Raw genomic sequence first — 110,858 nt, 5'->3', positions numbered from 1 at the left:
CGACCGAATACACCTGACGCAGGCCGTCGCGGACCATCGGATCCTTGCCGGGGACGACGCCCTCGGAGCTGCGGACCCGCCCCTCGATGCGCTGCGGACCCGGCGGCGGTTCCGCGATCATCGGCAGATCAGAGCCGTTCACCGCCGCGATCAGGCCGCGATCGACCAGCACGACCCGGCCGTCGTCGAGCCGGAACGCGGCCAGGACCCCGTAGGCGGGCTGATCGTCGAGCCGCTGCAAACGCTCGACCACCATCGAATTCGGCACATAGCTACCGGTGGCGATGACCCGCCGCCATTCGGTGTCGGCCGGATTCGTCCCGGCCGGTGGTGTGCCATCGCCGGTGTTCAGCAGGTTCTTCGCCGGAACCGGGTCGGCGTTCACCGAGGCCGCGATCAGGTTGTTGCGATGGGACGTCGAGGTGTTCTTGCCCAGCTGCCAGGGCGCGAGCACGGTGAAACACAGATACGCGAACGCGACCACGACGACCGCCAGAATCGCCCAGCTGGGCCGCAGGAGGAACGTGAGCCGGCGCAGGACGTTCATTGCCGCGGTCCGGTCGTCGCGGGTTCGCCGAGTTGTTCGCGCACCCAGGCCAGCAGCGCCGGAACGGCCGCCTCGATCTGCTCGCGCACGAGCTCGAAATCGGTGTCGTCGCCGTAGTAGGGATCGGGGACGTCGTGATCGTCGGCGCCGGGATCGAAGCTGCGCAGCAGTCGCCGCCGCGCTTGCGGAATCCGCAGCCGGGTCAGTTCCCGATCGTGGTCGGAATCCAGGGCGATCAGCAGATCGGCGTCGAGATGATCGGGCCCGATCATGGCCGCGACGTGCCCGATCGGATATCCGTGCCGGGTGAGCAGGGCGGTCGTGCGCGGGTCGGCGTCCGAGCCGACGTGCCAGGCGGTGGTGCCGGCGCTGCTCACGCGCACCCGATCGGCCAGTCCGGCTCGTTCCAGATGCGCGGCGAAGATCTTCTCGGCCATCGGCGACCGGCAGATATTGCCGGTGCAGATGAAGGTCACGTGCAGCTCGCCCACGCACCCATTGTGGCCGGTCGGTGCGGGCGGCGGCCACGTAGGGTAGGTGGCTGTGCCCGAGGACACCCCCACGACCGCCGGCACGTGGTCGCACCGAGGTCCGGGCCGCCCGAGCAATACCCGGATGGGCGGACCCGCAGCCGACGTGGATGCGACGCGTGCGGGTTCCGCCGTGGGCGCTCACGAGGGCATCGGCGGCCCGAGGACGCCGGGAGGGACATCGGTGTTCGTGAACGACGACGCTCGCGATGCCGCCGAACGCCCTGAGAGCGACGGTGCGGCGACCCGGGCGCAGGGCGTGCCCAGCGGCGGTGCGGGCAGGAGCCCGGAGTCCGCTGTCGCGGAATTCGACGGCGGGTTCAGCGCCTCGGAGGTCGATCGTTCGGCGTTGCGGCATCACGGGGACCGCGATGTGCGGCCGGGGATGCTCGACTTCGCGGTGAATGTGCGCGGCGACGCGCCACCGGAGTGGTTGCTGCGGCGGCTGGCCGCACGATTGCCGGAACTGGGCCGGTACCCGTCCGAGGCGGAGGCCGACGCGGTGCGCGCGATCGTGGCGGCACGGCACGGGCGCGCGCCGGACGAGGTGTTGCTGCTGGCTGGGGCCGCGGAGGGGTTCGCGCTGTTGCCACGGCTGGCGTCGCGGCTGGCGGCCGTCATCCATCCGTCCTTCACCGAACCGGAACTGGCGCTGCGAGAGGCGGATGTTGCGGTGGCGCGGGTGGTGCTGGCGCCGCCCTACGAGCTGGCCGGAGCGCGGGTCCCCGAGGACGCCGATCTGGTGGTACTCGGTAATCCCACCAATCCGACCTCGGTGTTGCATCCTCGCGCGATGATCGAATCGCTGCGGCGGCCCGGTCGGATCGTGGTGGTCGACGAGGCGTTCGCCGACGCGGTCCCCGGCGAACCGGAAACGCTTGCGGGACAGCCCTATCCGGATGTCCTGGTGTTGCGCAGCCTGACCAAGACCTGGGCGCTGGCCGGGCTGCGGTGCGGATATCTGCTGGGTCCGCCCGAGCTGCTGGCCCGGTTGAACCACGGTCGCGCGCATTGGCCGCTCGGTACGTTGCAGCTCGAGGCGATCGCGGCGACCTGCGAAGCGCATGCGATCGCGGACGCCGAGGCGAGTGCGGCCCGGATCGTGGCCGAGCGGGAGGCGATGATTCCCCGCCTGCGCGCCCTCGGTATCGACGTGCACGAGCCGGCCGCCGGCCCCTTCCTGCTGATCCGCGTGCCCGACGCAGAGTTGCTGCGGAAACATCTGGCGGACAAGAACATCGGTGTCCGGCGCGGTGACACCTTCCCGGGGCTCGGCAACGAATTTCTGCGCTTGGCGGTCCGCGACCATGACGCCGTCGATCGTCTGATCGCCGCGATCGAGACCGTCGGACTGTGAGTATCGGCTCCCGGCTGCCCTCGGCCGGAGGCGCGCGGCGCCGTCCGGCCCGGCAGGCGGCGTCGGCGTGGATAATGACCGGAACGGCGAAACGGTGGAGGTGCGGTGGTGACAGCGACGAATTCTGTTGTGACGCTGAAGGACTTGATCGGTGTCCTCGACGGCGCGTATCCGCCTCGGCTGGCGGAGTCCTGGGATTCGGTGGGGCTGGTCTGTGGTGATCCCGCGGCCTCCGTCTCGCGGGTGCTGTTCGCGGTCGACGCCACCGCCACCGTGGTCGACGAGGCGATCGATTGGGGCGCACAGGCTTTGGTCGTGCACCATCCGCTGCTGCTGCGCGGCGTCGACACCGTGGCCGCGAGTACCCCGAAGGGCGCGCTGCTGCATCGGCTGATCCGCAACGACTGCGCGTTGTTCACCGCGCATACCAACGCCGATTCGGCCGATCCCGGCGTGTCCGATGCCCTCGCCCATACGCTCGGGCTGACGGTGACCGGGCCGCTGGAACAGAAATCGGTGGCGCCGGTGGACACCTGGGTGGTGTTCATTCCGCGCGCGCACACCGATGCGGTGCTGGCGGCGATGTTCGAGGCGGGCGCGGGTGGCGCCGGGTTCTATCGCGAATGCGGTTGGCGGGTGCCGGGAACCGGGCAGTTCCGGCCGATGGCGGGAGCGAATCCGGCGATCGGGCAGGTCGGCGACCTGGAATTCGTCGAAGAGGACCGTGTCGAGGTGGTGGCGCCGCCGTCGGCCCGCGCCGCGGTGCTGGCCGCGCTCCGTGCCGCCCACCCCTACGAGGAACCGGCCTTCGACGTCACCGAACGCGCGGCGCTGCCTTCGGCGCAGGGCCTCGGACGCATCGGCACCCTGCCGGAACCGGAAACGTTGCGCGCCTTCACCGCTCGCGTGCGCGCCGCCCTGCCCGGCACCGCGTGGGGGGTGCGGGCGGCCGGCGATCCCGACCGTGAGATCCGCACCGTCGCGGTATGCGGCGGCGCGGGCGAATCCTTCCTGGGCACGGTCGCGAAGCTCGGCGTCGATGCCTACGTCACCGCCGACCTGCGCCACCATCCCGCCGACGAACACCTGCGCGCGGGCGGTCCCGTGCTCGTCGACGTCGCCCATTGGGCCAGCGAATTCCCCTGGTGCGCCCAAGCGGAAGGTGTTGTGCGGGAAGCACTTCCGGGCGTGCAAACCCGGGTCAGCACCCTCCGTACCGACCCGTGGACTCTCGGCGCCGCCGACGACTGACGTGAGCGGCCGTCACACCGGGCCGGTGAGTTCGGAGGCGAGCCGACCGGCTGTGTCACCTCTGGGCGGAACGGGACGAGCGGCGCGAGGCCGGCCCGGGCGTTCTCTCGCGATCGGCGGACCGGCGCGAATTCACTCCGTCCGGATATCGGGCTCGTGGTCGACGGGGAAATTGACCGAGTTGGCGATGAAGCAGCGCTCGTGGGCCTCGGCGTGGAGGGCGCGCGCCTGCTCGACCCGAGTCGCGTCGGTGATGGTGACGCGCGGGCGCAGCGTGACATGTTCGAAGCGCTTCTCGTTCATCACGCCTTCGGCCTCGTCGAGATAGTCGATCACCACGATTCCGGCCTCGACGCACAGATGCAGGTACCACAGCATGTGGCACTCCGAGAGCGAGGCGACCAGGAGTTGCTCGGGATTCCAGCGGGTCGCGTCGCCCCGGCCGACGACCGGGTCCGCCGACCCCCGCAGCGGCGGTCGTCCCTCGGCGAGCACCTCGTGGTTGCGCGAATACGAGCGGTAATCGGTGGTGGCGCCGGTCCACACCACGTCCACGCGATAGCGATGTTCGGCCATCCGGTCAGGGTGTCACAGTGGCGGCGGCGCCGCATTCGAGTTGTCGGTGAGCCCGGGAACCGGTACCAGGGCCACCCCGGCACACCGCGTTCGGTCGCGTATCCGGTGGTCGCGGGCGGGCGATGCGGGGTTGGGGCGAAACCGGCCGTGGGCAGAGTACGGTTGAGCACCGGCGTCGCGCACCCGCTGCCCGTCGCCCCGCAACCGTCCATAGTGTCGAGGAGTACGTCCCGCGTTGAATGTCGAACCACCGATCCAGGCCAAACTGCTCGACCTCGCGGCCGTCGACGCCGAGTTGACGCGGATCGCGCATCGCCGCAAGGTGCTGCCCGAACAGCAGGAAGTGCAGCGGCTGGAAGCCGAACGCACCGACCGCAAGGATGCGGCGGTCAAGGTCGAGATCCAGCTCGACGATCTCGACCGCGACATTCGCAAACTCGAAGGCGAGATCGACGCCGTGCGCAAACGTGAGGCGCGCGATCGCGGCATGCTCGAGGGCGGCAGCGTGGGCGCCAAGCAGCTCTCGGAGTTGCAGCACGAACTGGGCAGCCTGGAACGCCGGCGCGGGGTCCTGGAGGACGAACTGCTCGAGGTGATGGAGCGGCGCGAGGCGGCCGAGGCCGATCACCAGCACGCGGGCGCCAACCTCTCGCGCGCCGAGGAGGATCTGACCCTGGCGCAGAGCCGTCGCGACGACGCGGTCGCCGACTTGGACGTGGCCGCGCAGCGCTGCGGCACCGATCGCGAACAGTTGGTCGCCGGATTCCCGGAGGAGCTGCTCGCGATCTACGACAAGCAGCGCGCCCAGCACGGCGTCGGCGCGGCGCTGCTGCAGGCCCGCCGGTGCGGCGCCTGCCGGATCGAACTCGACCGCGGCGAGATCGCCCGGATCGCCAAGACCGATCCGCAGGTCGTGGTCCGCTGTCCCGAATGCGGTGCGATCATGGTGCGCACCAAGCAGTCCGGATTGTGACGGGCCGGCGATGACGGGACGCTCGGTGATCGTCGAGGCCGATGGCGGCTCGCGAGGTAATCCCGGCCCGGCCGGCTACGGCGCGGTGATCTGGGATTCCGACCGTGCCACGATCCTCGCCGAACGTCGCGAATATCTCGGCGTCACTACGAACAATGTCGCCGAATACCGCGGTCTCATCGCCGGTTTGGCCGCCGCCGCCGAATTGGGCGCGCGCGTCGTCGAGGTGCGGATGGATTCCAAACTCGTCGTCGAGCAGATGTCGGGACGCTGGAAGGTCAAGCACGCGGCCATGATTCCGCTCGCCGAGCGAGCCCGCCAGCTGGTCGCCGGCTTCGATCGGGTGGGTTTCCAATGGATTCCGCGCGAGCAGAATTCGCATGCCGATCGGCTCGCCAACGAGGCCATGGACGATGCGGTGGTGGTCGCGGAAGTGCGCGAGGCGGATACCGAACGGCCGGTCATCGACAGTGTGGCCGAACCGGAATCGGCTGCCCAGGATTCGGCACGCGGCGTCGGAGCCGAGCTGCCGAGCCGGATCGACGAAGCGGCAGACGCCCGTGCCGCGCACGAGGATCCGGTCGTGCAGGAGACGGCTGCGGCGCCCGGCCCGGGCTGGACCGGCGCCCGCGGGCGGCCGACCCGGCTGTTGCTGCTGCGTCACGGTCAGACCGAATTGTCCGTGGAGCGACGGTATTCCGGCCGCGGCAATCCGGAGCTCACCGCGCTCGGTCGCGAACAGGCCGCACGGGCCGCGAAATACCTTGCCGCGAAAGGCGATATCGCCGCGGTCGTGACCTCGCCGCTGGGCCGGGCTCGGGAGACCGCGCAGGCCGCGGCACAAGCGCTCGACGTACCGGTGCGGGTCCTGGACGCGCTGACCGAAACCGACTTCGGCGAATGGGAAGGCCTCACGTTCACCGAAGCGGCGCAACGGGATCCGGAACTGCATCAGCGTTGGCTCGGTGATCCCTCGCTACCCGCTCCAGGCGGTGAGAGCTTCACTCAGGTGCGCGAACGCGTCGAGGCCGCGCGCCGCGACCTGCTGGCGCTGTATCCGGGACAGAACGTCGTCGTGGTCAGCCACGTGACGCCGATCAAGACGCTGCTGCAATTGGCGTTGGAAGTCGGCCCGTCACTGCTGTACCGGCTGCACCTGGATCTGGCGTCGCTGTCGATCGCCGAGTTCTATCCCGACGGCGGATCGTCGGTGCGACTGGTCAACGACACCTCGTACCTCTGAACACTGGCCGGGGGCAACAGGTTCAGGACCACGGAGTCCGGCGGCGCAGAGTCCGGGGCTCGGTGTTCGGGCGGTGCGCCCGAACGTGGGGCGTTCAGGGGCGCAGCACCGACACCAGGAATTCGGTCTGGTCGTAGACGGCCTTCTCGAACCAGTCGTCGAAGTAGATGTCGAAGTGCCCGATGGGGTATCGCTTCACGATGCCGTGTTTGGTGCGTTCGGCGGCCCTGAGCGTCGGGCCCACCGGTGCGACCGAATCGTTGTCGCACACCGCGTACAGCACCGGCACCTTGATGGCCTTGGTGCGCCGCCACGGTGAATCGAACATCACCGACATACCCACGCGGGCAGCCACTTTCGGCTGATACTGCGCGCTCTCCTCGGCGAGGCGGCCGAAGCCCTCGGGCACGTCGGAGGCGCTCATCAATGCCGCCGAACGCTTGCGCCCGGCCAGTCGCACGCCCACCGGCTTGCGGCGGATCGGGCCTACGAGGAGGTCGACGAGCGCGAGGGTGCCGGTCTTGGCGAGGCTGATCGGCCCCTTCGCCATCGCCGAGGACCAGCCGCTGGTGAACGGGCACTGCGCCACGACCGCGGCCAGATAGTCGTCCTCGTGCGCGATGGACAGGACGTGGCCGCCGCCGAACGAACTGCCCCACAAAGCGATTCGGGTCGCGTCGAAACCTTTGAGGGTGCGGGCGAAGGCGATCGCGGCGCGCCAGTCGTCGCGCTGGCGCGCGATGTTGATCAGCTGGCGCGGTTCACCACCGCTGGCGCCGAAATGCCGGTAATCGAAGACCAGCACGCCCATTCCGGCCGCGGCGAACCGGCGTGCGTAGCGATCCAGACCCATTTCCCGGTTCGCCCCCAGCCCGTGCCCCATGATGACCAGTGGACGCGGTTTGGGCGGGCCGTCCGGAAGATAGAGCCACGCAGCACACTGTTCGCTTCCCGAACCGAACCCCACCTCGACACGCTCCATGGGCGAATACCGTACTGGGTCGCGCGCCCGGCCGCAGACGTGGATCCCCGCTCAGGGCACGATTACGGGTGAACGGAACGCAAACACTCGCGAGTCAGATCCTTCAGCGCCGGGTAGCCGTCGACCGCCATGATCAGGTCCGCTTCCGCCAGCAGAGTGCGCAGGACGTGCACGATCGCGTCCACGCCGCCGAGCGCCAGACCGTACGCGTAGGGCCGGCCCACACCGACCGCGGTGGCGCCCAGTGCGAGCGCCTTGACGACATCCGCGCCGCTGCGGATTCCGGAATCGAACAGCACCGGCAGACCCTCGGCCGCGGCGACGACCTCGGGCAACACATCCAGGGCGGGCAGTCCGCCATTGGCTTGGCGCCCACCGTGATTCGAGCAGTAGATGCCGTCCACGCCACCATCGCGGGCCCGGCGCACATCGTCGGGATGGCAGATTCCCTTGACGATCAAGGGCAGATCGGTCAGTGAGCGCAGCCAGGCCAGATCCTCCCAGCGCAGCGGGTTGCCGAACAGTTGCACCCACCGCAGCACCGCGCTCATCGGATCCTCTTCGGGAGAGCGCTGCAGACCGGAGAGGAAGACCGGATCGGTGAAATAGTTGGCGAGGCAGTGCCCGCGCAGCTGCGGGAAATTGCCGGTGGACAGATCGCGCGGCCGCCAGCCCGTGATCCAGGTGTCGAGGGTGACGACGATGCCCTTGTAACCCGCCCGCTCCGCGCGGTGCACCAGACTCGCCGCGAGATCGCGGTCGGTGGGGGTGTAGAGCTGGAAAAAGCCCGGGGTGTCACCGAATTCGGCGGCGACATCCTCGAGCGGGTCGACGGTGAGGGTCGAGGCGACCATCGGCACGCCGATGCGGGCGGCGGCGCGGGCGGTCGCGAGATCGCCGTGGCCGTCCTGGGCGCAGAGCCCGATCACGCCGACCGGGGCCATGAAAAGCGGTGTGGGAAGCGTCATTCCGAACAGGTCGACCGACAGGTCGCGCTCCTTCGCGCCGACGAACATGCGGGGGATGAGCCCCCAACGGTCGAAGGCGGCGACATTGGCGCGCTGGGTGCGCTCGTCGCCCGCGCCGCCGGCCACATACGACCAGATCGAGGGCGGCATGGCCGCCTGCGCGCGCTGTTCGAGTTCGGCGAACGCGACCGGGTACTCCGGTACGACACCGCGCAGCCCCTGGAAGTAGATCTCGTTCTGGAAGTCGCCGAACCCCATGTGCGCTGCCCTTCTGTGCCGTCGGTTCGCTGTGGGGACGCGCTCCACGGCGAATGCGGCTTCACTGTATGCGTAACCTCCGGTACCGCGCCACGCCGTCCTGGGGCGCGCCGCGCGACGGCCGCCGCCTGTTCCCGGCCCGGAATGCCGGCTGCGGCCCGATGTGCGCTCGTCAGCGCTCGCACGGCACAATGGTGCGTGACGAGTCGGTCGGGCGACCGCGTCGACGGGAACGGGCACGGCTGTGCCGCTGCCCGTCGCCGAGGAAAGTCCGGACTCCACAGAGCAGGGCGGTTGTTAACGGCAACCCGGGGTGACCCGCGGGACAGTGCCACAGAAAACAGACCGCCGGCGGTCTCTCCGGAGGTCCGCCGGTAAGGGTGAAACGGTGCGGTAAGAGCGCACCAGCGCCCCGGGTGACCGGGGCGGCTCGGTAAACCCCGCCCGGAGCAAGGTCGAAGGTCGCACTCTCGCGAGTGCGGCTGCGCAGGTGCCCGAGGGCTGCTCGCCCGAGCCTGCGGGTTGGCCGCTCGAGGTGCCCGGTGACGGTGCACCCAGATGGATGGTCGCCTCCCGGTGCGAACCGGGAACAGGATCCGGCTTACAGACCGACTCGTCCCCTCCGGGGTTCCCTCATCCGAGCTGTTTCCGTGGAGCGACCGTGCGGCGCTGGACGCGTTTCGCGGAGCGGGCGTTTCCGGTGAGCAAGGCGCGATGATCCGCGAAGCGCAGGTCACCGAGTTCACGGTCGGCGACGAGACCCTTCTGCGCTGACCGGCCTTCCCGGTTAGCGCGCGCAGCCCTCGCCGTTGTCCGGATGTTCGGTCGGATTCGGGTACGGCCCGTTGCGCAGGGTTTCGTGCAAGGCGTCCGAGACCGCCGCCAGATCGGCGCCGGTGCGCTGGAAAGCCCGGGCGAGCGCCGAACTCGGGTGACGTAGCGATGCGAGGACGAGATGTTCGGTGTCGAGGGCGGTGTGGCCGGCCTCGCGCGCGATCCCGGCGGCTTCGTCCAGTGCGCGTCGCAGGCCGGGGGCGTGCGGTAGCGGTTCCGCGGTCATGCGTTCATGATCTCCCGTGCCGAGCACTTCAGCGCCTATTTCGCGACTATTCGGCAACGGCGGTTCGGCCGCGGGCCGGTCGGCGCCGGGCTCGCTCCTACGGGTGCAGCGGTGTGCGCCGGGGGCGCACGATGCGGTGGGTGATTTTCCAGCCGGCGCCGATGCGCTGGATGGTGTCCTCGTAGGTGACACTGCCGACCGTGCCGTCGGCCATGACGGCGAAGCCCTTGGACAGGGCGCGGACGGCGCCGTCGGCGACCTCGTTGACGACGATGTTGGTGACGTGGTGGGCGACGGGGTTGTTCTCGCCCAGTGCGAGCGCGGCGTCTCGGCAGGCGGGGATGCCGACCAGGACGCCGCCGCCCAGGGCGGTGACGTCGTAGACGACGTCCTCGGCGAACAGTGCGGGCCACCCATCGAAATCGCCGTTGTCGGTCAGGTGGCCGTGCAGGTTGGTCAGATCGGTGATCGCGAAGCGATCGTCCGCTGACAGCATGTCGGGTCCTCCGGCGGTCGGGGAGTGATCAGCGGAAACCGGTGTCGGCGGCCCAGGGTTCGAGCTCGTCCAGATCGGCGAGGCGCTGGGTCAGGGTGGCGCGGATGCCGGCGAATGCCTCGGGGCCGAGCGGCAGCCGCAACGGCGGTTCGTCCATGGCGACCGCGTGCAGAATAGCCTCGGCGGCTCGGGCCGGATCGCCGGGCTGTGCGCCGTCCTGAGCCCGGAAGCGCTCTCGTTCCTCGGCGAAGATCGGTGCGTATTCGGGCATCGGTTCGGCCCATTGGATGGACCGGCCGGCGAAGTCGGTGCGGAACGGTCCCGGCTCCACGATGGTCACCTTGATGCCGAACGGCGCGACCTCGTACGACAAACCTTCCGACAGTCCTTCGACCGCGAATTTGCTGAGTGCGTAAGGGGTTCCGCCGAGGCGGGCACGCACCCCGCCGACCGAGGACAGCTGCACGATATGCCCGCTGCGCTGGGCCCGCATGAGCGGCAGTACCGCCTTGGTGACCGAAATCAGGCCCCAGACATTGGTTTCCATCAGGGTGCGCAGTTGCTCGTCGTCGCATTCCTCGAGCGCGCCGCGCAGTCCGTATCCGGCGTTGTTGACCAGAACGTCGATGCGGCCGAACCGAACTCGCGCCTCCTCGACCGCCGCGGTGATCGACGCCGTATCGGTGACGTCCAGCTGTGCGACGAGCGCCCGCTCCGGATCGCGATCGCGAAGCTCGGCAAGGGATTCGGTGTTGCGCGCGGTGGCGACCACACTGCCGCCCTCGGCCAGCACCGCCTCCGCGATCGCACGGCCGAAGCCGCTGCCGGCGCCGGTGATGAACCAGACGTGATCGGTGGTCATGGTGGAGGCCTCCTGTGTCGGATCGTCGTCGAAGCCGGGCCTTGCGACCGCATGCGGTGCCCGCGGCGGCCCGCCGGCACCGGGTGCGGTCGCGCGATGATCAGCCGGCGGGGTTGATCACCAGAATCTGGGCCCAGTAGGCCGCCTGCTCGGGACCGACGAGAGGCAGCAGGTAGTCGAAGACGATGGACGACATGCGGTGTGGAACTCCTTGTACTCGAGGAACTATTACTCGACGACTCTCGCCGCGCGGCGCACTCTCGTTACTGCACGGACCCCCGAATCCGTGGGTACGCCGTGGCCTGTCACCATCGGCAACAGTAACAGCGCGCTCCGACAGTCGCAGGCCCAGCGGAAAACGGACTCGACGGGGGGATTCGGCGTACGGTAGCGTGATCTGGACGTAGGTCCGAGTCGCGTGAGTTATGACTGTTCGCTCTGAATGGTGTGATATTTCCTTCCGGAATGATCCGGTTCGACGACCGTTGCGTGCCGTGCGCGATCCGATTCGTCGACCCCCGTTGCGCTCGGAGAGACCGCATTGCCGCCGTCGCGGTGGGCGAGCGCGAAATAGCAGGCACCGACGGTTCGCGCCGTCCCCGCCTCGGTTGACGCCCGGTCCGGTGAGCGGGCGCATTCCCGGCAAATGCGGGCGAATCGGCTGGTCTCGGCGTGTCCCGTGCGACGAACCGCCCCGGAGTGGCCGGAACCGTGATCGACGTCATACAGTGTTGGCCGTTGGAAGTGTCACTGCCGGGGGCGGCGGTGACTATGGGTGCTACGAGTGTCGGAAAGCAGGTTCTGTATATATGCGAGTAGTTCGCAAGTTGGCGGCCGGTGCATTGATCGCCGCAGCTGCGTCGGGTTTGGCGGTGCTGGGCGCGGGATCGGCGTCCGCGGTCGCGGTCACTCCGCTGCCGGGTGGCGTCCAGGTGGACCTCAGCCCGGGTGACACCCAGTGGGTCCACCAGTCCCACGTCGGCCAGACGATCGCGGTGCTGCCGCACCCGTCGGCGGCCTCGTTCGGCCAGGCTCTCGATGCCGCGGCGACCCTGTCGTCGCAGTACCCCGACGGCCGCGTCGTCTTCACCGTGTACGGTCCGTTCGATCAGCTGAACGGCACCATGCTGGCGCTCAAGTAAGGTTCAGCGCCCCGCGTGGAACTGCATCCCAGGATCGTCTCGGCACCGGTGGACTTCGGTGTCGTGCGATCCGAATTCGGACTCGCCTCGGAATATCCGTCCGAGGCGGTCTCGGAGGCCCGCGACGCAGTCGATGCGTTCGCGGGCGTCCGGGCCGATCGCACCGACATCCCGTTCGTGACGATCGACCCACCCGGCGCCATGGATCTCGACCAGGCGCTGCATCTCGAACGCACCCCGACCGGATTCCTGCTGCATTACGCCATCGCCGATGTGGGTGCGGTGGTCACGCCCGACGGCGCGATCGCGCGGGAATCCTTGGTAAGAGGTCAAAGCTTCTATCTCCCCGACGGCACCGTGCCGCTGCATCCGCCGGTGCTCTCGGAAGGGTCGGCCAGTCTGCTGCCCGGCGCGGTTCGTCCGGCCGCCCTGTGGACCATCGACTGCGACGACAAGGCAGAGCCGCAACGCTTCTCGGTGCAGCGCGCCCTGGTTCGTTCCCGCGCCCGCCTCGACTATCCCGGCGTCCAGGCCGACGCCGACGCCGGCCGCCTGCATCCCTCGATCGCCGCACTGCCGGAATTCGGCCGCCTGCGCATCGAGGCCGGTCTGGCCCGCGGCGCGATCGAACTGCGGCTGCCCGCGCAATCGGTGATTCCCGACGGCCGCGACCACGACACCGAACACTGGCAGTTGGCGGTCGAACCGCGCACCGCCGCCGACGACTGGAACGAACAGGTCTCCCTGCTCACCGGCATCTGCGCGGCCCGAATCATGCTGGCGGACAACGGTTCCGACGCCCGCATCGGGCTACTGCGCACCATGCCCGCGCCGCCGGCCTCCGCGATCGCGTCCATGCGCCGCACCGCCGCCGCGCTCGGCGTGCGCTGGCCGGCCGGAATGCCGGTCGGCCGGATGCTGGCCGGACTGGATCCCAACACCCCCGCCGCGCTGGTGCTCAACTCCGAGGCGACCAGCCTGCTGCGCGGCGCGTCCTACACCGTGCTCGACGGCGAAACACCGGATGTGGTGCAGCACAGCGGCATCGGCGCGGCCTACGCCCATGTGACGGCGCCGCTGCGCCGCCTCGCCGACCGGTACGCCACCGAAATCTGCCTGGCTCGCTGCGCCGGCACCCCCGTACCGCACTGGGTGCGCGACGGACTCGGCGCCGCCGCGGACACGATGCGGCGCAGCGACGCCGTCGGCGGCAAACTCGAACGCGCGTGCATCGATCTCACCGAATCCACCGTTCTCGCACCACGTCTGGGCGACATCTTCGAGGCGGTGGTCATCCGCGAGGGCAACGGCAACCGATCCGCCGAAATCTTCGTCGCCGACCCGCCGGTGCTCGCCAAATGCACCGGCTCGCCGCCGGAGGGCCAGCGGGTGCGGGTCCGCCTGGACATCGCGGACCCCGACAAACGCGTGGTGGGCTTCAGCTTTCCGGCGGAGTGAGTTGCTCGTCGCCGGTGCCTCGCTGGGGATCGAGCCACGGCATCCGGCTCACCAACTGGTCCCGAAGGTGTGTCAAACGGGCGATGCGCTCGTTCAGCTCCGCCACCCGCGGCGGCCCGACCACCGCGTATCCCGAGGCGCAGCGGGGTTCGTAAGGAAAGACGTCGGGAAGCTCCCGGTCCAGATAAGGAGCGAAAGCACGCACATCCTCGACCGTGAATCCGAGGCGAAGCAGTTCGCGGATGTTGCCTACCCTGGCCACCGCCTTCTCCTCGTACTCTCGGTATCCCGCGGCGGTGCGCCCGGACGTGAGTAGTCCCTGTTCTTCGTAGAAGCGCAGCGCCCGCGTCGTCACTCCGGTGCGGGCCGCCAGTTCGCCGATCAACATCGCGCGTATCCTCTCCGCCGTCTCACGTGGTGCTCAACGCGCCAGCCGCACCACAACCTTCCCGGTGTAGCGCCCCCGGACCGTATCCAGCAGTGCCCGCGGCGCGTTCTCGAGCCCGTCGACGACGGTTTCGGTCCGCACGATGTTTCCCGCTGCCGTCCACTCCCGCAGTTTCCGGCCGAACTCCGGGGCCAGGTCGAAGTGATCGATAGTGCTGAATCCGCGCAACGTCAATCGCTTGCCGATCACCGCCAACAGATCACCCGGACCGCCGTCCGGCTCGCCACCGGCCCGCTGCCTGGCCAAAGCGCCACAGAGCGCGATGCGGCCGCCGGGATTCATCGCCTCGATCGCCGCCCGCAACTGGGCTCCGCCGACATTGTCGAAATACACGTCCACGCCGTCGGGCGTCGCGGCTCGCAGCCGATCGACGAAGGGATCGTCGTGGTAGTCGACAGCGGCGTCGTAACCCAGCTCCTCGATGATGTGGGCGGCCTTCCGCGGTGAGCCGACGCTGCCGACCACACGGCCGGCGCCGAGCAGCCGCGCGATCTGCCCGGCCAGGCTCCCCGTGGCGCCTGCGGCGCTGGAGACGAAGACGGTATCGCCGCGGCGCAGTTCGGCGGCGACGGTCAGCCCGACGTAGGCGACCAGGCCGAAGCCGAGGTATCCGGACGGCGAGGGATAGGCGTCGGGATCTACCACCCGCACCGTCCCCGCGTCGGCGAGAGCGTGTTCCCGCCAGCCGAGCCGATGCAGGACCACGGCGCCCTCGGGCACCGCCGGATCACCTGATTCGATCACCTCGCCGATCGCGTCCCCGGACAGGGTTTCACCGATCTCGAAGGGCGGCAGGGGAATTCCGGGAAAGGCGCCGATTTGCATCAGGCTTCCGGGGTCGATGGACATGAAGAGATTGCGGATCAGTACCTGGCCGGCCGCCGGTGCCGGCATCGGATGGTCGACCGTTCGGAAATCGGTGAGTTCGGGGAACCCGCCGGGGCGGGCGGCCAGGTGGATCGAGCGGGTGGTGGCGATAGTGGACGTCATACCGCCGACCGTAGGGATTGACGTATGCGTGAAGGTCAAGCCCGATCAGGACAGGTAGTCATAGTTCGAGAATTCGATGAGGGACGGGTACTGGGCGAGGGCGGTGCGGGCGGCTTCCACTTCGGCGGCGCACAGCAATTCGTAGGGGGCGGTATCGGCGCCGTGGCCGCGCACGACTTCGGCGCGGGCGGTGATGGTGGCCAGCGCCTCGATGGCGTCGCGGTGATCGCCCAGGACGCCCTGCACCTCCTTCGCGCGGCGGGCCAGGTCCTCGGCGGGGCCGTCCAGGATATCGGTGGCCGCTTCGGCGCTGTAGCGTAACCGCTTGGCGGCCTTGCGGATATCGTGCAGTGCCTCGACGCGGTCGGCCTCCTCGACGTCTCGTTCCGCGTCGACGCGTGTTTTCAGCCGGCGCAGATCCGCGCGCACCGCTGCCCTGAACACGCGGTCGGCATCGCGGCGGGCGGCTTTGCGGCGCAGCGGCGGATCGGTGCGCAGGCCGACCACCCGCGCACGCAGCAGGGCGTAGCGCTCACCGTCGAGTTCGCGCAGCACGGTTCGGTGGGCGTCGGTGTAGGCCGCGCGTTCCGTGCTCACCAGCCGACGGCCGAGGTGGCGCTGGACGTCGGGATATTCGTCCAGCAGCGCGGCGAATCGGTCGGCGCGCACCTCGGCGTCGCGGGCGATGCCGAGCAACCCTGCCAGCCAACGCAATTCATCGCGGATGGCATCTATCTCGTCGCGGTGGAAGACCTTCCGATACGAGCGCAGCACCGACCGCAACCGGCGGGTGGCGACCCGCATCTGATGTACCGAATCCGATTCGTCGGCGCGGACCTTCGGCTCCGCGGCCAGCAGCCGGTCCACGTCCTCGCCGAGGGCGGCGACGACGGCGGGACCGGCTGCCCCGCTCATCGCCGAGCCCGGAATTCGTCGGTGGCCTCGATCAGATGATGCGTGGTGCCGGGTTCGGCCGCGGCATGTCCGGCATCGGCCACCAGATGCAGTCGCGACCCGGGCCAGGCCCGATGCAGATCCCAGGCACTGACCGCCGGGCAGACGACATCGTGGCGGCCCTGCACGATCACCGCCGGAATATGCGCGACCCGGTCGATATCGCGCAGCAGCTGGCCCTCTTCGAGGAATCCGCCGTGCACGAAGTAGTGGTTCTCGATGCGGGCGAAGGCCAGGGCGAAGCGGGGTTCGGCGGATTCGGCGACCCGTTCCGGTTGCGGCAGCAGCGAACTCGTCGCGCCCTCCCAACTGGACCACGCCACCGCGGCGGCGGTCGCCACCTCGTCGTCGGGGGAGTGCAGCAGCCGGTGATAGGCCGCCACCAGATCCCCGTCGCGCTCGTCCGCCGGAATCGGCGCCAGGTACTTCTCCCACTCGTCGGGATAGACGAATCCGGCGGCACCGTTGTAGTACCAGTCGATTTCCTTGCGCCGCAGCAGGAAAACGCCTCGCAGCACCATCTCCGTGACACGCTCGGGGTGGGTCTGGGCGTAGGCCAGCGCCAGTGTCGAACCCCAGGATCCGCCGAAAACCTGCCAGCGCTCGATACCCAGATGGGTGCGCAGCCGCTCGATATCGGCGACCAGATGCCAGGTGGTGTTGATCTCCAGGCTCGCCCCGTCGGCCACGTGCGGCGTCGAACGCCCGCAGCCGCGCTGATCGAACAGCACGATCCGGTAGGCGGCGGGATCGAAGAACTGCCGGTGCGTCGAATTGGTGCCGCCACCCGGGCCCCCGTGCAGGAAGACCACCGGTTTGCCCTCGGGGTTGCCCGACTCCTCCCAGTAGAGGTGCTGCCCGTCACCGACGTCGAGCATGCCCTCGCGATAGGGCTCCAGCGGCGGGTACAGGGTGCGCATCAGAAGGCGATTCCCGAGGCGAGATCGGGCAGCTCCAGCGCTTGCAGCGCCTGAGTACGAGTATCCGAGCAGGTCTTGGTGGTGATCCGGTCCACCACGGCCTTGTCGCCGAGCACCGCGAGGTTGATGCCGCCGTTCTCCGCGGCCCACTGGTGCACCGTGATGTTGAGCGCCACCTTCCCTAGCGTCGGGCCCTGCACCCGCCAATCCGACAGCTGCGGGGAGATGGCGTCGCACAGCTTCTGCGCGACCGGGTCGGGAACCTGCACGGGACTGGTCTGGCCCGGTTTGGCGGTGACGCCGGCCGAACCGCTGGGACGCGCGGGCGTCGACGTCGCCGAGGCGCCGGATTTCTCGGGCCCGGCCGAACCCGTGCTTGCGCCACCACATCCGGCGACCAGCGCGACGGCCAGCGCCGCACCGACGGCGAGCGCTCCGCGAGTCATCCAACGGCTCTGCGACATCTGTTCCCTTTGTTCGATTCCGGAGTTCATCCGAAGTTCCTGCTGTGGACCTACGAGTCTGCCACCTCGCCGCGGGTGCCCGCGTGGCTCAGGCGAAGTTCGCGCGCAGCTGGTCCAGCATCTCGGTGACGAAGGGCGCGAACCGTTCGGCCGGTCGGCCCGGTGCGGTGTCGATGGTCAGCCACGAATGCAGAGTGGTCAGGGGCGCCAGGCGTTCGGCCAGCTCTACTTCGCGGTCGGTGACGGTAGCCAGTTCACGCCAGGCGTCGAAATAGGCCGCTCGGTGCGGGTCCCGGAACGTGCGCACGGACAGGAAGGGATGGGTGAGCAGTGCATCGCCCCAGTCGAACACCGCGGCGGTGGTGCGGAAGACGTGGCCCGGATACAGGTCGTTGTGTTCCACACTCAGCCGGTCGTACTGCGCGAGTTCGGCAGCGGCCGACTCGATCGCGTGCTCCAGACCCGGGGGGCGATCGGCGAAATGGCGGTAGACCTCGATCAGGCGTGCCGGAGGCAGGTATGGAGTTCCGGTGTCGCGCAACGACTCCGCGTGCGTGCACAGGGTGTGCTGCAGGGCCGCATAGGAGCGCAGCACCGATTCCCAGCCCGGCGGCCGCGGCGGCGGCGCGTCGGTGCCGTCGGATGCGAACTGCCGGTCGAGCGGTCCGGTGCGCATGGTCTCGCCACCGTCGCGGCCGAGGAACCACCCGTTCTCACGTTGTACCGCAAGGGGTTTCGGTGCCGCGCCCGGAACGAGCCGGTCCAGCGCCTCCAGCAGCGGGCCCTCGTGGGCGAACGCACGCGCACTCGCCTTCGCCCAGACGGCTCCGCGGTCGGTGTCGATGCGCGCGAGCAGCGTCCAGTCCCGGCGCCGCATCTCGTGCGCGCCGGCCACGGTCAGTCCCAGCTTCCCGAGTTCCGCGGTGGCCCAGTCGATCAGCGGTCGCAGTGGCTGATCGCCCACCGATACAGGCGCGTTCACCGAGACAACCTAACCTGCTCAGCGATCGTCGGTGCGGTCGGCCGAAGCCGGTCTCGCACAGCCGATCACAGCGTCAGGTACTCGCCCAGCTCCCACGGCGTGACCTGGGCGCGGTAGGTGGCCCACTCGTGGCGCTTGTTGCGCAGGAAGAAGTCGAACACGTGCTCGCCCAGCGTTTCGGCGACCAGCTCCGACCGTTCCATCGCCCGCAGCGCCTCGTCCAGGGTCGAGGGCAGCTCGCGGAAGCCCATCGCGCGACGTTCGGCGGTGGTCAGCGACCACACGTCGTCCTCGGCCTCGGGTGGCAGCGTGTACCCCTTCTCGATGCCGCGCAGGCCCGCGGCCAGCAGCACCGCGAAGGCCAGGTACGGATTGCAGGCGGAATCAGGGCTGCGGATCTCGACCCGCCGCGAGGACTGCTTGTTCGGCGTGTACATCGGAACGCGGACCAGCGCCGAACGATTCGACCGGCCCCAGGACGCGGCGGTCGGCGCTTCGCCGCCGTGGATCAGGCGCTTGTAGGAGTTCACCCACTGGTTGGTGACGGCGCTGATCTCGTTGGCGTGTTCGAGAATGCCCGCGATGAACGCGCGCGCGGTCTCGGACAGGTTGTTCGGGTCGTCGGGATCGGCGAAGGCGTTGTGCTCACCTTCGAACAGGCTCATGTGGGTGTGCATGGCCGAACCCGGGTGGTCGGAGAAGGGTTTGGGCATGAACGACGCCCGCACGCCTTCGTCGATGGCGACCTCTTTGATGAGGTAGCGGAAGGTCATCACATTGTCGGCCATCGACAGCGCGTCGGCGTAGCGCAGGTCGATCTCCTGCTGGCCGGGCGCACCCTCGTGGTGGCTGAACTCCACCGAGATGCCCATCGATTCGAGCGCGTCGATGGCGTGGCGGCGGAAGTTCGGCGCCTCGTCGTGCACGGCCTGGTCGAAGAAGCCGCCGTTGTCGGCGGGTACCGGGCGGCCGTCCTTGAGTGCGGAACGGATCAGGAAGAATTCGATCTCCGGATGCACGTAGCAGCTGAAGCCCAGGTCACCGGCCTTGTTCAGCTGCCGGCGCAGCACGTGGCGCGGATCGGCCCACGACGGCGATCCGTCGGGCATCGCGATATCGCAGAACATGCGCGCCGAATGCTGATGGCCCTTGCTGGTGGACCAGGGCAGCACCTGGAACGTCGACGGATCGGGCTTGGCGACCATATCGGCCTCCGACACCCGCGCGAAGCCCTCGATCGCCGAGCCGTCGAATCCGATGCCCTCCTCGAAGGCGCCTTCCAGCTCCGCGGGGGCGATCGCCACCGACTTCAGATATCCCAGGACGTCGGTGAACCAGAGTCGCACGAAGCGGATGTCCCGCTCCTCGAGCGTCCGCAGCACGAATTCCTTCTGGCGATCCATACGCGCGAGCGTAGGCACCCGCGGTTAAATCCGTGTTACATCGTGCAACAACCGCCGGTCCGCATGTGTGGCGTCAGCCGCAGGTGAGCCCTTGCGGCGGTGTCTTCAGGTCCGTGAGGTAGGCGAACACGGCATCGTCGACGCACGGCACGCCGCCGGAGAGGAACGCGGTGTGCCGGGTTCCCTTGTTGGTGATCAGTGCCGCGCCCAGCTGATGGGCCAGATCGACACCGGCCTGATACGGCGTGGCCGGATCCGCGGTCGTGGAGATGACCACGGTCTCGGGCAGGCCCGGTGCGGAAATGTTGTGCGGGGAGCCGCTGTTGGGCACGGGCCAGAACGCGCACATCTCGAGCGGCGCCTGCCCGGTGGCGTGGCCGTCGTCGAGGAACGGGGCAACCTTGCGGTATTCCGCGTCCTGCTTATCGGTTTCGCCGCGATCCTTGATGGCCGGATCGTCGACGCAGTGGATGGCCAGGAACGCGTCCTGCGAATTGTCGTAGCTGCCGTCCTTACTGCGGCCGTCGTAGAGATCGGCGAGCTGCAGCAGGATGTCGCCCTTGCCCTTGGCCAGCTGAGCCAGGCCCGCGCTCAGCACATTCCAGCTGTCCTCGGCGTAGAGGGTGTTCTGCACACCGGTGACGGCGTCGCTGTAGGTGAGGCCGCGGCCGTCGCGGGTCTCGGCCGGGTGGTCCCAGAGCGGGTTGACCAGATCGTGGAAGCGGGCCACCGCCTGGGTCGCGTCCTGGCCGAGCGGGCAGTCCGGTTTGCTCGCACAGTCGGCGGCGTAGGCGTCGAACGCCTTCTGGAATCCGGCGGCCTGCTGCACCGATTCCTTCTCCGGATCGGCGTCCGGATCGAGTGCCCCGTCGAGCACCATGGCCCGCACCTTGTCCGGGAACTTCTCGGCGTAGGTGTAGCCGAGCCGGGTGCCGTAGGAGTAGCCGACGTAGTTCAATTTGTCGTCGCCGAGCACCCCCCGGATGATGTCCATGTCCTGCACGACCTCGCGGGTGCCGACGTGGGCGAGGAATTCGTTGCCGGTCTTCTCGGTGCAGTGCGCCGCGAAATCCTTGTTCTCCTGCTCGGCGGCCGCGATGCCGGCGGGCGTGTAGTCCTTGGGCGGTTCGGCGCGCTGCTGATCCCACTGCTGCCCGGTCAGGCATGCGATCAGCGGCGTGGACGCGCCGACGCCGCGCGGGTCGAAACCGATCCGGTCGAACCGCTGCGCGAGCGGGGTGTCCTGGCCCTGCGCGGCCATCCACAGTCCGGCCTGGCCGGGACCGCCCGGGTTGAACAGCAGCGATCCGATGCGTTGCCCGGTCGCCTTGATCCGGGAGACCGCGATCTGCGCGGTCGCGCCCTCGGGTTTGTCGTAGTCGATCGGTACCGAGATGTGCGTGCATTCGGTGCCCTGCGGGAACCGGGTCGAGGAATCGCCGAATCCGTCACAGCTACCCCACGAAGGAACCTGGGTGTAGTACTTCTGCAGCGCGGCCGGACTCGGCGCGGACGGCTGGGCGACGGGGTGATTCTTCGACGTCGACGAGCAGGCGGCGGCCACACACATCAGGGCCACCGCGGCTGCGACGCGACCGGATCGCGACAAGGACATGCGCGCCATCCTTCCATCTCCGCCTGTGATCATTGCGGGTGTCCGCGGCAGCCTCCGTGGTGACGCGGGCTGCCTCCTCCGGCCGCGTCGCTTTCACCGCGTGTGACGAATCCCATCTCTGCCACGCCTTAAAAGCGGCCGTGCCGCGGTGGCAGACTGGACGGGTCATAGCAACCCGGGGACCCGGTCGGGCCTCGAGGACAGACGAAAGGGACGATGATGTCCGCTGCTCAGGACAATCCTGCTTCCGAAACCACCGCCTACGGCGCCGCACCGACAACTTCCCGGCGGAAGACGCGAGTACAGCACCTGCAGCAATGGAAATCCGCGGGCGAGAAGTGGGCGATGCTGACCGCCTACGACTACTCCACCGCGAAGCTGTTCGAAGAGGCCGGCATCCCCGTGCTGCTGGTCGGCGATTCGGCGGCCAATGTGGTCTACGGCTACGACACCACCGTGCCGATCACGATCGAGGAACTGCTGCCACTGGTACGGGGCGTGGTCCGCGGCGCGCCGCACGCCCTGGTGGTGGCCGACCTGCCGTTCGGCAGCTACGAGGGCTCTCCGGAACAGGCGCTGGCCAGCGCCACCCGCTTCATGAAGGAGGGGGGTGCGCACGCGGTGAAACTCGAAGGCGGAGAACGCGTTTCCGAGCACATCGCCCGGCTCACCGCCTCCGGCATCCCGGTGGTGGCGCATATCGGTTTCACCCCGCAGAGCGTCAACACCCTCGGCGGCTACCGCGTGCAGGGCCGCGGTGACGGCGCCGAACAGCTGATCGCCGACGCCATCGCGGTGCAGGAGGCCGGAGCCGTGGCCGTGGTGATGGAGATGGTGCCCGCCGAGCTGGCCGGTCAGGTCACCCACAAGCTGACCATCCCGACCGTCGGCATCGGCGCCGGCAGCGACTGCGACGCCCAGGTCCTGGTCTGGCAGGACATGGCCGGCTACACCAGCGGCAAGACGGCCAAGTTCGTCAAGCGCTTCGGCCGCGTGGGCGACGAATTGCGCAGCGCCGCGGCGGAATACGCGCGCGAGGTAGCGCAGGGGACCTACCCGGGACCGGAACACAGCTTCTGAGCGAAGGGTCGGCCGCGTGCTGTCGCGCGGTCGACCCCGTTCACCGTGGACGCCGATGCCGTGTCCGCCCCTGCGGTGGGCGGCTCGGGGCTTTCGGTCCGCGCGACCGCCGGGGCTCATCAGTCCCGGGACGCCCACAGCTCGCCGGGGCCCGTCGGTGAGAGGCCGCGTTCCGACGGCCTCCCCGCGGCGGAATCGGTTCCGTGGTCGACATCGGCTCAGGGCTCCCTCCACCACCTGTGAACAGGCAACTTCCGCATGCTCGGCCGTAACGGTAATTTGAGAGAATGGTCCGGCCACCGACTGCACGTCCCGCAGTGCCCGGTGCCGGTCGGCTGGGATTGCTGGAGCCGACGGCAGCCGCGTCGTTACGAGAGCTCGCCTGGGACAACGTCGACAGTGTTGCGTTGCTGTGGGCGTTGTCGCGGTCGCCGGATGCCGATCTGGCGTTGCTGACCCTGATCCGCCTGCGCGAGGCGCTCGGGTCCGATTGGGCCGCATTGGATTCAGCGGTGCGCACCGATCTGTCGTTGCGTGGCAGACTGTTCGCGCTGATCGGCTCGTCGAGCGCGTTCGCCGATCATCTGGTCGCGGATCCGGGGAGCTGGCAGCTGCTGCGGCGGGAACTGCCGAGCACGCGAGAGATCCTCGACGATCTGCTCGACGCGGTCGGCGCCACGCCCGAGACGGGGCCGAACGCCGCCCCGATGCTCTACCGGGCCACCCACGCCGGACCCGACGCGATCGCCTTGCTGCGCAAGCGATATCGCGATCAGCTGATGGTGCTGGCCGCCCACGATCTGGCCGCCACCGTCGAGAACGAACCGGTGCTGCCGTATCAGCAGGTCGGCAATCATCTCACCGATCTCGCCGACGCCGCACTCACCGCCGCGCTCTCGGTGGCGGTGGCGCGGATCTGCCCCGACGAGCCGGTTCCGGTCCGGCTGGCGGTGGTCGCGATGGGCAAATGCGGTGCGCGCGAACTGAATTACGTCTCCGACGTGGACGTGGTGTTCGTCGCCGAACCCGCCGACACCACCGCGACCAGGCTGGCCGCGGAGATGATGGGTATCGCCGGCAGCGCGTTCTTCGACGTCGATGCCGCGTTGCGCCCGGAAGGCAAGGCCGGGGCGCTGGTGCGCACCCTGGATTCGCACATCACCTACTACAAGCGCTGGGCGCGCACCTGGGAATTCCAGGCGCTGCTGAAGAACCGCCCCGCCACCGGCGATCTGGAACTCGGCAGGCAGTACGGCGAGGCGCTGATGCCGATGGTGTGGAGCGCCTCGGAACGACCGGATTTCGTCTCCGACGTGCAGGCGATGCGGCGCCGGGTCGAGAGCCTGGTGCCCGAGGACATGCGCGAGCGCGAACTCAAGCTCGGCCACGGCAGTCTGCGCGACGTCGAATTCGCGGTGCAGCTGCTGCAGTTGGTGCACGGTAAGGCCGACGAATCGCTGCACGTGCCGGGCACGGTCGAGGCGCTGACCGCGCTGGCCGCGCGCGGCTACGTGGGCCGCGACGATGCCGCCAACCTCACCGCCTCCTACGAATTCCTGCGCCTGCTCGAGCACCGCCTGCAACTGCAGCGGCTCAAGCGCACCCATACCTTGCCCGCACCCGACGACGAGGAGGGGATGCGCTGGCTCGCCCGCGCCGCGCATATGCGTCCCGACGGACGCCAGGACGCGGTCGGGGTGCTGCGCAGCGAGATCAAGCGCAACACCGTGCGGGTGCGCCGGCTGCACGCGAAGCTGTTCTACCGCCCGCTGCTGGAATCGGTGGCTCGCCTCGACGCCGCCGCGTTGCGGCTGAGTCCACAGGCCGCGGTCCGCCAGCTCGCGGCCCTCGGCTACGCCGCCCCGGAGAACGCCCTCGGCCACCTCAAGGCACTCACCGGCGAGGTGGGACGCAAGGGCCGGATCCAGGCGCTGCTGTTGCCGACGCTGCTCGAATGGCTCGGGGACACACCGAATCCCGATGCCGGGTTGCTGGCCTACCGGCGGGTGTCCGAGGGCCTCGACGACCAGATCTGGTTTCTGCGCGAACTCCGCGACGAGGGTGCGATCGCGCAGCGGCTGATGATCGTGCTGGGCTCCTCGGCCTATCTGCCCGATCTGCTGATCAACGCGCCCGAAACCATCCGGATGTTCGCCGACGGACCGGACGGGCCGCTGCTGCTGACCCCGAAGGCCGAGGATGTGCGCTCCAGCATTCTGGCCGGCGCCGCCCGCTACGACGATCCCAGACGGGCCGTCGCCACCGCCCGCTCGCTGCGCCGCCACGAGCTGGCCCGCATCGCCTCCGCCGACGTGCTCGGCATGCTGGAGGTGCCGCGTGTGTGCCGGGCGCTGTCGTGGGTGTGGGTCGCGGTGCTCGAGGCGTCGCTGCAGGCCGTGATCCGGGCCTGGGAGGCCGAACACGAAGCGCCGGCGCCCGCGGACTTCGCGGTGATCGGTATGGGCCGGCTCGGCGGGATGGAACTGGGCTACGGGTCCGACGCCGATGTGCTGTTCGTCTGCGATCCGCGCCCCGGCGCGGACGAGACGGTCGCGGTGAAGTGGGCGATCAGCGTGGCCGAACAGGTGCAACGGCTCCTCGGCGCGCCCAGTACCGATCCGCCGTTGCAGGTGGACGCCGGACTGCGGCCCGAGGGCCGCAACGGTGCGCTGGTCCGCACCCTGGCCGCGTATCGCGCCTACTACCAGCAGTGGGCGCAGCCGTGGGAAGTGCAGGCGCTGCTGCGCGCGCATCAGGTCGCCGGCAACGAGGAGCTGGGTCTGCGGTTCCTGCATTCGATCGATCCGGTCCGCTATCCCAAGGGCGGTGTCTCCGAGGACGCCGTGCGCGAGATCCGGCGGATCAAGGCGCGGGTCGACTCCGAGCGTCTGCCGCGTGGCGCGAATCCGGCCACGCACACCAAACTCGGCCGCGGTGGTCTCGCCGATATCGAGTGGACCGTGCAGCTGCTGCAACTGCAGCACGCGCACGAGGTGCCCGATCTGCACAACACCTCCACTCTCGAATGTCTCGCTGTGATCGAACGCGAGAAGCTGCTCGACGCCCTCGACGTCGAGCTGCTGCGCGATGCCTGGCTGACCGCGACCAAGGCCCGCAACGCCCTGGTCCTGGTGCGCGGCAAACCCGCCGATCAGCTGCCCGGGCCCGGACCGTTGCTCTCGGCCGTGGCCCGGGTCGCGGGCTGGCCGACCGATGACGGCAGCGAATTCCTCGACCACTACATGCGGGTCACGAGGCGGGCGAAAACGGTCGTCGAGCGCGTCTTCGGCGGGTGAGCGGGGCGTAGGTCCTTCGCGGTGGGGTGCCTCCTGGACCCGGGGACGTGTGATCGCTCACGGGGCGATAAGCGGCGTTTTCGGGGACCGGCGGTGAATTCTCGCGCTACGGGCGGTTGCGGGCCGAAAACGTGTTGCGGGGAACAGACCGGGCGCGATATCGGTTGATACGGAGTGTGCTGTGCCGTCGTCACCGCGCGAGGGGCCTCGCAGAGCCGGAACGAGCGTTCCGCATACTGTATCGGTACGCGACCATTCGGGAGGACCGCCATGGTGAGGATGTTCGTGGACGTGCGCTACGCCCACCTGCTCAACGGCACACGCCATGCACTGTGTGATCGGAGACGATGATGGCTGAACTCAATTCGGCCGTCACCGGTTACCGCACCTATCGGCACGCCACCCTGAATCCGACCCGCGCTGTGCGGGTTCCGCTGATCGTGGTGCTGTTGCTGGTCGGGTTGGTGCTGCTCTACGCCGCCGACCGTGCCTCCCGCGAAGGTGTCAACCGGGGCTGGTTCGTGGCGGTGTCGCTGTCGGGCCTGTTCGTGGCGCGCGGTCTGCATCTGCGGCGGCCGATCACGCTGCCGCATTTCACCGTCGCGGTGATCGTGCTCGGGGTCTCCAACATCGCCTACCGCAGCGACCATGGCACCGTCGGCTTCGTCTGCCTCGCCTCGACGGGCCTGATCCTCATGCTGCCGCAGAGTTCGCGCCCGCAGCCGGACCAGCGGCATCGCATCGCCGCCCTCGTCGACCGCACGGTCGAGGATCCGCTGGCCCCGTTCGCGCTGCACTCGGCCAAATCCTATTTCTTCAACGCGGATTCGAACGCCGCGATCGGATATCGTGCGCGCTTCGGCATCGCGGTCGTCGCGGGGGACCCGGTCGGCAACTGCGCCGAATTCGGCCGGCTCATCACCGAGTTCTCCGAATTCGCCTCCGCTCACGGCTGGCGGATCGCGGTGCTGGGCGCCAGCCCCGCGGTCACCGAACTGTGGCGCACCCGCGCGGACGATCATCATGGCCTGCACGCCATTCCGATCGGCCGCGACGTGGTGGTGGAAGTCGACTCGTTCGATATGGTCGGCCGCAAATTCCGCAACCTGCGCCAGGCGGTCAGCCGCACCCGCAACTTCGGCGTCAAAACCGAGGTGATCCCCGAACGGGACCTCGACCGGGAGTTGCGCGAGACGCTGCTCGACATCGTCGACGAGTGGGGAACCGGCCACCAGACCCGCGGCTTCTCGATGATCCTGGACCATCTGCTCGACGGCCGGAATCCGGGCATGCTCGTGGTGATCGCCCGCGACGGTGAGGGCCGGGTCGCCGGATTCCAGCGTTATGGGTCCTCCAATCACGGCAGCGAACTCAGCCTCGATGTGCCGTGGCGGCGCAAGGACGCCCCGAACGGCTTGGACGAGCGGATGATCGTCGACCTCGTCGACTACGGCCGCGACAACGACGTGCACCGCATCTCGCTGGCGTTCGCGGCGTTCCCCGAACTCTTCGCCGACAAGGAACGGTCGCGCTCCCAACAGGCCATCTATGTGCTGGCCCGCACGCTGGACCCGTTGATCCGGCTGGAATCGCTGTATCGGTTCCTTCGCAAGTTCAACTCCTTCGGGAATCAGCGTTTCGTCCTGATCCGCTGGCGTGAGATCGTCTTCACCGCGCTCGCGCTGCTGACCCTGGAATTCGTTCCGCATCGCAAACAGGGCTGAGCCGCGATCACGCCATATTGCCCTCGTAGCACAGCCCGGTTCCGCGCCAGGTCGGTTGCGGGGCAACGGTTCCGCGATCGAAGCGCCATGCGCTGACGGGTCCGGCGGCCTTCCAGAACAACCGGCCGTCGTGGCCGCGCACCACCTGATAGACGTCATCGGTGCCCTCGACCAGTTGATTGCCGACGCAGTAGTCGTTGTAGGCGGTGCCGGGTTGGCGTGCGCCCAGGCTGAATTGGGCGGCGGGATCGCCGGCCGAGCCGGGGTTGGCGACGCTATCGGGCCGGTCCGACGTCGCGCCGGCCGACCACATCGGAGTACCGCGGCCGTCGGCGCCGCAGGTGTAGCCGCGTCCACCCGCGATGACCGTGGCGCCCGCGGGGTGGATGGTTCCCGCCCACAGGCAGCCGGTGGCGGGTTGGGGGGCCGATCGCCTGGATTCGGCTTCGGCGGGTGCCGCGGTGAAGCCGAGACCCGCGGCGGTGAGCGCCGCCAGGGCGGGAAGGGTGAACGATGCGCGGGGGTGTCGGGGCATGGTAGAGGCCTCTCTGCTCGCCGTTGAGCATCTACTATCTACGTAGGTAAATAGTAGTTGAACGAGCGGTGTGCGCGCCATGTCGTGGTCGTCACCGTGCGTCATCCGTGCCGATATCGAGACATGCGTTGCGCATTCGCGCGAGCGCCCGATTACGATGTGAGCGCTCGGGAGACGGGGGGACCGCTGTGCGGAATCCGGATCGTCGTCGGTCCGGGCGTCGACAGTGGTATTCGGGGAGGACACGATATGACATACGACAGGCGGCTGCGGCTGGCCGCGACGGCCGGGCTGCTGGCGCTCGGCGCGGTATTGGCCGGCTGCGGCACCGATGCGAAAACGACTGTGGCACATGACGTTGCCGCGACGAACGAGAATCCGTGGGCGCTGAGCGGCGCCGCGCCCAATGCCTCGGGGCCGAGCGGTCCGCGACCGGGCGTGCCCGACGCGCCACTGCACGCCGACAACGGCGACGGTGGCGAGATGGACCGGTTGGCGCTCAACACGCTGTCGGATCTGCAGGACTACTGGGGCGCCGAATACGGCGAGAACTTCCCGGGCACCTTCAAGCCGGTCGACCACTTCATTTCCTGGGATGCCAACGCGCCCAAGGAACAATCGGTCACCTTCTGCCGCTCCAGCACCTATCACGTGGTGAACGCGGCCTACTGCAAGATCGACAAGACCGTCGGCTGGGACCGCGGCAAACTGCTGCCGCTGATCTCGGGCAAGTACGGGAAGATGGCGGTGGTGATGGTGCTCGCGCACGAGTACGGCCACTCGCTGCAGGATCAGGCCCGGCTCAACGGATTCTTCACGCCCGGAATCGTGCTCGAGCAGCAGGCCGACTGCTTCGCGGGAGTGTTCCTGCGGCATGTGGCCGAGGGCGGGTCGGCGCACTTCACGCTGAACACGACCGACGGGCTCAACGGTGTTCTGGGTGCGGCGGTCGCCGTGCGCGACCGCGACCCGGACAATCCGAAGAATGTGCACGGGTCGGCGTTCGAGCGCGTGACGGCGGTCCAGATCGGCTGGTCCGACGGTGCGGCCGGATGTAAGGGCATCACCAAGAAGGAGATTCAGGAGCGCCGCGGCGGTCTTCCCACGACCTTCGAACCGGGTGACGAGGAGAACCAGATGGGTGTCGACGTCGACGGTCTCAATGCCGTCGCCGCCGCGCTCGGGCGGATCTACCCGCTGCAGAACCCGCCGGCCTTCGACTACTCCGGCATCGTGAAACTGTGCCTGAAAAACCAGGCGGCGGAACCGGTTTCGTACTGCCCGTGGATGAACCGGATCGGAACCGATGTGCCGGAGCTGGCCAAACGCGCCGGCGCGCAACCCGGCGACGACGATCCGCTGTCGGCGGTGGTGGACGGCAACTACAACGCCTATGTGGTGTTCATTTCCCGCTATGCGCTCGCGGTGGAGAACGAGCGGCATCTGTCGCTGTCGGGGCCGGAGACCGCCGGTCTGCGGACGGCATGTCTGTCCGGCGTGATCACCACCAAGCTCAGCGACCCGGCCAGCGATCCGCGCTTGACCGCCGGTGATCTGGACGCCGCGGTATCCGGCCTGCTCGCCGACGGACTGGCCGCCAGCGATACCGACGGCAAGGTCGTGCCCAGCGGCTATCAGCGACTCGACGCCTACCGCACCGGAGTGCTCGACGGTGAGGCCGCCTGTCTGAACAACTTCAAGTGACGCCGACGGGCGACCGGACGGCCGGTCGCCCGTTCTCTCAGACCGCGCCGGTCGGGAGGGTGCGCAGGGAGCTGAGCGTGGTCGCGACCGCGCGGGCGGCCTCGGCGCCCTTGGTGTGGAAGTGCTTGGTGAAGTAGTCCACGTGCTCGCTGTGCTCGTGGAAGTGATGCGGGGTCAGCACCACGGAGAACACCGGGACGTCCGTCTCGAGCTGCACCCGCATGAGCCCGTCGACCACGGCCGAGGCGACGAAATCGTGCCGGTAGATGCCGCCGTCGACGACCAGCGCCGCGGCCACCACCGCCGCGTAGCGGCCGGTGCGCGCCAATCGCTGCGCGTGCAGCGGAATCTCGAACGCGCCGGGCACGTCGAACACCTCGACGGCATCCGCCGAATACCCCAGATCGCCGTACTCGGCCAGGAAACCCTCGTGGGCCTGGGTGACGATGGACTGGTGCCAGTTGGCCCGGATGAATGCGATGCGTCCCTGGTCGGTATTGCTCATCCTCGGATGCTACTGCGCGCCGGTGTGCTCCTCCAACCAGTGCACCAGGTCGCCGAGTACCTTCTCACGTTCGGGTTCGTTGAATATCTCGTGGTAGAGGCCCGGATAACGCAGCACCGTGAGATCGGTCGCGGTGGCTCCGGCCTCGATCCGATCGGCGCCCACCGGGGCGGCCAGCGCATCGGCGCCGCCGTGCAGCACCAGCGTCGGCACCCGCAGTGCGTCGAGGTGGCCCAGCACGAAGTCCGCGCCGCGCAGAATTTCGGTCGCCGTGCGGGCCGGGAGTTTGCCGCGGTAGACCAGCGGATCCTGATCATAGGCACGCACGACCTCCGGGTCGCGGCTGATCTGCGTCGAATCCAGTTGCAGCACACCCAGATTCGGCGCCCAGCGGCTCAGGGCCGGGGCGAGCAACCGCTGCACCGGGTTACCGGCCTCGATCACCACCGGCGGCGCCGACACGGCGATCCCCGCGACGTCCAGCGGCGCCCGCGTCGCCAGGTACAGCGTGATCAAACTGCCCATGCTGTGGGCGAGGACGAACCGGGGCAGGCCCGGATGCTTCGCGCTCGCGATATCGAGCATGGTGTTCACATTGTCGGCGGCCGCGTCGATCGATTCGATATTCGACCGCCCGCCGCCGGAGCGGCCGTGCCCGATGTGGTCGAAGGCGTAGACCGCGAAACCGCTGTCGGCCAATCGTTTTCCCACATGGTCATAGCGCCCGGAGTGTTCGGCGACGCCGTGCACCAGCACCACGACGGCCCGCGCCCGGTCGGGCAGCCAGGCCCGCCAGAAGACCTGTCCGCCGCGGGCGTCGAATTCGCCGGTATCGCCTGTCGTCATCGCTGCCTCCGTCTGCGCCGTCGCTGCGCCGCCATTGTCGCGCACGGCGGGCCGCAGTGTCGCACATCGGCCCGCCGCGCCGGGATCGGCGGTCAGCCCAGGTCGTAGTCGAACCAGATCCTGTGGGTGCCGTCCGCGTCGACCGCCAGTCCGCCGGTCCCGGTGATCTCGCTCAGCTCACCGGTGCCGCTGCTGGGCACGATGGTGAAGAATTCCGCACTGCGGTCCGCACCCGCGGTGGTCGCCGAGTGGGCGAAGTTGAACGTGCCGGCCAAACCGTTGAGCGAACCTTCGAACGACTCCATCGCCACATAGGTGCCCCGGCCCGACAGCTGGTCGAACGCGGCGGTGAACAACGTGGCCGAGCGTCCGACCGCTTCACCCTCGAAATGCTTTTCCAGCCGGGCGATTCCGACCGGCGTCGCGGTGGGGATGTCCGGATCGGGAAGGACGTCCGTGGCGACGAAGGATTTGACGGTGAACGTTGCTGTAGCTCGCACCCGCTGAGCGTAGCGGCGAACACCGACATTCCCGGCATCAGCCGCCGGCGCTGGTGTAGTGCGCGAGGACGCGGCGGTTGAATTCGATCAACCGCGCGTAGTTGGTCCGGGAGAGCCGTTCGTCGGTGCCGTGGATGCGCTCCAGATCCGCCGCGTCGACCACGATCGGCGCGAAGTTGCATCGGGTGGTGGCCAGCCCGTCGTAGTGGCGGGAGTCGGTGGCGCCGGGCACGATGCCCGTGGTGACCACCGCCTCCGGCACCACGGCACGGGTGAGGTCGGCGATCACGTCGAAGGCCGGTCCGGGGCCGGTGATCCGTGAGGGTTCGGAGGCGGTTCCGAACACCTCGATCGCGACGCGCGGGTCGGCGACCACGCGGCGGCAGTGATCGAGCACGCCGGCCACCGAATCACCGGGCAGGATACGGAAATTCACCAGCGCCTCGGCGCGCTGCGGCAGTACGTTCGCCTTCACCCCGCCGCGGATCACGGTCGGCGCGGTGGTGGTGCGGACCAGGGCCTCGGTCTGCGGTCGCGCCGCCATCATGCGGGTGATCACCCCGCCCGCGATCGGTGCGAGCCGCAGGGCGGAACGGCGAGGTTCGGCCATGGCGGGCCGCATCCGGGCCAGCATGTCGGCGATCACCGGTGTCATGCGCAGCGGCATCGGATGGTCCTGGATGCGCGCGACCGCCCGCGCGATCCGGCCCACGGCGGTTTCGCGGCCGGGCATCGAGGAATGGCCGCCGGTGTCGGTGGTGCGCAATTGCACGGTGGCCCAGCCTTTTTCGCCGAGCATGATGGAGGCGACGGGTGCGGTGGCGCCGTCGGCGACGCCCTGGGTGATCACCCCGCCCTCGTCGAGCAGCAGCTCGGCGCGCACCTCGAGCTCACGCAACCGGGCTGCCATCCGGGTGGCGCCGGCGCGGCCGAAGATCTCCTCGTCGTGGCCGAAAGCGAAATAGACGGCGCGGCGCGGACGGCGGCCCTCGGCGAGCAGCGATTCGGCCGCCTCCAGGATCGCCAGCACCCGGCTCTTGTCGTCGATCGCGCCACGGCCCCAAATGAATTCGTCGTCGACCACACCGGCGAACGGGGGATGGGTCCAGCGTTGCTCGTCGTCGACCGGAACCACATCCTGGTGGGCGAGCAGAACGGCCGCCGTCCCGGGCTCGGTTCCCGGCCAGCGATACAGCCGGCTGTGGCCGAACCGCTCCAGTTCCAGGTGTTTGTGCACCAGGGGGAATTCGTTGTCGAGAAGGCTTGCGAGCCGGTCGAATTCGACCTCGTCGGTATCGGCGTCGTCGCGCGAGACGGTGACGCAGCGCAGGGCGGCCGCGAGCCGCTGCGCGGTCGCGTCGTCGACGGTGGTCGCGGTCGTACCGGTCGCCGTCATCGATCTCCTCGTCGTTGCGGGAAGTCCACGGTGACACCGGAATCGCGCAGGATCTCCGGCGCGGTCGTGGTCACCCGGCGGGCGCGCCATTTGCCCAGCCCGCCCTCCGGATAGATCTCGGTGAGAAATGCCAGGTGATTGCGGTAGGGGCTCACCGTCATGACGACCGGGGTGCGCACGTCGTCGGCCATCCCCGCGGGCCGCAGGATATCCGCGTGCAACCGCATGCCGTCGGGTGTGGTCAGGAACTCCTGGCGCCACTGATACGCCGGGGCCGGTGCGGCGGCCGCGGTGACCGGCGCGGCCGCGGCGGTCAGGAGGACCAGCCCGCACAGCACACGCGTGAGCACGCGCCGGGCGCGCGGCGATGAATTCTCGAGCACCATAGGACTATCGAGTCTGCACCGCCACCCGTCCAGCCCTGAGAACCGGGGTCGGGAAACCGGCCGGTCACCCGGCCTCGATCACATCGGGCGCAGATCGAGCACCTTGCGCAGCCGGGCGCGGTCGCGCTCGAGTTTGCGCGCCTCGTAGGCGATGGGGAAGTAGCGGATCCGTTCCGGCAGCAGCGGAACGAGCCGGGCCAGCACCCAGCCCAGGATGCGCAGGTTGCGCTCGTCCTGCGCGGTCCACGTCAGTCCGAGTTTGCGGCGCGCCGGTTCGGGGGTGGTGCCGACGGTGCAGAAGTACTGCATGCGGCCGAGCGGGGAGGCGGCCAGCTTCCACAGCGGCGTCAGCGGCCTGGGCAGCGACTTGGGCGGGGCCACGTGGCGGATCGTCTTCAGATAGTCGCGCGCGGTGTCGGTGGCGACCAGATGGTTCTCCACGGTGTCGGCGAAGAAGACCTCGAACTCGGCGTAGGTCGGCGGAATCTCCTTGGGCGCCACCGAGAACATGCGCAGCAGCTGCAGCACCTCCTGGTAGTACTGCTCCTTCTCCGCGTACGTGAGCGGGGTGCGGCTGAAGTACTTCGAACCTTCGTTGAAGGCGTAGGTGCCGGTGTGCAGCACCCAGGCCCACGGACCGGAGGCGAGCGCGGAATGGCGTTTGCCCTGGGCGTCGACGGTGTTGAGTGAGGCGTGCATATGCCGTAGGCGATCGGCCTCGGCGACAGCCTCGTCACCGCCGTAGGTCCAGGTCATCACCGCGGCCAGACTGCGCATCGCGCGGCCCATCGGATCGGTGCGGAAGGTGGAGTGCTCGTCGACGACCGCGGAAATCGTCGGTTCCATGGTCTGCAGCAGAAATGCCGACCCGGCGGTGAGGGAGAAGGTGATCAGTCCTACCTCGTCCCACATGCGGGTTCCGGGCTCGATCGGCTTCCGGGGGCCGAGTTCGTGTTCGGTGCGCTCGGCGCGGGCGACGGAGGCGGTCATCCGTGATCTCCTTTGACCACTCGACATGATGAGAGGATTACATGCGAATCATCTCACCCTCTTTCGATCTTGGCAACCGGCTGCTCTCCGTCGAGTTGCTGGTGCAACCGGAAGTGAACACAACCTGAAATCTCGGTGAACTGATGGAAGAATGGGATCCTCGCCACATCGAACGTTCAGGGAGGAGGGATCCAGCCATGATCCACACCCACGCCCACCCCTCGCTTTGGGGGACCTTGCGCACCTACGCCCGCCGGGCGCTGGCCCGCCACACCCTGACCGCCGAGGAACGCCGCAATCTCGCTGCCGCCCAAGCGCATCCGGCCGTCTACAGCGCGTCCCTGGGTAGCCACCCGCATCTGTGACGAGCCCCGGAACGCACCGAAGCCCCAGCCGATTCCGGCTGGGGCTTCGTGAATTCAATTGCGCCGTAACGACTTACACGTCGTAGTACAGCTCGAACTCGTAGGGGTGCGGACGCAGGTTCACCGGCGCGATCTCGTTGTCACGCTTGAGCTGGATCCAGGTCTCGATGAGGTCGTCGGTGAAGACGTTGCCCTCGGTGAGGTACTCGTGGTCCTGCTCGAGGCGGTCGATGACCGAGGCCAGCGAGGTGGGGGCCTGCGGGATGTTCTTGGCCTCCTCCGGCGGGAGCTCGTAGAGGTCCTTGTCGACCGGGGCCTTGGGCTCGATCTTCTTCTTGATGCCGTCCAGGCCGGCCATCATCATGGCGGCGAAGGCCAGGTACGGGTTACCCGAGGAGTCCGGCGCGCGGAACTCGATGCGCTTGGCCTTCGGGTTGTTGCCGGTGACCGGGATGCGGACCGCGGCGGAGCGGTTGCGCTGCGAGTACACCAGGTTGATCGGGGCCTCGTAGCCCGGCACCAGACGGTGGTAGGAGTTCACGGTCGGGTTGGTGAACGCCAGCAGCGACGGCGCGTGGTGCAGGATGCCGCCGATGTAGTGGCGGGCCAGGTCGGACAGGCCACCGTAGCCGGCCTCGTCGTGGAACAGCGGCTTGCCGTCCTTCCACAGCGACTGGTGCACGTGCATACCCGAGCCGTTGTCACCGAACAGCGGCTTCGGCATGAAGGTGACCGACTTGCCTTCCTGCCACGCGGTGTTCTTCACGATGTACTTGAACAGCTGCAGGTCGTCGGCAGCCGACAGCAGGGTGCCGAACTTGTAGTTGATCTCGGCCTGGCCGGCGGTGCCGACCTCGTGGTGGCCACGCTCGAGCTCGAAGCCCGCGTTCTGCAGGTTGGTCGAGATCTTGTCGCGCAGGTCCACGTAGTGGTCGTAAGGCGCGACGGGGAAGTAGCCACCCTTGTTGCGAACCTTGTAACCCAGGTTGCGGGAACCGTCGGGGTTGAACTCCTTGCCGGTGTTCCACGAACCCGAGACGGACTCGATCTCGTAGAACGAGCCGTTCATGGCCGATCCGTAGCGCACGCCGTCGAAGATGTAGAACTCGGCCTCGGCACCGAAGAACGCGGTGTCGGCGATACCGGTCGAACGCAGGTACTCCTCCGCCTTGCGCGCGATGTTGCGCGGGTCGCGGGAGTAGGCCTCACGGGTGAACGGGTCATGCACGAAGAAGTTCAGGTTCAGCGTCTTCGCGGCACGGAACGGGTCGATCCGGGCGGTGGAGAAGTCGGGCAGCAGCAGCATGTCCGACTCGTCGATCGACTGGAAACCGCGCACCGAGGAGCCGTCGAACGCCAGGCCCTCTTCGGCCAGGTCGGAAGTGAACGACTTCGCCGGGATGGAGAAGTGCTGCTGAACGCCAGGAAGGTCCGAGAAGCGTACGTCGACGTACTCGACGTCCTCCTCCTTGATGTACTTGATGACCTCGTCGGCCGTGCTGAACGCCACTTAGTACTCCTTACGGATCGGTTCCCAGCCTGTGCCGATTGCTGGGTTTCAGCGCTGAACGGTATGGATGCGGTGTTTCCCCGCAATCAAGGCTGTGTTTCGCCAGTGTTACACGTGCTGCTGGACGGGTCGGCGGCCTCCCCGGGCAACACCACGCGAGGGTTCGTTCCTGATGCGGTGCCGGACCAGCACGGTTATCCTGCCACCACGGCATCCGGCGCTCGATTCGAGGACCGCGCATCGTCGCCGATCGGTGCGCGCGCCCCCGAGAGTTTCCCGCCCGCAACCGCTTTGGTGAATCGTCCCGGCGGGGCATCGCGCTGCCGCCACCGCGGGCCCGCGAAACCGCGGGGGAGACGCCGCGCGCCGACGGCGGCGTCCGGTCGCCGGTGTTACGCGCGGGTACGCGCGCGGTCCGGGTGTGACGTAATCCTCACCGCCGATACGCCTACGCTGGGAGCATGGCGCGAATTACCGGTTCCTGGCTGTCCGGCCCGAATGCGGCCCACCCCGGCGAGCCGCAGTCCGACGACTATCCCGGCAAGCTGCTCGGCCTGCCGCAGGAGGGTGTCGGGTCGCTGGCGCCCATGTCGCGCCGCATTGTCGCGCTGTTCGTGGACTACTTCATCGCCATGGGTATCGCCGCGCTGATCGTGCGCGGCGCCGGCTCGCTCAACACCGTCACCTATCTGATCTGGTTCGTGATCGGCGTCGTGACGGTCATGCTGTTCGGGTTCACGCCCGGGCAGTACTTCCTGGGAATGCGCACCGTGCGGATCGACGCGTCGGCGCCGGTCGGATTCGTGCGCTCGGTGGCGAGGCAGGTTCTGCTGACCTTCGTGGTGCCCGCGTTGTTCACCGACGGGGATCGTCGCGGTATGCACGACCGGGCGACCGGGACGGCACTGATCCGCGCTCGATGACAATCGGCCGGCCCGCGTCGCTGGGCCTCCCCGCGCCGGGTCGCACACCATCGAGCAACAGGTCGAGGAGACGGTCGATCTGCTCGCGGTCGATACCCGCCAGCGTCGCGCCCGCCATCGCCGCCGTGATGTCCTCGGGCCGGACGTCGTCTCGCAGAGTGCCTGCCGAGATTCCCGCATCGAGGACGGAACGTATTGCCGCACTGAGTCTTTCGCGTGTCTGCGCCGAGGTCACCGCCCCGGAGGCGGTGACCTCGCGCAGCGCCTCGGCCATGCCGCGTTTGGTGGCCACGAAGTCGGCGTAGCGGCCGAGCCAGATCTGTAACGCGACCTCCGGGGCGTGGTCGGCGAGCAGGTGCGCCGCTTGATCGCACAGCTGTTCCAGTTCGCTGCGGTAGACGGCTTCGATGAGCGCTTCCCGGGACGGGAAGTGCCGATACAGCGTTCCGATTCCCACCCCGGCGGATTTCGCGATCGATTCCAGGCTCGCCGTGCCTGCTTCGCCGGTGAACGCGGTGAGTGCGGCATCGAGGAGTAGTTGGCGATTGCGCTGGGCGTCGCGGCGTCCACGCGGCTGTCCGGACAAAGTGGAGGGCCCTCCGTTTCTGTACTACTCTGAAATTAAGCGGAGGCTCCTCCGTTTATGCACAGGGTAACAAGGGAGACCCGGATGACGGTCATGACGCAACCGCGGGACGGCGAACTGGCGGGACGCCCGGTCGGCCGAATCGGCTACGGCGCGATGCAGCTGGAAGCCGGCGCGGACGCGGTCGCGGTGCTGCGGCGGGCGGTGGAGCTCGGCGTGAACCATATCGATACCGCCGGTTTCTACGGCAACGGCTCGGTGAACGCGCTTCTGCGCGAGGCGCTGCATCCGTATCCGGACGATCTGCTGCTGGTCGACAAGGTCGGCGCCGTGCACACCGGCAGCGGGCTCGTCGCCGCGCAGAAGCCGGAGCAATTACGGGCCGCGGTGGAAGCCGACCTGCGGGCGCTGGATGCCGAGCAGCTGGCGGTGGTCAATCTGCGCCGGGCCGACGCCGCGCCGGGCATTGTGGCGACCGGTGATCAGATCGTGAAGCTCGACGACCAGCTGGCCGAACTGGTCTCGCTGCGGGACGAGGGCAAGATCGGGGCGATCGGGCTGAGCAATGTCACCGTCGAGCAGCTCCGTCACGCCGCTCCCGCGGGTATCGCGTGCGTGCAGAATCTCTACAACCTGCTGGAACGCCAGGAGGAACCCGTCTTGGCCGAATGTTGTTCGCGGGGAATCGCTTTCGTGCCGTACTTCCCGCTCGGCTCGGGGTTTCCGGGTCGGCCCAAGGTGGCCGAGGACGCTGTGGTGCGCGATATCGCCGGCCGCGCCGGGGCGACGCCGAGTCAGGTGGGTCTGGCGTGGTTGCTGGCCCGCGATCCGCACCTCCTGCTGATCCCGGGGACTCGCAGCATCGACCATCTCGAGCAGAACGTGGCGGCGCGGGAGGTCGAGCTGGATGCCGGGATGCTCGCCGCGCTCGAAAAACGGGCCTGACAGCGGGCTCAGAACATCATCTGGACGGTCTTCTCCTCGGTATAGGCTTCGATACCGGCCGGGCCGAGTTCGCGGCCGACACCGCTCCCGGCCCGCCCGCCCCACGGCGTGGTCATGTCGGGGATGCCGAAGGCGTTGATCCACACATTGCCCACCCGCAGATCGCGCGCGGTGGTCTGCGCGGTGCGCAGGTCCTCGGTGTAGATGATCGCGTTGAGCCCGAAATGGCTGTCGTTGGCCAGGGTCAGCACCTCGGCGGTGTCGGAGAAGGGGATGATCGTCGCGACCGGGCCGAAGATCTCCTCGCGCGCGATGCGCTGGTCGTGACGGCCGAGGAAGACGGTCGGCTCGACGAAATAGCCGGGCCGGTCGGCGAGTGAGCCACCGGTCACCAGTTCGGCGCCCTCGGCGACACCCAGTCCGAGGTAGCCGCCGATGCGCTCGTGCTGCTGCCGGTTCACCACCGGTCCCATGGCGACGTCGGGGTCGAACGGGTCGCCCAGCGGCAGCGATTCGGCATGATCGGCCAGCCGCCGCGTCACCTCCTCGACCAGGCTGTCGTGGACGTAGACGCGGGTCCCGGCCGCGCACACCTGGCCCTGATGCAGGAAGTTGCCGACCGCGATGAACGGCAGCGCGCGGTCCAGGTCGGCGTCGGGAAAGACGATCTGCGGATTCTTGCCGCCCAATTCGAGGGTGACCTTGCGGAACTGGCCGCCGGCGTGGGTGCTCATGAGGGCGCCGACCTCGGGGCTGCCGGTGAAGGTCAGCTTGGCAAGTCCGGGATGACGGGCGAGCGCGGCGCCGGCGGTCTCGCCACGGCCGGGCACCACGTTGAACACCCCGTCCGGCACCCCGGCCTCGGCGAGGATTTCGGCCAGCCGCAGGATCGACAGCGCCGCATCCTCCGGCGGCTTGATCACCACGGTGTTGCCCGCGGCCAGTGCCGGGGCGATCTTCCAGCCGGCGACGACGATCGGGTTGTTCCACGGCGTGATCGCGCCGACCACGCCCAGGGGCTCGCGCAGGGTGTAGTTGAGCCGGTGCCGCCCGGCGTAATCGGGTAATTGCATCGTCGAGCCGTGCAGTTTGTCGGCGTAGCCCGCGTAGTAGCGGAACGTGGCGAGGGTGGCCGGAATATCGCCGAAAACGCCGTCCTTGTACAGCTTTCCGACCTCGAGGGTTTCGAGTGCCGACAGGTACTGCGTATCGGCCTCGATGAGATCCGCTGCGCGGAACAGGATTCGTCCCCGCTCGGTGCCGCCCATCTCCTTCCAGCCGCTGCCGTCGAACGCCGCCTGCGCCGCGCGGACCGCATCGTCGACATCCTCGGCGGCCGCGTCGGCGATATCGCAGATGTGCGCGAGGGTGGCCGGATTCTCGGAGCGGTAGGTCGCGCCGCCGCTCGCGTCGCGCCAGCGGCCGCCGATCCACAGCCGCCGCGGCGGGAACGTGGTCGGAGCCTGCGCGCCGTCGGCGCGGGCGGTGGAGGTGTAGTCGGACACGGCTGCTCCTGACGACTGAACGAAGTGTGAGCAGGCTAGCGCGGTGATCGTATGTTGTGAAGGAGTTTCCGATTATCGGACAACTCGTGGTCTGATACTCGGCTCGGAAGTGCTCCGGAATGTTCAGCCCAGTGCGTCGTACAACCGTTCGGCGGCCCGGCGCACCGCATCGGCCATCGCCGCAGTCTCCTGCCCGGCCAGGGTGACCACCCCCACGGCCGCTGGGGGGCCGGGCAGCCCCGGCAGCGATGCGACGACGCCGTGCGCGCCGGGCACGAGCTTGCCTTCGCTCTCGAAGATCCCGCGCTCGCCGCGCCGGGCCGCCTCGATCGCCTCGCCGAGGGCACCCTGTCCGCGCGCGGTGCGGGCGCCGACCCGATAGGCGACATGGAAGGTGGTGAACGGCGGCTCGACGACCGCGACCGCGAGGACGTCGTCCCCGTCCGCGACACAGAAATGGGCCGTGGCCTCCACTTCGCGGGCCAGATCCTCGAGGGTCTCGCGGGTGGCCTCGCGCACCGAGCCGAGGACGTGCTGCGTCAGCACGAGCGCGCCCGCGGACACACTGACGGTGCCGTCCTCGGCCCGCCGCACCAGTCCGTGTTCGACCAGCGTGCCGACGAGGCGATAGATGATCGTGCGGGACAGCCCGAGCTCCTGCGCCAGTTGGGCGGGGGTGCGGGCATGGGGGCTGCTGGCGAGCAACTTCAGCACGTCGAGTCCCCGGCTCAGGGTCTGCGAGGTGTCGGGAGCCGGCATGGCAGGAATCCTACGTGGGCGGCGCCTCGATCAGCTCACGCTCGGCGGCCCACTGCTCGACGTATGCGAGGCACGTGCGCAGATGGCCGGGTTGTCCGACGTAATAGTGTGTGGCGCCGGGGATTACGCGATAGGTCCGGTCCGGGGTGGCGAGCGCGTCGCGCACGATCGGGTTGTGGGTGGCGGGCACCGCGTCGTCGGCGGAGTTCTCGATCTGCAGCACCGGGCCCTTCGTGATCCGCGCGGCATTGCGTGCTCCGCCCGCCACCGAATGATCCAGACTCCACTGACTCAGCCACGACCGCAGCGTCGTGTAGCGCGCGAGGCCGACCGGCCCGACGTTCGCGGTGCGCGGATCGCCGAGATAGCACCAGTTCGGGCGGCGGTCGTTGGGGTCGACGGCCGGATCGAGCCAGCGCACATCGCACATCGTGCGGTGGACCAGGAAGGGCTGCTCCTGTTCGGGTCCGCCCGCGGCGCGCAGTTCGGCCAACCGGGTGAGCGCCCAGTCCGAGATACGGCGATTGCGGGCGCGCTGGGCTTCGCGGAATCCGGCGACGTATCCGGGATCGTAGGGCGGTCGCCGCGGCGCGTCGTCGGCATAGATGTCCCAGGTGGCGTCGCGGCGGTGCGGATCGGTTTCGTCGATCACCGAGGGGTCGAGCCATTCGGTGAGCGTCTCCGCCCGCGACAGATGAGCCGCGATGAACACGACCCCGTCGGCCGGCGAAAGTCCCGCTCCCACAACATCGACCGGATCTCCGGCGGGGGTGTGCGTGATGCTCGGATCGAATGCCTCGGCCTGGTACAGCAACGACAGCGATCCGCCGCCGGACCAGCCGACCAGGACCACGCGGTCGTAGCCCGCGACCTCGCGCGCCCAGCGCACCCACGCGCCGAGGTCGAGGACCACCTTCTCCATCACCAGTGCGGAATCGTTCTTCGGGTAGCGGCTCGCCCCGCACAGCACGTGATGTCCGCGGGCGGCGAGCGCGGTCGGCATCGGCAGCAGATTCAGCGTCGAGGTCGGATGCTGGAACAGGAAAACCGTTCCGCCCGAACGCCGATCGCCCGGCGGGCGCAGCAATTGCCCCTCCAGCACGATCCCGTGACCGCCGGTGAATCCGTAGGTCTCGCGGACAGTGGGCTGCTCCTCGCCGTGCAGGATCACCGGGATCCGCTCGAACGACTCACTCACCGCGCCCTCCCTTCTGTTGTGGCCGACCGGCATACGGTTTGTCCGACCAGCTCCACGGATAGCCGGGCACATCGCTCGCGGTGCCGCCTTCGGCCACCTCCAGCGGGCGGAAGGTGTCGATCATGAACGCCATCTCGTTCGGTTCGGTGAAACCGGGGGAATCGAGATAGGCCCGGCGCCGGGGCCCGTGGGTGTACGCGGCGGGATGCAGGCTCACCGAACCGGTCCGGATCCCGGAACCCTTGCGCGCGGCGGTCTCTCCGGCGAAGTAGAACATCACCTCGTCGGAGTCGACGTTCGAGTGGTAGTACGGCACCTTGATCGCCCCGGGTGCGAATTCCAGTGGGCGCGGGACGAAATTGCACACCACGAAACCCGGCCCCTGCAGCACCTGATAGGTCGGCGGCGGTTGCAGTACCGCGCCGACGACAGGGGAGAAGTCGCGATAGTTCAGCGCGTACGGATAGAGGTGGCCGTCCCAGCCGACCACGTCGAACGGGTGGTGGTCGTAGACGACCACCGTGCCGTGCAGGCCGGAGGCGGTGCGGTGTTTGACGTAGACCTCGGTGTCGGCGTCGATGAGCTCGCCGGGCGCGAGCAACGGTCCGGCCGGTCCGCGCAGGTCACGTTCGGTGATCGGGGAACCCTCGAGGAATTGGCCGTAGCGCGTGCGGTGTTTGTCCGGCGGCTGGACGTGCCCGGCCGCCTCGACGCACAGCAGCCGCAACGGGCCCGCGTCGGTGTGCGGCAGCCATCGATGGACGGTGACTCGCGGTATGACGACGTTGTCGCCCTGCCGCACCTCGACCCGGCCGAAGACGCTCTCCAGGGTGGCCGTGCCGGCCTCGACGAAGATCACCTCGTCGCCGATGCCGTTGCTGTAGAGCGGAGAGGGCTCGTCGGCCACGACGTAGGAAATGCGGACGTCGGCGTTGGCGAGCACCGGGCGGCGGTGCCGGACCGCGTCCCGGCCGACGGCGTTGTGGAACAGATCGGGCAGGTGAAAATGCCGGGGCAGCAGTGGGGTGTTCGCGGTGAGGGATTGATCGCCGAGGTCCCACTCGCGGGCATCGACCAATGCGGACGGGACGCGACGGTGATAGAGCAGCGAACCGGTCCCGGAGAACCCCTCCTCCCCGATGAACTCTTCGAAGGTCGGCGTGCCGTCGTCGAGACTGAAGGCGGTATGACGCTGCCGCGGGAATGCGCCGACGGCCCGGTAGTACGGCATCACACCTCCTGCTCGCTGTCCGACATTCGTTTCCGAGTGTCCTATATACGAACCTATGGGAGCGGGCGGGACTCTGTCCATGGTTCGACGCAGATCCGCCCGCTGCCAGGTCGAGCAGCGGCGCCGGCGTACATCGACCGGGGTATCGCGAGGGCCGGGTTCGTCACGGGTCGGGGCGGAGACGGCAATCGCCGCCGCTCCCCGATGTCGGGATGCGGCGGCGATTCTGTGATTCAGTGCCTGCGGCAGATCGCGCGCAGACGGTCGTGCCGAATATGTCAGCGGCGGCGGATGGTGCGCTGCACACCGCGCATCTTCGCGCCGGCCGGCAGCGGGCCCTTCGGCAGGGCCGGTCCGCCACGGGTGGCCAGGGCGGTGAGGCGGCCCTCGATGAGGTCCATCCGCTTGGCGTCGATATTGCGGGGAAGTTTGGTGAGGTGGCGCTGCAGGCTCTTCAGCGGAACCTGGCCCTCCTCGTTGCCGATCACGATGTCGTAGATCGGGGTGTCGCCGACCAGGCGAGCGGTCTTCTTCTTCTCCTGCGCCAGCAGCGATTTCACCCGCTGCGGCGACCCCTCGGCCACCAGGATCACGCCGGGCAGGCCGATCACGCGGTGGACGGCGTCGAGCTGGGTGGTGGCGGCGACGGCCTGGGTGGCGCGCCATTTACCCTGCAGATTGTCCAGCACCCACCAGGCCGCACCGGCTTGCCCCTCGGCCTTGGTGTAGACGTTCTTCTGCACCCGGCGCCCGAAGATGATGAAGGCGACCAGCGCGCCCAGCAGAATGCCGACCGGCAGCAGGAACCACTGCATGTCGAACAGGAAGCCGATGAGGAACAGCACCACCGTGATGCCGACCAGCGCGCCGATCATCAGCGGCAGCAGCAGTTTGTCCTCTTTGCGCACCATCTGGAACGTCTGCCAGAGCTGCTGACGCCGCTCCTTCGACGCCTGCCTGCGCGCCGCCTTCGCCGCGGCCTTCGCTTCCTTCGACGGTGTGCCGCCCTTACCTGCTGCCATACCTCTCAGAATAGTGGTCGAGCGGGACCTACCCCGCACGGGCCGCAGAACGGGTGCGACGCTCGCCTCAGACGGGGGCTTCGCTGCGACTGCGCAGGTCCGCGGCGATCTGGCTCGGCATCGGTTCGTGCCGCACATAGCTGCGGTCGAACTGGGCGGCGCCGCGCGAGAGTGAGCGCAGGTCGATGGCGTAGCGGCTCAATTCCAGTTCGGGCACCTCGGCGCGGATGACGGTGCGCCCGGCGGTGGCCGGTTCGGTGCCGAGCACGCGGCCGCGCCGGCCGGCCAGATCGCCGAGGATGGTGCCGACGAAATCGTCGGCGACGGTCACCCGCACCTCGGCGATCGGTTCGAGCAGATCGATCCGGGCGGCCGCCGCCGCCTCCCGCAGGGCCAGCGCGCCCGCGGTCTGGAACGCCGCGTCGGAGGAGTCGACCGAATGCGCCTTCCCGTCGAGCAGGGTCACCCGCACATCGACCAGCGGATAGCCGGCGGCGACCCCGCGCTCGGCCTGCGCGCGCACGCCCTTTTCCACCGAGCCGATGAACTGGCGTGGCACCGCGCCGCCGACCACCTTGTCGACGAAGTCGATCCCGGAACCCTCCGGCAGCGGTTCCACCTCGATATCGCAGATCGCGTACTGGCCGTGGCCACCGGACTGCTTGACATGCCGTCCGTGCCCGGAAGCCTTGCCCGCGAACGTTTCTCGCAAGGCCACCCGATACTCGTCGACATCGACCTGTACCCCGAACCGGGACCGCAGCCGTTCCAGCGCGACATCGCGATGGGCCTCGCCCAGGCACCACAGCACCAGCTGATGGGTGCGCGGATTCTGCTCCAGGCGCACCGTCGGATCTTCGGCGACCAGACGGGACAGGCCCTGCGAGAGCTTGTCCTCGTCGGCCTTGCCGTGGGCGCGCACCGCCACCGGCAGCAGCGGTTCGGGCAGCGGCCACGGTTCGATCAGTAGCGGAGAATCCTTGGCCGACACGGTATCTCCGGTCTCGGCGTGCCCCAGTTTGGTGACGTAGGCGATATCGCCGGCGATGGCCTGGCCGATCGGGAACTGGTGTTTACCGAACGGCGCCGTCACCGCGCCGACCCGCTCGTCGACATCGTGCCCGTTGCCGTCGTTGTGCCCGCAGATGTGCACGGTGTCGTCGGCGTGCAGGGTGCCGGAGAATACGCGCACCAGCGACACCCGGCCCACATACGGGTCGGAGGCGGTGCGGATCACCTCGGCGGCCAGCGGCGCAGCGGGATCGCAGGACAGTGCCTGCGGCGCCGCCCCGTTGCTCGGGCAGCGTGCCGCGACCGCGTGTTCGGCGGGGGTGGGGAAGCCGCGGGTGATCAGCTCCAGGATCTCGACCATGCCCAGACCCTCGCGGGTGCCCTCGGGCGGAGGCGCCGCGATGAGGATGGGGTGGAAGCGGTCGTGCGCCACCGCGCGTTCCAGATCCGCGATCAAGGTGGTGAGGTCGATCCGTTCGCCCTCGAGATAGCGGTCCATCAGGGTTTCGTCTTCGCTCTCGGCGATGATGCCCTCGATGAGCCGGTTGCGCGCGGCCTCGATCTGCGTGGTCTGTTCGGCGGTGGCGTCGGTGCGGGTGTGCGCCCCGCCGGAACAATCGAAGACCTGCTCGGTGAGCAGGTCGATCACTCCGGTGACCGGGCGGTGCCCGTCGGGACCCTTCGGGCCGTACACCGGCAGGTGCAGCGGCAGGATCGCGTCGGAATCGCCGTCGCCGAGCAGTTCCGCGCAGGTCCGGGCCATCAGATCGAAATCGGCGCGGGCCGCGTCCAGATGAGTGATCACCAGGGCCCGCGGCATTCCTACGTGCGCGCATTCCTCCCACAGCGTCAGCGTCTGCCCGTCCACACCGTCGGCGCCCGCGGCGGCCGAGACCACGAAAAGGGCCGCGTCCGCAGCTCGCAGACCGGCCCGTAGTTCGCCGACGAAATCGGCGTATCCTGGCGTATCGATCAGATTGACCTTGATGCCGTTCCAGGCGACCGGCACCACCGACAACTGAACCGAGCGGTGTTGTCGCTGTTCGATATCGTCGTAATCCGACACACAGGTGCCGTCCTCCACGCGGCCGGCTCGGGTGAGCGCCCCGGCCTCCATGGCCAGTGCCTCCACCACCGTGGTCTTGCCGGAGCCGGTGTGCCCGACGAGGACCACATTGCGGATACCGTCGGGCTGGGACGCCTCGATGACTCTGCCGACGGAACTGTTACGGGCGGCGGTGCTCGCTTTCTCGGCCATGTCTCTTCACTTCCCGGAGTCGACACGTGCGGTTGCTTCGAGCTTCCCACCGGCGCGCGGCTGTGTCACCCGTTCCGGGGATCCGCACCCCATCCGTGGTGAATCCGCACCCCGGACGCAACGAACGACCGGCCGAAGGCGAATTCGGCCGGTCGCTACGAGGTGGCTGATTCGATTCAGCTGCCGAATCGGGCGAGAACCGAGCTCGCCTCCTGACTCGCCGAGCCCTCCGCGGCCAGATGCGCCATCTCCGGTGCGATCTCCCGCCCGTGATGCGCCATCGCCTGCGCGTACAACCGGCCGGCGCGGTAGGAGGAGCGCACCAGCGGACCGGCCATCACGCCGGCGAAGCCGAGTTCGGTTGCGACGCGGGAATGTTCGACGAATTCCTCCGGCTTCACCCAGCGGTCCACCGGATGGTGGCGCGGCGAGGGCCGCAGGTACTGGGTGATGGTGAGGATGTCGCAACCGGCCTCGTGCAGGTCACGCATCGCCTGGGTGACCTCTTCGGGGGTCTCGCCCATACCGAGGATCAGATTCGACTTGGTGACCAGACCGGCCTCGCGGGCCGCGGTCAGCACCGCCAGCGATCGCTCGTAGCGGAAAGCCGGACGGATCCGCTTGAAGATGCGCGGCACGGTCTCGACATTGTGCGCCAGCACCTCCGGCCGCGAGGAGAACACCTCGGCCAGCTGATCGGGTTCGGCGTTGAAATCGGGGATCAGCAACTCCACGCCGGTGTGCGGGTTGAGTCGTTTGATGGCGCGCACGGTTTCGGCATACAGCCAGGCGCCGCCGTCGTCGAGGTCGTCGCGGGCGACACCGGTGATCGTCGAGTACCGCAGACCCATCGCCTGCACGCTCTCGGCCACCCGGCGCGGTTCGTCGCGGTCGAGCGCGGCGGGCTTACCGGTGTCGATCTGGCAGAAATCGCAGCGGCGGGTGCACTGTTCGCCGCCGATGAGGAAGGTGGCCTCACGATCCTCCCAGCATTCGAAGATGTTGGGACAGCCCGCTTCCTCGCAGACCGTGTGCAGCCCTTCACGTTTGACCAGGCCCTTGAGTTCGGAGTACTCGGGGCCCATGGTGGCGCGGGTGCGGATCCACTTCGGCTTGCGTTCGATCGGGGTCTGCGCGTTGCGTGCCTCGATACGAAGCAATTTGCGACCGCCTGATTCCCGTACCAGGGAATCGGAGGACGAAGTGGTCGGCGCGGCGGTGTGTGCCGTGCCGCTGTTCGATGTCGGGGTATCGACGGAGGTCACTCGAACGACTCTACGCCCGCCGAAATCGGGCCCGGCAGCGTGCGCTGCATCAAGGTCAGATCCATCCATCCGCCGAACTTGTGACCCACCTCGGACAGCTGGCCGACGATCCGGAAGCCGAACTTCTCGTGCAGCAGAATCGAGGTCTTGTTGGAGGTTTCGATCGCCGCGATGACCGTGTGCACCCGTCCGGACTCCTCGGCCCGCCCCAGCAGGGCCGTCAGCAGCGCGGTCGCCGCGCCGCGGCGCTGGAACCGCTCCGAGACGTACACCGAATTCTCCACGCAGTACCGGTAGCCGGATTTGGGCCGCCACTGCGCGTAGCTGGCATATCCGGCCACCTCACCGTCGATGATGGCGACGAGCACCGGATATCCGGCGGCCACCCGGTCACGCCACCAGTGCAGGCGATCGTCGAGGTCGACCGGCTGGGTGTCCCAGATGGCGGTCGTCTCGGCCACGGCGTCGTTGTGAATGGCGAGGATGGTGGGGATGTCGCGTTCCTCGGCATCGCGAATGCGCGGTCCACCCGACTGGATATCGGTCACCGCCTCAAACTATCCGCAACCCTCGGCGGCGGCGAGCCGATCGGGCTCGAACGCGAGCGGTGTCCGTGCAGGTGTGAGCGGTTTCACCCACCGCTCGGCACCCCGCTCAGTCGATCACCGACGCCAGCGCCTGCCCGATGGTTTCGTGGCGGAAGGTGTAGCCCGCGTCCTCGAGGACGGTGGGAATCGCGCGCGGGCCGCGCAGGATCGCCTCCTGAGCCAATTCGCCGACCGCGGCGTGCAAGGCGACGGCGGGCACGATGAACGGCGCCGGACGATGCAGCGCCCGCCCCAGCGCGCGATTGAATTCGGCATTGGTCACCGGCGCGGGGCCGACCATGTTGACCGGTCCGCGCACCGACGGGGTGGTCAGGACGAACGAGATGCCGGCGACCTCGTCGTCGAGTGAGATCCACGGTTGATACTGGCGCCCGCTGCCCAGGCGCCCGCCCAGGCCGATCGAATACAGCGGCCGCAACAGGGCCAGCATGCCGCCGTGGCGAGACAGCACCACCGCACTGCGCACCTGCACCACCCGCACCCCGGCATCGACCGCGGGCTGGGTGGCGGCCTCCCAGTCCCGGCACAGCGTCGCCAGGAAACCCGTTCCGGCGGAATCGGATTCGGTGATCACCCGGTCGCCGGTGTCGCCGCCGTAGAAATGCACGCCGCTGGCGTTCACCAGCGTCGGCACGCCGGCGGCGGCGACCGCGGTGGCCAGCACGTCGGTCGGGCCGATGCGGCTGTCGCGCAGCTGCTGTTTGTAACTGCCGTTCCAGCGCCGCGCGCCGAGTCCGGCGCCGCACAGGTTGACCACGGCATCGGCCGCGCGCAGGGCCGGTGCGGGCACCTGCGCCCGCACCGGATCCCAGCTGAACTCGTCCTCGGCCGCGGCGGGACGGCGCACCAGGCGGGCCACCTCGTGCCCGTCCCGGCGCAGCGCGGCGACCAGCGCCGTCCCGACGAGTCCGGACGAACCGGCGATCACAACCTTCATGTCGTCACCGAATCGTCATGTCGCGCAGCGTTTTACAGACCGAGGTCGGCCTCGAACGCAGCCTCCTCCAGCCGGTGCCTGATGGTGGTCAGGAAGCGGCCGGCGTCGGCGCCGTCGATGAGGCGGTGATCGTAGGTCAGCGGCAGGTAGCACATCGAGCGGATGCCGATGAACTCGCTGCCGTTGTCGGAGATCACGATCGGGCGCTTGACGATCGCACCCGTGCCCAGCATCGCCGCCTGCGGCGGCACCAGGATCGGAGTGTCGAACAGGGCCCCCTGGCTGCCGATGTTGGTGATCGTGAACGTGCCGCCGGCCAGCTCGTCCGGCTTGAGGCCGCCGGTGCGGGCGCGGTTGGCGATATCGGCGATGGCGCGGGCCAGGCCGGCCAGCGACAGGTCGCTGGCGTTGTGGATCACCGGCGACAGCAGACCCTGCTCGGTGTCGACCGCGATGCCCAGGTGCACCGAGGAGTGGTAGGTGATCTCCTTGGTGTCCTCGTTGTAGGAGGCGTTGACGTTGGGGTGCACGCCCAGCGCCTCCACGGCGGCCTTCGCGAAGAAGGGCAGGAACGTCAGATTGACGCCCTCACGGTTGGCGAATGCGCTCTTGGCCTTGGCCCGCAGCGCCGCGATCTTGGTGACGTCGACCTCGTGGGTCTGGGTCAGCTGCGCGGTGGTCTGCAGCGATTCGCGGGTCTTGGTGGCGGTGATCTGCCGGATGCGGTTGGCCTTCTGGACCGTGCCGCGCAGTGCCTGCAACTGCGGACGGGCGCCGGCCGGAGCCGACGGCGCGGCGGGGGCGGCGGCAGCGGCCGGCGCGGCAGCGGGCTGCGGAGCGGCCGGGGCCTTGTTGGCCTCCGCCGCCGCGAGCACGTCCTGCTTGCGGATGCGGCCGCCGACGCCGGAACCCTTCAGGGTCGACAGATCGACGTTGTTCTCCTGGGCCAGCTTGCGGACCAGCGGGGTGACGTAGGGGGATTCGCCGTTACCGGACGCGGCGGGCGCGGCCTGGGCCGGCGCCTGCTGAGCGGGAGCCTGCTGCGCGGGCGCTTTCTGCTCGGCCGGCGCCTGCTGAGGAGCCTGCTGCTGCGGCGCCTGCTGGGCGGGGGCCTGCTGAGCGGGAGCTTCCTGAGCCGGCGCTTCCTGGGCGGGTGCCTGCTGCTGCGCGGGCGCCGGAGCCGGGGCGGGCGCGGACTGCGCGGCGGCGGGCGAGCCGCTGCCGATCACGCCGAGCTGACCGCCGACCGACACCACGTCGTCCTCGTTCGCGCTGATCTCGAGCAGCGTGCCGGCCACCGGCGACGGGATTTCGGTATCGACCTTGTCGGTGGAGACCTCGAGCAGCGGCTCGTCGACCTCGACCTGGTCACCGACCTGCTTGAGCCAGCGGGTGACGGTGCCCTCGGTGACGGATTCGCCGAGTTCCGGCATCTTCACCGACGTGCCGTCGGCGGCACCACCGGACTGCGCGGCGGGGGCGGGCTGCTGCGCGGGCGCTTCCTGCGCGGGGGCCTCCTGCGCGGGGGCGGATTCGGCCGGTGCCTGCTGGGCAGGTGCCTCCTGTGCCGGGGCGGGTGCGGACCCGGACGCCTCGCCGGCGTCGCCGATCACGCCCAGTTCGCCGCCGACCTCGACGACGTCGTCTTCCTGGGCCACGATCTTGGTGAGCACACCCGCTGCGGGGGACGGGATTTCGGTGTCGACCTTGTCGGTGGACACTTCGAGCAGGGGCTCGTCGACCTCGACCGTGTCTCCTTCCTGCTTCAGCCACCTGGTCACAGTGCCCTCGGTGACGCTCTCACCAAGAGCTGGCATCTGGACGGAGAAGGCCATGTCCGTTGACTCCTCTAACTGCTCGACGGGTTCACAACAGTTCGTCTCTCGGCGGGGCGCGCCGCGGGTCGCGGCGAGCACCCGACTGCCACCGAACATTCCTGTGGCACCGGAGATCCGTGCGGTTCTTGTTCCGGTTCTCCATCCTTGCACTCGCCGTTGCGATACGTACCACAGGGCGGGCGGTCGGCGGGCCCGTGGCGACATCACAGCATCCGCGCCGCTGCGGAGAGCTGCCCCGATGTCGATCGTCCGGCTCGGCGTGTCTGGTTCGACACCCCGCGCCGAACCGCGGGGATCGGACACCGTGTCCTCGACGGAGCTGGGCGTGCGCCCGAAATGCCCGACAGCTGGCACTATCGATGGATCGGGAGTGCACGCACCCGACATTCGACCAGGAGGTAGGCGGCCGTGGGGTTGCTCGATCGTTTCCGCGGCGGCCGCGCGGGCAGAGGCGCCGACGCCTCCGATATTCGTTATCTGGCCGACTGGGTGCGCACGCATGTGGGTGTCGAGGCGTATATCGAACCCAAGACGACAGTGACCGATGTCACAGCGATTCTTATCGCCGCCGATGGGGAATGGACACGCCGGGTCGTGGGCGAGCGCGGTGCGCGCCAATTGTCGAGCCGCCTGGGGGTTCCCGTCTACGACGTCGGTCGCACCGGTTACCCGCAGCGCATGCGCGACTACGACGCCCGCAAACGCATCGAGCGCAAGCGCGCGCTGGAGGCCGATCTGCGGGATCTGTCCGCGGAGTAGGAGCTTCGGGCCGAGTGGGGGCCGATAGTTGGAATTCGCGTCAGCAGGATCGCGACGGCGGCCGTCGACACCAGCGCCGGTCTACTGGCGTGCGCTCAGCTCGTGGTGAGGCGTCGGGCGCGCACACCGCGGTCGGGCAGGCGCCGGCGTCGGTGCCGAACCGGTCCGGGTGATGCGCTGACCAGATCCCGGTCGGCCACACGTCCGATAGCCGCCGACCGGGAATCCGAATTGTGCTGTGCCGCTTATTCGCCCGCGATATCGGTCAACACGGCGACCAGGGTGCGCACGGGAACGCCGGTGCCGCCCTTGCCGATGTAGCCGAACGGCCCGCCGGTGTTGTAGGCCGGGCCCGCGACATCCAGGTGCGCCCACTGCACCCCCTCGGGCACGAATTCCTTGAGGTAGGTTCCGGCGACCAGCATGCCGCCCCAGCGGTGCGGGGAGACGTTGGCCATATCGGCGACCTTCGAGTTCAGGTCGGCACGCAATTCGGCGGGCAGCGGCATCGGCCAGCCGTTCTCGCCGACCTCCTGCGACAGCCGCGCCACCCGGTCGCGGAATTCCTCGGTGCCCATCACGCCCGGGGTGCGGGTGCCGAGTGCGACCATCTGCGCGCCGGTCAGCGTCGCGACGTCGATCAGGTAGTCCGGGTCGTCCTCGCCCGCGCGCACGATCGCGTCGGCCAGGATCAGCCGGCCCTCGGCGTCGGTGTTGATGACCTCGATCGTGGTGCCGCCGTACTGGGTGAGCACATCACCGGGACGCTGCGCGGTTGCCGAGGGCATGTTCTCGGCCATCGGCACCGTCGCGGTGACCGTGATCGGGAGCCCGAGGCGCGCCGCCACCAGGGTCGTCGCGATGACCGCCGCGGCGCCACCCATATCGGAGGTCATATTCTCCATATTGGCCGCCGGCTTGATCGAGATACCGCCGGTGTCGAAGGTGATGCCCTTACCGATCAGGGCGACCTTCGTATCCCCGCCGGAGTAGGTGATGCGGATCAGCCGCGGCGGGCGCGAGGAGCCCTTGCCGACGCCGACGATGCCGCCGTAACCGCCCGCCTCCAGCTGCTTCTCGTCGAGGATCTCCACATCGAGTCCGGCCGCCCGCGCCAATTCGGCCGCGCGCTCGGCGAACTCGGCCGGGAAGAGGGCGTTCGGGGGAGTGTTGACGAAATCTCGCGCGGTCGCCACCGCCTCGGCGACGGCCTGGGCGCGGAACAGTTCGTCCTCGCCGGAATCGGCTGTGGGAACGAGGAATTCGACGCGCTGCAGCGGCCGCTCGGCCGGTTTGGGCGCCGACTTCTCGGACTTGAACGTGGTGAAGGTGTAGGCGCCCAGGTAGAAGCCCTCGGCGGCGGCGCCCAGATCCAGTCCGGACAGCGTCGTGACGGCCGTGGCGGTGCCGGCGAGCGAGCGGGCGGCCACACCGGCGGATTTGCGGATCTGCTCGGCGTCCAGCGCCTCACGTCCGCCGAGTCCGACCGCGAGCACGCTGGTCGCGCCGAGCCCGTCCGGCGCCGGGATCCGGGTCAGTTCCTCGGCCTTACCCTTCGCGCCGACGGCCAGCAGCGAGGCCAGCAACTGCTCCCGGGTGCCGGCGTCGAGCACCGCGTCGAAAACGTCGGCCGCGGCGATCACGGGCCCGTCGTCGGTGGACAGAAGTCCGACCACGAGGACATCGGTATCGGGACCGATGCTCTCGGTACGTGCCAGTTCCGGGCCGAGTGAACGATCTGCAACAGCTGTCATGCGCCCAGGTTACTGGGTGGGGCTCGGGGCCCCGGCGGGAGCGACGCGGCCGGAGATGGCAGCCCGCGTCACCGCGGAGGCCGCTGCGGACACAGGTGTCGATGCTGCTGGGAGCGACGCGTCCGGAGGCGGCAGCCCGCGCGTCACCGCGGAGGCCACCGCGGCCGCCGGCGTCGACACTGCCGGGGGCGGCGCGATCGCGAGCGGCAGCCTGCCGGGCCCGACTCCGCGGCCGAACACCACGGGAGCCCGCCGCGCGGAATTCGTTGGTGCCGATGCGGGTCGCCATGTCATTGTGGTGGGGAACCACTATGAACGATAGAGAATTGGTGCGCTTGTCGAAGCGCCTGTCGAAATGGTTGCGGCACGATCCGCAGGGAATCGGCCTGGAACCGGACGCGGCCGGCTGGGTGCCGGTGGACATCCTGCTGCGGCAGGCCGACGCTGCCGGAACGACGATCACTCGTGACGACCTGAACGCGGTGGTCGCCCGAAACAACAAGCAGCGCTACGAATTCGACGAGAGCGGCACATCGATCCGCGCCCGGCAGGGACATTCCATTCCGGTCGAGCTCGGTTACACCGCGGTCGAACCGCCGCCGATCCTGTTCCACGGCACGGCCGAGCACCTGGTCGATGTGATCATGGCCGAGGGGCTGCGTCCGATGCGCCGGCATGCGGTCCACCTGTCGGCGGATGTGGAAACGGCACGCACGGTGGGTGGCCGGCACGGTCGCCCGGTGGTCTTCGACGTCGCGGCCGAGCGGATGTATCGCGACGGGCACTCGTTCTACCGCACCGGCAACGGAGTCTGGCTGGTCGATGCGGTGGCACCGCACTATCTCGCGCCGAGACCCTCTGCCGGTACGGCCTGAATCCGTAGCCACTACGGAGTCCGGTGCGGGAGTTCGTGCTGGCGGCGGAGTGGAGGTTTCGCTCACTCCTCGCCGGTCTGCGCCGACAGCGGTACGCCGGTGTGGAAGAACCGGATCAACCGCCCGATCCGCACGCAGTGTGCGGCGCAGCGCTCGAAATGGTGTGCCAGCAGCGCCGTTTCGACCGCCATCGCGTTGCCGTGCTGCCAGCCGTCGTCGGCGACCGCGCGCAGCAGGTGCTGCTGGAGCTGTTCGATCGCCGGATCCGGCGGAATCAGGGTGGTGTCCGGTTCCACCTGCTGGGCCGAGATCACCGCGATGGCCGCGGCCGTGAGATCGACCAGGGCCGCGGCCATCGCCGAGAGTTGATGCGTGATGTCCTCGGGCGCCACGGGTTCCGGGAATTTCCGTACCACACCGTCGGCCACCCGGCTGAGCCCGCCCGCGATACCGGACAGATCCTCCGCGATCTGGATGGCGGTCACCACATTGCGCAGATCCCGCGCGACGGGCGCCTCGAGCGCGAGCAGGATCACCGACCGGTCCTCGCATTTGGCGTGCTCGGCCTGGATTCTCTCCTCCAGCGCGAACACCTCGTAGGCAGCGGTCAGATCGGCGTTCTCGATCGCCACCGCGGCGCGTTCGGCCGCCTCGTGTGCCAACCGAGCCATATGAGCGAGCTCGTCGGTGAGCGCCGCGAGTTCGGAAGAGAATTTCGTTCGCACTCCGGTATCTTCGCCGGACGCCGCGCCGAACGTGCAATATCCCAGGAAAAGTCATCGAATCTCCGCCTCGCGGGCCGGTGTCGTGCAGTGCCGCAGGGCGTGTCGATCATTAAGGTGTAGCGCACCGTGCCGACGGTGGTGTGAATGGAGGGTCTCGGGCTGGTGGAGTTACGAAGCGAGACAACATCCGGGCAGCGCACGGGATCGGTCGAGGTCGTGGGTCCGCTCGGTGCGGCGCAGCCGGCGAATTCGGCGGCCGACGAGGACGGATTCGACTGGCTGGGGCGCACCCGGGCCGGCCGTGTGCTGCGGTTGGAACGGCCGCAACGGATCTGGGAGGCCGAGCGTACGCCGGGGCGCTCGCGCCCGTACGTGGTGGCGACGTTCAACTTGAAGGGCGGGGTGGGTAAGACCACCACCACGGCCGCGCTGGCCGAGATCCTGTCCGCCGAATTCGACAAGCGGGTCCTGTTGATCGATCTGGATCCACAGGCCAATCTCACCGCGATGATGGTCGGCGAAAACCGCGCGATGGAACTGGATTCCGGTGACCGCACCCTGGCCGCGATCTTCGCCGCCGCGCTGGCCGGGCGGCCCGCCCCCGATGTGCGCGCGCTGATTCAGCACGAAGTGTCGCCCATGCACGCGGTCACCACCGTCGATCTGCTGCCCGCTTCGCCGAAACTGATTGCGCTGCAGGACGAGATGCCCGCGCTGCGGCAGGGCGAACCCACCGCGGTGCTGGCTCGGGCGCTGTCGGGCGTGCTCGAGGACTACGACTACGTCCTCGTCGACTGCCCGCCGAATCTCGGCCCGATCACTCAGAACGGCCTGCGTCTGTCCGACGGTTACCTGATCCCCACCATCCCGGACATCATGTCCACCTACGGAATTCCGCCGGTGCAGGCGCATCTGCGCCACCTCGCCGCACGCTGGGGTGATCCGCTGGAGGAGCTCGGCGTCGTGGTGACCAAGTACCGACGTTCGTCCGCGGTCCACCGCACCACCCTGGAGATCCTGCAGGCCAATCGCACTCTGCCGCGGTTGTTCCCGACCCGCATTCCCGACTCCAATCAGATCGCCGCCGCGGCCGCGTTCACCGATTTCGGAAGTCTGCGAAGGAAATACGGGACGGGCGGGCAGTTCCTGGCATTGCGCGAACTGACGGCGGATTTCCTCGCGACGACGCGAATAACCCTCGCGTGGGGACGGTGAGGGCCGCGGGCACGAGCAACGACACGACAACTCGCGTCAATTATGTGTTGACGAGTACTTGATCGTCAACCTTCGGTTGACGAATGTCTCCGTCCGATCTACCGTTGCCGCATGTCCTCCACCGAACCGCCCGCACCGGCGATCACGCCCGCCCAGCGCCGGTCGACCGGCGAATCCTTCGGCATCGATCCGGCCCGCTACGACCGCACCCGCCCGCCCTATCCGCAAGCCATGATCGACCGCATCATCGCGGCGAGCCCGGGTCCGAACTACCTGAACGTCGGCTGCGGAACCGGTATCGAAGCGCGGCAGTTCCGTGCCGCGGGCCGCACCGTACTGGGCGTCGAACCCGACGCCCGGATGGCCGACTTCGCGCGACGTGACGGACTGCGAGTGGAGGTGGCCCGGCTGGAGGAGTGGGATCCGGCCGGGCGCGTCTTCGATGCGGTGGTGTCCGGCACCGCGTGGCATTGGATCGATCCGGTCGAGGGTGCGCGCAAGGCGGCGCAAGCGTTGCGCCCGTCCGGCCGGTTGGCATTGTTCTGGCACGTTTTCGAACTGCCGCCCGCCGTGGCCGAGGCTTTCGCCGAGGTCTACCGCCGGCTGCTCCCGGATTCGCCCTTCCGTCCGCCGGCCCGTGCCGACCGGGCGGTGGACCCCTACGAGCCGATACTTCTGGACTCCGCCAACGGAATTCGCGACGCCGGCGGATTCGGTGACGTGCAGCGGTGGCGCTTCGATTGGGAGCACCGCTATACCCGTGACGAGTGGCTGGATCAGATGCCCACCCAGGGCACGCTGACGCGAGCTCCGGCGGAGGTGGTGGATCAGGTGCTCGCGGGCGTCGGCGAGGCCATCGACGCGATGGGCGGCAGCTTCACGATGCCGTACGCCACGATGGTCCTCACCACCGCTCGGCTGTGAACTGACTCACATCTCCGGTTCGGTGGAACCGCGGCGACGCCGGAGCGTCCAAACCCATGACGGACAACATCTTTCGAGACAAGGATTCGGCATGACACGCACTACGGCCGCACTTCTCGCCTCCGCCGCGATCGCGGGCTTCGGCCTGACAGCCGGCCAGGCGGCGGCGGCTCCGCTCGCTCCGGCGCAGCATCAGGCTCTCGACCCGTCGGCCGCCCAGAACGGCTGCCCGCCGCCGCCGACCGGCCCGGACGGTCGCCCGCTGCCGCCGCCGCGGGGTGTGGACGGCAAGCCGCTGCCCCCGCCCACCGGCGCCGACGGTAAGCCCTGCCCGCCGCCGATCGGCCCCGACGGCCGTCCCCTGCCCCCGCCGCCCGGCGCCTGACGCGGGTGACAGCCGCGCGCACGCCCACCTCGACCGGTGGAGTGTGCGCGCGTTCCTCCGGCTCCGGACGAGTGACGGTCGCGTAGCCGACGTGGCGACCGTCCACTCGCGATATCGTCTACTGGACGATATCGTAACGGGCGCAGGCGAATTCGCCGTTGCGCGCCAGTTCGGTCAGCTTCATCTCGATCCGGCGGGGCAACAGCGGTTGCCCTTCCCCGAGGGTGACCGGCGCGATCGATACGCACACTTCGTCCAGCAATCCGTGGTCGGCGAACTGTCCCGCCAACTCGCCGCCACCGACGATCCAGATGCTCTTGCCCGCCGCGGCCTCGGCCATCTCCTTGTGCACCACGGTGATCGGCTGCTGCGTGTACCGCACATCGGCCCCGTCGGTGCGCGGGGCGAAGTCGCGGTGAGTGAAGACCCACGCGGGCATCGCGTACGGCCATTCCATATCGGGATGGTTGTCGAGGATCCACCGATAGGTGTTGGCGCCCATGGCGATAGCGCCGATGTCGGCGATGAACGCGTCGTACCCCATCGGGCCGTCGTTGTCGACCTGCCGGGTCAGCAGCCAGTCCAGTCGATGGTCCGGTGTGGCGATGAATCCGTCCAGGGTGGTGGCGGTGTAGTACACGGTGCGGGCCATGGTCATCCTCTCCTGCGCAACCACATGATGGGGTCGCCGTTGTCGTGTTCGGTTGCCCGATCGGGGTATTCGCTGTCGATCCATTGGCGTACCAGTAGTCGCCGGTAGGCCGAATAGGTGAGCACGTGGGCGATCACGGAGCCGAGGACGAAACTCTCCGGCGGCTCGCACAGGGCGTCGATCAGGGTGTCGTCCCAGCCGCCGCGACGGTCGATGTCGCGGACGGTATCCAGCCACCGCGGCACCGTCTCCTCGAATCGCCGTGTCAGTGCGGGGAGGTCGTCGGATCCGCGGTCGGGTTGATCAGTGCCCTCGATGGCGGCCAGCCACACCTGTTTGGTCCATACCAGGTGAGCGAGGACGGCCGCGATCGACGCATCCGGTCCGTCCCACGCCAGCACCGCCGCGGACGAACGCTGCCGTCGGTACCGGTGCTCGTCGAGACCCTTCGCCATGTCGAGGAGTTCGCGCGTGTCCTCCACGTCGTGGTGCAGCAGCAGCGATGTCGGGTCCATATCGTGTCTGCCTTTCGGTTCGCCCTCCACCCACAGCGACATCGGCGGGTGGAAATGGATCCCGTTCACCGCGGGAAGCCAGCGGGTGCGGGAGGCCGCCGGCGTCGCGCTCGGCGGATGTCCGTAGGCGCGGCTGTAGGCCCGGCTGAACCCCTCCACCGAGTCGTATCCGGCGGCGAAGGCCACATCCGTCACCGCCGCGCCGCCACTCAACTGCCAGGCGGCGCGCTCGAGCAGCACCCGCCGCCGCATCGCCACCGGCGACTCGCCGGTGCCGCGGGAGAATTGCCGGGAGAAGTGATAGGGCGAGACGAACGCGCCCTGCGCCATCGCGCTCAGCGTGGTGTTGTTCTCGTCGAGAACGGAATCGAGCAGTTCCCGTAATCGGTCACGTCCGGTCGTCACACCGTTCAGTGTGGTCGGCGCGGGCCAGGGCGCGCTTGACCGATCTTGCGCATGTCGACGGCGTTCAGTCGGCGTCGAGGACGTCGCGCGCCTTGTCGTAGTATTTCCGTCGCGCCGCGGCGCCGTTGTCGCCGCCGTTGATCGTTCGCGTGACGGCGTTCAGATCGTCCGCGTCCGCGGCATCGTTGAGGTGATGTGATCGCCAGAACCACGCGGCGATGTCGAACGCGTGTTCCGGGTCGTCGGCCCGTTCCGGATGATGGACCAGGTCGACGCCGATGGCCTTCCCGGCGGCCGCGTAGTTCGAACGCCCGGTGATCTGCAGGGCTCCGCGTCCCCGATAGCGGGCGCCGTCGCCGGGCTGCGTATTTCCCAGCGATCGCCCGACCGCGGTCTGCGGCCCGTAGTTACTGTCGAAGTAATTTCGGTCGCCGTATTCGGTGAGAGTCTTCAGCTGGTCTGTTTCGTGCAGCACCTGCGCCAGAAAGGCGGCCTCGCGTTCCGGTGTCGTGATTCCGGCCGCCAGCATCGCTTTGTTCAGATACGGCAAGTACTTCCGCAATGTGTCGGAATTCGCCTTCGGTGCAAGAGTTTTCATTTCCGCAAAAGTCAGGGGGCCCATCGCGTCGGCGCTCGCCTTGTTCGCACCGGCCACCCGTTCGTATTTCTTCCAGACTTCTCGCAGCGAAGTGCGCAGCCGCTCGATGAGCCCGATCTCCACGCCGGCGGACAGCTTTCCCGGCCCGGCGGCATGCAGGGCGGACCTCAGTTCGCCCACCTCGTCCCAGATATCGCGATTGAGCTCGGTGCCCATTCTCGCCGCCGACGCCACCTCGGCGGCGATGTCCGCGTGCCGGCTGACCAAGCCCTGTGTGACGCCGCGGAGCTTGTCGACGGTGGCGTTGTGCGCGGAGGTGACCGTCGAGTGATCGATGGTGTCGGCGAGACCGGCGTCGGTGAGCAGTCGATTCACGTCGGGAACCGCGGCCTTGTCGCCGACGCCGAGGTGGTCGACCATCGCCTGGAAGACCGCCTGCACCATGCCGGTCGTCTGCTTCAGCGCCTGCCTGGCCTGAGGAGGTGGCGGCAACTCGACGGTCCACCCGGTCCACCCGTAGGTCGGGCAGGTGGTCGCGTCGTCGGGCGCGGCGGCCTGCGGTGATGTCGCGGCCGCTTTGGCGGTCACAGTCGGTCCAGGGGTAGCCGCGGCTTCCGCCAGGATCCTCGAGCTGGGTACTACCTTCTCGGCGCCCACAGCGGCCATGCTGGCACGGAGCCGCCGCAGTTCTCAGTGACGAGAACGCCGATGAGCTCGGGCGCCGCGGCGTGCGTTCACACCCGGTAGTGCCGGTGGGGGCCGTATCTCGGCGGGCCGTATCCGCGGCGGTGGTGGATGAACAGGAAGAACAGCGCCGGGAAGACGAAGAACGGAATCATGTGGGTGGTGGCGACGATCACGACCGCGACCACCACGGCGGCCAGCAGCAGCGCCGGGAACACCGGGCGCGGGCGACGGGCCTCCCGCGACGGCCGAGCGGGCGGGGCGGGTTGCGGGCGCGGCAGGTCGCTGAACAGGACGATCAGGTCGGCGGCGGTCTTCGCGGCGTAGGCGCGGCTCACGCGCTCGTCGTATTCGTCGAGCTCGAGGCGTCCGGCCGCGAAATGGTCGCCCAGGGCGGCCGCGGCCTGTTCACGCTCGGCCGTGCCGACGCGGACGCTCGGCGACCCGAACACCGCGGGGTCGAAATCGGTCATGGCAACCGCCTCACCGGGGAAACGAAATCACGATGCACCCAGCGTAGGACGCTTCGGCGAATCGTGCCTGCGCCCGCGGGCGTATCCGTGGCTACGCAGCGCGACGGATCCGGCGCGTACCGGCCGGCATTTACTGTGCGGATGAGCCCTGGATGAGCGAGGAAGATACCCGGAAGCCTTGCGCTGAAACACTATTCACTACGTCGTCCCAGGTCGCGAAAGTGTCGGATTTCGCACAGCCGCAGGCGGCGGCGAGCTGCGGTTTCGCTCGGTAGCGTGGCTGGAAGCCCGAGATACGAGCAAGTCCGAGATACAGCCGTCGCAAGGAGTTGGAAGCCTTGGAGGAGGTACTTCGACCGCTGGTGGTCTTCGCCGCGACGCTCGCGGTCACCATTTCGATCGGCGCGGTGGTCGACCGCCTGTTGAGTCACGCCGCGCAGAAGCATCCCGCTAACCGACTGCCCGGTCTACTGCGTCGCATCCACCTGCCGCTACAGGTGTTCCTGGCGACGATAGCCCTGCATTTCACCTACCCGCTGGCAGAGATCGAACTGCGCCACGACGCGGTCGTGCTGAACATCCTCGCCGCGGTGGCGATCCTGTCCGCCGCCTGGGTGGTGATGCGCGCCGTCGATGCCGTCGCCGAGAACACGCTGGACAAATACGCTCACCGCACCGCCGACATCGCCAAGGTGCGGCGGCTGCATACGCAGCTGACGTTGGTCCGGCGCATCATCACCACGGTGCTGGCGATCACCACCGCGGCGGTCGCGATCCTGCTGCTGTTCCCGAATCTGCGTACCCTCGGTACCTCCCTGCTGGCCTCGGCCGGCATCATCGGCGTGATCGCCGGTGTGGCCGCGCAGTCGACGCTGGGCAATCTGGTGGCCGGCCTGCAGATCGCGTTCGGTGATTCGGTGAAGATCGGCGACACCGTGGTGGTCGAGGGGGAGTGGGGCACGGTCGAGGAGATCACGCTGTCGTTCCTCACCGTCCGCATCTGGGACGACCGCCGGCTCACCATGCCGGTCTCGTACTTCAATTCCAAACCGTACGAGAACTGGTCCAAGGGCGGCCCGCAGATCACCGGCACGGTCTTCCTCTACCTGGACACCAGCACGCCGGTGGCCGAACTGCGCGAACATCTGCGCGACTATCTGCGCACCCGCGACGATTGGGACGGCCGCAGCTGGAATCTGCTGGTCACCGACAGCACCCCCTTCGGCATCCAGGTCCGCGCCTCCATGTCGGCCCGCAACGCCGACGACGTGTGGACGCTGCGCTGTGCGGTGCGCGAGGAACTGCTGGCCTGGCTGCGCAACGAGCACCCGAATGCCCTGCCGAAGATCCCGACCAGCGTCGTCGAACGCGAACATGCGATGGCCGAGTAGCCGCCTATAGAGTCGTGGGGTGCGCGAATTCCGCTTCGGAGTCAACTTCCTCAATCCCGGGTCCGCCGACGAGTGGGCCGCGAAATGCCGGCGGGCCGAATCGCTGGGCTACGACGTGCTGTTGGTTCCCGACCACCTGGAACTCCCGGCACCCTTCCCGTCGGTGCTCGCCGCCGCGCAGGCCGCCGAGCGCCCGCGGGTGGGCACCTTCGTCCTGAATGCCGCGTTCTGGAACCCGGTTCTGCTGGCTCGCGACGTGGTCAGCATCGCCCGGCTCACGGGGGACCGGCTCGAGCTCGGCCTCGGAACCGGTTATGTGCGAGACGAATTCGAGGAAGCCGGCCTCGACTTCGGCACCCCACGTACCCGGGTCGACCACCTCGAGAAGACGCTGACCGAACTCCGGCGGCTGCTGCCCGAACCGCATCCCACCATTTTGCTGGGCGGCAGCGGTAACCGCATGCTGCGGCTGGCCGCCCGCCACGCCGACATCATCGCGTTCACCGGTGGCGAATCCGTCCCCGGCGCCACCGACGGCTCCCTGCGCCTGTCCAGTGCCGAGACGGTCGACGAACGTGTCGCCGCGGCACGGCGTTTCGTTGCCGAGTACGACCGCGATCCCGAATTCAACATCCTGATCCAGCAGGTCGTGGAAACCGCCGACCGCAAGGCCGCCGCGACCGAGATCGCCGCGCAGATGGGTCATCTGAGCGTGGACGAGGTGCTGGACGCGCCGACCCTGCTGATCGGCACGGCCGCCGAAATGGCCGATCAGGTGCGCGGACGCCGGGAACGGTACGGGTTTTCCTATGTCACCGTCTTGGAGCCCGCGATGGAGGGGTTCGCGAAGGTGATGCGGGAAGTGCGGGGCTAGTGCACGACCGACAGGTGCGGACCGACCTGCGCCTCGCCGAGGACTTCCGCGAGAAGCCATGAGGTCCATCGCAGTTCGTCGGCGAGTTCGGCGCGTCCGAGCCCCGCGCTGTGCGCCCGCGCCACGGCCTCCGCGAGCAATCCGGGGGCCTCGCCGGGATATTCGGCGACCGGCTCGCGAGCGTGTTCCACAGTCCGGGTCGGTTCGAGAATGTGCATTCGGGGGCCTCGGTCCTGGCCGATCCGCCTGATCACCTCGGTAGGCACACCCCACTGCCGTGCGAGCGCCGCCGGGCTGGGGAAGTGAATCGGCGACGGAAACAGCTGGTCCATGTCATCGGCGGGAACCAGCAGTTCGGCGGCGAACCGGTCGGCCTCCTCTGCCTGAGTCCGGTCTCCCGGCAGCGGGCAGGGGTGCAGCAGGAGATGACCGAGTGCGCGCGCACACGCGAATCGGTAGCCGTAGACGCATTGCGTGTGCCGGGCGGCCACGACGATCAGTGAGCGCCCCCAGGTGTGCGCGGCATAGGTGCCGACCCGAGCCATGGCCGCGCTGGTCGCCGGCGCGAAAGCTACTACGATGCCGCGCGACTCGAGTGTCGCGCCGAGATGGGCCAGTGGACCCGGTGCGATGCCCCAGTGGTCGCGGAGCAGGCGCGCGGCGTCGGCGGGCGCTGTCCCTTCTTCGAAGGCGGGGAGGTCGAGCGCCGGGAACCGCATTCGGCAGGCCAGCGTGTACGCCAACTCCCAGAGGTACTCCGCGAACGCCACCGCCTTCGCCCGATCGGATGCGGTGGCCGAACCGGGATCGTCGAAATGCAGGTCCGCGGCGTCGATCCGGCACATCGGGCGTCCAGTGGCGAAGTAGTCGACGGGGACTTTCAGCGCCCTGGCCAGGTCGGCCGGAACGTCCGGATCGGGCTGTACGGCGCCGATCTCGTACTGTTCGACGACCGAGGGGGACAGCCCTGCCGCATCAGCGAGTTCACCGACGGACAGTTCGGCCCAGCGCCGCGCCTGCGTCAGTCGTATCGGCTCGAATGCCGACGCGACGAACCCGACCGGCTCGTCGGCCCGTTCGGTGAGGAGTTTCAGTCCGCGTCGGTCCTGCCGACCGTCACTGTCCACCCGAATTGTTTACCGCATCACGGGCCGCCGCGGGTGATCCGACCCGAGAAAAAATTCGTTTTCCGGCGAAGCGGACAAACTGCTGCGCGGCGAATCCTTCGGTCATTCAGGGCATTCCGCCCGGCAGGACCGGTAGCAGGTCAGGGCGTTTCGCCGACCGGCCTTCACCGGTCGACACGCCGCGTAGTCGCCGCCACACCCACGGGCGCAATGTCGCTGCCACCCAGGCGAGTTCGCCGACCGCGCCGGCCGCGCGGAAACGTTCGGAGCCGTCCGGCGGCAGGGCCCAGTTGTGATCGGCGCCGTCGAGACCCAGGGCCTCCGCTGCGGCCAGCGCGAATCGTTCGTGGCCCAGTTCGGAGCCGTGCAGCCGGTCCGCGCTCCACATGCGCAGATCGACCATCGAGGCGGCGCCGAACAGATCGACCAGTCGCAGGTCGTACCGGCTCGCGCACAAGCGAATTCGATCGTTGATCAGGTCGACGCGCGGTCCGATGTAGCGGGCGGCCAGCGGCACGATGCGGCGCACATCGGGGAATGTCGTTGTCACTACCGTTGCGCCGCCGGCGGTCAGCTTCGCGTACAGCTCCTCCATGAGGTCGAGTGCCGCGGCGAAATCGGTGCCGGGCGCCGTGACATCGTTCATGCCCGCGCAGATGCCGACCAGATCCGGGTCCATCGCCAGAGCGGCGTCGAGTTGTTCGTCGCGGACCTGCGCGAGGCGGCGGCCACGCACCGCCAGATTGGCGTACCGGATCTCCGGATTGTCCTGAACCAGGCGCTCGGCCAGCCGATCGGCCCACCCGCGCAGGCCGGTGCTGTCGTCGCCGTCCCACAGCCCCTCGGTCTGGCTGTCGCCCATCGCGACGAAGCGTTCGTAGCGGTTCGGCGACGCCGCCGGACCGTCCGAACGCGGCGAGGACAACGTCGTCATGGCAGACCTCCGGACGGGATCGGCCGATGTAGACCGCTCACACCGGCATTCCCGACCGTATCATCTGCACTCCCTCGCGCAATGTAATACCTTGATAGACACAGGTTTTGGTAGCCAGGGGTGTGGCGGCTCCACCACGGACCCGCCCGGCTACGCCGGTAAGGGGGCCCGTGATGGCCGATATCAACTTCGAGCGGCGTCGTCGAAGAGTGGCGCAACAGCTCGGCGAACTGACCGTGCTCACGCCGGCCTGGCGCCGGTTCCTGTCGGTGCCGCTGATGCGCAACGGCTGGCATGTGCTCGTGGAACGCGAGAACAGTCGTTCGGATCGCTTCGACGCTTACGCCGTCGGCCCGGGCGGCGTCTTCGCCCTGGTCCTCACCGATGTGGTGCCGCCCGCCGCGGAACTACGCCGGATCCGCTGGCGTGCCGAGGAGACGTTCGCGAATCTCACCGCGGGCCGCGCCCGGTATGTGCCGCATATGATCGAGGTGCTGCTGCTGATGGACGAGGCGGCCGACACGCCGGTCGAGGCCCGCTACGTCGCGGTCGACCCGACCACCTTCGCCGCGCGGTTGTTCGCCGAAGCGAGCCTGTCCAGCCGGAGCGCCCGGCAGATCGCGATGACGGTGGCCGAACGCAACACCTGGTTCGCACTGCTGTCCGCCGACAGCGGTGCGGTGCCCGAAACCCTGCCCGCCGAAGGGCTTTTCGAGACGACGACGCTGCGTGCGGACGAACGAGCGCGGGCGTTGAAGCGACCTTTCAGCGAATGGATGACGTTCCTCGACCCGGCCCAACTCGACCTCGTCTACCGAAACTACAACGGCCCCGCGCGATTCAGCGGTCCGGCGGGCACCGGGAAGACCGTCGTCGCCCTGCATCGCATGGCACGGCTATCCAAAGAAGGCGCCGGGCGGCAGCTGTTCACCAGTTTCGTGCGGACACTGCCGACCTATCACGAATCGGGATTCCGGCGCCTCGCACCGCATGCGGGTGAGCGGGTGGAATTCACCGGACTTCACGCCTGGACCACCCAATTTCTGCGCAGCCGCGATATCGGCTGCCGCCTGGGCAGCGGCGACAACGCCTTCTACCACGCCTGGCGCAACGCCCGCCGCCACCTCGAACCCCTCGAACCGAACCCGAGCTACTGGAAGGACGAACTGCATCGGGTCATCAAGGGTCAAGGTATCGATCGCGACCTCTATCTGAAGATCGACCGCGTAGGACGCAACGGCCTGCGGCTGGACAAAACTCACCGCGAGCTGGTCTGGGCCCACCTGTACCTGCCGTATCAGGCCGCGCTGCAGGACCTCGCGACGGTCGACTTCAACGACGTGATCGATCTGGCGATCGACGAACTGCGCGCGGCGCCGCTGGACGCACCCTACGACCTGGTGGTGGTCGACGAGGTCCAGGACTTCACGCTGATGGAACTCAAACTCGTCCATCAGATCGCCGGTGGCACCTCCACCTCGCCGCTGCTGCTGGTCGGCGACGGCCAGCAACAGGTCTATCCCGGCGGCTGGCGCCTGTCCGATGCCGGCATCCCGATCGTCGGCCGCGGCGCGGTGCTGCGCACCAACTACCGCAATCGCGCGGCCGTGCACGACTGCGCCAAGCGGGTCGACGCCACGAATACGGTCGACGACCTCGACGGCGCCCCGGGATTCGTCCTGCGCGACAGCGAGGTCGTATTGCCGGGCGGCACCGCCCGCTCGGAAACCTTCTCCCGGTCGCGGGCCGAGGAGAAGGTGATCGCGGCCCTGACCGACTCCGGATATCTGCACTCCGACGTCGCCGTGATCACCGACACCAACCGCCAGGCGGAAAGGATCCGGGCAGCATTGCGACGCCAGCGGATTCCCGCGGTCTCGCTCGAACACTACGACGGCACCCAGCACGATGTGGTGAAGGTGGGAACCGTGCATCGCGCCAAGGGAATGGACTTCGCCGCGGTGTTCCACCTCACCGACGCGCCGACCGCACCCGTCGACCGGTTGCGCGGCAGCGAGCGCGACCGGGCGGAGCTGGCGGCACGCCAGACCATCGTGGCGCTGACCCGCGCCCGCGACCACATCTGGATCGGGCTGATGAAGGATTGAGGGCCACGAGTCGGTCTTTCTCAGCCGAATCGGTTACCTTCGGCATCCATGACCGTCGCATCACCGGGTTCGGCCGGGCCGCCCGCCCTGCCGGAATCGACGCCCACCGCACCCGCCCGAGATCGCCGGCCACGACGCCTGGGCAAGGTCCGCCAGGTGGTCGTCTCGGTGATGCTGGCGGTGATGACCGCCATGGTCCCGCTGGCCTTCGCGCCCGCCATGCCCGCCTCGGCGGCGGTGGCGAAGCCGGGTGTGGAGAACGCGCCGGCCCGCGCGGCGGTCACCGATCTGGTCGGCGACCACCCGTGGTCGGTGGCCGTACCCACTGATTTCGCCGCCGAGGCGGGCTATCGTCCGGTGGTCGAGAACGGGATTCTGGTCGATCCCGACGGGGACTGCTCGTCGCCGATTCAGCTTCCCGCCGAGTTCACCGAGGCCTGCAAGGCACACGACCTGGGCTACGACATGCTGCGTTACGCCGAACAGCGGCAGCAACCGCTGCAGCCGTGGGCACGCCAAGCCATCGACGCCACCCTGCAGCGCCGTATGCACGCCGCCTGCGATACGCGCACCGACACCGCCGCCCGCGCCCGCTGCGATGTTCTGGCGACGGTCGCCACCACAGGCGTCGATCTGAATTCCCGGAGGCAGAACTACGCCACCCCGGACCCGGAGTTCCTGTTCGGCACGCCACTGTCGGGCGAACGGCTCAGCGACCAGCTCCTCCATGTCGGCGGTCCGGCCGCGGCGGGAGTGGTCTCGGCGGGGATCGTCGGGATCGTGGCGTGGCGGCGGCTGCGGCCGGCCCGGCTCGCGGTCCCGAACGTCATCGCGGAAGCCGGTGCCGCCGGGTGACAGCTATGACAGTGCAGAGCACAACCCCACGGTCCGACGCGACGACGAAGCCGCGCCGGCATCGGTCCCTCCACGTGCGCCCCCGCATCGATACCGTTGTCGCCGTCACCCTCGCCGTCGTGATGTCACTGCTTCCGGCCGTCCTGCCGCGCACCTCCGTATCCCAGGCCATCCTCACCGGTGTGCCGGTGGCACTCGCCATCGGAGTAGCCGGGGTGGTGCGCACGACACTGGGCCACTGGCGGATCGATATCGATGAACGCTTCGGCCGCCACCGCGTCCCGATCCTGCTGCTCTGCGGATTCGTGGTGACGGCGGTCGTCGTGCGCGCCGCGGCGTGGCAGAACGGCCTGCACGCGGCCATGGGTGAGGCTCCGGTCGGCGCGGCGTACTGGCTGCGCTGCGCACTGGGAGCGGCGGCGATCGTAGTGTTCCTGGTCGGCATCGGGCGTGGAATGCGTTGGGGAATAAGGAAACTCCTGCGACTCTGAGCTCCGGGGGAGAGCGATCCGATCATCGGGGCTTCCGCCGGGCGGTCCGCACCGATTCACGGCGCCGCACTGATCTACAGCGCCGCGGCGACTTTCCATGCCGAGTGGATCGCGCCTTCGATGTAGTCGACCGATGCGGCGTCACCCACGACGTGCACCTCGGGAACCAGCCCCGCCAGGGCATCGGCCAGGGGCGCTCGCGCGGAAACACCCGAGGCGACCACAACCATGTCCGCCGCCGCCGTCGACGTCCGGTCACCGACGCGAAACTCCACGTGCCGCTCGGTGATTCGCTGTACGGTCGCGTGCCGGTGGATGGTGACGCCCGCCTCGCCCGCGTGCCGAACGGCGGTCCAGCGCCGGGGCATCGCCATCGGAACACCCAGCTGCTGACCTTCCTCGAGTAATGTCACGGTGCGGCCGCGTTCGGCCAGGAACTCCGAAAGTTCCAGTCCGACAAGCGAACCGCCGATCACGACCACGTTCTTGCCCATCGGCAGGAATCTGCGCGTCACCGATCGGATCGCGGCGGGGCTGTTCGTGATACCGGAAATCTTGCTCAGCTTCGCGAGGGCGCGCAGCAACGGTGGCACCCGGGAGACGTCTCCGACACCGGTCATCACGGCGCGCAAGGTATCACCGGTGTGCACGTGCGGCAGATCGCCGCCGGGGACCGCGGGGCGATCTCGCACCGCGCCGGTGGCCACGACGACCACGTCGGGATTCAGCGCCTGGATCAGCGGCGCGGTCGCCTCGGTCTTCAACCGGATGTCGATGTCGAGTTGCTCCACTCGGCTCTTCAGCCAGTTCAGCAGGCGCTCGTTGTCGGGCGTGGTCAGACTGGAGAACCAGAGGGTGCCTCCGAGGCGATCCGCCTTGTCCAGCACCGTGACTCGATGTCCGCGCTCGGCCGCGAGACGGGCGACCTCGAGCCCGCCGGGACCGGCACCGACCACCACGATACGTCTCGATGTCGTGCTGCGAGCCGACGGAAGAACTTTCTCGTCGCCGAGTGCGGGGTTCACCGCGCACAGCGGGGTGTCGTCCCAGAAGTTCTCCTGCACGCACACATAGCAATTGATGCAGGGCCGGACGTTCTGCGGTGTCCCGGCACGGAGTTTGTTCACCAATTCCGGGTCGGCGAGCAATTGCCGTCCCATCGCCGCGAAATCCGCCTTTCCCTCGGCGATGATTTTCTCGCCGATCTCCGGCAGTACCCGGCCGACAGTGATCACGGGAATCGAGACGGCCTTCTTCACCTCGCCCGCCAATTCCGTATAGGCGCCGACGCGGTCGGGGAGCGGCCCATCGGTGAAGTTGGAGAACGGGTTGCGTCCCCAGCCGGTGACATGAACAGCGTCCGCGCCGGCCGCCTCGAACAGCGCCGAAGCCTGCTTCGCCTCCTCGGTGGTCAGCGCATCGTCCGCACCGAATTCGCGCCCCGCGATCCGCACCAGAATCGCCAGCGCATCGCCGACCTCCGCCTTCACCGCGCGAATCACCTCGACCGCCAACCGCGCCCGATTCTCCAGCGAGCCACCGTAGTCGTCGGTCCGCTTGTTGTCCGCCCGGCTCAGAAAGCCGCCGAGTATGTATCCGTGCGCGCAGTGAATTTCGACGGCGTCGCCACCGGCTGCCTTCACCCGCCGCGCGGCCTCCGCGAAACACCGCACCACCCAATCGATATCGTCCTGCGTGGCTTCGCGGTAGGTGGCCTGCTTGCCGCCCGTGACAGCCGCCAGCTTCCGCAATTCTTCCGGGGTGTTGTCGGCCAGCGCCGACATATCCGCCGATCCGCGCGGCGCCGACGGAACCAGCAGCCGCCGCCCGTGCACGGTATCGATCCGGGCGATCTTCCCGTGGTGCGTCATCTGCACACACAACTTGCTGCCCGCGGCATGGACCGCGTCCGCGAGCGCGCGCAGACCGGGAATGAACCGATCCTCGGACAGCCCGGGTTCCTTGGTGCTCGCACAGCCCACCGGATAGGCGACGGCACAGCATCCGGTAATGATCAGCCCCGTCCCGCCGGCCGCGCGGGCGAGGAAATGATCGATATCGCCCTGCTCGATCTCCCCGTCCTCGCAGAGGTTCATATCCATCGCGGGCAGAACGACGCGGTTGGCGACGGTCATCGGCCCGATGGTCCCGGGGGCGAGCAGGTGCGGAAAGGTCTGGTTGCGCGGCACGCGTCGACGCTAGAACTCCCGGCTGCGGCTCAGGGCAAACCTCCCGATCACCGAGACATCGACCGGGTGCCGTCGACGATGACCGGAAACGCACTAGCCGGTGTTCTGCCTGTGCAGCAGCGCAGCGGCCTTCTCCGCGAGGAATTCCGGTGGTCGATCGGTGTGGAGAACAACCCCGCGCTCGGCGGCGTCCAGTGGCTCGAGGATCCGCAGTTGCGAATCGACCAGGGAGACGGGCATGTAGTGGCCACGGCGGCCGGTCATGCGCTCGATCAGTTCCTCGCGTTCCGCGGTCAAATGCACGAAGCACACCTCGGGCGCGGCGGCCCGCAAGATCTCGCGATAACTCCGCTTCAGCGCCGAGCACGCGATCACACCGCCGGTCGTCTCGACCATCCGATCGTGCAACCAGCGCCCCACCGCCGCCAGCCACGGCGCGCGATCCTCGTCCGTCAGCGCGATCCCCGCGGACATCTTCGCGATATCGGCGGGGGAGTGAAGGTCGTCCGCATCCGCGAACGGAATACCGAGCCGGTCGGCGAGCAGACGGCCGACCGTCGATTTCCCGGTGCCGGAGACCCCCATCACCACCACGCAGGCCGGGCGCATACGGTCGGTCACCTCTGGCACGGTAGCCGATCCGGTTACCGCGGCCGATCGTGGGCGGATATTCGCCGAATCCTCAAGCAGCCCGGGCGCGTCGGCTCCCGGACCTCGCGGGGTGGGCGAGGCCGGAGCTGATGCCGGTGCGGTCAGCGAGGAGGTAGCCGATCGCCGGTCTCGCTCGGGTCCGCGGCGCCGGGCCGCCACCCCGGTGGCCCGAACACATATCCAGCCCATTCGCGAATTCGTCCGGTGGAGCGTAGATCTCGCCACAGCGCTCCGAATTCGTAGTACTGGAGCGTGAGGACGTTCGAGCTCTCGATATTCTTCGTGAGCCCGTAGGTGGGGCGGAAGGTTTCGGCGCGAAAGGTGCCGAACACGCGGTCCCACAGGATCAGGATGCCGCCGTAGTTGCGGTCCAGATACTCCCGATCGCTGGCATGGTGCACGCGGTGATGGGACGGGGTGTTGAAGACGAATTCGAACCAGCGGGGCAGTTTCCCGATGGTCTCGGTGTGCACCCAGAACTGGTAGATCAGGTTGAACGACCAGGCCGTGAAGATCATCCACGGTGGCACGCCCACGAGCGGCAGCGGTACCCAGGCCAGGAGTTCGAACCACGGATTCCACTTCTGGCGCAGCGCCGTCGCGTAGTTGAAATATCGGCTGTTGTGGTGCACCTGATGCGCCGCCCACACCACCCGGACGCGATGCGCGAGGCGGTGATAGGCGTACCAGAGCAGATCCACCGCGAGCATGACCCCCAGCCACGACAGCGGATTGCGCGGATCGACCTGCCACGGCGCGTGCACGTACAGCACGGCGTAGCCGACGAGTGCGGCGAATTTCGCGGCACCGCTGACGAAGAGTGAGACGAAACCCATGGTCAGGCTGGTTCGCGCATCGGTCACGTCGTAGCCGGCGCGATCGTCGGCATGACCGCGCAGCGCGGCGATCTCCAGGACCATCGCGAGCACGAAGAACGGCACCGCGTAGGTCACCGGCTGGTTGATCTGTTCCCACAGGGTCATCGCAGGCACTCTCCGGAACGACTATATGACCCTACGGTCACTTCAATGGAAGTGACCGTAGGGTAAGTTCGGGCCTATGTCAACGGCCGCCGGACTCGGAACCAAGGGCATGCCCGCGCGGGACCGCCGCGAGGAGATCCTGATCGCCGCCATGCGGGAGTTCGCCGAACGCGGGTTCGCCGCCGTATCGATGGTGTCGATCGCCGGTCGCGCGGGCATCTCCAAGGCCCTGGTCTATCAGCACTTCACCTCGAAGGAACAGCTCTACGCGGAGTGCCTGACCGTCCTGGCCGACCCGCTCCTGGAGCGCCTCGACGACGAAATGAATCCCGCCACAGCACCTTTCGCGATGCCGGGTAACGCGCTGCGCGGCCTCTTCGACACCCTCGGCCCCGACCGCACCGCCTGGCGGATCATCCACGACCCGACCGCTCCGGCGTCCGGCGCGGTGGCGGATCTGGTGCACGGCTACCGCAACCGGATCGCCGCGCACGCCGACTCGGGCGTGCGCCGGTTCCTCGACGCCCTGGGCGACACCGACGAACGCGATATCGAAGCGCTCGCCGGCATCTGGACCGCCGCGGTCGACGCGGTAATGGCTTGGGCGCGTGCACATCCCGAAGAATCGGCCGGCGACCTGACCGCCCGCTTCACCCGCCTGATCGACATCGTCTTCTCGATCGGGGCGACACGCTGAATCACCCGGCTTCGGCCGGCGCGGCGGTGGACCTGCCCGGTAGTCCGGGATGGCAACCCGATCGGGCATGCTGGAAACCAACCGTGAACACCACCCGCCGGCCACGCGCACCCCGGTCGCGCAGCGGGACCGAAAGGCAGGATCGGATGACGGCAATGGGTCCCGACCCGTCGAGCGCATTCCCGTCCGTTCCCTCGGTCGCGATTCCGCCGCGATATCGCATATGCGACCTCTGGATCGTCCGCCACGGTGAAAGCCGAGCCAATGCCGCCTTCAGCGCCGGCGCCGACGAGGCTTTCCCCGGCAGCGACTCCGACGTCGAGTTGACGCCCACTGGATACGGGCAAGCCGCTGGGCTCGGACGGTGGCTGGCCGGCTTGACACCGGACCGGACCCCGCAGCTGGTGGTGTGCTCCCCGTATCTGCGCGCTCGGCAGACCTGGGCGGCGATGGCCCGCACCGCCGACGGCATCACCGAAGGATGCGGCGCCGTTCCCGTCGTGGTGGACGAACGCTGCCGCGACCGTGAGATGGGTATCTTCGAATTGTTTCCGCCGCAAGCCATTCGGCGCCGAGACCCGCAGGAGTACGAGCGTCGCGCCCGCCTCGGCGATTGGTTCTATCGGCCGCCGGGCGGAGAATCGGTGGCCGATGTCGCCCTACGTATGCGTGATCTGCTCACCGAACTCGACCGGACCACCGCCGAGCGAATTCTGATCGTCGCCCACGACGCGATCGTCGTCACCGCCGCTCACGTCCTGGCCGGTGTCGGAGCGACGCCCCTCGACGCTCCGTTGCCCGTGCCCAATGCCTCGATCACGCAGTGGCGCAACGATGAAACCCATCTGCGGCTGGCGGCATGGGGCCTCACGCCACCCGTGCGCGATGACGCGATGCCGGAGCCCGATGCGTGATCGCCCCGGCCGTCACAGGGACCGGCCGGGTCCGGCGAACAGGCCGGCGCGCGCGCCCGTCAGCGCCACTCTCGCGGCGGCATCGGCGGTACCGTCGTCCACCCGCTCCCCGGTGATCAGCACGCGGAAATAGATCGGGGCCACCAGCGTTTTGATCATCTCCGCCGGATCGGTGCCTTCGGGCAACTCCCCGCGAGCGACCGCACGCGTCACGACGGGCAGCGTTTGCCGAATGCGATCGCGGAAGACGTGCCGGGCGGAGTTCGGGGGTGCGGGCAGGCCCGCCGCGGTGGACACCATCACCGCCAGAATGGCCCGGCCGGAGGCGCTGGTGGTCCATGCGACGAGGCTGCGCGCGAGCGCGCGGAGATCCTCGTCGACCGAACCGGTATCGGGAATGGGGATTTCCGTCGCGACACTTTCGGCCAGCGCCTCGGCGATCAGGCTGTCGCGATCGGGCCACCGCCGGTAGACGGTGGTCTTGTGCACTCCGGTGCGCTGAGCGACGTTGTCGATCGTGAACGCGGCGTATCCCCGTTCGCTCAGCTCGTCGACGGTGGCGGCGAGCACGGCGGCGCGGACCTTCGGCCCACGTCCCAGAGGTGCGGTCGGACTCATTGCAACTCCTAGTTGCGATATCGCGGACGGGCGGGCATCCTGACAATATCGCAACTCGATGTTGCGATATTCCGATGGGAGTCTCGATGCTGTCGAAGTCCGTCCGGGGAGCCGCACTCCTGTTCCCCGGTCTGCTGGCCGGAGCGTTCGGCTACGGCGCCGTCAACGTGCTGTACGCGTTTCGCGAAGTGCCCCTTGATGTCCGGTTCACATTCCACGTCGCGCTCATGCGAGTCAACGGCCCGGTCATGCAATCGCTGATGGCGCTGGCCGTGCTCGGCACCCTGGTACTCGCGGTGCAATCGAGGGGAGGGCGGCGCCGGGTCGCCGCGGGCGCCACGGTGCTGGTGTTGCTCTCCTTCCTGGTGACGCGGTTCGGGAATGTGCCGATCAACCAGCAGATCAAACGATGGGCGGTGAGCACTCCGCCGACGGATTACGCCGATATCCTGCGACGCTGGGAACTGTTTCATTTCACCCGAACCGGTTGCGCCGTAGTCGCATTCATTCTGGTGATCGTCGCGGTGGTCGGATTCAGCTCGACCGATGACGGCATCCGTCGGATGCGGGAAAATCCGCACCGGACGCCCTCCGCGCGACGCGATATCCGCAATCGCATCGTCGTACTCGCCCATCGCATCGGCCTGCCGTTCGGCCCCATTCACCTGCTCACCATGGCCGGTCGTTCGACGGGAAGTCCCCGAACCACTCCCGTCGCCCCGATACAACTGGACGGCGCCCAGTACCTCGTGCAGGCATACCCCGATGCCGAGTGGGTCAAGAACGCCCGAGCCGCCGGCCGTGGCGTCCTCACGCGTGGCCGCAAGTCCCGGACCGTCGACCTGATCGAAGTGCCCGAACAGCATCGCGGGCCCGTGCTGCGCGCCTTTCCCGTGCAAAATCCCAGGGGCGCACAGGCGTTCGTCAGAAATGGCCTGGTCGATTCCGGCTCGCGGGACAGCTTCGCCGACGCGGCGAACCGCTGCGCCGTCTTTCGTGTCGACCTCGTCGCGTGACGCCGCATATCGAGAGGGAACGATGATTCGCACTTCGTTGACGCCGATCACCGGGCAAGCCGTCGGCGTTCTTGCCGACGGCGCCGTCAAAATACTGCTCGCCGCCGTCTACATCGCCGCCGCCGAATCGCTGAGTCATCAACTCGGTGTCGCTGCCTGGCTGCTGATCGCCTGCGCCATAGCCCTGCTCATCGCGGGTGGCAGTGAACTCGCCTACCTGCGTAGCCGCCCGATGAGCACGTATATGCGGCTCATGATCGGCTACGACAGCGGCTGGTCGATCGTGACCGTCGTCGCGCTGCTGCTGGCATGGCAGGGCAACCGAACCGCCGGCGAGTTCTGGATCGGTTATCAGACGATCGCGCTCGCCTTCGCCGCGCTGCTGATCGCGGCAGACGGCCGTGACTCCGCGCGGGAATGAACCGGTGCGGCCGGTTGTTGGTGACTTGCTGCGCCGACTCAGCCGACGCGCGGGCGCCGGTGGTTTCCGCGATAGGGGAATACCTGCCGCACAGTCTGTTTCGAATGGTGTGAGAGCGGTCTCGGCTACCCTCGAGATACCAGCGAGTAACTCCATCCCGCCTGCCCGCTGTTGCATCGAAGAATTGAGGCAATAGGTATTTTATTGTCTTGCAATGCTTTCGAGTGCCGTAAGGTACTGTGCTTCTGGCGCCGGGATCGGTGAGGGCGCCTGTTCGCTCGGATAATCGTTGTCTTACAGTGGAATCGAGATACGTGCGTGAATCACAAGCTCTGGTTGCTCGGTCGTTCTGCCACCGTCGGGACCCGGATGCTGGGTGAGAAGATTCGCGGGCCGAGATCGCGCTCCCTGACCGACGTACCGATCTCCGGAGATCACGTCACCCCCGAATGGCTGACCGCGGTGCTGTGCCGCGATGTTCCCGGGGCCGAGGTGACGGGCTTCGAGACGTCCAACGGAAGTAGCGGCACCTCGACGAGGGTCGCGATCCGGGTCGAATACAACGAGGCGGGAACCCGGGCGCAGCTGCCGACCCGGTTGTTCGCCAAGACCACCACCAGTTTCAGTCAGCGCATACTGCTGGGCGGCGGAAAGATGATCGACGGAGAAACCCGGTTCTTCCGCGACTTCCGGCCCGCCGTCGACATCGAGGCGCCCATCGGATACTGGGGCGCGTCCGATCCGGCGTCCTGGCGGTCGATCGCCCTGATGGAGGATATCGCCGCGACCCGCGGCGCCGTGTTCAGCGAGCCCACCGCGTCGATCACCCGCGAACAAGCCGAGGATCTGGTCCGCAATCTCGCCCGGCTGCACGGCACCTTCTGGGAATCCGAGGCGATCGACGTCCTCAACACCCCGGCGTACATGCTCGACGTGTACCTCTCCGCGATCGATATGAAGAAGCGGTGCGAGGTGGGCCTGCGCCGCGCGGAGGAGGTCGTTCCGCCGACCCTGCACGGCAGCAGCGAACGGCTGTGGGCCGGTGTCGAGCGGGCGGTGGCCATCGCGACCGAGGAGGTTCCGCCGACGCTGCTGCACGGCGATCCCCACATCGGGCAGACCTACGTCACGAGCGCCGGCCGCATGGGTTTCGTGGACTGGCAGGTCGTCATGCGGGGCGGATGGGCACACGATTTCGCCTACACCGTCAACTCCGGATGTGAGCCGGAAGACCGCCGAGCGTGGGACAGGGACCTGCTCGCGGCGTACCTGGACGAACTGGGGGAGGCCGGCGGTAAGCCGCCGGCCTTCGACGACGCCTGGTTGCTCTACCGTCAGCAGTCGATGTTCGCCTACGCCGCATGGGCTTTCACCATCGGGCGCGCGAGCTACCAGCCCAGGATGCAGTCGAACGAAACCTGCCTGACCCTGTTACGACGCATCACCACGGCCATCGACGACAACGATTCCCTGGGCGCCCTCGGCGTCTGAAGCACAGTGTCCGCAACGAAATACCCCCTGCTGTAACGCTTTACCACGAATGATCATCGTGCTGCCGATGGTCGTCCCGGCCAGGGTCGTCCGGGTGCGACCAGCGCAGCCTTCGACGCGCGCGACATCCTCATGCAGTTCGACACGGCGCGCGATACGACAACTGGAGTGGTTGATGACTACGTCGCAGTTCCCGACCCGCCCGACGATGTGTCCCGTTGCCCACGGCTCGCCGACGAGTTCCGACGGCCCGCGCGTCCCGTTGTACACCCCGGATTTCTCCGATGACCCGCATCGGGTCTACCGCGAAATGCGCAGCAGGTACGGCTCACTCGCGCCCGTCGAACTGGCGCCGGGCGTGCCCGCGACGCTGGTGATCGGCTATCGCACCGCGGTGCGAATTCTCAACGATCCCGAACACTTTCCCGCGGACCCGCGCGTCTGGCAGCAGACGGTGCCGTCGGACTGCCCGATTCTTCCGCTGCTGGAATGGCGTCCGATGGCCAGCCGAAGTTCCGGCGCCGATTTCCACCGGTACCGTGAGGCCATCACCGCCGGTATCGACGCCGTCGATCTCCACTCGCTGCGCGCGGCGGTCGAGAAGGCCACACTTCCCCTGATCAACAGCTTCTGCCAGGACGGCCACGCGGAACTGATCACCCAGTACATCTACCCCCTCGCGTTCGAGCTCGTGAACGTCATGCTCGGATGCCCGCCGGAAATCGGCGCGCAGGTCGCGGCCGGTACCGCCAAGCTGCTCGAAGGCGTCGACGCGGAGCAGGGCAACCGCATTCTCGGCGAGGCGCTGATGAGTCTGGTACGGCTCAAACGAGCCACCCCGAGCAACGACATCACGTCGATCCTGCAACAACATCCGGCCGCCCTCGACGACACCGAGGTCTCGCATCATGTGTCGCAGATCTACGGCACCGGAATCGAATTCGAGCTGAACCTGATCGCCAACACCTTGCTGCTGGTACTCACCGACGACCGTTTCGGCGGCAGCGTGCTCGGCGGGAATCTCTCCTCCCGCGATGCGGTGGACGAGGTGTTGTTCAACGACCCGCCCCTGGCGAACCTGCTGATCACCTACCCGCGCCAGCCGATGCTGATCGACGATGTCTGGCTACCCGCCAATCAACCGATCGTGATCAGTATGTCTGCCTGCAACAACGATCCCGTGATTCGCAGCGACGATATGACCGGCAACCGTTCCCACCTGGCCTGGGGCATCGGCCCCCACGCGTGCCCCGCCCAGTCGATCGCGTATCTGATCGCGCAGGAAGCGATCGACCAACTCCTCGACGCCCTGCCCGAAATCGAGCTCGCAACCGACGCCCCGAGCTGGCGGCCCGGCCCGTTCCACCGAGCATTGACGGCCTTGCCGGTGACCTTTCCCCGCACCGAGCCGCTGAATTTGAACAACAAGCCGGCAATGCCGGGGTGAGGCGGGGGCTGTTCAGCGCAGGGTGACACCGTTCGGAACACGTCGAGAATCGCGCAACCACTGTTATTCGGACATGGAGTCCACGGCCTGACCGATTCGACCGAGACTGGTCGCGTACCGCTCGTCGACACTCGTTCGCGCGCTGACGACCTCGACGATCTTCTTGCCGATGCTCTCGAGCTCCGTCAGGCTCGACAGGATGTCCTGCTTTCGCGCCGATGCGAAATCGACGAGCGCGGGACCGGTCTGCCAGCCCTCGTTCGCTTGCCGCGCCGGTTCGATCTCGTCGAATTGTTGCTCGACCCGGGCGCGGGATTCGTTGCTGTTGGTGGAGATGTCCACCCCGGCCTGTTGTGCGGCCGCGGGGTCGATACAGACGTCTGTCATGGTGAAGCCCTGTCAGAAGAACGCTTCGCACGGATGGTAGCGAGGCGAGATCGGTTCATCGGTATCCGGTTGCAGCAGTGCGGATCCCACGACCAGTGCGTAACCGATACCGATGATCACCGCCGAAGCCGCGACAACGATCCCGAGGACCTTTGCCGGCGTCGAGGAGAAACGAGTGGCGGACACGAGGAACACCACTGCCGCCGCGGCAGCACAGATCAAGAGAACTGTCGCGGCCCAGCTCGCGGCGGTGGCGGCCGTCGGAACGGGAATAGTTCGCGCACAATGCGATTCGAGAAGAGCATCGGCCCGCTCATCCAGCTTGTGATCGGCGACCGCCAAGAGGAGGACGGCAGATGCGAAGCAGGCGAGGAAGAGTGCTGCGGACACGATCGTGGGGCGTTTCAACTACCAGGTCTCCTTCGGCCGAATGATCCGGACGTTCTGGGTGCCGCCGTCCTGATTCGAGAATCCGATCCGGTCGGTCAGGCTGAAATCCTTCCCGTTGGTGGTGTGCTGGGAATAGAGGATGTCACCGTTGGGAAGTACCGCGGTCACGACCGCCGTGTGGTGCGCTTCGCCCGGCTTGTAGTCGCCGACGTTCTGCGTGTGCTCCCAGTACACGAGATCACCGGGTTTCGCCCCGGCCGTGCCGACCTCCTCCGCCCCGTTGTTCAGGAAGAAGTTCTTCTGCTTCTCGGCATTGAACCAGGTGTCGCTGTGGCTCAGTCCCTGCAGGGATCCGGGCCCCGGCGGATCGAAGTTGATTCCCGCCGCCCGGCTGCGGTTCCAGCCGTCCGAATCGGTGGTCAGGGTGCCTTTGTAATCGAGGCCGGCCGACGCGAGAGTGGTGGAAACGAAGTTCGCGCAGTTGTTCTGGAATTTGTCGATCGATGTATCGTTCGCGTGGTCGCGCGCGAACTGCACCGCCTTGACCGCGTTGTAGCCGTTGGAACCTTCGAGTTCCTTCTTCACACTGTCGGGAATCCCGTTGAGATCGTGGAGTTCGACCGGCACCGCCAACATGAGCTGCTTGCGCCGATCGACGGCCAGCGAGTCCCACCATGCCTTCACCACGTCGGCGGGCCGGCCCTGTGGCAGGGTCTCGCGAATGGCGTCGAGCGCGTCGGCCACCGCCGCGGACTGCTGCTTCAGCGCATCATCGAGCGAGCTGGTGTCGACGTTGATATTCAGTCTGCGCAGCGCGCCGGCGACTTCCTGGTCGGCGCGATCCGCCGCATCGATCGCATCCTTGATCAGCGCGTTGTACCGGCGGCAGTCATCCGCCGCGGTCTCCGGATCGTGATGCCCGGCAGGCACGACCAGAACGTCGCCGTCGAGTTCCAGGCCCGCGACCGTTCCCGCCGTGATCGCCGACCCGGCCTGGGCCTGCGCGATCCGAGCCGCATCCTCCAATGTGTCCAGCGCGGTGACGGCGCCCCGCAACAGGACGCCGATCTCCTCCAACTTCCCCGTGACATCGGAAATCCGCCCGCGCACGATCTCGCCGAGATAGTCGGTCCAGGATTCCTCGAGCCGCCGCGATCCGTTGGCATGGATCTCGGCGACGGCCTCCTCGCAATCCTTGGCCGCCGCCAGCAGATCATCGGCCGCGGCCTGCCAGCTGCCCGGATTCGCGTACCGAAGTTGATGCAGATCCATGACCGTCCCCCCGTGCCCTCGATGGTGGTCTGAGGGTAGTCAAAACGCCAAAAACGGGCAAACGGAACAAATTTGGTGGCGCAGCGATCTCGGCTGCGTGGTCGCACGCGTCCCTGGGCTACCTGCGGTGTCGGCCGGTATATTCGTCGGTCGACGGAGAATCCTGAGCGCCGTCGCGGTTGTCGCCGTCGACGCCGGATCGATCATTCGCACCTTTGCCGATTCGGCGCGGTTTGGCGATGCGCCGGATGCCGGCGGCCGGGGCAGTTTCACCGGCCCGTTTCCGTCGCAATTCGTCGAGGTCGACGACACTCGCATCCTGATCGGCGGGGCTGGCGTCATCCGTCGCAGGACCCTTATCGGCCACCGCGGGGCCGTGCCACGCCGCGCCCGAATCCATCGGCCACGATCCCGTCTCCCGCTGCAATTCCGCTCGCATGACGGGACGGGTCGGCGCCGGATCGGGGCCGCGGCCGCCCTCCGAACGCCACGTCTTACGCGGAGGCTCGGCGGCGTCGTCGGCCACCCGCCGGGGACGCCGCGGCAGCTGGACGACCTTCGGCGCGCCCGCCCCGGTGTTCTTCGGAGCGGATCGCGATCCCGGTACTTCCTGGTCAGACATCGAATTACCGTGCGACGAGCGCCGCTGTCCCAGTCGCGGCGCCGGTCGGGTCGCCGAGTCGATGTCCACTCTTGTGGCTGATGGTGGTGCTCACATCCCTATTGTCTCAGAGCGCCGCGGGTGGGAGCGAGGTCGGTGCGGCCGGGCGCGTGACGCTGTCGAATCATCAGAGGCAGTGCGCGGGCGGAGCCGGACTCCAGCTGCCCATGCAGCCCGCGCCGATGTACGCGAGCAGATCGATCACCGTCGAACCGGTTTGCAGGACGACAGACTCGTTCGCCGTGATCTCGTCGGTGTTGTTGTACTCCAAGGGGATTCCGGTTCCAGCGCCGGCCGTCCCGGCCGGGGCGATCCCGAAGGCGGCGACTGCGACGGCGAGGACGGCTAGTCGTTTCATGGGGTTCCTCTCGACCAACTGCATCATGTTTCAGCGTTCGGGCCAGCATAGTGTGAAGTGTTTGTGTTTCGGAGTGGATCTGCAGGGTTTGCAGGTGTGCGGACCGCCTGCTCGCGAGGATGAGACCTGCGGAGGGGCCGCGAGCCGGGGGCTGCTGCCCGCCCTGGTTGCGGCCCGTTCGACTATCCAGGGATTGGCCGCATCGCCTTGGTGGTCGTTTCGGTGATCGCGCGCGGGAAGCGCTGCTGCTGCGGCAGCAGTTGCCCTCTACGTCGATGATATCGAGGCCACCCTGGCCGCCCTGCGGGAGCGCGGCGTGGTCTTCGAGAAATACCTGCCGGTGTGCCAGTCCGGAAAAGACGTAGCCGATTCCGGAGGTTCACCGTCCTGGACGTCCGGGGGAATCTGATCCATCGAGGGCGCTTCGGGGAACTGTCACAAATGGCGTCGAACCTCAGCGAACCAACCCGCACTGCGATAGTTTTGAACGGTAGTAATTCAATTTTCCTGTGGGGCGGGAGTATTCGTTGCATCGCATCCCTACGTACGGACCCGTATCTCGAGCCGTAACAGTCATCACTGCCCTCTTCGCGCTGGCGATGCCGAGCGTGGTCGCCGTGGCCGAGTCGGCTCCAGCGGAGCCGAATGCTTCACCGGCAGCGTGCTCGCTGGCCGCCACGTCGGAGACGCGCACCATCAACGGCCAGCCCTACCTCCTTCGCGTACCCAGTGGGCTGACCGGTGCCGCACCGCTACTGATAGCGCTCCACGGCGGCGGGAGCAACCCCACTACGTACGAGAACCAGTCCGGCTGGACACCTTTCGCCGCGCAGCAGAAGTTCATCGTCGCCTACCCGCTGGGTGGCAAGAAAGACGTTCCCGAACCCAACCGCAGCTGGTACTTCGAAAACGGCAACAGAACGGACGTGGACTTCCTGCTGAAGGTCATCGCCGATATCGAGGGCTACCGCTGCGTAGACACCAAGCGCGTCTACATGACCGGTCACTCCAACGGCGGCCAAATGACCTCCCGCATGGCCTGCGCCGCATCAGCGCAACTGGGCGCGGTGGCGATGTACGCCGGCGGCTCGCACGGCGGCTGCGAAGACGGCGTCCCGATCCGCAAACTCTCCTTCGGCTTCTTCACCGCCGACAACGACTTCACCCAGGCGCCGGTCTACGCGGCGCACCTCCAGTGGCGCGGCACCATCGGCTGCGGCAACGACGCCGCCACCGAGACCGGACCCGAAGTGGCGGAAGGCTACCGGTATTCCTGCGAGCAGGGCGCCAACGTCGTATGGCGCAAATACAAAGCAGGCAGCCACGATTGGCCGAGCGGCGACCGAGGGGCCGATGTGCGGAATCGCATGTGGCAGCTTTTCCGGAACCATCCGCTGCCGTGATGCTGAGGCGGGCGCGTTCGATCCAGCTATTGCGAGTTCTCGAAGCGATCCCAGCGAGCAAGGTCTTCCAGGATGGGTCCGGAATCCGGCACGCGATACCACCACCATTTACGTGTGCTCGGATCAATCTTTGCGACCGCGGACATCCGTTTTCCTGAATCCTCGACCGTAATGGACCGGTATCGGTTATCGGTCGCGGATGCGTATCTCGAGACCTTGTCGGCCAGCGGTGGGGGCAGGAGGTCGATCGCTGTGTCCAGGTAGTCGCGTATGGTCAAGGCTGCGCAGAAGTCATATTCGTTCCAAACGGTGCGATCGGACCAGGGCAATGACCTGTCGTTGTCAATTTTCTCGATATGCGCAGCCCAGGAATCGGCTAATCGGATCGCATCGCGCCGATCGCCCGACGCAAGCGTAACCGAACGATTGTCCAGCTCTGCGCGTTCAGTCTCGGAAAAATGAACAGCTCCACCGCCGTTGATATCTGTCACGATCTCCTCATAGCTTCCATGCTGTGGACTTCCAGGGCAATTCGTAGTTGACGACGACTTTTATTCCCTTATAGACAAATTGCTCCGCCTGCTCTGGAGTGCGCCCGTCTCCCATCGGCTCCGGTGTTCCGTGTTCCAGCGCGTCGTGGACCTGCGCAGGGGTCGGTCTGTCCATCGTCGGGTCGCCATTTCCGGTATGCCCGTTGATGAACTCCTCGATCTCGGCCTGAGTGTATTCGCTGTGCCGGAAGTCGGGCTCGTCGGAGGATTGCGGGTGTTCGCCGCCATCGATGAGGACCTTCATCGCGATGATGGCCGCGAGATTGGCGGCGACCTTTTCGAGGTCGCTTGGAACGGCGTCGAAGGCTTTGATGGTGACTGCCGCGGCGGCCACCAGGGCGGTGTAGCCGAAGATTTCTGCGAGGGCGCTGGCGGAGAAGGATTCCTCGATGGCGCCGATGGTGGCTGTGACCGCACCTGCGATGGCTTCGCCCGAGACCTCGACGGACATACCGACGGTGAAGATGGCAAGGGCTATACCGGCGACAGCGGCAGCGGCGACACCTGCCTCGAGCCAATTGATCTTATGAGCTGTGTCCTGGCCGAACGAGAGTGTGGCGTCGTGATACTTGCCGATCGGGGCGCTGACGTTCAGCGCGGCGGTTGCCACGGAGTCGGCACCGGTTTCGAGGGTTGCGAAGTGGTCCTGGATATGTTGCCGGTTGGTAGCGTCGTCCATGCCATCGAACAAGCCCGAGATGGCCGAGATCCGCGCTGCGGCGCCGGTGACGGTTTCATGGGCGGCGAAGGTATTCCAGACCCCGTGCGCAGTTTCCAGTTTCGCGGCGTCGCCATTGGGAAGTTTGTGAAACTTCTCTATAACCTGCGCTACAAGCTTGTCGAAGAACGCTGTGACTCCGCCGCCGTGTTCGAATCCGAGCCCGTTGTCGTGGACCGAACTGGGGATGTTGACCGTGTATTCGCCGACTTGATCGGTACGGGGCCTCGGCGGGGCTGGTGTGGATTTGTTTGCGATGCCCCAGTTGTAGCCCTGGGCGTACAGGACCGCGCCGTAGTTGGTGAGCGCATTCGCGAGGCTGGCGGACGCTTGCAATGTCTTGCGGGCTGCGTCGTCGTAGGTCTTTCCCCACTCCGCGCATCCCGTGGCATCGCCGGCCATACCGACACATGTGCCTTTGACCGCGTCGTGGACCGGTTTATCGGCCTTACGCAGTTCGTCGGCAAGCTGATGGCATTTCTTGGCGGCCTCGTAGTAGGTCTGCCAGTCGACGTTCATCTATTGCCCGCTCTGCAACATGCGGCGGTTGAGCTCCAGCGCGCGGGTGTAGGCGGCGTGCGCCTCTTTGGCAGCGTCGCTCATCTCGCGAACGCCGTCCACGAGTTCTTTTGCGCCGCTGATCCATTCGCGGTGAGCGTCGTCATAGGCCTGGGCTGCGACGCCTTCCCAGCCGCTGCCTTGCAGTGATGCGACGCGCTGTTCGATATCGGTGAGGTGGTCACCGATGAAGCCCGCGAGTCCGGCCAGGCGGGTGACGATCTGGTCGAGATGATCGAGGTCGACCGAGAACTGCGACGCCATGGCTAGGACCAGTTCAATGTCGGGATATTCAGTGCCGCAGCGCTGTCGGCGTCGACCGACCGGAACGTCTCCGCGGTGACACCCAGCTTCTCCGCCATCGTTGCCAATGCCTCGAATATCTGGCGCCCGCCGTCGTGCACCTCCGTCCAACCTTCGGAGAACTCGTCGGCGTAGTCGCCGGTCCAGCTGCCGTTCAGTAGTTCGGCGACGTCCTTGGCTGCGGAATCCAAGGCTTGGGACAAGGTGTCGGCCAGCCCGTAGATGTACGTGCCGACGTCGCGCACCTGTTCCGGGACAACCGAAAATCCCTGGCCAGACGCTGGAACGTTCCCCCCGCTGTCGCTCATGGAGCGATGCTAAACGATCCGTCGACCGGCCGTCCATCGCGATGATGTACGAGCGCAATCGGGAAATGGGCAGGTCACCGCCGATTCGCTCGTGAGGACGCCGGGTCGTGGAACGATGATCGAGTCCGCCGGCGGGACGGAACCACCTGCCGCGGTTGAGGTGCTCCGGTTCCCATCGACAGACGTAGCTGAGGTCTGACCGTCCCGCAGGCCGCCGGGACACGTCGCTCGTCGGATAGCCTTGCAGCCGAGTGCAATACATCTATCGAGGGGGCAAGGTGTCCGATACGGCTGTCCGGGATCGCGAAGATCCGCAGTTGCTGGCACAGATCGAACGAGCCGCAGCGCAAGCGGATCTCGGCGCACATCGTTCCACTCATCCGGCCGTGCATCCGGAACACCGTAAGAACATGCAGTTCCTCGGTATCGCTGCCCCCGTCCTCGTCGTGGCGACCGTGATCGGCATTGCGATAAACGGCAACTGGTGGTTTCTCACCGGAATCTTCGCCGTAGGGTTCGCGTTGGCTCTGGTGGGAAACGTGATCAAGAGCCGGCCGTACTACGACAGGAATCGTGGCGTCCGACTCGATCTCTACGCCCGAGGTCTGATCTACACGCAGGCAAGTGGGCTGCGTGTCGTTCGTTACGACCGGACCTCGCTGTTGCACGCGACGACCGATTATCACCGCGTCGGTGAGAAGCGCGTGTTGCGAACCGCATATCGCTACGACCTCGTCGATCTCGATGGTTCGGAATTCCGGATGGACGGCATCCTGGCGAACCCCCAGGATTGGAGTCGTGCGATTCAGGACGGTGTGTTCGAGGCGCAGGCGCCTTCGACCTGGGCCGCGCTCGAGGCGGGAAGGCGAGTGGAGTTCGGTGACGTGTGGATGACACGGACCGAGCTGGGCTACCGAGGAAAGCCGATACCCTGGAGCTCGATCCAGCGAGTTTCGGTTCAAAAGGGCGTAGTCGTCGTCGATGTCACCGGAGGCGGTTTGAACCCGCCGACAGTCGCCGTCAGCCGAATCCGCAATTTCGGCGTGTTCTTCACGTTGGCCGAGCGTCTGTGCACAACGTCCGGCCACGAAAGCCCCACCCGCTGAACGTCATCGGCTCCCTGTCGGCCGTGCCAGGTTCCTGATCGCCGCGGACTTCAGGTCGCCGTCGTGTTGGGCCAGGAATCGTACTCAGCCGGCATCCAGCTGGTCGCGATAGAGCCTGGTTCGGAGACACCCCCGCATCAGACGCAGCGCGGCGCAGGTGCATCGTTGAAGCGGTTGATCATCTGCTGACCGGGGCTGCGTTGAGTCATGTCTTGTTCTCGCACAAGGTGATTGGACCGCCGGGCCCCGACGCCGCATACCGAGCGCCTGGTGAACATGGTCGTGACGGGGGCGAGAGGTAGTGAATGATCCCCTGACTACACGGTACGCACTATGTCCCCGGGTTCTGGTTGCTCGGATATCGGTCGGGAGAATACGAATTCTTTGTCGCGTGAATTGAACGATGTCGGAGTCTCGGCAGTCGTGGCCGACAGTCCTGCCCAAGTGTCCTCGGCGGTAGCCCGTACCTCGGCCGCTATAGCTGGCCGGGGCGTCGGCCTGCCACACGGTTGCGTTCGCGCACATCCCGCCACCGGACGGCTGTCATGAAGTAGTTTTCGTCGTCGTCAGGGCCGATGCCGTCGCCGAGGATGGCCAGCGGGAGATAGAGGTGGAACAGCCAGGTGGCCAGGAGTCGGCCGAAGGTCGGATAGCGGTTGGTGTCGGGTTGTATGGCGACAAGGCCGAAGATGGACTTACCGATGGTGGTGTGGACGATCGACTGGATGACGACGCGGTCGACGAACGATGCCGCCAGCCAGCAGCACAAGGCGATGAGCGGGTTGAATTCGATCTGCTGAATATTGTGGGTGCGCAACGCTTCCGGAGAGAACCCGGGCGCGACCAGCAGGGCTATCGCGAAACCGGACAGCAGATGTAGCGCGAAGTCGACGATGAACGCGCACGTTCGCCGCAGCTTGCGAGGAGACGGATAGCCGGAATCCTGCAGGCTGCCGTATCTGATGCGCGGTGGTGTGGGTTTCGCGGTTGGCGACTTCATGACGAGTGTGCCATTTTCGCGGCTCAGTTGGTAACCAGCGTTACCGGCTGTCGCAGAGTGCTCTTGTCCGCTCCGCGGTCCCTCGGCGCGATCGGTGAATGTGAACCGCGGTGGCTGCCTTGCCTTGGAGTAATAGGCGTAGCGCAGATCCTCGCCGCCGGGCCGGGAGATCACTCCATACTTTTTCGGATCGCCAGCGAACCAAATCTCCGGGGTGTTGTGGTCGACCAACTTTCCGAGATCTTTCGGCCAGGTGCTGAGGATGAGGGTCGAGACAGGGTTTCGGTGGGGATCGAGTAACATCACCCATTCATTTCGTCCTGCCCTGATGTATTGGATCTTCCATCTTGTCCAGGCGTAGCGTTTGACCGACCTTCGGCGCCGGTGTCCGATCCAGACAAAGGTGCCGCCCACGATCGTGCATATCGTGAATATGACGGCGGTCGGGGAGATGAGCAGTCGGCCGATTCTTTCCGCGCCGTGGATCCCCGGCCGGTCGAACTCGTTGATGAGCAGGAGACACAGACCGCCGCACGCGATGCCGATGAGTAGCAGCGGCCAGCGGAAGAACCAGTTCCTTCGCAGGGCGGCGCGGGTAGCGGGCCACTCGATGGCCGGACTCGATTGTTGCATGGACACCTGATCGGGGGGACTTTCCATCGGCGATCAACCTTCGTTTCACATGTTCAGCGTGGAGGGCCGGCTTGGCGTCTTATCGAGCTTCGCCGATGCCGCGAGCAGGAAGAACATTTCCCGGAAGTTCGGGCCTTCGGACATCGATACGGTCGAGAACTCGATGGCGGCAATGGTGGTCCCATCTTCGGAAGGGATGAAGGCCTCGAGCTGGAAGACTGCCGCGGAACCAGATTCTGTTGTGAGATCAGTGATTTCGGGTTGCGGTTCTGTCCGGATGGACTCTGCGAACAGGATGGGTCGGCCTTCGATGTCGACCGGCTCAACGATGAGGGATGCATCCTCCAACTTCTTCGCGGTCGCGATATCGCCCAGAGTCAGTCGAGGACTCCGCGGTTGGCCGTACTTCATCACCGAAATCACCAGCCACGAGGCGACACGTTCCCCCGTGTCCGAGACATGCTGTCCGAGTCCGCAATAGCGAGTATTGCCGGCGACCAGCGCAGTGAGGAGAAATTTCAAAGTGCCCACGACGTCGGCGACGGCCTCCGCCGGCATCCCGTCGCTGAACTTCTCGACAAACGGAAGAGCCGCATCGAGACGATGATCGATGTTGTGGAGGGGGAGTTCGAAATATCCAGGAGGAATCTCGACGGCGAGTTCGTATTCGGCGGCCGAGCCGATCGGCTCCTGCACTTATCAGTCCTCTCGCCATTGGTTGTAGCCCCAGTGTCCGATATCGGACACCGAGGTCTTGACCCCCTTCAAGACCTTCAACGCGACCGCAGGATCGGGGATGCTGTGCGCCCCTTCCACATTGGTGAATTGCAGTACTTTGTGGACGCCCGTTGCCACGCCGGAGTCGTTGATCTTGTCGGCGAGTCCGAACCAATTGCCGTCGATCGTCTTCTGATTGAGCCAGCCGGGTGCGTGCGCTGATTCGGACCAAGCGCGCGCCATCCCCTCGAACCGGCCGACGTCCCCTGCCGCGTCGCCGAGAAGCGCGACCTTTCCGGCCTTTCCCAGTGCCCCCGCACCCGGGATGAGGCTCATCGCATCGCCTCCGATGGTTCCCGCAGCCTTCAGCTTCTCCTCCCAGCTGCCGTGCAACAGAGCGTCGCGCATGTCGGCGTCGGTCGCGTCCAGGGCCAGGGCGCCGGCGCCTGCCGCGAGTGACACACCCAGTGCGATCGCATCGATCGGTGGTGGCGTGACGATTGCCAGCAAGCCGGAGACGGCCGAAATCATGGAGAGAGCTTCGTGTAGGCCTTTCCGGTGGTCATCGATCCACTTGCCGACGTTTTTCACCGCGTCGGTGATCGTGTCCCAGATGCTCTTGTCGGGCGGACTGGGCGCGAAATCCTTGGCGGCCGCATCCAATTCGGCGGCGATCCGTTTCGCGAGCCCGCCGTGCTCGGTTTCCAGATCGTGTGCCCGTTTGATGAGGGCGTCGATGGTCGCTTGCGTATCGCCTACTGCGGTACCGGCGGACCGAACCCACGCAGTTGCGGCGTTCAACCGGCGTTGGGCATCAGCCAACTGGTTCTGGTCGGTAAAGCTCGTATTGGCCAGTCCCAGATCGGGATTGGCCTGCGCCTGCTGGAGAGCGGCCTGGGCCTTGGAGTGTTCGCTGCGAGCTGCGGCCGCCTCGGTCTCCAGGCCCTTCGCGTTTTCCTGGTAAGCCACCAGGCCGGTGTGCCATTCGTCGAGCAGACCAACTGCGCGCTCGAGCGAATTCTGTGCGTAGCCGAGGTCCTGCGCGAGTGTGGCATCGAAAGATGCGCGAAAGGCGTCGCCGCCATCTCCGACCCAGACGCTGTCGTTACTGTTGCGCAGGCGTGTGAGCAGGCCGTTGGTCTCCTTCACGCCCTCGTATGCCGAGTTGATCTGCCCTCGTAGTCCGGCCACGTGGTCGGCTGCACCGGGGACGGGGTTGAACCCCAAGTTCGGATACGGGTTTGCGGCCGCCTTCACGCCTGTGTCTCCGGTGCAGCCGCTTGGGGTGACGCGGGGGTGGTCGTCTGTGCGATCAGCTGGGCAAACTGCGAATCAACCTGCTGATATGTGTCGTGGCACTGAGATATGCCATCCGCGGTCGTGGTGGCAGCCTCGCCGATGCGCTGGATTCCGAAATGCCACCTGCGTTGAAAGCTGTCAGCGGCGTCATCGAGGGATTTCGTACCGATATCGGTATGGCCGTCGTGGGCCATAGCCTTCATGGCATCGTTCAGGAGCTGCTCCGAATTGCGCAGCAGCTGAACCGCTTTGCCCAGCGCCTCGATATCAACTTGCAACAGCCCGGCCACCGGACACCTCCTCGTCTGCCGACCGCCTGACGACGGGATGTCGGCAGGCGAGCGGACGTCATGGTCGCTCGAAGAAGAAGACGCACGTAAATCCGGAACGGTTCCGCGGGGAGACAAGATGTTTCGACGAGCCGCAAGCCCGGCAAGATCGGGGCGGCACGACAAGCCATTGGCCTGTGCGACCGGCGGTTCCCCTCTGCCCGAGACTGTTCCCTGCTGGGCCACGCGCTTCGCGAAGTTCGGACGAAACCTAATCTGTGCCGAGCGCAGATCGACGATCGGCAAGAACAGGACGCGCCTGCCACACAGTGATGTTCGCGTGCCTGTCTACAACAGACCGGATTCCTCGAGCCCGGCACGCAGACGTTGCTGATGCTCCGGCGGGCCCTGCCGGTATGGCATGCGCAGCGCATCGGAGGAGATGACGCCGAGCATTTTCATCGCGGCTTTGGACTGGATGGCGCCCTGCGAGACGTGCATGATCGCGTCGACGGCGGGGATGAGACGCCGGTGAATTTCCCGTGCCCGAGCCAGGTCGCCGCGGTCGACGGCGGCGATCATCTCCGCGTAGCGATCGCCCGCCACGTGACCGACCACCGACACGATGCCGGTAGCGCCTTGCGCGAGGTGTGGCAGGTTGACGACGTCGTCGCCGGAGTACCAGAGCAGGTCGGTCTTCGACATGATCCGGCTGGCCTCGAAGAAATCACCCTTGGCGTCTTTGACGGCGCGCACGGCGGGAATGTCGGCCGCTCGGAGGATGGTGTCGGTGCTCAGCGCCGTCCCGGTCCGGCCGGGGATGTCGTACAGCATGACGGGCACACCGTCGCCGGCCTCGGCGACCAGACGGAAGTGTTCGAGGATGCAGTCCTGCGGCGGCTTGTTGTAATACGGGGTGACGACGAGCAGAGCGTCCGCTCCGCAGGCGACCATCTCGCGCGCCGCACGAGTGGAGTGCTCGGTGTCGTTGGTGCCGCAGCCGGCCATCACCTGGACACGGTCGCCCACGGCCTCGACCACCGCCCGCACGCAGGCGTAGTCCTCCTCGTCGGTGGTGGTGGCGGACTCGCCCGTGGTCCCGTTGACCAGCAATCCGTCATGGCCGTGGTCGGCGAGGTAAACGGCGAGGTTCTGCAGGCCGTCGTAGTCGATCGAGCCGTCGGCGTGCATGGGGGTCACCATCGCCGTGATGACTCGACCGAAGGGGGTGTCCACCATGATCGTGAGATTACAGGCGAGCACCTCACCGCCCGCGGACGGTCCGTGCCCACGCGACGCGCGTCGTCGGGGTGGCTCTACGGGCGCTCGCCAGGGGCATAAGCCTCAACCAACGACCGGCCCGAGTGGTCAAGTGCGCGTAAATTGGTAGCTAGAGGTTTGCCTTATGCAACAGCGATGGTGGGTGTGGATTGCCGCGTTCCTGATGACCTTGGGAATGTGCACTACGTTCGCGTGCAGTAGCGGCACCAACACCGGCACCGGCACCGGCACCGGCACCGGCACCGGCACCGGCGCTCGCACCGGCACTGGTAGCGGCGCCCGCACCGGACCCGAGCAGGCGGCACCTGACTCGCCCCCACCCTCCCGGGTTGGGGTGCCCGTGCTGGTCGCGAAGATAGACAACAGCCCGCAGGCACGGCCCCCGGTAGGGCTCGGAGCCGCCGATGTGGTCTACGTCGAGCCGGTCGAGGGTGGTTTGAGTCGGCTGGCCGCGGTGTTCTCGACACAGAAACCCCCGGTGATCGGGCCCGTCCGGAGTGCGCGGGAAACGGACCTGACGCTGTTGGCCCAGTTCGGTAACCCGACATTGGCATCCTCTGGTTCCGCACCCGAGCTGATTCCCGCCCTCGATTCCTCCTCGCTCCAGAACGCCTCGGCCGATCTGCAACCCGCGGCGTACTTCCGCGATTACAGTCGCGCCGCGCCACACAACCTGTTCGTCCGCCCCGATCAGTTGCCCGAAGGCGGCGGCTGGCCGGAGGCTTCGCAACTGCACTTCGGTCCTGCGCCTGCCGGCGGCCGGCCCACGCAACATGAGGAAGCGCGGTATCCGGCTGCGGCGATCGGCTTCGACTGGTCACCCAGCGATCACGGCTGGCTGGTGTCCATGGATGGTGCTGCCTACACCGCTGCCGATACCGGACAGCTCACGGCAAGTACGGTCGTGCTGCAGAGTGTGCAAGTGCAGAACTCGGCCATCAGCGACGTGGCGGGTAGCGTCTCACCTCTGGCCCATACGACCGGGAGCGGTCAGGCCCTCGTACTTCGCGACGGCCAAGCGTTCCCGGCCGTGTGGGACCGTCCCTCCCCGGAGGCGGGCACAACCTATACAGACCCCGCTGGAACGACCATTCCCTTCGCGACGGGGCAGGTCTGGACAGTTCTGATTCCAGAACAGCTCTGGTGATTCCTGTCCTCGCGGTGTTACCGATGATCGCGTGTCATTCGATGATGGGAGGTATCCGGAGTCCGGATTTGCCTGGTGCGGGACAGAAGCCGAGAAAGCTGTCGCTACTGTCGGCTGGGGAGTGACGCGGCTCGGCGAAAGGACTCGGCCGACAGTTGCGGGTGCAGGCGGGCTGGGAGGTAGTCGGTACGTGGCCTGGCGGCGGTCGATGGTTCGGCCCCATACGCGGCGGTTCCTGTCAGACGGGCCGCTATTTCCGCGACCCCTCGCCTCGTGACAGATCATCCAGCCGCAGCCGACTGGAGCTTCACCCGTAGTTCTTCACCGTCGCGAGCAGCCGATCCGCGTGCTGATACAGATCGACAACACTGCCGATGTCATGTCGTTCCCCATCTTTCCCGTTCTCGAACGTCGTGACGAACTTGACGCTCTTTCCGTTGAGGTGAAGGCGCACAATCGGTTTGCGGTTGTTGTCGTCGAGGAGCACCGCGAAGTATGCCTTCGCATCGCGGTAGCAGACCCGGGTCGGGTCGATATCCTTGGCGAGGATCGCGCGAACGATATTGAAGCCGTCAAGCTCTTCCTCTGTGGTGACGACACCGTCATCGGTGACTGGTGTTTCCGGTTCGGGGGCCTGCGGAGCCGCCGCCGCAGGAGCCTCGGAAGGCGCCGCGATGACCGCGCTCGTATTGTCGCCGAGCGCGTTGTTCAACCGGTCGCTCACTTGGTCGGCGACGAACTGCGCTGCGGCCTTCGTAACCAGCGGCCGGAACTGGTCCACGATCTTCTGAGTTGCCTTCCCCTCATAGACGCGGGCGATGAAGTACCGTACCCAGTCATCGGTCGGGAGCTTGATCTCCTGTGCCAGTAGGCGTTTGACCTGACCGATGTATTTGAGTTCTTCGGCGGCGCTTACGATGGAGTCGAGGTCGAACGACTCCTTCGACAGCTTCGCCACCTCGGGAACGAGAACGTTGTCCATATCGAGAATGTCGAACACCAGGAACGGCTTCGAGTCCATGATGTTCGGACGGTCACCGTCCGTATAAACCTGGTATTCACGACCATTGGTGAGAATCGCGATCCTGGCAGACGTGACGGAGAAGTACCGGAAGAGCTGGGAGGCATGGTTGATGTTGAGCGGCTCCGCGATTTTCTTGCACTCGATCAGGATTTGGACGGCGCCGTCCCGGAGAATCGCGTAGTCGATCTTCTCGCCCTTCTTGGTCCCGACATCCGAAACGAATTCAGGCACGACCTCGGAAGGGTCGAACACGTCGTAACCGAGCACCTGGGCGATGAACGGCATGACGAGTGCGTTCTTTGTCGCTTCCTCGGTGACGATCGACGACTGGGTCGAGCGGAGTTTGGTTGCGATGATGTTGATTCGGTCGAGCGTGTTGGACATGGGCTCGTGCCTCCCGGTGTGGCGCCTGAATTTGAGGATCAGGCGATGTTCTGTGGTGGATTCTGTTTGCAAGGACGAGATTTGGGTTCATCCCCGGGTACGATCTCGAGCTTCGAAGCAGGGGCGAGATGCGTCGGCTGGAGGATCGTCCCAGGTAGGAGCCGAAAGTTTCGTTGCCGATGGCGGATCGCGGACGACATCGATCGCCGACCAATCGGCACGAATCAACGCGGGCAGTTGAGGATGCCGGATCGGTGCGGTGTGGCGGCGGGACCGGCGTTCTCGAGCGCCGGGTGGCAGACGGGGCCAGTCCTATGACCTCCGCGCCTGAAGGGTGTTCGGTGGATTGGTCACGCTCCCTCATCTCGTTGAGGCGCAAGACAATTCCCGTGGCGGTCCGGAGGGTGTGTGGCTCGCGCATGCCTGTATGAGATAGCCGTAGCTGTGAGCGGTGTTACAGAGTATGAAGGTTTAGATCAGCAATGCCCGGTTTGGCAACGCTGCGCCTGCGTAGCGCTCTGCCGAGCCATGAACCCGTTCTCGGCCGGTGTGGTCGGTCCACGACTCTCCGCCTCACCACTGTCGAACGCCTGAGCCGGCGCGCCATCCACGTTCGGTCATGATTCGCAATAGCTTCGAATGTCTTTGTGCGATCCGCATGAGTGTCGTCGCCGAGGCGGATCCGGCACCGTTGATCGTTTCGGCGATACGGGCGGACCGTGACTACCATCGGTGGCCACTGGGCGACCTTGCCGATGGAGTGAGGTCGGGTGGTGGGTGGGGAAGACGAGCGGGGCGGCACGATCGTCGAGTTCTGGCAGGCCGTGGAGATGTTCAGTCCGCAACGGGTGGACCGACCCGATCGGCAGCAACGGGTCTTTCAAGTGGAGGCCGACGAACCGTTGCCGTGGGATCCGGACCATGAACTGGCCCGCCTCGCCTTGGGTCCCAACCTGGCGTGGCGTCACATCGTGTATGTGGGGATCTACCGACTCGACGAAGTCTTCGAGGTCTTGTCGCGGCGTTTCGATCCCGATCCCGACAGTTCCGACGAGCGGCCGGCCGGCGAGAGTGCCGTTGCCGCATTTCTGATAGACGAAAATGATTGCGCCGTACCGGGTTCGGATGTGCTGTCCAGCTGTGCCTGGGCGACCGGCCACGCTGGTGACGATGAGCCTGAAGCGAAATGGATCGCAGATTTTCAGGACGCATCCCTCGAGTTCACTAGGCTCTGGCAGTAGGTGATCACCGCGGAGCGGGCCGGCGTGCCCATCAACGATTCAGCACAGCCGGTCCTGCGGGTATTCGATCGGGCCGTTGTCGACGAATGTCTCACCGCAGCGATCCAGGCGGCCGGGATCAGTGGAGTGCTGCCGGCGCGCGTGGTCGATCTGGTCGATGAGATCAGGTACATCGAGCGTAGCCGGTAGAGCCGCGGGCCGGACGGTGCCCGAGGTGGTCGCTGTCTCTCGGTGCGCTCGACCTGAACCGGCATGGCGTGTGCTTCGTCAATCTCGAATTTGTCGGTATTCGAATAACTTTCGTGATGTAGTAGCCAACGCAACGGCGCAGGTGGCTGCGACAACGCCGGCCCTCTTGGGACAGCTACGGTGCCGGCGAGTGCCACTAGGGTCCGCGCATCGCAGATCCGGATGCAACGCTCGGGTCGGTAGCAGACCGCCAGTTATGTTGCTCTAACCCCTTGTCGGATCCGGGCGGTGCTTGATTGAGTGGTGTGAGCCCGGGTCTTGTTCCGGGGGCTGCCATTGGGGAGGTAGTGGGATGGATCCGGTGACGGTGATCGTCGCGGCGTTGTCCATCGGCGCGGCGAAAGGGGTCGGAGACGCGGCGTCGACAGCCGTTGCCGACGCCTATCGCGGATTGAAGAGTCTGTTGGTCAGGGTCTTCGGCGGAGACTCGAAAGCCGAGATGGTACTGGCTGAGCACGAGTCGGACCCGGATACGTGGCAGGCGCCAATGACCAAGCTGCTCACCGACACCGGTGCGGTCGTGGACGAGCAGGTGCTGGCCGCGGCCCGGAAGGTACTGGAGGTGGCCGATCCCTCGGGCAGCCGGGCAGGCAAGTACATGATCGATGTGCGTGGGGCGAATATCGGTGCCATCGGCGACAGGAATCAGCAGTACAACGTCTTCGGTTCCCGGTCGGGCGACTGACCCGGGTCGCGGTGATCGAAATGCACCGTCCGACGATGGGGTTTCGTGGTCGTCGCGCGCACGGGATGGACGACCGGGTCAACGCCAGAATTGGTGCCAGAAATGCGAATATCGGGGCCGTCGGAGACGGCAACACACAAACGAATTTCTATTTTGATCTCACCGGTCCGGCGCGGTCCGGTTCGAACCGGAAACTTCCCCGGGGCGCACGGTGGGCGTCCCTGACCTTCGTCGCCGTCCTGGTTATCGTCGGAGCGATGTTGTGGAATCCCGCTGAGCCTTCGCAAGGAGAAGTCGAACCGGTTACGATCTCGGTGAAAACTGATCCGGCCCTGCGTACCGGCACAGACGGAATGTTCGCGCTTCCGCATGACGTACCGTCGAAGCCCTCTGTGATCACACCTGCCGATATCGTGAATTTGATCAAATCTCAGGGCGGTGTCAAAATTGATAATTATCGAGCCGAACTGATACTGGTCGGGAACAGTGACAGTACTGCTGTGGTCACCGGCCTACGTGTCCACACAGTCAGGTACGATCCTAACCCGTTGGGCGGCACTGAGATCGACGTTTCATCGCAAGGAGAGGGGCTTCCGATACAAGGGTGCGGGTATGTCGATCCGCAGGCCGACTCGGAAGTCGATTCCTTATCGGACCAGGTCGCGTACTGTTGGGAAGGGCACGGCGGAAAGTACTTTGCCGAACATTACGTGTCGCTCGGGCGAGGAGAGCCTGCTGTTTTCGATATCGAAGTCGGATGGTCGGGTGCTGATGGGCCCACGTATCCGTCTGTGTATCGAAAAGTACGGAATAAGGTCAGTGGGTTAGGTGACGGTTGGATCCGCCAGGCGCCGATCGGCGTGTACGAATGGGAATTCTATGTCGACGTTACAGTTGGCGGAAAACCCAGCTCGATTTTGGTGGACGACAATGGATCGCCGTTCAAACTGGCGACATCTGCGCCCGCTTACTCCGCTGAGTACGGCCTGATGTACTCCACGGATGGTTCGTCCATCGCGCGCAAGTGAGCCAGCCCACGACCGAGTTGAGGGGAACTATCCTCGGCCCGAAACCGTTCCCCGCGATTCGAACGCCTCCGCGAATCGCGGGTGTGCTCTGATCCGCGCCGACCCGAGATCAACTATGGGCCTGAACAATACGAATGTTGTCGAGCGGCGGTAGAGCAAGTATGCGGCGACCAGACCGAACAACCCCCATCCCGGGAAGACGGCCAGCACAAGGGGTACGGGAAGGTGGTCGGAGGTCGTTGTTTGGGTGGCTGCGAGGATGACGAGAATGGTGGCGAGGCCTAGTAGAACGATCGCATGTCCGGTGTACTGGCAAATCTGGCTTGTGCGTTTGCATTTCGCGCAGATCGGCCACGTTCCCTCGAGGACGGTGGATGGTGGGTTGACCTCGACCCATCTGAACGTGGCGATGCGGTAAAAACCTCGCAGCAGAAATCGAACTTCGTATGAAGGGGTCCGCTGTATCCACTGTTGTTCCGGAGAACGCCGGCCCGTCTTCGGCCTGAAGTCGAAGTCCTTGTTGCGCTGTTCGACTGCGGTCTCGCCGTGACGAGTGCATACGTCGGGTAGTTCGTCGGCCAGTTGCAGGACGAACGTTTCCTGCGGATCGAAATCGGGGTCTTCGGCGAAGTCTTCGCGGAGGCGAATCCGCACTGCGACATCGGTTTGCACGTCGGATCGGGGGCTCACTCCAGCCATCCTCGGTTGCGTCGCTGTTGGAAATAGCTGTCGTCCTCGTCCGGTTCGCCGGGCGTGTACAGCTGTTCGCGGTCCGGCTTCCTGGTTCGTGGGATCCCCGGACTCCCAGTATCTTTCGGGGGAGTCGGGACCTCGTTCTCCGGAGGCAGAGGGGGTACAGTCTCGTACTGATCGCTGCGCAGACGTTCGAGTTCTTGTTCTCCGACCTGGGCCAAAGCATGACGCTCGTCTTCCGGCATTGTCAGAGCTCGGCTCAGCTGGCTCGCGGGTACGGAGTCCATGATGCCCGCGAAGGCGTCGGAAGTACCGAAGTCTCGCATGCTGCGGCGGCCGCTCAGTACATCGTCGAGTTGTTTCCGAAGATCGGGATCGGCGACGGCGGATTTGATCGTCTCGAGGGAACGGCGCAGTTGACGGGACACTGCGATATCGCCGTGGGCCACGTCGAAGCTGAATTCGGACGGATTTTCCATACGATCACACCCCGGGATGGTCGTACGTCGAAGTCGGCAGCGCGGGTAGGTTTTCCGGTGTTGTTTGGCGCGACAGTGCGTTCAGCAATCCGATCATCCCGTATATGGCCTTGTACGCGGTGGTGACGAGTTTGATGAGTTGGCCCACCTTCGCCACGATCTGGACCAGATAGGCGGCCGACACTGCGGCTTGGGCCGCGGCAGCGGGAGCGCCGACCAGGCTGGAAGCGAGAACCGCCTCGGCCGCTTGCGACGCGAGCCAGAGCAGGGCCATATCGGAGATGTCCTGCAGGAAATCCCCGACGCGTCGGCCCAGTTCCCGCATGCCGGTGCTGATATTCGTCAGCTGCCGTTCGATCTCTTCGAGCGGGCGAACTTGGAACTCGACGCAGGCAGCGAGATGTTTGAAGTAGGTCTCCGAGCTCTCCGCGGCGTGACCGTGCCAGGTGGCGCCGGCGGTCTGCTGCCACTGAGTGTTGATCGACTCCGCATACGCCGAATTGAAGCGGCTCAGGTTGCCCGCGGCTCCGGCGGCCTTCGCGACCGCCTCCCAGTCGCCGTTGACCTTCTCTCCTGCCCAGCCGTAGATGTCGAAGCCGACAAGGGTTTTGATCGTGGTCGAGATGTAATAGGCGGGGGAGACGAAGTTGCCGCCGGCGATGAACGACACCAGGCCCGGCATCGGATCCTCGGCCTGAGGGTCGACCAGCTTCTCCTCGGGGCGGGTCATCGCGCATTCCCTGGATACGTCTCGTCGAGCTGCCGAGCGTGTTCGTAGTCGGTTGTGCGGTAGAGTTGGGCGGCTTTGGCGAGTTCGGTCGCGGAGTTGTCGGCCAGCGTCTGCAGATGCTTGTAGTTGTCCTCGAGGTTTTGCCGAATATGCTCGATGATCCCCTTGACTTCGACGAATATGCCGGTGTCCGCGTCCGAGAGGTTGAACCACTTCGTCACGTGGGTGCCTGCGGCGCCTGCCTGACCCGCGAGAGCACGCATGGCGCCGCTGAACTTGTCCACATCGTCGGGTACGACTTGGAAGTCGGTCATCGCGCTCCTTGCGTGAGGGTTGAACACTTCTGACTGTTGGACGGAGGGCGACTGCCGTCGGTTCCGTTGAACAACGTGCGGTTGAGAACGTGGCCGTCGACTATGCCCGGACAGCTCGGCGAAAGGAACGCCTCCGCGATGTGTGGATGCGCCTGAATTTGATCCGACGTTCAACGCACTACGAAAGCTGTTGTGCGCCTGCAGAACGAAGAGAAACTGTGACGCGCAGCCTCGTCCGCGACGGAGCGTCTGTACCACACCGCAGCCTAATTCTCTGTCATACCAGGGGATGAGAAGGAACGAGAATTCTGCGGATAGCTTCGGTGTATCGAAATCGCCGCTCCGCCTGATCGCGGTCACAGTGTGTCGTCGAACGACGTCGGTCCGTCGATGGTGCGGGTGGGCGTGGCGTCCCCGAAGCTCCCAGGAAGAAGCATGACAACATCGGCTTTGATTTCCGAGTCATCCCCACGATCATCGCGCCGCACCGGCGTCGAGGGTGATTACGCCCGTCTGCTGCGCAGAGTCTCCGACGCGGGCTTGATGAACCGCCGGCCTGTCTATTACGCGATCCGGCTCAGCCTCGTCGGGATCGCGTTCGTCGCAGGGTGGGCGGCGTTCGTCCTCGTCGGCGATTCGTGGTGGACGCTTCTGATTGCGGCGTTCATGGCCGTCACGTTCGCTCAGGTCGCGCTCGTCATGCATGATGTCGCGCACCGCCAGGTCTTTCGGCTTCGGCGTCCGACCGAGATCGTGGGTCGGGTCGTCGGGAATGCGGGGATCGGACTGGGGTACGGGTGGTGGCAGGACAAGCACACCCGGCACCACGCCAATCCCAATCATGAGGAGCTCGATCCCGATGTCGCGCCCGACATTCTGGTTTGGTCGCAGCGGCAGGCGCGCGGTAGTCGCGGGCTGCCACGGCTGATCGGGCGGGCGCAGGCGTTTCTGTTCTTCCCGCTGCTGATGTTGGAGGGGTTGAATTTGCACGTGGCCGGGGTGCGTGCGCTTCGGAACCGGGCGGTCAAGCATCGCGTGTTGGAGGGGGCGCTGCTCTTCGGCCACTTCGCTGTCTATCTGGGCGCGCTCTTCGCAATCTTGCCCGCCGACAAGGCTTTTGCGTTCTTCGCGGTGCATCAGGCGCTGTTCGGTCTCTACATGGGGTGCATCTTCGCGCCGAACCACAAGGGGATGCCGACCTTCACCGGTGGCGACCGGCCCGACTACTTGCGCCGGCAGGTGCTGACCTCGCGCAATGTGCGTGGCGGCGCGTTGACCGATATCGCCCTCGGCGGGCTGAACTATCAGATCGAGCACCACTTGTTCCCGAGCATGCCTACTCCGAACTTGCGGCATGCCCAGGTCATCGTCCGCGATTACTGCGCCGAGATCGGCGTGCCGTATCACGAGACCGGGCTGGTCGCCTCGTACCGCGAGGCGCTGAGGCACCTGCATGACGTCGGTGTGCCGTTGCGCGCCGGAGGTCCACGCCAGGCACAGGATGAACCGATCCAGGGACCTACAGCGGGACGCTAGGCCGATTCGATTCGAACGCCGGTCTCTTCGCACCACACCCTCGCCTCACCGCGTGACGCACCCGCACCTGGCGGCACCGCGTCACACACCCGCGTCACCGCCACGCCGTCATACCGCGCGTCACGGCGCTACGTCAACGGAGCCGTGCTGCGCAAAGAGGCCTGGCACCGCGCGGGGCGAGTTCCAGCCCAACCTTGTGAAGTCGCCACCATTCGCGCTATCCACCAAGCGCACAATGGGCCGTGCGAGGATCGGAGCAGCCAACCACGGGAGATGTGATGACCACACTGGAACAGGCGGTGGAACTCGGTCGCGCCGAGAAGGGGCTTGCTGTCGTCTCCACCCTCAGATCCGATCAGACCATCCAGTCCACGCTGGTCAACGTCGGGCTGTTGGCTCATCCGTCGACGGGCGAGCCGATTCTGGGCTTTGTCACCTACGGCAAGGTGAAGCTTGCGAATCTTCGCGCTCGCCCGCAGGTGAGCGCCACGTTCCGGCAAGGCTGGGCATGGGCGACGGTGGAGGGGCGCGCCCAGATCGTCGGGCCCGACGATCCGCAGTCGTGGATCGACGCCGAGGGATTGCGCCGGCTTCTGCGTGAGGTGTTCTCGTCCGCCGGTGGTGAGCACGACGACTGGGACGAGTACGACCGCGTGATGGCGGCGGAGCGCCGTGCGGCGGTCCTGGTCGAACCGACTCGGGTGTACAGCAACGGCGGCTAGTTTCGACGAAAGGGAGTGGGCCATGCGGATATTGAGAACGCCCGACGAACGCTTTACCGGGTTGCCCGACTTTCCGTTCGAACCGCATTACGTCGAGGTGCCCGCGGGTGACGGGACCACGTTGCGGGTGCACTACCTGGACGAGGGCCCGCCCGGGGGCGAGGTCGTGCTGCTGTTGCACGGTGAACCCTCGTGGTCGTATCTCTATCGGCGGATGATCCCGGTCCTGGCGGCGGGGGGCCTGCGCGCGGTCGCGATCGACCTCGTCGGATTCGGCCGCAGTGACAAGCCGGCGGACCGCGCCGACTACACCTATCAGGCGCATGTCGACTGGACGTGGGCGGCGATCGAAGCCATCGGCCTCGACCGGATCACTCTCGTATGCCAGGACTGGGGTGGGTTGATCGGCCTGCGCCTGGTCGGTGAACACCCCGAGCGTTTCGCGCGCGTGGTAGCGGCGAACACGTTCTTGCCGACCGGTGACCGCCATCCCGGCGACGCGTTCCTCGCCTGGCAGCGCTTCAGCCAGGACACACCCGACTTCCGAGCCGGAAAGATCGTCAACGGCGCCTGCCGGACCGAGCTCTCTCCCGAGGTGATCGCTGCCTACGACGCCCCTTTCCCTGACGACACCTACAAGCAGGGCGCCCGCCAGTTCCCGCTCCTGGTTCCGACCAGTCCGGAGGATCCTGCCGCACCCGCGAACCGGGCCGCGTGGGCAGTCCTGGAAACGTTCGAGCGGCCGTTCCTGTGCGCGTTCTCGGACTCGGATCCGATCACGCGCGGCGGTGACAAGGTGCTGTCGTCGAAAATCCCTGGCGCCGCAGCACATTCACCGGTGACCATCACCTCGGCCGGCCATTTCCTCCAGGAGGACAAGGGCGAAGAACTCGCTGCGGTCGTCGTCGACTTCGTCCGTGCGACGCCATTGGACGACTCGCTCGCCTGAGGCGGCCGGATCGGTGGCGTGCCGACTCGACCGCTGCCACTGTGCGCCGGCAACAGATGGCCGCGGTCCGGGGCGCCGAGCTCGCCTACCGGCGTGCGGTGGTGCGGCCGGAGGAAATCCTGCGCCTCTACGGTCGTCGAAACGCGCATGAACGATGCGTTCCACCGCAGACTCGTCCGACAGTGACATGGCGAGCCGTGTTTTTCGCTTCAGGCCACCGGCGCCCCGCTGTACTCAGCGAAGAGCACCTGAACAGTCGGGACCGATGGGGCGATGATCTCCTCGATCCGGACGGCGTCGAACCGGCCTCGCGGTTGTGTGCGCTGCGAACGGGTCGCGGCGAAAAGACAAGTTTCCTTGACATCGGATGTCAAACATCCTTAACATTTGCTTCGTGGTCGACGATCAGCGGGAGCATCCGGTACGTACGCGGCGGCGCGAGTGCCGGATGACCCAGGCGCAGTTGGCGACGACTGTCGGCGTCAGCCGGCAGACCGTGATCTCGATCGAACAGGGCGACTACGCGCCGAGTGTCTATCTCGCACTGCGGATCGCCCGTGCGCTGGGAACGACGGTGGAAGACATTTTCTGGACCGAGGATCTGGAGGGGACATGGCCAAAACCACTGCATTCGAAGACATCTTCCTAGCGCCCGACGAACCGGCGTGGGGTGACGAGCGTGCTCGCGAGGAGTTCTACCGTGGCTCGACCTTGGCGCTGTGCGCGACGATCTACGGCTGCTATGCGATCGCGATCGTCGCCGCGGCGGTGGATGCCAAGTGGGTATCGCTGCTGATCTTCGTGCTCCCCAGCCTCACCTCACTCCTGCTGCTTCGCTATTGCGCGCGGCGCGGCATCGATATGCAGACCCTGCTGAAGAACTTCCCGCTGCGGCGCAAACGGATCGCCTATGCCACGACGTATCCATTGATCGCCGCATGGCTGATCGTCTTCCTGTGGCGCACTTTGCCGTCGGATTCGTTGCCGCAGAGTCTGTTGGGCGCGGTGGTGGGCGGTGCGATCGGAGCGGGAGTCGCCGCAGCCATCGGCAAACTCTTTCGACGCCGCTCCACAGCGGAGAATCTGCCCGAGGACGACAGCTTCGACTAGTGGTCCGTCCGGAGCTGCGGCTGTCAGCGCGGAAGATGATGTGCCGCAGAGCGATAACGGCCCGGGGGAGTGCTGTACTCGCGCTTGAATGCCTTGGCGAAGGCGAATTCGGAGGTGTAGCCGACTCGTTGGGCCACAGTGTGCAAGGGGGTGTCGTCGGAGCGTAGTAAGCGGCCGGCGAGGGTCATGCGCCACCAGGTCAGATAAGCGAGTGGGGATCGGCCGACAGTGGCGGTGAAGCGGCGGGAGAAGGCGGCGCGCGACAGACCGCCGAGGGTCCCGAGTTCCTCTACGGTCCAAGGCTTTTCGGGGCTGGTGTGGATGGCGCGTAGCGCGGTGGCGACGGGGCGATCGGCCAAGGCTGCGGCCCAGCCGTTACGAGGGGTGCCGTCGTCCTCGGTGTCCAACCACCAGGCGCGCAGAATGTAGAGCAGCAATGTGTCGAGCAGGGACGTGACAATCGCGTCCGAACCGGGCTGGGACTCCTCGAGTTCGGTGCCGAGCAGTTCCACCGCTGCGCGCAGGGAGCGGTGCGCGCCGACTCGAGGGCGCAGATGGACCACATCGGGCAGGTCGGTGAGCAGGGGATGGGCGCGCCGGCGATCGAGTTGATAGGCGCCACAAAGCAATAGCGTGACCGGCGCGCCCGGTGTGTGCGGGTCGGACGCGGGTGGGGGCCAGGATCCGTCGGGCAGCGGATTCACCGCTCGCAGCGGCGCGCCCGGATCGCTGGCCAGTGCGTGGCCGCGGCCGTGCGGCAGGAAGACGATATCGCCGGGGCCGAGCGGAGTGGGCTCGCGGTTCTCGACGATCAACCATGCCGAACCTTGCAGGACGACATGGAATCCCGTGCCGTCCGACGCGGGGAAACGCATTCCCCACGGAGCCGACTTGTGCTGGCGTGAGGAGTGGGGACGTCCGGTTCGCATCGTCGCGACGGCATCGCTGAGTACGTCCAAGCCCATATCCGCATGGTAGCCGCGATCCTCACATCGAGACGAACGGACATTGTCGCAAGACTTTCACGCATAGATCATCTCTCCATCGGTGAATAACGTCAGTGACATGACAACCGACGCGATTACCGCACGCACCGTCGTCTTCCACGAACTCGGTGACCCCGAGGTATTGACCATCGAGAATCTCGACCTGCCGGCACCCGGACCGAGGGAGGTACTCATTCGCATCGAAGCGCTCGGACTCAACCGGGCGGAGGCCTTGTTCCGGGCCGGCACCTACTACTACCTGCCGACGCTTCCGGGATCCCGGCTCGGCTACGAATCCTCCGGAGTGATCGAGGCGATCGGCGCCGATGTCACCGAATACGCTGTGGGAGAGAAGGTCTCGACGGGCCCGAATATCGAGATGAGCTCGGCCGGAGTCTATGCCGAGCGGGTGGTGCTGCCGGTGGAGTCGATAGTTCCGCGCCCGGAGGGACTCGACGCGGTCACCGGCGCAGCCACCTGGCTGACCTACTCCACCGCATACGGCGGCCTGATCGAAACCGGGGGCCTGCGTCCCGGCGACCACGTCCTGATCACCGCGGCGTCGAGTGGCGTCGGTATCGCGGCCCTGCAGACCGCTGCCCGCGTCGGCGCCGTCCCCATCGCGGTCACCCGGACGGGCGAGAAGAGCCGATACCTGCTCGACAACGGAGCGGCGCACGTCATCACCTCGGCCGATACCGACGTCGTGGCCGAGACCCGACGCATCACCGACGGCGTCGGCGCGCAGCTGATCTTCGACGCCGTCGGCGGGCCCGGCCTGGCCGAATTGAGCACGGCCGCAGCGCACAACGGCACGGTCGTCGTCTACGGGTGGCTCGACCAGCGCCCGATGGCCATGCCCATGAACTGGCCGCTCCGCATCCTCGGCTACGCCAACATGGAACTGTCGGCCACCGCCGACGGCCGCCGCCGGATCAACCACTGGATCGCCTCCGGGATCCGCGACGGCGTGTTCCGCCCGCACGTCGGCGCGGTCTTCGACGGTCTCGACAGCATCCGCGACGCCCACCGCCTGATGGAATCCAGCACCCACACCGGCAAGATCGTCGTCAAACTCTGAGAAGCCGTTCTTTTCGCCCCGCCGCCGGATTTCCCCGGCGCCCGTCACCAGGTCGCCCGGAAGCCCCTCGGCCTCCGCAAAACTGGTGCGGTGTGCGATCTGCCCGCAGCCCTTTTAATTGCGGGCTGGACGCCACGCAGGGATTGGGCGATCGTCGTAGGGGTGGGCGGAGGGAACACTGCACGAGAGCGACGCCGGTTCGGCCTTCGCGCATGGTGGTTGGCCGGTGCTCTCGTGCTCGTCGCGGCGGTGGTCTTCCGCGGCTGGTGGTGGGAGCTGTGCGTGCGGTGGTCGCGCGGCCCGCTGCCCGAAGCGAATCTCCTGCTGGGACATTCGGTACTTTTCTGGGGTCGTCTCGGGAAAGGGCTTCAGTTCGTAGCCGGCCTGCCGGTGATCTTCGACCTGATCGGCGCTGCCGCGTTGAACGAGTTCGGTAGACGGCACGTGAAGCGTCTGCGTAGAGCGAAAAACAGAATCACGGCAACCCGCGACGCGGCCCGGTTACTCGAACGCCTGCGCGCACTGGAGTGTCGCGTGAAGTCGGACCTTACGGTAGGGCAACGAGGATGCGACACTCCGGAGTACGAGTCGCTGCTGGCTTCGCTGGTCGAGACGTTCGACGGCGAGCTCATCTGCGCATTGTGCAGATATGCCATGCCCCCGGTCTCGGTCGCCGACGACATTGTGGTCGTCGGGCCGGAGCCGTGCGTATACAAGTGGGAATGTCAGCATGGCCAAAAGGTTTTCGAGAGCCGGGTCGAAGCGGCTTTCGTCAACACGCTGGACGGAAGCGAGAAAACAGCGTGGCGTAATGCCGAATACGTCGACCGGCGGGTGGAGCGAATCGGCTCGGTCCTGCTGGGAGTCCTCGTCCTCGTCGCCCCGACTTATCTCATCGCCCAGTGGACGGTGGGATCGCACCTGCCAGGGCTCATGGTGGCGATCGCAATCGGGCTGGTGATACTCGCACCGTTGGCGTACCTGACCACGCAACCCGATAAACGTCACCGTGCCGGGGCTGTTCTGGCTTGGCTCTGGGCGGCCGTGTGCTGGCTCCCGGTCCCGATAACTCGTTCGATCGTCTGGGTCATGCACCGCGAACATCCGGCGCACCCTCTTCGCTGGATTGCCCTGGGTCTGTTCATCTTCGGCTCCCTGCTCGACCTGCTGGCCAGCTAGGTCGAAGGCTTACGGCGGCCGGTCCGGTCCTCGATCCGGCGCGAGCATGGTGTCGCCGAGCGATGTATCGCGGCAGGATCGGCGGCGTGCGCGAACCGCATCCGGATATGCCACGGCTATTTCATGTCGCGAATCCAGTGGCTGTATCGGCGATGTGGAGAGACACCCCGAATGGCGTCGGGGAGTAGCCTCGACGCAGGGTAGGCAGGCGAAAGGCGAAGTGTATGTCCAGCGGGACCATGTTCAGCGTCTACGGGCGAATGACCGCTCTGCCCGGGCGGCGTGACGAGCTGATCGCTGTGCTGCTCGCCGGATTTCGCGCCAGTGGCGACGACAGCGGCCTGCTCCACTTCAGCATCAACAGGGCATTCGACGACCCGGACACGGTCTGGTTGACCCAGCTGTGGCGCGACAAGGAAGCACACGACGTCAGCACCCGTTCCGAGCCGGTCACCGCGGTCTCGCGCCAGGTTCCGCCGCTCCTTGCCCGGCAACCCGAAGGTGGCTACGGCGACACCGTCCATGTCGGAGGTCGAATCACCGAGGGATGATTCGGCGCCTATGAAGGCGCTCGGATACCGGATCCGGACCCGACAGCCTCAGTGGGCGCTGACTTTCTCGGCTACGCACGGATCGCCGTAATTACCGTGTATCCCTTCGGATCTCGCCACGGTTGACCCGGGTTGGTCGCGAACCAGCGGCGCAACTCGGCCTCCACCTCGGCGCGCACCTCGGAGCCACCGGGCGCGCCCGGTGTGACGCCGCAGAACGCGAACAACGATTCCGCGAATCGAATCGCGGGTTCGGGTTCCGGGATGACCAGTGCGTTGTCGAACGCTCGGACTTCGGCGTTGCCGTAGATATCCCGCATCATCGCGGGCACGGTGTCGGAGTCGACCTCGTGGTTGAGCATCCCCGGCGGCTCTCGAAATCCGTAGCGGGCGGCGACAGCGCGGGTATCCGCTCCGCTGCGGCGCGGATACCCGCCACGCCTGGAAGTCGAGCTGCCGCGGCCGCGGCCGACTGTGAGGTATCGAGTCCGCACAACCGGCCGGTATGCCCACGCTCGGCAAGAAGTGCGAGGAACTCGCTCGTCCCGCAGCCGATATCGATCAGGTGCTCGGATCCGGCAAGCCGCAAGGCATCGACGACCGAGGCGTTCACGTCGTCGTCGGTCTCGGAATAGAGCCGGTGTGTGCGGATGCGGGTTCGAAGAGCATCCAGGGTGGCGTACTCGGAGGTGAGCGATGGAGTCGTCATCGGCGCCTTTCCGGATTGGTGCTTCGGCCCATTCTGCGGCACCGATGAGGGTGCAAGCTGGAAGTTCGTCCGCTCGGCGCCTGGCCCGGGACCAGAGAGTGGCGGTCACGGTGTCGACACCGTTCCCGCCGGTCGGTGGAGCATCCCACGACTAAAACCGCTCATACGTGGTAGCCGGACCATATGGCCACGCACGTGAACGAAAGGGAACGGAAGTACCAGTTGCCGATCACGGGTGGGGTGCCGCTGGATGATATGCCCGGTATGACCCTGGACCCGCTGACCGAGGAGCAGGTGCTGGACGCCGTCTACCACGACACCGCGGATCTGCGGTTGGCGCACAAGGGGATTACGCTTCGGCGCCGGACCGGTGGGGACGATGCGGGATGGCATCTGAAGTTGCCGCTGGGGGAGGACACCCGTGAAGAGATTCAGGTCCCGCTGGGGCGCGGGGGCAAATCGGCGCCTGAGGAGTTGACCGACATGCTGACGGGGATCACCAGGGGCCGGCCGCTCGCGCCGGTGGCGCATGTCCGGACGAAACGTCGGAAATGGCGACTGCTCGATGACCGCGGCGCGGTCGCGGCGGAGATCGTCACCGACAGCGTGTCGGGCCAGACGCTCGGTGAGTCGTCGTCGGTGATGTCGTGGGAGGAGATCGAGGTCGAACTGGCCGACGGCGGGCCGGATGTGTTCGACAGCGTCGAGAAGAGACTGGGCAAGGCCTCGGACGCGCCGCCGAAGGCGCTACGCGTCCTCGGTGTCCGGCCTACGCCGCGCACGCCCGAGCGGGGGCTGCAGGGCTATATGCGTAAGCAGGCGGACAAGATGATCGAGCAGGACATCCTGATCCGGCGCCGCAGCCCCGACTCGGTACACCAGATGCGGGTTGCCGGCCGCCGGCTGCGCAGCATCCTGCAGGCTTTCAAGGGGTCGCGAGATCTGCGCAACGAGCTGAAATGGCTCTCCGGCGTGCTCGGCGATATGCGCGATCTCGAGGTTCTGCACGACCACCTGGTCGCGGAGGTCAGGGCGTTGCCGGACGAACTGGTGATCGGCGAGGTACGCCGGCGACTGACCGAGTCGTTCGTCCCCCGCCGGTCGGCGGCCCGCACCGACGTGCTCGAGGCGCTGAACAGCGAACGGTATTTCGCGTTGCTGGACTGCCTGGAAACCAGCCACCGGCTTCCGCTGAACCGCAAGAAGGGGAAGGGGCTGCGCAAGACTCGCCGCCGTGTCGACCGCGCCTTCGGCGACATCGGCCGGCTCGGCAC

113 protein-coding genes, 1 other RNA gene and 1 pseudogene (2 of these 115 running past the window's edge) are annotated in these 110,858 nt (G+C 67.1%); 46 read left to right on the top strand and 69 right to left on the bottom strand.

Going from position 1 to position 110,858, the window contains the following annotated elements:
* Window positions 1-538, bottom strand: partial view of an SURF1 family cytochrome oxidase biogenesis protein gene (locus NMI01S_RS20220; RefSeq protein ID WP_062999908.1) — the 5' portion only. It extends 482 nt beyond the left edge of the window; the window shows 538 of its 1,020 coding nt (coding positions 1-538); it begins with the start codon at window positions 536-538; its stop codon lies beyond the left edge, outside the window.
* Window positions 539-543: 5 nt separating this feature from the next.
* Window positions 544-1,038: a low molecular weight protein-tyrosine-phosphatase gene (locus tag NMI01S_RS20215; RefSeq protein ID WP_062999375.1), complete on the bottom strand. Its 495-nt coding sequence runs from the start codon at window positions 1,036-1,038 to the stop codon at window positions 544-546.
* A 388-nt stretch (window positions 1,039-1,426) separates the two neighbouring features.
* On the opposite strand from NMI01S_RS20215, the gene cobC reads away from it, so the two are divergent.
* The gene (gene cobC, locus NMI01S_RS20210) at window positions 1,427-2,434 is read left to right on the top strand and encodes an Rv2231c family histidinol phosphate aminotransferase CobC (protein ID WP_062999906.1); all 1,008 of its coding nucleotides are present in this window, start codon (window positions 1,427-1,429) and stop codon (window positions 2,432-2,434) included.
* Between the two features lie 108 nt (window positions 2,435-2,542).
* A complete protein-coding gene (locus tag NMI01S_RS20205) occupies window positions 2,543-3,685 on the top strand; it encodes a Nif3-like dinuclear metal center hexameric protein (protein ID WP_062999904.1) in 1,143 nt (380 codons plus the stop codon).
* A 132-nt stretch (window positions 3,686-3,817) separates the two neighbouring features.
* Here NMI01S_RS20205 and NMI01S_RS20200 read toward each other — a convergent pair whose 3' ends face one another.
* Window positions 3,818-4,261, bottom strand: a complete 444-nt coding sequence (locus NMI01S_RS20200) for an OsmC family protein (protein ID WP_062999373.1) — start codon at window positions 4,259-4,261, stop codon at window positions 3,818-3,820.
* Window positions 4,262-4,496: 235 nt separating this feature from the next.
* Here NMI01S_RS20200 and NMI01S_RS20195 point away from each other — a divergent pair, with 235 nt between their 5' ends.
* Together NMI01S_RS20195 and NMI01S_RS20190 are read left to right on the top strand one after the other, a co-directional pair.
* Window positions 4,497-5,234, top strand: coding sequence for a zinc ribbon domain-containing protein (locus NMI01S_RS20195; RefSeq protein WP_062999371.1), 738 nt, complete (start codon window positions 4,497-4,499; stop codon window positions 5,232-5,234).
* A 10-nt stretch (window positions 5,235-5,244) separates the two neighbouring features.
* Window positions 5,245-6,477 (top strand): bifunctional RNase H/acid phosphatase, encoded by a 1,233-nt coding sequence (locus tag NMI01S_RS20190; RefSeq protein ID WP_062999370.1) that lies wholly within the window; start codon window positions 5,245-5,247, stop codon window positions 6,475-6,477.
* A gap of 94 nt (window positions 6,478-6,571) precedes the next feature.
* On the opposite strand, the gene NMI01S_RS20185 is transcribed toward NMI01S_RS20190, so the two are convergent.
* Window positions 6,572-7,459, bottom strand: coding sequence for an alpha/beta hydrolase (locus NMI01S_RS20185; RefSeq protein WP_062999368.1), 888 nt, complete (start codon window positions 7,457-7,459; stop codon window positions 6,572-6,574).
* A gap of 62 nt (window positions 7,460-7,521) precedes the next feature.
* On the bottom strand, window positions 7,522-8,685 hold the full coding sequence (locus tag NMI01S_RS20180; protein WP_062999365.1) for a lactate 2-monooxygenase: 1,164 nt from the start codon (window positions 8,683-8,685) through the stop codon (window positions 7,522-7,524).
* 202 nt (window positions 8,686-8,887) lie between these two features.
* Between NMI01S_RS20180 and rnpB the strand changes: the two genes are divergently transcribed.
* An RNA gene (gene rnpB / locus NMI01S_RS20175) (RNase P RNA component class A) lies at window positions 8,888-9,305 on the top strand.
* 167 nt (window positions 9,306-9,472) lie between these two features.
* Here the strand turns inward: rnpB and NMI01S_RS20170 are convergent.
* From NMI01S_RS20170 to NMI01S_RS20160, 3 genes are all read right to left on the bottom strand, one after another.
* Window positions 9,473-9,745 carry a Clp protease N-terminal domain-containing protein gene (locus NMI01S_RS20170; RefSeq protein ID WP_157126273.1) on the bottom strand — a complete coding sequence of 91 codons (273 nt, stop codon included), beginning with the start codon at window positions 9,743-9,745 and terminating at the stop codon, window positions 9,473-9,475.
* A gap of 97 nt (window positions 9,746-9,842) precedes the next feature.
* Window positions 9,843-10,241 carry a nuclear transport factor 2 family protein gene (locus NMI01S_RS20165; RefSeq protein ID WP_062999361.1) on the bottom strand — a complete coding sequence of 133 codons (399 nt, stop codon included), beginning with the start codon at window positions 10,239-10,241 and terminating at the stop codon, window positions 9,843-9,845.
* Between the two features lie 28 nt (window positions 10,242-10,269).
* On the bottom strand, window positions 10,270-11,103 hold the full coding sequence (locus NMI01S_RS20160; RefSeq protein WP_062999359.1) for an oxidoreductase: 834 nt from the start codon (window positions 11,101-11,103) through the stop codon (window positions 10,270-10,272).
* A gap of 809 nt (window positions 11,104-11,912) precedes the next feature.
* On the opposite strand from NMI01S_RS20160, the gene NMI01S_RS20155 reads away from it, so the two are divergent.
* Together NMI01S_RS20155 and NMI01S_RS20150 are read left to right on the top strand one after the other, a co-directional pair.
* Window positions 11,913-12,245: a hypothetical protein gene (locus tag NMI01S_RS20155; protein ID WP_062999357.1), complete on the top strand. Its 333-nt coding sequence runs from the start codon at window positions 11,913-11,915 to the stop codon at window positions 12,243-12,245.
* Between the two features lie 15 nt (window positions 12,246-12,260).
* Window positions 12,261-13,703: an RNB domain-containing ribonuclease gene (locus tag NMI01S_RS20150; protein WP_084513092.1), complete on the top strand. Its 1,443-nt coding sequence runs from the start codon at window positions 12,261-12,263 to the stop codon at window positions 13,701-13,703.
* On the opposite strand, the gene NMI01S_RS20145 is transcribed toward NMI01S_RS20150, so the two are convergent.
* From NMI01S_RS20145 to NMI01S_RS20110, 8 genes are all read right to left on the bottom strand, one after another.
* The gene (locus tag NMI01S_RS20145; RefSeq protein ID WP_062999355.1) at window positions 13,684-14,091 is read right to left on the bottom strand and encodes a MerR family transcriptional regulator; all 408 of its coding nucleotides are present in this window, start codon (window positions 14,089-14,091) and stop codon (window positions 13,684-13,686) included. The genes NMI01S_RS20150 and NMI01S_RS20145 overlap by 20 nt on opposite strands.
* A 33-nt stretch (window positions 14,092-14,124) precedes the next feature.
* Window positions 14,125-15,141, bottom strand: a complete 1,017-nt coding sequence (locus NMI01S_RS20140) for an NADP-dependent oxidoreductase (protein WP_062999353.1) — start codon at window positions 15,139-15,141, stop codon at window positions 14,125-14,127.
* Between the two features lie 45 nt (window positions 15,142-15,186).
* Window positions 15,187-16,056 carry a CHAD domain-containing protein gene (locus NMI01S_RS20135; RefSeq protein WP_062999351.1) on the bottom strand — a complete coding sequence of 290 codons (870 nt, stop codon included), beginning with the start codon at window positions 16,054-16,056 and terminating at the stop codon, window positions 15,187-15,189.
* Window positions 16,053-17,015 (bottom strand): prolyl aminopeptidase, encoded by a 963-nt coding sequence (gene pip, locus NMI01S_RS20130; protein ID WP_062999349.1) that lies wholly within the window; start codon window positions 17,013-17,015, stop codon window positions 16,053-16,055. The genes NMI01S_RS20135 and pip overlap by 4 nt, the downstream gene beginning before the upstream one ends.
* Window positions 17,015-17,509 carry a hypothetical protein gene (locus tag NMI01S_RS35975; RefSeq protein WP_245716940.1) on the bottom strand — a complete coding sequence of 165 codons (495 nt, stop codon included), beginning with the start codon at window positions 17,507-17,509 and terminating at the stop codon, window positions 17,015-17,017. Before NMI01S_RS35975 ends, pip begins: the two co-directional genes overlap by 1 nt.
* A 58-nt stretch (window positions 17,510-17,567) precedes the next feature.
* Window positions 17,568-18,461 (bottom strand): hypothetical protein, encoded by an 894-nt coding sequence (locus tag NMI01S_RS20120; RefSeq protein ID WP_062999345.1) that lies wholly within the window; start codon window positions 18,459-18,461, stop codon window positions 17,568-17,570.
* A 65-nt stretch (window positions 18,462-18,526) separates the two neighbouring features.
* Window positions 18,527-19,864, bottom strand: a complete 1,338-nt coding sequence (gene glnA / locus NMI01S_RS20115) for a type I glutamate--ammonia ligase (protein WP_030515350.1) — start codon at window positions 19,862-19,864, stop codon at window positions 18,527-18,529.
* A gap of 73 nt (window positions 19,865-19,937) precedes the next feature.
* A complete protein-coding gene (locus NMI01S_RS20110; RefSeq protein ID WP_157126272.1) occupies window positions 19,938-21,488 on the bottom strand; it encodes an alpha/beta hydrolase in 1,551 nt (516 codons plus the stop codon).
* Between the two features lie 207 nt (window positions 21,489-21,695).
* Between NMI01S_RS20110 and panB the strand changes: the two genes are divergently transcribed.
* The 3 genes from panB to NMI01S_RS20095 all read left to right on the top strand — a co-directional run bounded on the left by panB (window position 21,696) and on the right by NMI01S_RS20095 (window position 27,579).
* Entirely contained in the window at window positions 21,696-22,559 is an 864-nt protein-coding gene (panB, locus tag NMI01S_RS20105; RefSeq protein ID WP_104362915.1) for a 3-methyl-2-oxobutanoate hydroxymethyltransferase, read from the top strand.
* A gap of 287 nt (window positions 22,560-22,846) precedes the next feature.
* Window positions 22,847-25,855, top strand: a complete 3,009-nt coding sequence (locus NMI01S_RS20100; protein ID WP_062999343.1) for a bifunctional [glutamine synthetase] adenylyltransferase/[glutamine synthetase]-adenylyl-L-tyrosine phosphorylase — start codon at window positions 22,847-22,849, stop codon at window positions 25,853-25,855.
* Window positions 25,856-26,202: 347 nt separating this feature from the next.
* On the top strand, window positions 26,203-27,579 hold the full coding sequence (locus tag NMI01S_RS20095; RefSeq protein WP_245716939.1) for a bifunctional lysylphosphatidylglycerol flippase/synthetase MprF: 1,377 nt from the start codon (window positions 26,203-26,205) through the stop codon (window positions 27,577-27,579).
* A 7-nt stretch (window positions 27,580-27,586) separates the two neighbouring features.
* Here NMI01S_RS20095 and NMI01S_RS20090 read toward each other — a convergent pair whose 3' ends face one another.
* Window positions 27,587-28,114, bottom strand: a complete 528-nt coding sequence (locus NMI01S_RS20090) for a hypothetical protein (RefSeq protein WP_062999341.1) — start codon at window positions 28,112-28,114, stop codon at window positions 27,587-27,589.
* 249 nt (window positions 28,115-28,363) lie between these two features.
* Between NMI01S_RS20090 and NMI01S_RS20085 the strand changes: the two genes are divergently transcribed.
* Window positions 28,364-29,818 (top strand): neutral zinc metallopeptidase, encoded by a 1,455-nt coding sequence (locus tag NMI01S_RS20085; RefSeq protein WP_062999896.1) that lies wholly within the window; start codon window positions 28,364-28,366, stop codon window positions 29,816-29,818.
* A 37-nt stretch (window positions 29,819-29,855) separates the two neighbouring features.
* Here the strand turns inward: NMI01S_RS20085 and NMI01S_RS20080 are convergent, their stop codons facing one another.
* The 6 genes from NMI01S_RS20080 to NMI01S_RS20055 form a co-directional block, all read right to left on the bottom strand.
* Entirely contained in the window at window positions 29,856-30,323 is a 468-nt protein-coding gene (locus NMI01S_RS20080; protein WP_036500001.1) for a 6,7-dimethyl-8-ribityllumazine synthase, read from the bottom strand.
* 9 nt (window positions 30,324-30,332) lie between these two features.
* The gene (locus NMI01S_RS20075; RefSeq protein WP_062999894.1) at window positions 30,333-31,169 is read right to left on the bottom strand and encodes an alpha/beta hydrolase; all 837 of its coding nucleotides are present in this window, start codon (window positions 31,167-31,169) and stop codon (window positions 30,333-30,335) included.
* 92 nt (window positions 31,170-31,261) lie between these two features.
* The gene (locus tag NMI01S_RS20070) at window positions 31,262-31,669 is read right to left on the bottom strand and encodes a DUF3224 domain-containing protein (protein WP_036500003.1); all 408 of its coding nucleotides are present in this window, start codon (window positions 31,667-31,669) and stop codon (window positions 31,262-31,264) included.
* A 37-nt stretch (window positions 31,670-31,706) separates the two neighbouring features.
* On the bottom strand, window positions 31,707-33,065 hold the full coding sequence (locus NMI01S_RS20065; RefSeq protein WP_062999339.1) for a M20/M25/M40 family metallo-hydrolase: 1,359 nt from the start codon (window positions 33,063-33,065) through the stop codon (window positions 31,707-31,709).
* A complete protein-coding gene (locus NMI01S_RS20060) occupies window positions 33,062-33,451 on the bottom strand; it encodes a CocE/NonD family hydrolase (protein WP_062999337.1) in 390 nt (129 codons plus the stop codon). The genes NMI01S_RS20065 and NMI01S_RS20060 overlap by 4 nt, the downstream gene beginning before the upstream one ends.
* A gap of 78 nt (window positions 33,452-33,529) precedes the next feature.
* Window positions 33,530-34,441, bottom strand: a complete 912-nt coding sequence (locus tag NMI01S_RS20055) for an oxygenase MpaB family protein (protein ID WP_062999333.1) — start codon at window positions 34,439-34,441, stop codon at window positions 33,530-33,532.
* A 197-nt stretch (window positions 34,442-34,638) separates the two neighbouring features.
* Between NMI01S_RS20055 and NMI01S_RS34965 the strand changes: the two genes are divergently transcribed.
* Window positions 34,639-34,806, top strand: a complete 168-nt coding sequence (locus tag NMI01S_RS34965) for a hypothetical protein (protein WP_157126271.1) — start codon at window positions 34,639-34,641, stop codon at window positions 34,804-34,806.
* Between the two features lie 73 nt (window positions 34,807-34,879).
* Here the strand turns inward: NMI01S_RS34965 and glnA (NMI01S_RS20050) are convergent, their stop codons facing one another.
* Window positions 34,880-36,316 (bottom strand): type I glutamate--ammonia ligase, encoded by a 1,437-nt coding sequence (gene glnA, locus NMI01S_RS20050; RefSeq protein ID WP_062999331.1) that lies wholly within the window; start codon window positions 36,314-36,316, stop codon window positions 34,880-34,882.
* A 461-nt stretch (window positions 36,317-36,777) separates the two neighbouring features.
* On the opposite strand from glnA (NMI01S_RS20050), the gene NMI01S_RS20045 reads away from it, so the two are divergent.
* Window positions 36,778-37,239, top strand: a complete 462-nt coding sequence (locus NMI01S_RS20045; protein ID WP_062999329.1) for an RDD family protein — start codon at window positions 36,778-36,780, stop codon at window positions 37,237-37,239.
* A 43-nt stretch (window positions 37,240-37,282) separates the two neighbouring features.
* Here the strand turns inward: NMI01S_RS20045 and NMI01S_RS20040 are convergent.
* A pseudogene (locus tag NMI01S_RS20040) lies at window positions 37,283-37,825 on the bottom strand (TetR/AcrR family transcriptional regulator); the annotation flags it as partial.
* 84 nt (window positions 37,826-37,909) lie between these two features.
* On the opposite strand from NMI01S_RS20040, the gene NMI01S_RS20035 reads away from it, so the two are divergent.
* Window positions 37,910-38,770, top strand: coding sequence for an aldo/keto reductase (locus tag NMI01S_RS20035; protein ID WP_062999327.1), 861 nt, complete (start codon window positions 37,910-37,912; stop codon window positions 38,768-38,770).
* An 8-nt stretch (window positions 38,771-38,778) separates the two neighbouring features.
* Here NMI01S_RS20035 and NMI01S_RS20030 read toward each other — a convergent pair whose 3' ends face one another.
* The 10 genes from NMI01S_RS20030 to sucB all read right to left on the bottom strand — a co-directional run bounded on the left by NMI01S_RS20030 (window position 38,779) and on the right by sucB (window position 51,399).
* The gene (locus NMI01S_RS20030) at window positions 38,779-40,275 is read right to left on the bottom strand and encodes an aldehyde dehydrogenase family protein (protein ID WP_084513091.1); all 1,497 of its coding nucleotides are present in this window, start codon (window positions 40,273-40,275) and stop codon (window positions 38,779-38,781) included.
* A 123-nt stretch (window positions 40,276-40,398) separates the two neighbouring features.
* On the bottom strand, window positions 40,399-41,034 hold the full coding sequence (locus NMI01S_RS20025) for an IclR family transcriptional regulator (RefSeq protein ID WP_063920793.1): 636 nt from the start codon (window positions 41,032-41,034) through the stop codon (window positions 40,399-40,401).
* 10 nt (window positions 41,035-41,044) lie between these two features.
* Window positions 41,045-42,232, bottom strand: a complete 1,188-nt coding sequence (locus NMI01S_RS20020) for an alpha/beta hydrolase family protein (protein WP_245716938.1) — start codon at window positions 42,230-42,232, stop codon at window positions 41,045-41,047.
* Window positions 42,225-43,463, bottom strand: a complete 1,239-nt coding sequence (locus NMI01S_RS20015) for a homogentisate 1,2-dioxygenase (protein ID WP_062999325.1) — start codon at window positions 43,461-43,463, stop codon at window positions 42,225-42,227. The genes NMI01S_RS20020 and NMI01S_RS20015 overlap by 8 nt, the downstream gene beginning before the upstream one ends.
* 278 nt (window positions 43,464-43,741) lie before the next feature.
* Window positions 43,742-44,485, bottom strand: a complete 744-nt coding sequence (locus NMI01S_RS20010) for a DUF4191 domain-containing protein (protein ID WP_062999323.1) — start codon at window positions 44,483-44,485, stop codon at window positions 43,742-43,744.
* Between the two features lie 67 nt (window positions 44,486-44,552).
* On the bottom strand, window positions 44,553-46,754 hold the full coding sequence (locus tag NMI01S_RS20005; RefSeq protein ID WP_062999321.1) for an elongation factor G-like protein EF-G2: 2,202 nt from the start codon (window positions 46,752-46,754) through the stop codon (window positions 44,553-44,555).
* A 176-nt stretch (window positions 46,755-46,930) separates the two neighbouring features.
* Entirely contained in the window at window positions 46,931-47,941 is a 1,011-nt protein-coding gene (lipA, locus tag NMI01S_RS20000; protein ID WP_062999885.1) for a lipoyl synthase, read from the bottom strand.
* A gap of 74 nt (window positions 47,942-48,015) precedes the next feature.
* The gene (locus NMI01S_RS19995) at window positions 48,016-48,567 is read right to left on the bottom strand and encodes a GNAT family N-acetyltransferase (RefSeq protein ID WP_281186728.1); all 552 of its coding nucleotides are present in this window, start codon (window positions 48,565-48,567) and stop codon (window positions 48,016-48,018) included.
* 106 nt (window positions 48,568-48,673) lie between these two features.
* Window positions 48,674-49,564 carry a TIGR01777 family oxidoreductase gene (locus tag NMI01S_RS19990; protein ID WP_062999319.1) on the bottom strand — a complete coding sequence of 297 codons (891 nt, stop codon included), beginning with the start codon at window positions 49,562-49,564 and terminating at the stop codon, window positions 48,674-48,676.
* 32 nt (window positions 49,565-49,596) lie between these two features.
* The gene (sucB, locus tag NMI01S_RS19985; RefSeq protein WP_062999317.1) at window positions 49,597-51,399 is read right to left on the bottom strand and encodes a 2-oxoglutarate dehydrogenase, E2 component, dihydrolipoamide succinyltransferase; all 1,803 of its coding nucleotides are present in this window, start codon (window positions 51,397-51,399) and stop codon (window positions 49,597-49,599) included.
* A 411-nt stretch (window positions 51,400-51,810) separates the two neighbouring features.
* On the opposite strand from sucB, the gene NMI01S_RS19980 reads away from it, so the two are divergent.
* On the top strand, window positions 51,811-52,161 hold the full coding sequence (locus NMI01S_RS19980; protein WP_036500046.1) for a hypothetical protein: 351 nt from the start codon (window positions 51,811-51,813) through the stop codon (window positions 52,159-52,161).
* A 245-nt stretch (window positions 52,162-52,406) separates the two neighbouring features.
* Here the strand turns inward: NMI01S_RS19980 and NMI01S_RS19975 are convergent, their stop codons facing one another.
* Window positions 52,407-53,915 carry a leucyl aminopeptidase gene (locus NMI01S_RS19975; protein ID WP_062999315.1) on the bottom strand — a complete coding sequence of 503 codons (1,509 nt, stop codon included), beginning with the start codon at window positions 53,913-53,915 and terminating at the stop codon, window positions 52,407-52,409.
* Between the two features lie 311 nt (window positions 53,916-54,226).
* On the opposite strand from NMI01S_RS19975, the gene NMI01S_RS19965 reads away from it, so the two are divergent.
* A complete protein-coding gene (locus NMI01S_RS19965) occupies window positions 54,227-54,790 on the top strand; it encodes an RNA 2'-phosphotransferase (RefSeq protein ID WP_062999311.1) in 564 nt (187 codons plus the stop codon).
* Window positions 54,791-54,852: 62 nt separating this feature from the next.
* Here the strand turns inward: NMI01S_RS19965 and NMI01S_RS19960 are convergent, their stop codons facing one another.
* The gene (locus NMI01S_RS19960; RefSeq protein ID WP_062999309.1) at window positions 54,853-55,515 is read right to left on the bottom strand and encodes a phosphate signaling complex PhoU family protein; all 663 of its coding nucleotides are present in this window, start codon (window positions 55,513-55,515) and stop codon (window positions 54,853-54,855) included.
* A gap of 144 nt (window positions 55,516-55,659) precedes the next feature.
* Here NMI01S_RS19960 and NMI01S_RS19955 point away from each other — a divergent pair, with 144 nt between their 5' ends.
* The 3 genes from NMI01S_RS19955 (at window position 55,660) to NMI01S_RS19945 (ending at window position 58,039) form a co-directional block, all read left to right on the top strand.
* On the top strand, window positions 55,660-56,730 hold the full coding sequence (locus NMI01S_RS19955) for a ParA family protein (RefSeq protein WP_157126270.1): 1,071 nt from the start codon (window positions 55,660-55,662) through the stop codon (window positions 56,728-56,730).
* Between the two features lie 111 nt (window positions 56,731-56,841).
* Complete coding sequence (locus tag NMI01S_RS19950; protein ID WP_062999307.1) at window positions 56,842-57,654, top strand: class I SAM-dependent methyltransferase; 813 nt, start codon at window positions 56,842-56,844, stop codon at window positions 57,652-57,654.
* 91 nt (window positions 57,655-57,745) lie between these two features.
* Entirely contained in the window at window positions 57,746-58,039 is a 294-nt protein-coding gene (locus NMI01S_RS19945) for a hypothetical protein (RefSeq protein ID WP_062999305.1), read from the top strand.
* Between the two features lie 118 nt (window positions 58,040-58,157).
* On the opposite strand, the gene NMI01S_RS19940 is transcribed toward NMI01S_RS19945, so the two are convergent.
* The 4 genes from NMI01S_RS19940 to NMI01S_RS19925 all read right to left on the bottom strand — a co-directional run bounded on the left by NMI01S_RS19940 (window position 58,158) and on the right by NMI01S_RS19925 (window position 61,366).
* Window positions 58,158-58,691: a dihydrofolate reductase family protein gene (locus NMI01S_RS19940; RefSeq protein WP_062999880.1), complete on the bottom strand. Its 534-nt coding sequence runs from the start codon at window positions 58,689-58,691 to the stop codon at window positions 58,158-58,160.
* A gap of 2 nt (window positions 58,692-58,693) precedes the next feature.
* A complete protein-coding gene (locus NMI01S_RS19935; protein WP_218021070.1) occupies window positions 58,694-59,611 on the bottom strand; it encodes a helix-turn-helix domain-containing protein in 918 nt (305 codons plus the stop codon).
* Window positions 59,612-59,675: 64 nt separating this feature from the next.
* Complete coding sequence (locus NMI01S_RS34270; protein WP_062999301.1) at window positions 59,676-60,797, bottom strand: glycoside hydrolase family 19 protein; 1,122 nt, start codon at window positions 60,795-60,797, stop codon at window positions 59,676-59,678.
* A gap of 146 nt (window positions 60,798-60,943) precedes the next feature.
* Window positions 60,944-61,366 (bottom strand): DUF1707 SHOCT-like domain-containing protein, encoded by a 423-nt coding sequence (locus tag NMI01S_RS19925; protein WP_062999299.1) that lies wholly within the window; start codon window positions 61,364-61,366, stop codon window positions 60,944-60,946.
* 338 nt (window positions 61,367-61,704) lie between these two features.
* Between NMI01S_RS19925 and NMI01S_RS19920 the strand changes: the two genes are divergently transcribed.
* Together NMI01S_RS19920 and NMI01S_RS19915 are read left to right on the top strand one after the other, a co-directional pair.
* Window positions 61,705-62,757 carry a mechanosensitive ion channel family protein gene (locus NMI01S_RS19920; RefSeq protein ID WP_062999297.1) on the top strand — a complete coding sequence of 351 codons (1,053 nt, stop codon included), beginning with the start codon at window positions 61,705-61,707 and terminating at the stop codon, window positions 62,755-62,757.
* Window positions 62,758-62,776: 19 nt separating this feature from the next.
* Window positions 62,777-63,631 carry a TIGR03621 family F420-dependent LLM class oxidoreductase gene (locus NMI01S_RS19915; RefSeq protein WP_062999296.1) on the top strand — a complete coding sequence of 285 codons (855 nt, stop codon included), beginning with the start codon at window positions 62,777-62,779 and terminating at the stop codon, window positions 63,629-63,631.
* Here the strand turns inward: NMI01S_RS19915 and NMI01S_RS19910 are convergent.
* Together NMI01S_RS19910 and NMI01S_RS19905 are read right to left on the bottom strand one after the other, a co-directional pair.
* Complete coding sequence (locus tag NMI01S_RS19910) at window positions 63,628-64,758, bottom strand: helix-turn-helix domain-containing protein (protein WP_062999295.1); 1,131 nt, start codon at window positions 64,756-64,758, stop codon at window positions 63,628-63,630. The two genes, NMI01S_RS19915 and NMI01S_RS19910, sit on opposite strands and share 4 nt — an antisense overlap.
* A gap of 106 nt (window positions 64,759-64,864) precedes the next feature.
* Entirely contained in the window at window positions 64,865-65,692 is an 828-nt protein-coding gene (locus NMI01S_RS19905) for an SGNH/GDSL hydrolase family protein (protein WP_062999293.1), read from the bottom strand.
* A gap of 173 nt (window positions 65,693-65,865) precedes the next feature.
* Here NMI01S_RS19905 and NMI01S_RS19900 point away from each other — a divergent pair, with 173 nt between their 5' ends.
* Genes NMI01S_RS19900 through NMI01S_RS19890 form a run of 3 tightly spaced genes read left to right on the top strand, consistent with a single transcriptional unit; the run spans window position 65,866 to window position 69,146 of the window.
* On the top strand, window positions 65,866-67,800 hold the full coding sequence (locus NMI01S_RS19900) for a UvrD-helicase domain-containing protein (protein ID WP_063920792.1): 1,935 nt from the start codon (window positions 65,866-65,868) through the stop codon (window positions 67,798-67,800).
* Window positions 67,801-67,848: 48 nt separating this feature from the next.
* On the top strand, window positions 67,849-68,655 hold the full coding sequence (locus NMI01S_RS19895) for a hypothetical protein (RefSeq protein WP_062999291.1): 807 nt from the start codon (window positions 67,849-67,851) through the stop codon (window positions 68,653-68,655).
* A gap of 5 nt (window positions 68,656-68,660) precedes the next feature.
* The gene (locus NMI01S_RS19890; RefSeq protein WP_084513089.1) at window positions 68,661-69,146 is read left to right on the top strand and encodes an alpha/beta-hydrolase N-terminal domain-containing protein; all 486 of its coding nucleotides are present in this window, start codon (window positions 68,661-68,663) and stop codon (window positions 69,144-69,146) included.
* A gap of 74 nt (window positions 69,147-69,220) precedes the next feature.
* Here NMI01S_RS19890 and NMI01S_RS19885 read toward each other — a convergent pair whose 3' ends face one another.
* The 3 genes from NMI01S_RS19885 to NMI01S_RS19875 all read right to left on the bottom strand — a co-directional run bounded on the left by NMI01S_RS19885 (window position 69,221) and on the right by NMI01S_RS19875 (window position 72,969).
* Window positions 69,221-71,335 (bottom strand): oxidoreductase, encoded by a 2,115-nt coding sequence (locus NMI01S_RS19885; RefSeq protein ID WP_157126269.1) that lies wholly within the window; start codon window positions 71,333-71,335, stop codon window positions 69,221-69,223.
* Between the two features lie 93 nt (window positions 71,336-71,428).
* Window positions 71,429-71,944, bottom strand: coding sequence for a gluconokinase (locus NMI01S_RS19880; RefSeq protein WP_062999875.1), 516 nt, complete (start codon window positions 71,942-71,944; stop codon window positions 71,429-71,431).
* A gap of 143 nt (window positions 71,945-72,087) precedes the next feature.
* The gene (locus NMI01S_RS19875) at window positions 72,088-72,969 is read right to left on the bottom strand and encodes a sterol desaturase family protein (protein WP_062999288.1); all 882 of its coding nucleotides are present in this window, start codon (window positions 72,967-72,969) and stop codon (window positions 72,088-72,090) included.
* 76 nt (window positions 72,970-73,045) lie between these two features.
* Here NMI01S_RS19875 and NMI01S_RS19870 point away from each other — a divergent pair, with 76 nt between their 5' ends.
* The gene (locus tag NMI01S_RS19870) at window positions 73,046-73,666 is read left to right on the top strand and encodes a TetR/AcrR family transcriptional regulator (protein ID WP_062999286.1); all 621 of its coding nucleotides are present in this window, start codon (window positions 73,046-73,048) and stop codon (window positions 73,664-73,666) included.
* Window positions 73,667-73,812: 146 nt separating this feature from the next.
* Window positions 73,813-74,580 carry a histidine phosphatase family protein gene (locus NMI01S_RS19865; RefSeq protein WP_245716937.1) on the top strand — a complete coding sequence of 256 codons (768 nt, stop codon included), beginning with the start codon at window positions 73,813-73,815 and terminating at the stop codon, window positions 74,578-74,580.
* Between the two features lie 12 nt (window positions 74,581-74,592).
* Here the strand turns inward: NMI01S_RS19865 and NMI01S_RS19860 are convergent, their stop codons facing one another.
* The gene (locus NMI01S_RS19860) at window positions 74,593-75,198 is read right to left on the bottom strand and encodes a TetR/AcrR family transcriptional regulator (protein WP_062999284.1); all 606 of its coding nucleotides are present in this window, start codon (window positions 75,196-75,198) and stop codon (window positions 74,593-74,595) included.
* A gap of 86 nt (window positions 75,199-75,284) precedes the next feature.
* Between NMI01S_RS19860 and NMI01S_RS35650 the strand changes: the two genes are divergently transcribed.
* The 4 genes from NMI01S_RS35650 (at window position 75,285) to NMI01S_RS19840 (ending at window position 79,573) form a co-directional block, all read left to right on the top strand.
* Window positions 75,285-76,214, top strand: coding sequence for a nitroreductase/quinone reductase family protein (locus NMI01S_RS35650; protein ID WP_218021069.1), 930 nt, complete (start codon window positions 75,285-75,287; stop codon window positions 76,212-76,214).
* Window positions 76,215-76,236: 22 nt separating this feature from the next.
* On the top strand, window positions 76,237-76,635 hold the full coding sequence (locus NMI01S_RS19850; protein ID WP_062999282.1) for a hypothetical protein: 399 nt from the start codon (window positions 76,237-76,239) through the stop codon (window positions 76,633-76,635).
* 318 nt (window positions 76,636-76,953) lie between these two features.
* Window positions 76,954-78,126 carry an aminoglycoside phosphotransferase family protein gene (locus NMI01S_RS19845; protein ID WP_062999280.1) on the top strand — a complete coding sequence of 391 codons (1,173 nt, stop codon included), beginning with the start codon at window positions 76,954-76,956 and terminating at the stop codon, window positions 78,124-78,126.
* 175 nt (window positions 78,127-78,301) lie between these two features.
* A complete protein-coding gene (locus NMI01S_RS19840) occupies window positions 78,302-79,573 on the top strand; it encodes a cytochrome P450 family protein (RefSeq protein WP_062999278.1) in 1,272 nt (423 codons plus the stop codon).
* A 63-nt stretch (window positions 79,574-79,636) separates the two neighbouring features.
* Here the strand turns inward: NMI01S_RS19840 and NMI01S_RS19835 are convergent, their stop codons facing one another.
* The 5 genes from NMI01S_RS19835 to NMI01S_RS19815 form a co-directional block, all read right to left on the bottom strand.
* On the bottom strand, window positions 79,637-79,960 hold the full coding sequence (locus NMI01S_RS19835) for a hypothetical protein (protein ID WP_157126268.1): 324 nt from the start codon (window positions 79,958-79,960) through the stop codon (window positions 79,637-79,639).
* Between the two features lie 12 nt (window positions 79,961-79,972).
* Complete coding sequence (locus NMI01S_RS19830; protein ID WP_157126267.1) at window positions 79,973-80,368, bottom strand: hypothetical protein; 396 nt, start codon at window positions 80,366-80,368, stop codon at window positions 79,973-79,975.
* Complete coding sequence (locus tag NMI01S_RS19825; RefSeq protein ID WP_062999273.1) at window positions 80,369-81,622, bottom strand: amidase domain-containing protein; 1,254 nt, start codon at window positions 81,620-81,622, stop codon at window positions 80,369-80,371.
* Between the two features lie 118 nt (window positions 81,623-81,740).
* Entirely contained in the window at window positions 81,741-82,244 is a 504-nt protein-coding gene (locus NMI01S_RS19820; protein WP_157126266.1) for a hypothetical protein, read from the bottom strand.
* A 166-nt stretch (window positions 82,245-82,410) separates the two neighbouring features.
* Window positions 82,411-82,641, bottom strand: coding sequence for a hypothetical protein (locus NMI01S_RS19815; protein ID WP_062999269.1), 231 nt, complete (start codon window positions 82,639-82,641; stop codon window positions 82,411-82,413).
* 617 nt (window positions 82,642-83,258) lie between these two features.
* On the opposite strand from NMI01S_RS19815, the gene NMI01S_RS19810 reads away from it, so the two are divergent.
* Window positions 83,259-84,044: a CE1 family esterase gene (locus NMI01S_RS19810; RefSeq protein WP_167669919.1), complete on the top strand. Its 786-nt coding sequence runs from the start codon at window positions 83,259-83,261 to the stop codon at window positions 84,042-84,044.
* A gap of 26 nt (window positions 84,045-84,070) precedes the next feature.
* Here the strand turns inward: NMI01S_RS19810 and NMI01S_RS34960 are convergent, their stop codons facing one another.
* From NMI01S_RS34960 to NMI01S_RS19795, 4 genes are read right to left on the bottom strand one after another with little or no spacing between them, the layout of a single operon-like run.
* Entirely contained in the window at window positions 84,071-84,535 is a 465-nt protein-coding gene (locus tag NMI01S_RS34960; protein WP_157126265.1) for a hypothetical protein, read from the bottom strand.
* Window positions 84,536-84,542: 7 nt separating this feature from the next.
* Entirely contained in the window at window positions 84,543-85,832 is a 1,290-nt protein-coding gene (locus tag NMI01S_RS19805) for a hypothetical protein (RefSeq protein WP_062999265.1), read from the bottom strand.
* Window positions 85,833-86,135, bottom strand: coding sequence for a WXG100 family type VII secretion target (locus NMI01S_RS19800; RefSeq protein WP_062999263.1), 303 nt, complete (start codon window positions 86,133-86,135; stop codon window positions 85,833-85,835). It abuts the gene before it with no gap.
* A 2-nt stretch (window positions 86,136-86,137) separates the two neighbouring features.
* A complete protein-coding gene (locus NMI01S_RS19795) occupies window positions 86,138-86,482 on the bottom strand; it encodes a WXG100 family type VII secretion target (protein WP_062999261.1) in 345 nt (114 codons plus the stop codon).
* Between the two features lie 251 nt (window positions 86,483-86,733).
* Between NMI01S_RS19795 and NMI01S_RS19790 the strand changes: the two genes are divergently transcribed.
* The gene (locus NMI01S_RS19790; protein ID WP_062999259.1) at window positions 86,734-87,588 is read left to right on the top strand and encodes a DUF6585 family protein; all 855 of its coding nucleotides are present in this window, start codon (window positions 86,734-86,736) and stop codon (window positions 87,586-87,588) included.
* 475 nt (window positions 87,589-88,063) lie between these two features.
* Here the strand turns inward: NMI01S_RS19790 and NMI01S_RS19785 are convergent, their stop codons facing one another.
* The 5 genes from NMI01S_RS19785 to dapA form a co-directional block, all read right to left on the bottom strand.
* Window positions 88,064-89,248 (bottom strand): RDD family protein, encoded by a 1,185-nt coding sequence (locus NMI01S_RS19785; protein WP_062999257.1) that lies wholly within the window; start codon window positions 89,246-89,248, stop codon window positions 88,064-88,066.
* 18 nt (window positions 89,249-89,266) lie between these two features.
* Window positions 89,267-89,917: a hypothetical protein gene (locus NMI01S_RS19780; RefSeq protein ID WP_062999255.1), complete on the bottom strand. Its 651-nt coding sequence runs from the start codon at window positions 89,915-89,917 to the stop codon at window positions 89,267-89,269.
* A gap of 3 nt (window positions 89,918-89,920) precedes the next feature.
* Window positions 89,921-91,195 (bottom strand): hypothetical protein, encoded by a 1,275-nt coding sequence (locus NMI01S_RS19775; RefSeq protein ID WP_062999253.1) that lies wholly within the window; start codon window positions 91,193-91,195, stop codon window positions 89,921-89,923.
* Window positions 91,192-91,527 (bottom strand): hypothetical protein, encoded by a 336-nt coding sequence (locus NMI01S_RS19770; RefSeq protein ID WP_062999251.1) that lies wholly within the window; start codon window positions 91,525-91,527, stop codon window positions 91,192-91,194. Before NMI01S_RS19770 ends, NMI01S_RS19775 begins: the two co-directional genes overlap by 4 nt.
* A 327-nt stretch (window positions 91,528-91,854) precedes the next feature.
* Window positions 91,855-92,745: a 4-hydroxy-tetrahydrodipicolinate synthase gene (gene dapA, locus NMI01S_RS19765; protein ID WP_062999871.1), complete on the bottom strand. Its 891-nt coding sequence runs from the start codon at window positions 92,743-92,745 to the stop codon at window positions 91,855-91,857.
* 166 nt (window positions 92,746-92,911) lie between these two features.
* On the opposite strand from dapA, the gene NMI01S_RS19760 reads away from it, so the two are divergent.
* Entirely contained in the window at window positions 92,912-93,934 is a 1,023-nt protein-coding gene (locus NMI01S_RS19760; protein ID WP_062999250.1) for a DUF3048 domain-containing protein, read from the top strand.
* Window positions 93,935-94,241: 307 nt separating this feature from the next.
* On the opposite strand, the gene NMI01S_RS19755 is transcribed toward NMI01S_RS19760, so the two are convergent.
* On the bottom strand, window positions 94,242-95,342 hold the full coding sequence (locus NMI01S_RS19755; protein ID WP_062999249.1) for a type I restriction endonuclease: 1,101 nt from the start codon (window positions 95,340-95,342) through the stop codon (window positions 94,242-94,244).
* Between the two features lie 770 nt (window positions 95,343-96,112).
* On the opposite strand from NMI01S_RS19755, the gene NMI01S_RS19750 reads away from it, so the two are divergent.
* The 4 genes from NMI01S_RS19750 to NMI01S_RS34955 all read left to right on the top strand — a co-directional run bounded on the left by NMI01S_RS19750 (window position 96,113) and on the right by NMI01S_RS34955 (window position 98,545).
* The gene (locus tag NMI01S_RS19750; protein WP_062999248.1) at window positions 96,113-96,583 is read left to right on the top strand and encodes a hypothetical protein; all 471 of its coding nucleotides are present in this window, start codon (window positions 96,113-96,115) and stop codon (window positions 96,581-96,583) included.
* A complete protein-coding gene (locus NMI01S_RS19745; RefSeq protein ID WP_062999247.1) occupies window positions 96,584-96,772 on the top strand; it encodes a hypothetical protein in 189 nt (62 codons plus the stop codon).
* Window positions 96,773-97,133: 361 nt separating this feature from the next.
* Window positions 97,134-97,517: a Het-E N-terminal domain-containing protein gene (locus tag NMI01S_RS19740; protein ID WP_157126264.1), complete on the top strand. Its 384-nt coding sequence runs from the start codon at window positions 97,134-97,136 to the stop codon at window positions 97,515-97,517.
* A gap of 11 nt (window positions 97,518-97,528) precedes the next feature.
* Window positions 97,529-98,545 carry a hypothetical protein gene (locus NMI01S_RS34955; RefSeq protein ID WP_157126263.1) on the top strand — a complete coding sequence of 339 codons (1,017 nt, stop codon included), beginning with the start codon at window positions 97,529-97,531 and terminating at the stop codon, window positions 98,543-98,545.
* Between the two features lie 27 nt (window positions 98,546-98,572).
* On the opposite strand, the gene NMI01S_RS19735 is transcribed toward NMI01S_RS34955, so the two are convergent.
* The 4 genes from NMI01S_RS19735 to NMI01S_RS19720 are packed head-to-tail and all read right to left on the bottom strand — an operon-like array spanning window position 98,573 to window position 100,761.
* Window positions 98,573-99,235 (bottom strand): hypothetical protein, encoded by a 663-nt coding sequence (locus tag NMI01S_RS19735; protein ID WP_157126262.1) that lies wholly within the window; start codon window positions 99,233-99,235, stop codon window positions 98,573-98,575.
* A complete protein-coding gene (locus tag NMI01S_RS19730) occupies window positions 99,232-99,717 on the bottom strand; it encodes a hypothetical protein (protein WP_062999241.1) in 486 nt (161 codons plus the stop codon). The genes NMI01S_RS19735 and NMI01S_RS19730 overlap by 4 nt, the downstream gene beginning before the upstream one ends.
* 4 nt (window positions 99,718-99,721) lie before the next feature.
* On the bottom strand, window positions 99,722-100,447 hold the full coding sequence (locus NMI01S_RS19725; RefSeq protein ID WP_062999235.1) for a hypothetical protein: 726 nt from the start codon (window positions 100,445-100,447) through the stop codon (window positions 99,722-99,724).
* Entirely contained in the window at window positions 100,444-100,761 is a 318-nt protein-coding gene (locus tag NMI01S_RS19720) for a type VII secretion target (RefSeq protein WP_062999233.1), read from the bottom strand. The genes NMI01S_RS19725 and NMI01S_RS19720 overlap by 4 nt, the downstream gene beginning before the upstream one ends.
* Before the next feature lie 435 nt (window positions 100,762-101,196).
* Between NMI01S_RS19720 and NMI01S_RS19715 the strand changes: the two genes are divergently transcribed.
* From NMI01S_RS19715 to NMI01S_RS19695, 5 genes are all read left to right on the top strand, one after another.
* Window positions 101,197-102,297, top strand: coding sequence for a fatty acid desaturase family protein (locus NMI01S_RS19715; RefSeq protein ID WP_062999231.1), 1,101 nt, complete (start codon window positions 101,197-101,199; stop codon window positions 102,295-102,297).
* A 278-nt stretch (window positions 102,298-102,575) separates the two neighbouring features.
* Entirely contained in the window at window positions 102,576-103,019 is a 444-nt protein-coding gene (locus tag NMI01S_RS19710) for a TIGR03618 family F420-dependent PPOX class oxidoreductase (RefSeq protein WP_062999229.1), read from the top strand.
* Window positions 103,020-103,041: 22 nt separating this feature from the next.
* On the top strand, window positions 103,042-103,968 hold the full coding sequence (locus tag NMI01S_RS19705) for a haloalkane dehalogenase (RefSeq protein WP_062999227.1): 927 nt from the start codon (window positions 103,042-103,044) through the stop codon (window positions 103,966-103,968).
* A 367-nt stretch (window positions 103,969-104,335) separates the two neighbouring features.
* The gene (locus tag NMI01S_RS19700; protein WP_062999225.1) at window positions 104,336-104,617 is read left to right on the top strand and encodes a helix-turn-helix transcriptional regulator; all 282 of its coding nucleotides are present in this window, start codon (window positions 104,336-104,338) and stop codon (window positions 104,615-104,617) included.
* Window positions 104,581-105,078, top strand: coding sequence for a hypothetical protein (locus tag NMI01S_RS19695; protein WP_157126261.1), 498 nt, complete (start codon window positions 104,581-104,583; stop codon window positions 105,076-105,078). Before NMI01S_RS19700 ends, NMI01S_RS19695 begins: the two co-directional genes overlap by 37 nt.
* Before the next feature lie 23 nt (window positions 105,079-105,101).
* On the opposite strand, the gene NMI01S_RS19690 is transcribed toward NMI01S_RS19695, so the two are convergent.
* Complete coding sequence (locus NMI01S_RS19690) at window positions 105,102-106,043, bottom strand: AraC family transcriptional regulator (RefSeq protein ID WP_218021067.1); 942 nt, start codon at window positions 106,041-106,043, stop codon at window positions 105,102-105,104.
* A gap of 100 nt (window positions 106,044-106,143) precedes the next feature.
* Between NMI01S_RS19690 and NMI01S_RS19685 the strand changes: the two genes are divergently transcribed.
* The 3 genes from NMI01S_RS19685 (at window position 106,144) to NMI01S_RS19675 (ending at window position 108,875) form a co-directional block, all read left to right on the top strand.
* Window positions 106,144-107,145 carry a zinc-dependent alcohol dehydrogenase family protein gene (locus tag NMI01S_RS19685; RefSeq protein WP_062999221.1) on the top strand — a complete coding sequence of 334 codons (1,002 nt, stop codon included), beginning with the start codon at window positions 106,144-106,146 and terminating at the stop codon, window positions 107,143-107,145.
* A 234-nt stretch (window positions 107,146-107,379) separates the two neighbouring features.
* Window positions 107,380-108,324 carry a hypothetical protein gene (locus tag NMI01S_RS19680; RefSeq protein WP_062999220.1) on the top strand — a complete coding sequence of 315 codons (945 nt, stop codon included), beginning with the start codon at window positions 107,380-107,382 and terminating at the stop codon, window positions 108,322-108,324.
* A gap of 224 nt (window positions 108,325-108,548) precedes the next feature.
* Window positions 108,549-108,875: a putative quinol monooxygenase gene (locus NMI01S_RS19675; protein ID WP_062999219.1), complete on the top strand. Its 327-nt coding sequence runs from the start codon at window positions 108,549-108,551 to the stop codon at window positions 108,873-108,875.
* Between the two features lie 71 nt (window positions 108,876-108,946).
* Here the strand turns inward: NMI01S_RS19675 and NMI01S_RS35970 are convergent, their stop codons facing one another.
* Window positions 108,947-109,237 carry a hypothetical protein gene (locus NMI01S_RS35970; RefSeq protein ID WP_062999218.1) on the bottom strand — a complete coding sequence of 97 codons (291 nt, stop codon included), beginning with the start codon at window positions 109,235-109,237 and terminating at the stop codon, window positions 108,947-108,949.
* Window positions 109,195-109,584, bottom strand: coding sequence for a methyltransferase domain-containing protein (locus NMI01S_RS36405; RefSeq protein ID WP_369689923.1), 390 nt, complete (start codon window positions 109,582-109,584; stop codon window positions 109,195-109,197). Before NMI01S_RS36405 ends, NMI01S_RS35970 begins: the two co-directional genes overlap by 43 nt.
* Before the next feature lie 183 nt (window positions 109,585-109,767).
* Here NMI01S_RS36405 and NMI01S_RS19660 point away from each other — a divergent pair, with 183 nt between their 5' ends.
* A protein-coding gene (locus tag NMI01S_RS19660; protein ID WP_062999216.1) for a CYTH and CHAD domain-containing protein crosses the window boundary here: on the top strand, window positions 109,768-110,858 show its 5' portion. Its footprint extends 274 nt past the window's final position; only the first 1,091 of its 1,365 coding nucleotides appear in the window; the start codon lies at window positions 109,768-109,770; the stop codon falls past the right edge of the window.

The sequence above is a fragment of the Nocardia mikamii NBRC 108933 genome, from assembly GCF_001613505.1.
In the GTDB taxonomy this organism is placed as follows: Bacteria; Actinomycetota; Actinomycetes; order Mycobacteriales; family Mycobacteriaceae; genus Nocardia; species Nocardia mikamii.
Note: the sequence above shows the minus strand (reverse complement) of the source record. Positions and strands in the feature narration are given on the sequence as shown.

Excerpts from the sequence above, each read along its gene's own strand:
- NMI01S_RS20200 (WP_062999373.1), bottom strand. The coding sequence starts at position 4,261 with ATGGCCGAACATCGCTATCGCGTGGACGTGGTGTGGACCGGCGCCACC.
- NMI01S_RS20190 (WP_062999370.1), top strand. The coding sequence starts at position 5,245 with ATGACGGGACGCTCGGTGATCGTCGAGGCCGATGGCGGCTCGCGAGGT.
- NMI01S_RS20185 (WP_062999368.1), bottom strand. The coding sequence starts at position 7,459 with ATGGAGCGTGTCGAGGTGGGGTTCGGTTCGGGAAGCGAACAGTGTGCT.
- NMI01S_RS20180 (WP_062999365.1), bottom strand. The coding sequence starts at position 8,685 with ATGGGGTTCGGCGACTTCCAGAACGAGATCTACTTCCAGGGGCTGCGC.
- NMI01S_RS20170 (WP_157126273.1), bottom strand. The coding sequence starts at position 9,745 with ATGACCGCGGAACCGCTACCGCACGCCCCCGGCCTGCGACGCGCACTG.
- NMI01S_RS20165 (WP_062999361.1), bottom strand. The coding sequence starts at position 10,241 with ATGCTGTCAGCGGACGATCGCTTCGCGATCACCGATCTGACCAACCTG.
- NMI01S_RS20160 (WP_062999359.1), bottom strand. The coding sequence starts at position 11,103 with ATGACCACCGATCACGTCTGGTTCATCACCGGCGCCGGCAGCGGCTTC.
- NMI01S_RS20155 (WP_062999357.1), top strand. The coding sequence starts at position 11,913 with ATGCGAGTAGTTCGCAAGTTGGCGGCCGGTGCATTGATCGCCGCAGCT.
- NMI01S_RS20145 (WP_062999355.1), bottom strand. The coding sequence starts at position 14,091 with ATGTTGATCGGCGAACTGGCGGCCCGCACCGGAGTGACGACGCGGGCG.
- NMI01S_RS20140 (WP_062999353.1), bottom strand. The coding sequence starts at position 15,141 with ATGACGTCCACTATCGCCACCACCCGCTCGATCCACCTGGCCGCCCGC.
- NMI01S_RS20135 (WP_062999351.1), bottom strand. The coding sequence starts at position 16,056 with ATGAGCGGGGCAGCCGGTCCCGCCGTCGTCGCCGCCCTCGGCGAGGAC.
- pip (WP_062999349.1), bottom strand. The coding sequence starts at position 17,015 with ATGCGCACCCTGTACCCGCCGCTGGAGCCCTATCGCGAGGGCATGCTC.
- NMI01S_RS35975 (WP_245716940.1), bottom strand. The coding sequence starts at position 17,509 with ATGAACTCCGGAATCGAACAAAGGGAACAGATGTCGCAGAGCCGTTGG.
- glnA (WP_030515350.1), bottom strand. The coding sequence starts at position 19,864 with ATGGATCGCCAGAAGGAATTCGTGCTGCGGACGCTCGAGGAGCGGGAC.
- NMI01S_RS20110 (WP_157126272.1), bottom strand. The coding sequence starts at position 21,488 with ATGGCGCGCATGTCCTTGTCGCGATCCGGTCGCGTCGCAGCCGCGGTG.
- panB (WP_104362915.1), top strand. The coding sequence starts at position 21,696 with ATGATGTCCGCTGCTCAGGACAATCCTGCTTCCGAAACCACCGCCTAC.
- NMI01S_RS20100 (WP_062999343.1), top strand. The coding sequence starts at position 22,847 with ATGGTCCGGCCACCGACTGCACGTCCCGCAGTGCCCGGTGCCGGTCGG.
- NMI01S_RS20095 (WP_245716939.1), top strand. The coding sequence starts at position 26,203 with ATGATGGCTGAACTCAATTCGGCCGTCACCGGTTACCGCACCTATCGG.
- NMI01S_RS20090 (WP_062999341.1), bottom strand. The coding sequence starts at position 28,114 with ATGCCCCGACACCCCCGCGCATCGTTCACCCTTCCCGCCCTGGCGGCG.
- NMI01S_RS20085 (WP_062999896.1), top strand. The coding sequence starts at position 28,364 with ATGACATACGACAGGCGGCTGCGGCTGGCCGCGACGGCCGGGCTGCTG.
- NMI01S_RS20080 (WP_036500001.1), bottom strand. The coding sequence starts at position 30,323 with ATGAGCAATACCGACCAGGGACGCATCGCATTCATCCGGGCCAACTGG.
- NMI01S_RS20075 (WP_062999894.1), bottom strand. The coding sequence starts at position 31,169 with ATGACGACAGGCGATACCGGCGAATTCGACGCCCGCGGCGGACAGGTC.
- NMI01S_RS20065 (WP_062999339.1), bottom strand. The coding sequence starts at position 33,065 with ATGACGGCGACCGGTACGACCGCGACCACCGTCGACGACGCGACCGCG.
- NMI01S_RS20060 (WP_062999337.1), bottom strand. The coding sequence starts at position 33,451 with ATGGTGCTCGAGAATTCATCGCCGCGCGCCCGGCGCGTGCTCACGCGT.
- NMI01S_RS20055 (WP_062999333.1), bottom strand. The coding sequence starts at position 34,441 with ATGACCGCCTCCGTCGCCCGCGCCGAGCGCACCGAACACGAACTCGGC.
- NMI01S_RS34965 (WP_157126271.1), top strand. The coding sequence starts at position 34,639 with ATGATCCACACCCACGCCCACCCCTCGCTTTGGGGGACCTTGCGCACC.
- NMI01S_RS20045 (WP_062999329.1), top strand. The coding sequence starts at position 36,778 with ATGGCGCGAATTACCGGTTCCTGGCTGTCCGGCCCGAATGCGGCCCAC.
- NMI01S_RS20035 (WP_062999327.1), top strand. The coding sequence starts at position 37,910 with ATGACGGTCATGACGCAACCGCGGGACGGCGAACTGGCGGGACGCCCG.
- NMI01S_RS20025 (WP_063920793.1), bottom strand. The coding sequence starts at position 41,034 with ATGCCGGCTCCCGACACCTCGCAGACCCTGAGCCGGGGACTCGACGTG.
- NMI01S_RS20015 (WP_062999325.1), bottom strand. The coding sequence starts at position 43,463 with ATGCCGTACTACCGGGCCGTCGGCGCATTCCCGCGGCAGCGTCATACC.
- NMI01S_RS20010 (WP_062999323.1), bottom strand. The coding sequence starts at position 44,485 with ATGGCAGCAGGTAAGGGCGGCACACCGTCGAAGGAAGCGAAGGCCGCG.
- NMI01S_RS20005 (WP_062999321.1), bottom strand. The coding sequence starts at position 46,754 with ATGGCCGAGAAAGCGAGCACCGCCGCCCGTAACAGTTCCGTCGGCAGA.
- NMI01S_RS19990 (WP_062999319.1), bottom strand. The coding sequence starts at position 49,564 with ATGAAGGTTGTGATCGCCGGTTCGTCCGGACTCGTCGGGACGGCGCTG.
- sucB (WP_062999317.1), bottom strand. The coding sequence starts at position 51,399 with ATGGCCTTCTCCGTCCAGATGCCAGCTCTTGGTGAGAGCGTCACCGAG.
- NMI01S_RS19975 (WP_062999315.1), bottom strand. The coding sequence starts at position 53,915 with ATGACAGCTGTTGCAGATCGTTCACTCGGCCCGGAACTGGCACGTACC.
- NMI01S_RS19965 (WP_062999311.1), top strand. The coding sequence starts at position 54,227 with ATGAACGATAGAGAATTGGTGCGCTTGTCGAAGCGCCTGTCGAAATGG.
- NMI01S_RS19955 (WP_157126270.1), top strand. The coding sequence starts at position 55,660 with ATGGAGGGTCTCGGGCTGGTGGAGTTACGAAGCGAGACAACATCCGGG.
- NMI01S_RS19950 (WP_062999307.1), top strand. The coding sequence starts at position 56,842 with ATGTCCTCCACCGAACCGCCCGCACCGGCGATCACGCCCGCCCAGCGC.
- NMI01S_RS19945 (WP_062999305.1), top strand. The coding sequence starts at position 57,746 with ATGACACGCACTACGGCCGCACTTCTCGCCTCCGCCGCGATCGCGGGC.
- NMI01S_RS19940 (WP_062999880.1), bottom strand. The coding sequence starts at position 58,691 with ATGGCCCGCACCGTGTACTACACCGCCACCACCCTGGACGGATTCATC.
- NMI01S_RS19925 (WP_062999299.1), bottom strand. The coding sequence starts at position 61,366 with ATGACCGATTTCGACCCCGCGGTGTTCGGGTCGCCGAGCGTCCGCGTC.
- NMI01S_RS19905 (WP_062999293.1), bottom strand. The coding sequence starts at position 65,692 with ATGACGACGTTGTCCTCGCCGCGTTCGGACGGTCCGGCGGCGTCGCCG.
- NMI01S_RS19900 (WP_063920792.1), top strand. The coding sequence starts at position 65,866 with ATGGCCGATATCAACTTCGAGCGGCGTCGTCGAAGAGTGGCGCAACAG.
- NMI01S_RS19895 (WP_062999291.1), top strand. The coding sequence starts at position 67,849 with ATGACCGTCGCATCACCGGGTTCGGCCGGGCCGCCCGCCCTGCCGGAA.
- NMI01S_RS19890 (WP_084513089.1), top strand. The coding sequence starts at position 68,661 with ATGACAGTGCAGAGCACAACCCCACGGTCCGACGCGACGACGAAGCCG.
- NMI01S_RS19880 (WP_062999875.1), bottom strand. The coding sequence starts at position 71,944 with ATGCGCCCGGCCTGCGTGGTGGTGATGGGGGTCTCCGGCACCGGGAAA.
- NMI01S_RS19875 (WP_062999288.1), bottom strand. The coding sequence starts at position 72,969 with ATGACCCTGTGGGAACAGATCAACCAGCCGGTGACCTACGCGGTGCCG.
- NMI01S_RS19870 (WP_062999286.1), top strand. The coding sequence starts at position 73,046 with ATGTCAACGGCCGCCGGACTCGGAACCAAGGGCATGCCCGCGCGGGAC.
- NMI01S_RS19865 (WP_245716937.1), top strand. The coding sequence starts at position 73,813 with ATGACGGCAATGGGTCCCGACCCGTCGAGCGCATTCCCGTCCGTTCCC.
- NMI01S_RS19860 (WP_062999284.1), bottom strand. The coding sequence starts at position 75,198 with ATGAGTCCGACCGCACCTCTGGGACGTGGGCCGAAGGTCCGCGCCGCC.
- NMI01S_RS35650 (WP_218021069.1), top strand. The coding sequence starts at position 75,285 with ATGCTGTCGAAGTCCGTCCGGGGAGCCGCACTCCTGTTCCCCGGTCTG.
- NMI01S_RS19850 (WP_062999282.1), top strand. The coding sequence starts at position 76,237 with ATGATTCGCACTTCGTTGACGCCGATCACCGGGCAAGCCGTCGGCGTT.
- NMI01S_RS19840 (WP_062999278.1), top strand. The coding sequence starts at position 78,302 with ATGACTACGTCGCAGTTCCCGACCCGCCCGACGATGTGTCCCGTTGCC.
- NMI01S_RS19835 (WP_157126268.1), bottom strand. The coding sequence starts at position 79,960 with ATGACAGACGTCTGTATCGACCCCGCGGCCGCACAACAGGCCGGGGTG.
- NMI01S_RS19825 (WP_062999273.1), bottom strand. The coding sequence starts at position 81,622 with ATGGATCTGCATCAACTTCGGTACGCGAATCCGGGCAGCTGGCAGGCC.
- NMI01S_RS19820 (WP_157126266.1), bottom strand. The coding sequence starts at position 82,244 with ATGTCTGACCAGGAAGTACCGGGATCGCGATCCGCTCCGAAGAACACC.
- NMI01S_RS19815 (WP_062999269.1), bottom strand. The coding sequence starts at position 82,641 with ATGAAACGACTAGCCGTCCTCGCCGTCGCAGTCGCCGCCTTCGGGATC.
- NMI01S_RS19805 (WP_062999265.1), bottom strand. The coding sequence starts at position 85,832 with ATGAACGTCGACTGGCAGACCTACTACGAGGCCGCCAAGAAATGCCAT.
- NMI01S_RS19800 (WP_062999263.1), bottom strand. The coding sequence starts at position 86,135 with ATGGCGTCGCAGTTCTCGGTCGACCTCGATCATCTCGACCAGATCGTC.
- NMI01S_RS19795 (WP_062999261.1), bottom strand. The coding sequence starts at position 86,482 with ATGAGCGACAGCGGGGGGAACGTTCCAGCGTCTGGCCAGGGATTTTCG.
- NMI01S_RS19785 (WP_062999257.1), bottom strand. The coding sequence starts at position 89,248 with ATGGAAAGTCCCCCCGATCAGGTGTCCATGCAACAATCGAGTCCGGCC.
- dapA (WP_062999871.1), bottom strand. The coding sequence starts at position 92,745 with ATGGTGGACACCCCCTTCGGTCGAGTCATCACGGCGATGGTGACCCCC.
- NMI01S_RS19760 (WP_062999250.1), top strand. The coding sequence starts at position 92,912 with ATGCAACAGCGATGGTGGGTGTGGATTGCCGCGTTCCTGATGACCTTG.
- NMI01S_RS19755 (WP_062999249.1), bottom strand. The coding sequence starts at position 95,342 with ATGTCCAACACGCTCGACCGAATCAACATCATCGCAACCAAACTCCGC.
- NMI01S_RS19730 (WP_062999241.1), bottom strand. The coding sequence starts at position 99,717 with ATGGAAAATCCGTCCGAATTCAGCTTCGACGTGGCCCACGGCGATATC.
- NMI01S_RS19725 (WP_062999235.1), bottom strand. The coding sequence starts at position 100,447 with ATGACCCGCCCCGAGGAGAAGCTGGTCGACCCTCAGGCCGAGGATCCG.
- NMI01S_RS19720 (WP_062999233.1), bottom strand. The coding sequence starts at position 100,761 with ATGACCGACTTCCAAGTCGTACCCGACGATGTGGACAAGTTCAGCGGC.
- NMI01S_RS19715 (WP_062999231.1), top strand. The coding sequence starts at position 101,197 with ATGACAACATCGGCTTTGATTTCCGAGTCATCCCCACGATCATCGCGC.
- NMI01S_RS19710 (WP_062999229.1), top strand. The coding sequence starts at position 102,576 with ATGACCACACTGGAACAGGCGGTGGAACTCGGTCGCGCCGAGAAGGGG.
- NMI01S_RS19705 (WP_062999227.1), top strand. The coding sequence starts at position 103,042 with ATGCGGATATTGAGAACGCCCGACGAACGCTTTACCGGGTTGCCCGAC.
- NMI01S_RS19700 (WP_062999225.1), top strand. The coding sequence starts at position 104,336 with ATGTCAAACATCCTTAACATTTGCTTCGTGGTCGACGATCAGCGGGAG.
- NMI01S_RS19695 (WP_157126261.1), top strand. The coding sequence starts at position 104,581 with ATGGCCAAAACCACTGCATTCGAAGACATCTTCCTAGCGCCCGACGAA.
- NMI01S_RS19690 (WP_218021067.1), bottom strand. The coding sequence starts at position 106,043 with ATGGGCTTGGACGTACTCAGCGATGCCGTCGCGACGATGCGAACCGGA.
- NMI01S_RS19685 (WP_062999221.1), top strand. The coding sequence starts at position 106,144 with ATGACAACCGACGCGATTACCGCACGCACCGTCGTCTTCCACGAACTC.
- NMI01S_RS19675 (WP_062999219.1), top strand. The coding sequence starts at position 108,549 with ATGTCCAGCGGGACCATGTTCAGCGTCTACGGGCGAATGACCGCTCTG.
- NMI01S_RS35970 (WP_062999218.1), bottom strand. The coding sequence starts at position 109,237 with ATGCTCAACCACGAGGTCGACTCCGACACCGTGCCCGCGATGATGCGG.
- NMI01S_RS36405 (WP_369689923.1), bottom strand. The coding sequence starts at position 109,584 with ATGACGACTCCATCGCTCACCTCCGAGTACGCCACCCTGGATGCTCTT.